Source organism: Maricaulis sp., assembly GCF_017643475.1.
Lineage (GTDB): Bacteria > Pseudomonadota > Alphaproteobacteria > Caulobacterales > Maricaulaceae > Maricaulis.
This window is the reverse complement of the sequence record NZ_JAEPNI010000002.1, coordinates 57,672-168,736: the sequence shown is the minus strand read 5'-3', so window position 1 is coordinate 168,736 and position 111,065 is coordinate 57,672. Positions and strand designations below refer to the sequence as shown.

The following is a 111,065-nucleotide window of genomic DNA, read 5'->3' as shown; positions in this document are numbered from 1 at the left end:
CAGGATCGGGAGGACACTGCCTGTCAGGCTTTCCCAGGTCGGGTCCAGCCAGCGCTGGATACCAGAGAGCAGGGCGATCACACCCACAGCTGCGACGGCTCCGGGCACAGCATAACCGACACCGGCCAGTCGCGCCGCTGCGGTTCCCAGAACCGATTTGCGACGCAGGGCGTAGGCGGTAGTCAGGCCAACAAGTGTGGCGATGACGGCGGCGCTGCCAGCGACCGTGAGGCTGTTGAAGGAAGCTTGGGCCAGGCCATTGGCCACGGGTTCGCGCAGGGCGCGCCAGGCGAGGCGGCCCAGTGGCAGGACCATCGACAGGAAGAGCGCCATGAAGGCCGCCAGGGTCGCCAGTCCCGCCTGTAGCGGGCTGAGCAGGAAACGGCGGGCGGGACGTTGTTTGCCCGAACTGGTCTGGACCTGCATGCGCCGGCGGCCATGGCGCTCCAGTCCGAAAATCACCAGCGCGAAGACAACCAGGATCAGCGACAGGCGAGCGGCATCGAGCAGGGAGCCGGCCCCGGACCAGGCCCGGATGAGGCCGATCGAAAGGGTTGGTGAGCCGAGGTGGGCGACCGTGCCATAGTCAGCCAGCGCTTCCATGATCACCAGCGCCATGCCCGCGGCGATGGCCGGCCGGGCCATGGGCAGTGAGGTGCGCCAGAACGCCCCGAAGGCGGACGCGCCCAGCGTGCGGGCTGCGTCGTAGGCGTCGGCGGACTGGCCGGTGAAGGCATTGCGGGCGAGCAGATAGACATAGGGGTAAAGGACGAGGGCGAACATCAGTCCCGAGCCCCAGGTGCCGCGGATGGTCGGGAAGAGCCCCCAGCTCATGCGATCCAGCGGTCCGCCGGCCTGGGAGATGTCGAGCCACGCATAGGCGGCTACATAGGCCGGCACGGCGAGCGGCAGGATCAGCGCCCAGGTGAAGAATTTCCGGCCGGGAAACTCGCAGCGTGCGGTCAGCCAGGCGAGGCCGGTGCCGATGGCGGCTGCTGTCACCGAGGCCACCAGACCGACATAGGCGGAGTGAAAGAGATAGGTGGGCAGGCGGGTTTCCGCGAGATGACGCAAATAGTCGGTGGATCCGCCGCCCAGCGCGATGGCTGCGACGGCCAGGATGGGAAGCCCGCATATAAAAGCAGCAAGGACGGCGATGATGTTCATCGCCGTCCCGGTAGGCTGGGTTTTACTGGCGCCGATCACTGCCAGCCGACGCGGTCGAAGATGCGCTGGGCGACGGCATTATTGGCGCCAAGTTCAGCGATTTCGAGATCGTCCTGGGTAAAGGGCATCATCGCGGAAAGCGTCGCATTGTCCCACTGTGCGGTCGGAACGGCCGGGACCTCGTTGGTCATCTCGGCAAAGATGCGCTGGGCCTCATCGGAAACGAGGAAGGCGATGAATTCGCGGGCCTCGTCCGGGTGCGGGGCGTTCAGGGCGATACCGGCGCCGGAGACGTTCATGTGCGCACCGGTGGTATCCTGGTTCGGGAAGAAGAGCGTCGTCTGCTCGACGACGGCCTGGTCGGCCGGCTCGTTGGAATTGGCCATCATCGCGAAATAATAGTGGTTCGTGATGGCGACATCACATTCGCCCGCGGCAATGGCGCGGAGCTGGTCGCGGTCACCGCCCTGCGGAGCGCGGGCCATGTTGTTGACGATGGCCTGGGCCCAGGCCTCGGCGGCTTCCTCACCTTCGTGAGCGACGATGGAGGCGAGCAGGGACTGGTTGTAGACGCTGCCGGAGCTGCGCACACAGATGCGGCCATTCCAGCGCTCATCCGCCAGGTCGGCATAGGTTGTGATCTCACCGTCCTGAACACGCTCATTGGAATAGGCGATGACACGCGAACGCTGCGCAACACCGACCCAATAGCCCTGCGGGTGGATCAGGTGGTCCGGCAAGCGGTCGGCAAATTCGCTGTAATCGCTCTGGGCAAACAGGCCGGCCTCTTCAGCGCGATGCAGGCGGGCGGCATCGACGGTGACGATGACGTCGGCCGGGCTGCGTTCACCATCGGCGCGGATACGTTCGATCAGCTGGTCACCACGGGCCTCGATCAGGTTGATCTCGATACCCGTCGCTTCCGTGAAGGCCGCATAGACGACAGCGTCACTGCTGTAGTGGCGCGCCGAGTAGACATTGACGACACGGCCTTCCGATTCTGCGCTGGCGGAATCAGACGTTTGTGATGCCGGATTGCACGCGGCGAGTGCAAGCGTGGCGGCAAAAAGCGTGAGGGTATTTTTCATAACTTATCCATCGGATTTCGAGTTGAAGCATGTCTCGCATTTTTGCGAACGCCTCGCAACTGGATTGGGCAGGTTCTCGCTGCGGCAAACCGTCCCGGGGCACCCTACCTGTGGATTAACGGAAAAAGTCGAGATTTCGTTAGGGATTGAGGCGGGCTGGATAGTGCTGATCGCACGATCCCGAAATGTCTCCCCTGACGGGATTGCACGCAGAAATGGGGTTCTGGGTGATCGGGAGCTTTTGAGGGCAATGCAGGCGAAAGTTGAATCTCTACTGCATTTCGCCCTTGGTGTGACAACTTGACACACCTTCATGGTCTCGTCATAAACCGCTCCGGCATATATCAGCCTGCGCACATTCGGGATTACCCAGGGCGTGGGCCCCGTAATTATCAATTTGATTGGACGTCATTCCCGACCGAGGGAAGCTCGGTCGCGTAGGAGGTTTTGTTCATGAGTAACGATCTGTGCACGCCGGAAGGCGCACGTCGCTTGAAGTCCCGCATTGAAGCCTATTGGGCAGAGCGCGGTTATGATGTCAGTGTCGACCTGGTCGACGCAGGCTTCATGCCGGCCATGCGTTCGGCACGTACCGATGTACGTTCGAACCTGGTCAACGGCATGCCGACTCGCCCGGCCAATGACATGGGTCGCGAGCGCCGTACGGCGTAAGTCGGATTAGTCCGACACCGTTCGCCAGATCTCGGCGAGCGTCTCAGGCACATCTGAGAATTCATGAATTAACCGGTCGGCTCCCAGCGAGCCGGCCGGTTTTTCACTATAACCATAGCTCAGGATGATAGACGGGACGCCGGCGGCCTTCGCGGCATCCACGTCCGGGGCGCTGTCGCCGACCATAGCGGCGCGGTGGTGACCCGCCCCGAGCGCATCATGAACATGATCCGCTGCCGGTTTCTTCGCCCGCGTTCGTTCCGGTCCGATCACGCGTTCGAAATAGCCGTCCAGCTCCAATTCCCGCAGCAGCAGGTCCGCCAAGACCGAGGGTTTATTGGTGCAGACCGACAGGCGCGCGCCGGCCTCGGCCAGGCGATCCAGCGTCTCGCGCACATTCGGGAAGGGAATGCTGTCGGCGGCGACATTGCTGTGATAGCTTTCGATAAAAGCTGGAAACAGCGCGTCCACCTCGGTCTCTGTCAGTGCGACATCCTGGCGATCATGGGCGCGGCGGATCATCGCCTTGGCGCCCCGGCCCACCATTTCACGAACATCGGATACCAGAACCGGCTGCAGGCCGCGGGGCAGGATGACAGCATTGAGCGCGCGGACCAGATCCGGCGCTGTATCCACCAGCGTGCCATCAAGATCGAACGCGATCGAGGCATTGGCGAAAACGTCTTTGGACAGTGTCATCTGTGCAATCCCTGAAACAAGTTTCTTCTCAGCCCGCCGGATATGCTGACACATCCGGTCTCTATGGGTTATAGCGCTGGCATATAGGTCCAGTATCGATTCACTTGAAAGGGTGGAATGGCATGTCACGTGCGCGCGCGGCGGTGATTTTGGCTGCGGGTCAGGGAACCCGCATGAAATCTAAAACGGTAAAAGTGCTTCACTCTGTCGGCGGTCGGCCGATGCTCGACTGGGCAGCCCAGCTGGCCGATGACGCCGATGCGTCCAAGCGAGTGGTTGTCTACGGGGCTCACTCGCCGGCTGTACGTGATGCGGGCGATGCGCTGGGCGCGGAAACCGCCCTCCAGGACCCGCCGCAGGGGACGGGGCACGCTGTCCAGGCCGCCGAGGGGGCCTTTGACGGTTTTGATGGCGATCTCATTGTGCTCTACGCCGACACTCCGTTGATTCGTGCGGAAACGGTTGAGCGGGTGTTTGACGCCCTAGCAGAAGGTGCTGCGGTCGCGGTGCTCGGTTTCGAACCGGAAGATCCGGCCGCCTATGGCCGTTTGATCGAGGATGCTGACGGCAATCTGGACCGGATCGTCGAATACAAGGACGCCAATGAAGAAGAACGCGCTGTTCGCCTGGTGAACTCCGGCGTGATGGCTGCGCGGGCCGACTTGATGTTCGAACTGCTCGGCGAAGTCACCAACGACAATGCCAATGGCGAATACTACCTCACCGATGTTGTCGGCCTGGCCCGTGGCCGCGGTTTGCGAGCTGTTGCTGTCCGTGCGGATGCCGACGAGGTGCTGGGCGTTAACTCGCGTGTGGATCTGGCTGAGGCCGAGGCGGCCTTCCAGACTCGCAAGCGCGAGGAGATGATGAGGGCAGGCGTGACCCTGGTCGCGCCGGAAACGGTCTTCTTCTCCCATGACACCGAGATCGAGCGTGATGTCGTGGTTGAGCCGCATGTCGTCTTCGCACCGGGTGTGAAGATCGAGGAAGATGCGACCGTGAAGGCATTCTCCCATCTGGAAGGCACCACCGTGCGTAACGGCGCGTCTGTTGGCCCCTATGCGCGATTGCGTCCGGGGGCGGACATTGGTCCCAACGCCAAGATCGGCAATTTTGTCGAGGTGAAGAAGGCGCAGCTGGCTGACGGTGCGAAAGTCTCCCACCTTTCCTATATCGGCGATGCGCACATTGGCGAGGGCGCCAATATCGGAGCTGGCACGATCACCTGTAACTATGACGGATACGACAAGCACCTGACCGAGATCGGCGCCGGGGCCTTTATTGGTTCCAACACCTCGCTGGTCGCGCCGGTCAAGGTGGGCGAGGGCGCCTATACAGGGTCTGGCGGTGTCGTCACCAATGACGTGCCGGACAATGCCCTGGCTGTCGCCCGGGCCGAGCAGGTGCACAAGGATGGCTGGGCGGAGCGCTATCGCAAGGCAAAGCTGGCGCGCAAGAACAAAGGAGAACAAGCCTGATGAATCTGATCGAGCGTCTTCAGGACCCGACACTGCTGCAATCCGCGTCCTTCATTGATGGCGAGTGGGTTTCAGCCGATGCCCAGTTTGAAGTGAGCAATCCGGCGACCGGCCAGAAACTGGCCGATGTTGCCGATGTCGGAGACGCAGGCGCACGGTCGGCGGTCGCTGCAGCGGCCCGGGCTTTTGAAAGCTGGAAGAAGGTTTCTCCCTTCGAACGCGCAGCCTTGTTGATGAAATGGCGCGAGCTGATCCTGCAAAATACGGCGGATCTGGCGACAATCATCACGGCTGAGATGGGCAAGACCTATCGCGAGGCCCAGGGCGAGATCGTTTATGGCGCCGGTTTCATCGACTGGTCCGCGGAAGAGGGCAAGCGTGTGCATGGCGAGACCATGACACCGCCTTTCCCGGGCTCGCGTGGCTGGACCATCCGCCAGCCGATCGGTGTGGTGGCCTGTATCACGCCGTGGAACTTCCCCAACGCCATGATCACTCGCAAGTGCGCTCCGGCGCTGGCGGCGGGCTGTACGATGGTCATCAAGCCGGCTCCCGAGACACCGCTCTCGGCGCTGGCCCTAGCCGAGCTGGCCAAGCGCGCCGGCATTCCCGACGGTGTCTTCAACGTGGTCTGCGGTGATGCCCAGGCCATCGGCCCGGTGCTGACCGGTTCGGACGAGGTTCGCATGATCGGCTTCACCGGCTCGACGCCGGTCGGCAAGCTGTTGATGCGCCAGGCGGCCGACGGTGTGAAACGTGTCGCCCTGGAACTGGGCGGCAATGCGCCCTTCATCGTCATGGACGATGCGGATGTCGACAAGGCCGCCGACGGTATCGTCGCCTCCAAATACCGCGTGTCCGGACAGACCTGTGTGTCTGCCAACCGCATTATCGCCCAGCCGGGCATTGCCGATGCGCTGGTCGAGGCATTGCAAAAGCGGGTTGAGGCGCTGACCCCGGGTGATGGTTTCGAGGGCGACACGGATGTGGGTCCGCTGATCCATATGGAAGCGGTCGAACGTGTTGATGCCCTGGTGAAGAACGCCCGTGAGAGCGGCGCGAGTATCCTGGCTGGTGGCAAGCCGCTGGTGGACGAGCTGGGCGGAGCGTTTTACGCGCCGACCCTGATCGAGGGCGGTTCCACGGATATGGACCTTGCCTGTTTCGAGATTTTCGGCCCCGTGGCCTCGGTCTACCGGGCCGAGAGCGAGGATGAGATCGTGCGCCTGGCCAATGACACGCCCTATGGCCTGGCCGCCTATATCTATACCAATGACGTCAATCGCATTCACCGCCTGACCGAGGCGCTGGAATACGGCATGATCGGAGTCAATGCGCCCATGGTTGGTGCAGCCTCCACGCCGTTCGGCGGGGTCAAGGAATCCGGCATCGGCCGCGAGGGCGGCAAGTGGGGTGTCGAGGAGTTCACCGAGTTGAAATACATACTCCTGGGAGGGGTGGACGCATGAGCGATCGCCAGAAGACCCACGCCGCAGCAGCAGCGCTGGATTATGTCGAAGACGGAATGACGATTGGCCTGGGCTCCGGCTCGACGGCCGAGATTTTTGTCAAACTGCTCGCCGAGCGGGTCAAGGACGGGTTGCGCGTCAAGGGCGTGCCGACCTCGGATCAGACTGCCGCTCTGGCGCGGGAGCTCGGTATCGAGCTCGCTGATGTCGATCATGTCGATCACATTGCGGTGACCATTGACGGTGCCGACGAGGTGGATGGCCGTTTCCAGCTCATCAAGGGCGGCGGTGGACGACACCTGCGAGAGAAGATCATCGCCCAGGCCTCGGACCTCATGGTGGTCGTCGTGGACGAAGGCAAACTCGTGTCCACGCTGGGGAAATTCCCGCTGCCGGTGGAGGTCGACCCGTTCGGTTTCTCCATCGGTGCCAAGCAGATCTTTGACGGTCTGCGCAAGGCCGGCGTGAAACACCCCGACGTGCAGCTGCGCCGCAAGGGCGACGGGCTGGAGCCTTTCATAACCGATGGCGGTAACTACATTCTCGATTGTGCTTGCGAGGAAATCCCGGATGCCGAGGCAGTGGATCGGGAACTCAAGCGCATTCCAGGGGTCGTCGAGCACGGCCTGTTTCTGAATTTGGCCCGCGTGGTGATTGTCGGCGAAGACAATCAGGCGCGCGTGATGGAGCTCTAGGGGGAAGCTATGAGAAACCTGATTATTGGGATTGCTTTTGCGTTCATCGCCTTTGTGCCCCGTGTCCAGGCAGATGACGCGTCCGATCGTCTCGTCATCGCTCGCGAGATCGTTTTGCAAACCACCACTGAGGACATGTACCGCACCGCCCTCGAGACGACCATGCCGCTCATCCGTAACAGTTTCCAAGTCAGTATTCCTGGTGCGACAGACGCTCAGCTTGATGAGGCCATGGATTTGATGATGGAAATCATGATGTCGACCTATGACGACATGATCGAGGAAAGCGCAGGGCTCTATGCATCACGCTTCACCCTTGCGGAGCTCGAGGAACTGCAGGCATTCAACTCGACACCGCTTGGGCAAAAGGTGTTGCAGGAATTGCCGGGCATTACGAGCGAGGCCAGCGTCATCGGTGAACGTCTTGGGACCGAGGCGGTGAACGCCAATCTTGGCCGCGTCCAGGCGATCTTCCAGTAAAACCGGGAAAGTCTTCCAATGCCTGATTTTGACTACGACCTCTTTGTCATCGGTGCCGGTTCTGGCGGTGTGCGCGCGTCGCGCATGGCCGCCAAGTACGGCGCCGGCAAGATCGCGATCGCCGAGGAACACCGTTATGGCGGAACCTGTGTGATCCGTGGCTGTGTTCCCAAGAAACTGCTGGTCTACGCGTCCGAGTTCGCAAAGACCTTCCAGCTGGCCGAGAGTTTCGGCTGGGATGTGGGCGAGAGCGAGTTCAGCTGGGAAAGGCTTATCGCCGCCAAGGACAAGGAGATCGAGCGTCTCGAGGGCATTTATGGCCGCCTGCTGGCCGGCAGTGGTGTTGAAGCCATTGATGACCGCGCTGTGCTGGAAGGTCCGAACACGATCCGCCTCGTCAATCAGGACCGTACGGTCACTGCGGCCAAGATCCTGATCGCGGTGGGTGGAACGCCTTTCGTGCCGGACGATATTCCGGGGCATGATCTCGGCATCACCTCGAACGAGGCCTTCTATCTGCCTGAATTGCCCAAGCGTGTGGTGATCGCCGGCGGTGGCTATATCGCCTGTGAGTTCGCCCAGATCTTCAACGGCATGGGCTCAGATGTGGTGCAGGTCTATCGCGGTGATGAGGTTCTGCGCGGCTTCGATGCGGATGTGCGCACGCATGTACACAAGGAAATCGAGGCCTCGGGCGTCAAGATTGTCACGGAGACCGTGTTCACGAAAATCGAGGCGCTCGCTGATGGCTCCAAGCGGGTGCATTTGAAAAACAGCGACACGATTGATACGGATCTCGTGATGTATGCGGTCGGCCGCACGCCCTATACGCACGGGCTGGGCCTGGACAAGGCCGGTGTCGAGCTGGACGGGAAGGGTGCGATCAAGGTTGACGCCTATTCCAAGACTACAGCGGACCACATCTACGCCGTGGGCGACGTCACTAACCGGGTCAACCTGACGCCGGTCGCCATTCGTGAGGGCGCGGCCTTTGCGGCGACGGTCTTCAATGACACGCCGACAGCCTATGACCATTCCGATATCGCCTCGGCCGTCTTCACCCAGCCGCCTGTCGGCTCGGTGGGCATGACCGAGGAAGAGGCGCGAAAATCTGTCGCGAAAGTGGACATCTATAAAACAAGCTTCCGCCCGATGAAGTACACGCTGAGTGACGTTGGCAGCAGAATGCTGATGAAACTTGTCGTCGACGGGGAGACAGAACGCGTTTTGGGTGTGCATATTGTCGGTCCTGACGCGCCGGAGATGATCCAGCTCGCCGGGATTGCCGTCAAAGCAGGTTTGACGAAATCACAATATGATGCGGCATGCGCTGTGCATCCCACCAGCGCAGAGGAATTGGTGACCATGAGCGAGAAGTGGTCGCCAGACGAGTAAGTGAGAAGGCGACAGAGATGAATTGGTCCCCCCGGTCCTGGCGCGAAAAGCCGGTGATGCAAATGCCGACCTACACGGATCAGGCGGCTGTTGATGCTGTGATGGCCGAGCTGGCCGCACGGCCGGCCCTTGTGTTTGCAGGCGAGGCGCGTCGTTTGCGCAAACAGCTGGCGGATGTGACCGCGGGCAATGCCTTCTTGCTGCAGGGCGGTGATTGTGCCGAGAGTTTCAAGGAATTCTCCACCGAAGGGGTTCGCGACACATTCCGCGTTCTCCTGCAGATGGCGGTTGTCCTGACATTTGCGGCTTCCAAGCCAGTGGTCAAAGTGGGACGGATTGCGGGCCAGTTCGCCAAGCCGCGCTCGTCCGATACCGAGACTCGCGATGGTGTTTCACTGCCAAGTTATCGCGGTGACAGTGTCAATGACGCCGCTTTCACGCCGGAAAGCCGGGAGCCGGACCCACATCGTTTGATCCGGGCCTATGACCAGTCAGCCTCCACGCTGAACCTTTTGCGCGCGTTTGCGTCCGGCGGTTATGCGGATCTGCACAATGTGCATCAGTGGACCCAGGATTTCGTCAAGGACAGCCCCGCGGCAGAACGTTATGCGGAGACCGCGTCGCGCATTTCCGAAGCGCTGGCCTTCATGAAGGCCTGTGGTGTTGGCCGCGACAGTGCACCGTCGCTGGAGAGTGTCGACTTCTTCACCAGCCACGAGGCGTTGCACCTTCCCTTCGAGGAGGCCCTGACGCGTCGCGACCCGAATACCAACCAGTGGTATGCGACTTCGGCTCACATGATCTGGATCGGTGAACGGACCCGCCAGCTTGATGGCGCTCATGTTGAATACGCGCAGGGCATCGCCAATCCGATCGGTGTGAAATGTGGTCCGACCATGCAGCCGGATGATCTGCTGCAGCTGATCGACACGCTCAATCCCAAAAACGAGGCCGGACGTCTGGTCCTAATCGTTCGCCAGGGGGCCAATAATGTGCGCGAGACGTTGCCGGCGCTGGCGCGTGCGGTGACCCAGGAAGGCAAGAAGGTTGTCTGGTCGTCCGATCCGATGCACGGCAATACCGTGAAAACGGGCAATGGCTATAAAACACGTGAGTTTGACAAGGTCCTCAACGAGCTCGAGGGCTTCATGGACGTGCTCTACGCGGAAGGCGCCTATCCCGGCGGTGTGCATTTCGAGATGACCGGTCGCGATGTGACCGAGTGTGTCGGTGGTGCCAAGACGGTGACCGAGGCTGATCTGGCCTCGCGCTATCACACGCATTGTGATCCGCGCCTCAATGCCGATCAGGCGCTCGACATGTCCTTCCGCATTGCTGAATCGCTCAAGCGGGTGCGCAAGAACAATTCCGCTGCCAATGCCGCCTGAGTGGCGTTCTGACAGCCGGCAATAAAAAACCCCGCCAGGATCTCTCCTGGCGGGGTTTTTCTAACCCTGAGGGGATCAGATGTCTTTCAGAGCCGCTGCCGGGCGGAAAGCCGCCTGCGTGCGTGCCTTGGACATCATTTTCTCGCCGGTGCGCGGGTTGCGAACTTCGCGAGCTTCGCGGTGCTTCGCATGGAACGTACCGAAGCCAGCCAGCTGAACGCTGTCGTTTGCCTTTACAGAACCAACGATAGCTTCGATGGCAGCATCGACAGCTTCGCCAGCTTGAGCGCGGGACAGGCCGGTTTTGTCGGCAACGGCTTTAGCAAGATCAGACTTGTTCATAGGGTTCCCCCCAAATTGTCGTGGTTCAATCGGTACGGTCATCGTGCCCGATAGAGAGCCACTTGGTTCTAACACGCTTCATGAAGGCCAAGTTCGGAGGTGCTTTGCAAGCAATAACAGGCGAATCGGGCCGGATTTGCTGTAATTTTCCGGGAAAAACCCTGTTTTTTGGCTCTCGGCCCCGATTTTGCGGGTGTTTTACAGTATGTTTCACGCTGAGACGCCGTTGGAGAGCGCAACATGATTCGCCCGATTCGCATGCTGCCACTGGCTCTGATCGCCGCACTCATCGGTTATCTGCTGGCTGTGTATGCGGGAGCGGGGGACTTGTACGCGCCGGTCGCAGGGGCGATCGCGGGCGGCTGGACGCTGGGACGTCTTTGTCGTTCGCCACACCCTTCGAATTGAAATATTCCGCCAACGCGCCATACTTTGTTTTGAACCGACAGGTTGAGGGCAGATGGCAAAGATTCTCGTTGTGGATGATGACGCAGTGAATCGGGAATTGTTCCGGTGGGCGCTGCAGGACCAGCACGAGATTGACGAGCTGACGAGCGGGGTCGGTGCAGCCGACGCCATCCGGACTGGCGTTTACGATCTGGTCCTGCTCGATGTCATGATGCCCATTATTGGTGGTGAGGAGGTCGTGACCGATCTCGCCGCCACCCAGGCTGAGATTCTCAACCGGGTCCTTGTGGTGACGGCGGCCATGAACCAGCCGCTTGTTAACCGCATGACCGAACAGGGGGTCGCCGGTGTCAAGCAGCGGCCCTACGATCCGGAAGAAATCGCGGAGTTGGTCAAGACCTATGTCGCCTGATGCTCGGAGGTATCCATGGCGGACATTGTAGAGCGTTCGAAAAACGGGCAAGCTAGGCAATCTGCTCACTTCAACAGGGAGCTGGACCGGCTTACGCGTTTTCGCCTGGAGGAGAACCCCGGCATTGACCGCTTGCTGGAGGAAGTGGTGCGAAGCCTCAGCACTTCAGTCGGGGCGGAGCGGGCCAGCATCTGGATTCTGGACAATCAACATGTCGAACTGGGCTGTCTGTGTCTTTATGATCAGAACACCAGCGAAATCAGCTCGGGCGCCACGTTGAAGGCCAGCGACTATCCTGCCTATTTCGAAGCTTTCCGCTGCTCGCGCGTGGTCAATGCCGATGACGCGGTCACTGATCCGAGGACCTGCGAGTTCGCCGTCGGCTATCTCGATGTGCTTGGCATCACCTCTATGCTGGACACCCAGATTTCCGATCGAAAAGGGCTGCGCGGCGTTGTGTGTTGCGAACATGTCGGGCCGGCGCGGGAATGGAGCGAGGAAGAATGCGCCTTTGTTGCATCCCTGGGCGATTTTGTCGGTCTGTCGATGGAGTTGTTTGAGCGCGAGAAGATTGCCCGAGCGCTTGAGCGCTCCAATGAGCGCCTGGTGGAAGCTCTTGCTGAAGCAGAACGTGCGAAAGCGGAGGCAGAGGCTGCCAACCGGCTCAAGACCCAATTCCTGGCCAATACCTCCCATGAACTCCGGACGCCCCTGAACGGGATTCTGGGCGGGGTTTCCATCCTGCAACATGACCACAGTCCCGAAGCGCTGGAGCGCTGGCTTGGGGTGATAGACAGCTCCGGTCGGTGGTTGCTGAACACGGTGGCGACAATGCTCGACCTCGCTTCGCTCGAGGATGGATCGATCACGCTGAAGGTCGAACGCTTCAACCTGCTGGATGCGGTGCGTGAGGGCGCGCAACTGGGACTGCCGCCTGCCGCGGACGTGCCGGTGCCGAGTGTCGGTGTCGAAACACTGCCGGTCAGCCATCTCGAACTAAAGACCGATCGCAGCAAGCTTTTGCAGATCATCGCCAATTTCGTTTCCAACGCGCACAAATTCGCGCCGCAGCGCGTGATGCGTATTGACCTTTCTCCCTCGCCGGAGCGTGAAGATGCAGTGCGAATATCCGTCATAGACAATGGCAAGGGTGTACCCGAAGGCGACCAGGCGGAGATCTTCGAGCGCTTTCGCCAGGGTGATGGCTCCCCGACGCGGCGCTTTGGCGGAAGCGGGTTGGGCCTGTCCGTGTGCAAGGCGTTTGCCCGTCTTCTGGGAGGCGATGTGGGAGTCTTCAATACGCCGCAGGGCGGGGCCCAGTTCTGGGTCGATATTCCGCTGGAAATCGACACGCCCGTGGATACGCGATCTGATCTGTAGGCGCGAGCTTGTTCCCCGCTGCGATCGACCCAGATAAGCTGTGCACGCAACGAGAGGGGAATATCATGTCAGACGTCGCAGCCTACGCCGCGCAGTCCGCCGACGCGGACCTTGCAAAAACCCACATCCATCGCCACGCGCCGGCAGCCAATGAAGTCGCGATCGACATCGAGTTTTGCGGTGTCTGTCATTCCGACCTGCACACGGCGCGCGATGACTGGGGTGGCACGAAATACCCCTGTGTGCCCGGTCATGAAATCGTAGGGCGTGTTGTTGCTGTGGGCGAACGCGTCAGCAAGTTCCAGCCCGGACAGCGCGTTGGCGTCGGCTGCATGGTCGATAGCTGTCAGTCCTGTTCCTCCTGCGATGCGGGGCTGGAGCAATACTGTGAGACCGGCATGACGGGCACCTATAACGGCTCCCTGCCGGGGGGCGGTTACACGTTCGGTGGTTATTCCAAACACATCGTTGTGCGCGAGGAATTTGTTCTCTCCATCTCCGACAAGCTGGATCCGGCCGCCGCAGCACCACTACTGTGTGCCGGGATCACCACCTGGTCACCGCTGCGCCACTGGGGGGTGAAGGCCGGTGACAAGGTGGGCGTTGTCGGCCTGGGCGGGCTGGGCCACATGGCTGTCAAACTGGCCGCCGCCATGGGGGCAGAGGTGACGCTGTTCACCACTTCGCCGGGAAAGGCCGAGGACGCCAGGACGCTGGGCGCCAGCCGCGTGGTGATCTCGAAGGATCGCGAGCAGATGAAAGCGGTGAGGGGAGAGCTGGACTTCATTCTCAACACGGTCGCCGCGCCGCACAAGCTGGATCCCTATCTGATGGCCCTCAGCCTGGATGGTGTGATGGTCATGGTCGGCCTGCCTGATGAAGCCCACCCCGCACCGGGCATGGGCCCGCTGATCATGAAACGCCGCTCGCTGGCCGGTTCGCTGATCGGGGGCATCCGGGAGACCCAGGAAATGCTCGATTTCTGTGCCGAACACGGCATTCATTCCGATATCGAGATGATCCGCATGGACGAGATCAACACGGCCTATGAGCGCATGCTCAAGAGCGATGTGAAATACCGGTTTGTGATTGATCTGGCGACGCTGGGCTAGGCTGGCTGCTAGGGCAGCCCGCAGAGAACGTTGAGGGCACCCGAAATGACGGTGCCGCCGAGGCGTTGTTCAGGTTCTAATTGTGGGGGTACAAGGCTGTGGCTGGGGCGAGCATAAATAGATCTGGCGGATGCTGGTCGATCATGGGTATCAATACGGGCGGATGGCGATTGATAAAGCGCCGACCGTAACGGCGATAAAATCGACAACGAAAATGCTTATATAGGTTGCAGCCGCAAAGAACCCGGTGAGGATCAGGGTCCTGGCCAGCGTATCGCCAAGCTTTCCTTCTGAGTTACGGTTTGGTGCACGAATTGCGGTGACAAAATACACAGCGGATACCGTAAACAGTATTGTGAGGTCGCTAGTCGATGTGAGCAGTTTCAGCCCCGTGCCAACACAAATGCACGCAAGCAGGGGCACAACTGCGAGATGACTACTGGCTTTTCCTCCGGGGGTTCTGCGCCACAATAGGAGCGTCAAAAGGACCAGGCACGTCGAGATAAGCGGGAGGCTGATCGCAACAGTTGTAGAGGTGGCTTGCCAAGCGTCGTACATCATCAGATCAATCTCGCGGCGTGCATCCCCCGCGGATAGTCCCTCAGGAACGCGACGACTTGCCATCGAGATCAATGAGGAGCGGGCCTCAGGGTCCTGTAGAACAAGGGATGCGGCCCGGTCTTGATACCGTTCCGATAAGACACCGAACGCCGCCTGTATCGTTGCCAGTCCAACGAGACTGCCGAGAGACCAATAAACGCCGGTCTTCCCACCCGCCTCAATTTTGGAATAGAGGCGAGCGGGAAAGAAGGCGGCGAGGCCGAATGTCACGACCGTCCGAAAGACGGAGCGGATAATGGCAAGCGCTCTGTCGGCAATCTGAGGAACGATTAGGTTCCGCTCTGTCACTAGATTTTCACCAGCATCTTGCCTTTGTTGGCGCCGGAGAAGAGGCCGGTGAAGGCTTCCGGTGCCTTTTCGATACCGTCCATGATGGTTTCAGCTGGATTGATCTTGCCGGCCATCATCCATTCGGTGAGGTCTTTGACGAACTCGCCCTGCATGTCCATGTGATCAGAGACAATGAAGCCGCGGATATTAAGCGACTTGCCGACGATATAGGTCAGATTGTCCGTGATGGAGGCAGGCTCGGCGTCATTGTAACGCTGGATCATGCCGCAGGCGGCCATGCGACCATGCTGTTTGAGCACTTCCAGAGCAGCTGTGAAATGGGTGCCCCCGACATTCTCGAAATAGGCATCCACACCTGCCGGAGCGACTTCGCGGAGCGAGGCGGCGAGATTGTCGGTCGCCGAGTAATCGATTGCGTGGTCCGCGCCGATGGATTTGAGATAGTCCACCTTTTCCTGGCCGCGCGCCGTGGCGATCACGGTGGCACCCATCGCTTTGGCAAACTGAATGCCGGCAGAACCGACAGCGCCCGCACCCGCGGACATCCACAGCGTTTCACCCGGCTTCAGGTCGATCATGCGCTTGAGGCCGACATAGGCCGTCATGCCTGTTAGCCCCGCGATGCCCAGATAGGCCTGGGGCGGCAGGATGGAAGTGTCGATCTTCATCAACCCCTTGCCCGGCTTGGTATAGCCCTCGCGCCAACCAAACATGGACATGACGTGATCGCCGGGCTTGAGGCCGTCGAAATTCGAGGCTGTGACTTCGCCGACCGCGCCGCCTTCCATGACCGCACCGATCTGGAAGGGCTCGATATAGGTTTTGATCCCGCTCATGCGCCCGCGCATGTACGGATCGACAGAGATGTAGAGATTCTTGACCTGGACCTCACCTTCGCCGGGCTCTGCGAGCTCGGTTTCCGCGACCGAGTAATTCTCCGGTTTTGGTTCGCCTTTCAGATAGGCATTGAGATGGATTTCACGGGTTTTCATTGACCAACTCCATTTGTGAATTCAGTGAGAAGCAATTCATCGATCCGCAGGCCGAACTCGTATTGGAGGAGGGCTGCGGTGAGGAAGTACTGCAAGAGGATTGTTATGGTTATTGTGATTGGGAAGACTGCGAGCAGGCCGGCTATGCGCAGCGCAACGCCCGTCGCTGTGCGGGCATAGAACCTGGCTATGACGCGCGCTGCCAGCACGAAATACAAGATCATGCCGAGCAGTGTCGACAGGGCAAAGAGCACCATGCGCAGGTCCTCGTGGGGCACCAGCGGGTAGAGCGGAAGAAACACCAGCAGGATAACGAAACTGCCATTCACCGGGACCAGATACAGAAGCACATGCCCCCACCAGCTCAGCGATCTGCGGTAGAGCTTGAGCAAGACCAGGTAGGGCAGCGAACTGACGATCGTGATCGGCCATAACATCACCGCCGACCAGTCAGCGAGCGCCGGATCGATATCAGCAGCGGTGAGGTCTGTGCGGTGTCCCGTCTGAAGCCAGGCAGTGACTGAGGAAGGGTCTACGTAGACCGTCAGGGACTCAAGCGAGCTTTCCAGCGGCACACCGAACAGGGCGGCGATGGCGAACTGGAAGCTAAACAGCGCAACAAAGACGCGGACGGGCGATAGATAAGCCTGGTAATCGGCTTCCAGCGCCGCCCGGGCAATCGCATTGGGTTGGGTGAATGAGTGCCAAAGCGTCCGGAAAATCCGGCCATCCACTTCGAATGCAGCTACGGAGATCGAGTCAAGCGCATCCTGGGAACCTGCGGCGCGGCTCTTGTTTCTGGTTTGGTTTGCTTGCGAGCCAGGCTCAGATTCGGCCATGTCTGTTCTCCCCGCGAACAACTTATCCGCCGATCCTCGACACGCAAGGGAGCAATATCCGCATCCAGCAATTCTGAGAAACAAGAGGTGATGCGCGTTAATCTTGATTGATCCACAGGGGGCTTTATTCACCCTGCAGAGAGTTTTGTCCGAGTGGAAGACGTCATGGAAATCAAAAGTCTGAAGGCAGGGGTTGTTGGCGCCGGGGTGTTCGGAGGCTTTCACGCCTCCAAATATGCCGCCCATGATCGGACCGAGCTGGTGGGCGTTTTTGATCCCGACGTGAACAAGGCGCGGGCGCTGGCGGACAAACACGGTGCCAAGCCGTTCGACACGCTCGAACACCTGCTGGCGGAGGTTGATGTGGTCACCGTGGCCAGCCCGGCCGTCCACCATTTTGCCGCTGCGGCTGCAGCGCTGGCCTTTGGGAAGCATGTCCTGGTTGAAAAGCCGGTTGCATCCTCTGTCGAGGAAGCGCGCGAGCTGATCAATCTTGCCTCTTCGCACGGGTGTGTGTTGCAGGTTGGTCACCAGGAACGGTTTGTCTTCCATGCCATGGGGTTGCTGGAAGTTCCCGAAGTCCCCACGCGTATCGTCGCGCGCCGCATGGGGCCACCCTCCGACCGTAATCTAGATGTGTCTGTCACTCTGGACCTGATGGTTCATGACCTGGACCTGGTCATCGCCCTGGCCGGGGCGCCGATCAAATCTGTCGTTGGCAAGGTCGATGAAGGTCGTTTCGGCTCACCGGACATCGCCGAGGCCGTCATCACATTCGACAATGGCTGCGTCGCCGAGCTGATCTCCAGCCGCATCCACCACGAGCGAGACCGGAAGATGCAGGTCGCGTATGAAAACGGGTCTCTCAACATCGATTTCATAGCCAAGACCTTCGAGAACACGACCTCCTACGCGCTCAATGCGAACTTCGCGGAAACCGAGACCGCGAAGGATTCACTGGGCGCGAATGTCAATGCATTCATCGCCTCCGTGCTCGAGGGCGCTCCGGTCGCCGTTCCGGGTATTGCGGGCCTGAGGGCGCTCGATGCAGCACGCGCCATTGATGGCGAGCGCGAATACGGGTCCTGACCTCTTGCGCCCGGCCTCCCGCGGGTCTAAGTCGCGGGCATGGCTGATCGTTTGAAGATTGTCTCTGCCCAGCTGAACCCGGTCGTCGGGGATATCGCTGGCAATCTGGCCAAGGCCCGTGCGGCCCATGCCGAGTCGCGGGCGCGCCAGGCGGACCTGGTCGTCTTCCCTGAAATGTTCCTGATGGGTTACCCACCCGAGGATCTCGTCCTGAAGCCGGCTGCGGTGAAAGCCTGCGCCGATGCCATGGAGGAACTGGCGCGGGAGACCCGCGACGGCCCGGCCGTGCTGATCGGCCTGCCGTGGAAACAGGGCAGCAAGCTGCACAATGCGGTAGCCCTGCTGGACGACGGGCATCTGCATGCCCTGCGCTTCAAACATGAATTGCCCAATTACGCTGTATTCGACGAGAAGCGTGTCTTTGATGCGGGGCCGATCCCGAAAATCGTCAAGTGGCGCGGTCTCCGCATCGGCCTGCCGATTTGTGAGGATATCTGGCTGGAGACCGTACCGGACGCGCTGATCGAGCAGGGCGCCGACTTTTTCATCTCCATTAACGGATCCCCCTGGCGTCGCTCAATCGAGACCGAGCGCTGGGACGCGTTCTCGCGCTGGTATGATCGCTGGCAGGGCGAGAAGGGTCTGATCTTCGTCAACCAGGTCGGTGGCCAGGACGAGCTTGTCTTTGACGGCGCCAGTTTCGTGCGCGACAGCAAGGGCGAGGAAATCCAGCGCCTGCCCGCGTTCGAGGAATGCCTCGACACGTTCGACTGGATCCGCACCGGCAATGGCTGGGCCGCTGCTGGCGCCCGCCGCGAACCGGCCGTTTCCGGTCTGGAAGCGGACTGGAAGGCCATGGTCAAGGCGCTTGCCGACTATGTCGACAAGAACCGTTTTCCGGGCGTCGTCCTGGGCATGTCGGGTGGAGTGGATAGTGCCATCAGCTGCGCTATCGCTGCTGACGCGCTGGGGGCGGACCGGGTGTGGGCGGTGATGATGCCGTCGAAATACACATCCAAGGAGAGCCTGGAGGACGCCAAGGCCTGCGCCGAGCGTCTGGGCGTGCGTTATGACATCATCGATGTCGAACCGACGATCGAAAGTTTCAACACCGTACTGGCACCTTCCTTCCAGGGCACCGAGCCCAACGAGACCGAGGAAAACCTGCAATCGCGCTCACGCGGGGTCATCCTGATGGCGCTGTCGAACAAGTTCGGTCCGATGGTCCTGTCGACCGGCAACAAGTCGGAGATGGCGGTCGGATACGCGACGCTCTATGGCGACATGAATGGCGGCTATAACGCCCTGAAGGATGTCTACAAGACGGAAGTCTTTGCCCTGTGCCGCTGGCGCAATGCCTGCGAGACCTCTCCGGGCTTGGGCCCTGTCGGCGAGGTCATTCCCGAACGGATCATCACCAAACCGCCCAGCGCCGAGCTACGTGAAGACCAGACCGACCAGGACAGCCTGCCGGAATATGATGTTCTGGACGCCATCCTCTTTGCCCTGATCGAGGAGGAGCGTGGTGCGGACGAACTGATTGCTGAGGGCCATGACGCCGAAACGGTCCGCCGGGTGGAGAACCTGCTTTATCGCGCAGAGTACAAGCGCCGACAGGCGCCGCCGGGGGTGAAGATCGGTCACAAGAATTTCGGCCGTGACCGCCGTTACCCGATCACCAATCGTTTCCGGGCCAGTACCTGATCCCCCAAATCGGGGATGGGTGAAATGTGCTCGGCATGTTCTCCTGACGCACGAGTCAAAGGAGGGGACATGTTCCATACCGTTATCCGACCAGTCTTGGCGTGGGCGGGGGCCTGCCTGGTCGCCACCCTGTTACTGATCAGCGTCATGTATACCCTATCGATCATCGGAGAGGGGGTGTCGTCGGACGAAGCGCTCACAGTCTTGATGGGTTTGCCTGTCGCCGTGATCATATCCGGTGTTGTCGCGGCCTTCATTCTGGCGGTGCCGAGTTTTGTAATCGTCATGCTGTTGCGCCTTCTGCGTCTGCCCCGCGGCTGGGGAGATGGTATTGCCGGAGCTGCGCTAGGCGCCTTTTTAGTGCACAACGCCCAAGCCAATGTGTCCGAAGGTTACCTGTCGCAATGGCAAGCCTATGCAGTGTTTGCGACGATCGGCCTGCTGGCCGGCCTGAGCTATTGGTCCCTTGCCGGCCGCCCGGACGTCCCGGTCAAACCCATCTGAACCAACGATGCGTCACCCCGCCACATCGTCAAATCCCGCGCATTTAGTAATTTCTGTCATGACAGAAATTACTAAATGGAGGATGTCATGACGCGTGCCCTGGTTGTCACCACCGAGCCGGGAGACGATCTGGAACTCGAAAAGTTTTTCCGCGCGCTCGCCGCCTGGTTTGGTGCCTGTTACGCGGCCGGTCTGGCGATCATCATCCCGATCGGAGTGATGGCGATCAATGCGAATACCGGCTGGCAGGAGGTGTTGAGTTTTCTCGGCGGCATGTTCCTCTATGCCCTGTTCATCGGTTTCTTCGTCGCGCTTTATACGGTTCTGGTCTGGCCCGTCCTGGTCTGGATCGCAAAGCTGGTAGGCGTGAAGCGCGGATTTGCCGACCTGGTGCTCGGAGCGCTGATGGGCGGTGGACTGATCAGCGTCATCATGCAGCCCTTGCAGAATGGCGGGGAAGGCCTGTTCTTCCTCTTCGCTGCCGCTGGCGCTGTGGGAGGGCTCACTTACTGGTGGCTCGCGGGGAAGCCCAACTAACCCCGCCGCTTGCCCTTCAGGCGCTTGCGGAGTAATCCACGGCCTCTTGATTTCACAGGCCTGATCCCATGACCAAAGTCCGTTTTGCTCCCAGCCCGACCGGCAAGCTTCATGTCGGCAATGTCCGCACTGCGCTGTTCAACTATCTGTTCGCGCGCAAGGCCGGTGGCACATTTGTGCTGCGGATCGATGATACGGACCTGGAACGCTCCACCCAGGAGTATGAGGACGGTATCCGTACCGATCTGACTTGGCTGGGCATGACGTGGGACGAGACGTTCAAGCAGTCCGAGCGGTTTGACCGCTACAACGCTGCTGCTGAGGACCTCAAGGCCAAGGGCCTGCTCTATGCCTGTTACGAGACCGGTGAAGAGCTGGACCGCAAGCGTCGTCTGCAAATGGCCAATGGCCGTCCGCCGGTCTATGACCGCGCTGCGCTGAAACTGACCGACGCTGAAAAGGCCGCGCTGGAAGCGGAAGGCCGCAAGCCGCACTGGCGTTTCAAACTGTCCGGCAATCCGGTCAGCTGGACAGATCTGGTGCGCGGTGACGTGACCATCGAGACCTCTTCCCTGTCCGACCCGATCCTGATCCGTGAGGATGGCAGCTATCTCTACACCCTGCCGTCGGTCTGCGATGATATCGACGCTGAAATCACGCACATCATCCGCGGCGAGGACCACACCACCAATTCCGGCGCCCAGATCGAGATCTTCGAGGCACTGGGTGGCAAGGCGCCGAGCTTTGGTCACCAGGCCCTGCTAGTGGGCGCTGATGGTGGCAAGCTGTCCAAGCGCCTCGGTTCGCTTTCCATGCAGGACCTGCGTGAGGAAGAGGGTTTCGAGGCCATGGCCGTCAACTCGCTGCTGGGGCGTATCGGGACCTCCGATCCGGTCGAGCCCTTCATGGCCCTGGAAGACCTGCTCGACGGTTTCTCGCTGGACCGGTTGACCCGTTCACCGGCGCGCTTTGATCCGGAAGAGCTGGCCCGTCTCAATGCCAAGATCCTGCACGAGACCGGCTATGCCGTGGTTCAGGAGCGTCTGGCGGATATGGGGGCAGATGCTGGCGAGGCCGTCTGGGCCGCCGTGCGTCCGAACCTGGAACGCCTTCGCGATGCCAAGGACTGGGCAGCGCTGGTCAACGGCCCGGTCACCCCGGTGATCGAGGGCGAGGATGCCGATTTCATCGCTGCTGCTGCTGACGCTTTGCCGGCCAGCGAGCTGACGGAAGCCAGCTGGGGTGAATGGACAGGCGCACTCAAGGAAGCAACCGGACGCAAGGGCAAGGGCCTGTTCATGCCGCTGCGCCACGCACTGACCGGCCAGCCGCGGGGCCCGGAAATGGCGGTCCTGCTGCCGCTGATCGGTCGCGACAAGGTGCTGGCCCGCCTCCGGGGCGAAGCGGCCTAAATCTCCGTAATTCAATCATATTATTGAACCTGCTCGCGGCCTGTCCAGGTCGCGAGAGGTCGACATATTGACTCGTATAAATGACAATGTGTCAGGTCGTGTTGACATTCGTGCCGTCAAGTGTCAGGTTTGCATTACATTCAGTCATGGAGTGCAGACATGTGCAAAAAAGAAGGTATGAGTTTCGGCGTTGTCATCGCCGTTTTCATTGCGATTTTCGTAGCGACGGGAGTGATCGGATGAGCCTGCCGTTTTATCTGGCCGCCGGCGTTGCGGCCTGTGCCCTGGTTTTCTCGCCCGAGGCAGAAGCCCAGACTCATTTCACCGCAGAGCGTGCCGGCGACAGCCACGCTCAGGACGTGATGTTCATTCCGGGCCTGGCCTCGCCGGGTGAGGTCTGGACCGAAACGGTGGACGCCCTTGGCAGCGAGATCGACGCCCATGTGATCACCGCAGCCGGTTTCGGGGATCTCGCTCCGTCGGGCGAGGGGGCCTTCATCGCCCCTCTGGTCGAGGACCTGGCCGCCTATGTGGACTCCCATCAGATCGAGGGGCTGACCCTGGTCGGGCATTCCATGGGCGCGCAGATCGCCCTGCAGCTCGCGGCTGTTCGTCCACAGGCCGTGGACCAGGTCATCGTCGTTGATAGCGCGCCATTCTATGCGCGCCTGTTCAATCCGGCGATCACGCCGGAGCAGGCGGCAGGATTTGGCCAGGGCATGGCAGCCCAGATGGCTTCCATGTCACGCGATCAATACCTGTCGATGAGCCGCCAGGGCCTGATGATCCAGTCGATCACCGAGGACGGCCAGGCCCGCGTCATGTCCTATATGGAGCGCGCTGACCAGTCCGCGGTGGCTCGCGCCATGGGTGAGGTGGCCGGCACGGATTTCTCGCCTGTGCTTGGCGATGTCGATGCAGAGATTGATGTGCTTGTGGCCTGGGCGCCGGGGGCGCCGGTGACACAGGACCAGCTGCGCGGCATCTATGAGGGTCAGTACGCGACTGCGCGCGATGCCGAGGTGCACATGATCACCGACTCACGGCACTTCATAATGTTCGACCAGCCCGAGCGTTTCGTGGAGTTTCTGCGTGGCGAGCTCGATGACTAGTTCTGGGGAGATGATGATGCAGCCTCATGTGAAGCGCTATTTTATCCAGTTCGGCGGCTCGATGGTGGGCTATATGCTGATCCTGTTCGGCTCGGTCTATATTCTGCGTTCCGGTGATTACGGACCTGTTGTCACTGGCATTCTAGCCGTGTCGCCGGTGGTGCCGGCCCTGTTCGGGCTCTATGCGGTACTGACTTTCTACCGAGCGATCGATGAGTTCCAGAAACGTGTCATTGCGGAGGCGATGCTGATCGCCTCCCTGTTGGTGGGTTTCGGGACTTTCGCCTGGGGATTCCTGGAGGCCTCGCTGGACCTGCCGGCCATTCCGACAATCTGGATATTCCCAGCGCTCATAGGAACTTACGGCCTGATGGCCTGTGTCCTGAAGTGGCGTTACTCATGAGGAATCGCTTGCGAGTTCTTCGTGCAGAGCGCCGCTGGAGCCAGGCCGAGCTGGGAGAACGTGTCGGCGTCTCCCGCCAGGCCATCAACGCGGTGGAAACGTCCAAACACGATCCATCACTGACCCTGGCCTTTGCCCTGGCCGAGGCTTTCGATCTCAAGATCGAGGATGTTTTTGATCCGAAAGGGGAGCCGGACTAGGCGTCCTGCTCCTCCTGCATATTGTCGAGCAGGAAGTCGATGGCCTTTGCCGGGTCGGCTTCCAGCACCATGTGGTCGGCAATCGTCTGCGGCGAGAATCCCTCGGTGACCGTATGGTTGATCAGCTCGATCAGGGGCTGCCAGAACCCGTCAATGTCCAGGAAGGCGATCGGCTTGTCGTGCAGGCCGAGTTGCTGGCGCGAGACGACATCGAAGACTTCCTCCAGCGTACCGGTTCCGCCAGGCATGATCAGGTAGGCATCCGATTCGGCGATCAGCTGGCTCTTGCGCTCGGACATGGTTTCCACGATGCGCACTTCGACACCGTCAAGATGACCTTCACGGGCGATGAGAAATCCTGGGATAATGCCCAGCACGTCACCACCCAGCGCTGCTGCGCTGGAAGCGGATACCCCCATCAGGCCTACATCACCGCCACCATAGACCAGCCTGGCCCCGGCCTTGGCGATGGCCTGGCCTACAGCCTCCGCGGCGATTTCGTAACTGGCTCGCTCGCCAAGTCGTGAACCGCAAAAGACACCAATCGACCTTACTTTTGCCATCTAAGCACCGTCCATGTTTGCATTCTTCTGAGGGGATGGTATTCGCCGATAGACGTCGGCGCGAGGCTTGCATCGGAAAAATTCCGATCCGATTGCAGTTCCCGCGTATTCCGACGGAAAAATTAGGAGGCCGAACATGACCGCCACGCGGTCGTTCATTATCGCCGCAGTCTTGGCAGTGCTGGCAGTCGTGTCTGCGCTGGCTTTCATCATGTATCGCCCCTCCGCCGATGATGCCGAGGATCGCGCTCCTGTATCCGAAGACGTCTCCGGAGACACCGCCGAGGTTGTGTCCGAAGTTGAGACAGGTCTGCCGCTGGCGCCGCCGGTATTCGACATTGTGCGTGTCGATCCGAGAGGTTCTGCCGTCATGGCGGGGCGTGGTGAGCCGGGCGCTATCATCCAGGTCCTTGCCGATGACGCGCCGATCAGCTTCCAGCATGATGGTCGTCGGACCACTGAGATGCCGGTCAATGAGCGCGGCGAATGGGTCATCATCGTGGATGAACCCCTGCCATCCGGTGCTATCCAGCTGGGTCTCCTCATGCGGACGACCAATGGCCAGGAACTGCGATCCGAACAGGTTGTCGTCGTCTCGATTCCGGAAGTTCCGGGCCCGACCCCGCTGGTCATTGTCGGCCGTCCGGGTGAAGCCAGTCGTGTCTGGCAATGCCCGTCCTGCGCCGATGCCGATATGGGTGCCCTGGTGCTGGAAACCATCGATTATGACGAGACCGGAGCGGTGATCTTCTCCGGTCGTGCGGAAACCGGCACGTCAGTGCGCATCTTCGCTAATGGCGCTATGGTGGGCGAGGGCGAAGTCGGCAGTGACGGTCGCTGGACGCTGCAGGCCGGAGCCTTGCTGGCACCGGGCATTTATGATCTCCAGATCGACCAGGTCACGCCGGAAGGCCTTGTCTCCGCTGTCATCGCACTGCCCTTCGAGCGTGTCGCGCCGGAGGACATCAATCTCGGCCCGGACAGTGTCGTCGTCCAGCCGGGCAACTCGCTTTGGCGCCTGGCACGTCGTCTCTATGGCGAAGGTGTCCAGTACACCGTCATCTACGAAGCCAACCGTGACCAGATCCGCGACCCCAACCTGATCTATCCGGGACAGGTGTTTACTGCGCCTGATACGGAAGACGGGCAGGGCGGGTAAACGCCACCCCCCTAGCGCTGGACGCCATCCCGCCCTATCTCTGGGCGCGATGAGACCTTCTGTTCCTGATAGTGAAGACGAGACCAAGGCTGCCCCGACGGGCAGTCTGGGCATGGCGATGGCACGGCTGTTCGGGCTGCTGGCTTCGCCGGAGATGAAAAAATGGCGCCTGCGCATGGTGATTGCCCTGGCGCTGACCGTGGTGGCGAAACTGTTCGCAGTAGCGGCGCCGGTCTATTTCGGTGATGGCATCAACCTGATCACCGAGCGCGGAGAGGGTGTCAGCGTCGCAGATGCGAGCTCGCTGTTTGTTATCGCCTTCCTGGTCTATGCCGGAGCGCGTTTCCTGTCGGTGGGCATGCCGCAGCTGCGCGATGCCATGTTCGCACCAGTCAGCCAGGATGCGCAGCGCCTGACCCAGGTGCGCACCTTTGGACATGTGCAGCGGCTGTCACTGTCCTATCACCAGACGAAGCGCACCGGCGCGCTGAACCGGATCATTGATCGCGGGGCGCGTGCGGTTGATTTCCTGATGCGCTTCCTGGTCTTCAATATCGCGCCCACCCTGTTCGAGCTGGTATTGGCTGCGGGCATGCTGAGCCTCAATTACGGCTGGGAGTTTGCTGCCATCGCGGTGGCGACGGTGGTGATCTATATGGGCCTGACCTGGACGGTGACCGAGTGGCGCGTGAAGATCCGCCGCAAGATGAATGACGCCGACAACGAGGCCAATGCTCGCGCGGTCGACAGCCTGATCAATTTCGAGACTGTGAAGGCCTTCGCCGCCGAGCGTCGCGAGACCGACCTATACGACAATGCGCTGCAGCGCTATGCCGGAGCCGCGGTGCGTTCGCAGTCCTCGCTGGCGCTTCTCAATGGCGCCCAGGCCTTCATCATGAATGCCGGCCTGCTGGCCATGGCGCTAACGGCAGGCTGGAAGGCCTGGAATGGCGTGTTGCAGCCTGGCGATGTGGCGGCGGTGACGCTGATCCTGATGAATATCTACCAGCCGCTGAACATTCTGGGCTGGGCCTATCGCGAGATCAAACAGGGTGCAGTCGACATGGAGCGCCTGTTCGACACGCTGGCGATCAAACCCGATGTTGATGACAAGCCTGACGCGTCAGACCTGGCGCTGAAAGGCGGCGCGGTGCGGTTTGATGCGGTCAGCTTCGCCCATGAGGGTCGTGAGCGCTCGGTAGACCAGGTCAGCCTGGATGTGCCCCCGGGCAGTTTTGTCGGCCTGTGCGGGCCCTCAGGCGCCGGCAAGTCGACGATGCTGAAACTGCTGTTCCGTTTCTACGATCCGGCCGGTGGTGCGGTCTCGATTGACGGCCAGGATCTGCGCGATGTCAGCCAGGAGAGCCTGCGTTCGGCGCTGGGCCTGGTTCCCCAGGACGTCGTCCTGTTCAACGACACGCTGCGCGCCAATGTGCTCTACGGCCGTCCGGAAGCCAGCGAGGACGAAATCTGGGAAGCGATCGAACGCGCCCAGCTGGGTGATTTTGTGCGCGATCTGCAAGACGGGCTCGACACCAAGGTCGGCGAACGCGGGCTGAAACTCTCCGGCGGTGAGAAACAGCGGGTAGGCGTCGCCAGGGCCATTCTCAAGGAGCCGGCGGTGCTGGTCCTGGATGAAGCGACATCAGCGCTCGACAGCCAGACGGAAAAAGAGGTTCAGGCTGCCCTGACCGAAGCCGCTCGTGGCCGCACAACCATCGCTGTCGCCCATCGCCTTTCCACCATCGCCAATGCAGACCGCATCGTGGTCATGAAGGATGGCGGCATTGCCGAGACGGGCACGCATAACGCGTTGTTGGAGCTCGGTGGCATTTATGCCGAAATGTGGGCGCGCCAGAGCGAGGCGGGTGAAGTGTCCGATCCCTCTTCCAGCCTCCAACAGTCCGCGCAATAGGCATTTCGGCCTCCCGCTTGCTTTGATTTTCTCGGCCCAAAACCCTTGTGCATCAACATTTTTGGCTATATTTGGCGCAGGAGTGCAGTTTTCGCGTCTCACCGGGCAGACGCTTTTGCAGTTGAAGCGGGGAAATCGTGGGAAACTGGATCAATTTGCGGTGTATCATCGCAAGCGTGGCCGTTTGGCTTGTACCGGGAAACAGCGCAGCTCAAGCTGCGCCAGCACTCCAGGACGATGCCGTCCAGGCCATAAGCAGGCTAGTCGAGGAAATGGTCGAGCCCGGCCAGCCTGGCGCCGGTGTCGGCATTGTGCTGGGTGGTGATGTCGTCTTCAGCCATTACGCAGGCTTGGCCAATCTCGATACGCCGACACCGATCGACGCAAGCACGCGCTTTAATATTGCGTCGGTCGCCAAGCAATACACGGCGCTGATGGTGCTGGAGCTCGCGCAATCCGGTCGCGTGGACCTGTCGCAGGACTTCAGGACCTATCTACCCGGTGTGATGGAGGGGATTGATCCGCCAATCTCGGTGGGTCAGTTGATCAATCACACCAGCGGAATTCGTGACGTCTATGACCTCTACTTCATTACCAATGCCACCTGGTATGAAACCGATTTCGACAATCGCACAGCGCTGACATTACTCAACCGTCAGGTCGCGCTCAATTTTGAGCCGGGCACGGATTATCGGTACAGCAATTCCAATTATATCCTGCTGGCCGAACTTGTCTCTGCGGTTGTCGATGAACCGTTTCACGTCTACGCAACCCGCTTCCTCTCCGAGCGCGGACTGGGGGATTCCAGTATTCGGCGGCGTTATGGCGTTGTCATTCCGCGGCTGGCGCGAGCCTATGGCAATTATGGCTCCGGCTGGCTGGAGGATGCGGATATCGCCAATACCCAAGGCGACGGTTTCATGTATGCCTCGCTACCGGATCTGCTGCGCTGGGAAACCCAGATCTGGGGTGCAGACAGAAGCCTGCCTGATGACCTGATCGAGATGAGCCAGCGCCCGATCGAGGGATTGTCCAACCCGGCCTATGGTTACGGATTGGAGTTTGGTTTTTACCGCGGCGCCCGGACCGTCTTCCATGAGGGGGCAACGGGCAGTTACAATACCCATGTCTTGCGGTTTCCCGATTTTCAGGCGTCGATCGTGGTTGTAAGCAATAATCGCAATATCAGCGCGGTCGCGCTGGCCGTGCGCACAGCCAATCTTGCCTTTGACAATGTCTTCACCGATGCAGCGACCTATCCCGCTGGTCCTGACGTGATCAGCGATATCGGCTCCCTAGATGGCTTTCTCGGACTGTACGAACTGGACAGCGGGACATTTGTCCGGCTGGTCTCACGCGATGGAGATCTGTTCAGGGAAATCGAATGGCGCGAGCCGGTCAGGTTGATCCCCGAAGCTGACAATCTTTATCACTACGAGACAAATCCGAATCTCCGGCTCACGCTGACACAGTCTGCCGAGGGGCGGCGAGGGTTCGCGCTCTATGCGCCCAGCCAGAGCCCGCAATTCGCACAGCAAGTCCCGCCAACTCCCGATGAAGAGACCTATCCCGCCAGCATCGAAGGACGTTATTTCAATGCCGAAACGGAAACGGAGATCATTCTTCAACACACGGCGGACGGTGAGTATGTCATGGTCAAGAATGATCGACCCAGAACGCTGCAGCTTGTGGGACGCGATTACCTGACCTGGAATGACTATAGAATCCGGGTGGTGCGGGATGGGCGCGGCCTGTCAACCGGCCTCACCGTCGACCGAAATCGCGTCCGCAACCTCGATTTTCCACGACAGGACTAGGTGCTCGGAGATCGCCTATCGTCCAGCCGCTCTTGCACGCTGGCACAGGTTGCAAGGGCAAAGGACTGGACGGTCAGGGCAATTAGGCGAATGGAGGGCATGATGACCCGGTTTGCCTACGTTGAAGCCTGCCAGCGCGCGCGTCAGTTCGCTCCGGCGTGAAGGTGTTGGGCGATTTCCACGCTCAGACCTGCCAGCTCGCCGTAATCCACGCCATTATTGGAGATCACGATGACGATTTCCTGCGATTGCGGCAACAGGGTGAGCATCGAAACATGGCCGGCAATGCGTCCGTTATAGGTGCGGACCGCGATCATCTCGCTGTCATCGAGTGTCGGAACCTCGGTCAGGATCCAGGTCATGGGCTGGTCTGGGTCGAGCATGACAGCCTGGCTCTCCTGGCTGAGGAAATCACCTCGCATCATGGCCTGCCCCCAGGCCAGTAGGTCGGTGGCTGTTGCATGCAGGCTGCCCGTAGCTCGGAAGACCGCCGGGTTTTCTATCTCGACCTGGAAATAGCCACCGTCTTCGTCGGGCATGTAGTTGCCTGCCAGGCGAAGCCTCTCGTCCTGTTGGTAAATCTGGCCGGTGGCCGTGAGGCCTGCAGGTTCAAGCAACTGGCTGATCAATTGCTGCTCATAGGGCTGGTCGCCGACCCGGTCGAGGATCAGGCCGAGCAGATAGAAATTGGCGTTCGAGTAATAATACTCCGTGCCGGGTTCAAAGCGCAGCGGCATGCTGGCGAGCGTGTCCAGCAGGTGCTCGCGGGTATAAGGCAGTTTCCCGCCCGGCTCGAACCAGCCCGGCAGGTCGATATAGTGCGGCAGGCCGCTGCGGTTCTGCAGCATCTGGCGCACCGTGACCGTGTTGGCCCAGGGCGCCACGAACTCCGGCAGGACAGAGGCCAAGCTCGCATCAAGCTCCAGTCGCCCCGCCTCGACCGCTTGCAGGGTGAGCACGGTTGTGAAGGTCTTGGTCAGCGAGGCGACAACAAAGGATGTGTCGGCATCGACAGGGATATTCGCCTCGCGGTTGGCCAAACCGAACGAGGTTTCGAAAATCTGCTCATTCTCCCGCACGACCAGGACATTGCCGCTGAACCGCGTCCGCTCCGCCCAGCTGTCAACGATGGGCGCAAAGGCACTGGTTTGCGAATCGGCTCGTACCGCTTCTCCTGTTTCCCCAGGCGCCTCAGTGGACTGGCCACAGGCCACCAGGGCCAGGCAGGAGAGGGGAAGGGCAACAAGCGTGGAAAGTTTCATGGAGATCTCGCAGTTTGGTCCTGGGGCGCGGCGCAAGGCGCACTGATTGCCCGCGCTGATGTAATCACTGTCAGCGGCGTGTCTGGCGTCTTGTTCTGGAAACCTCGCTTGAGAATGGCTCCCCCGGACGGGCTCGAACCGCCGACCCGGTGATTAACAGTCACCTGCTCTACCAACTGAGCTACAGGGGAATACCGTTCTCACAAGCGAGACCGGGCTTTTATCAGAGCGTTGGGCAAAAGCGCAAGCACCCAAAAGCGGTAATCGCACCCGTTTGCTGCAAAAAAATCGGGAGCCACGAAGGCTCCCGAAAAGGCATTGGGTGGATGGTGGGGTGTCTTCACGGGAAGACGGGTAAAACATCGGGCCGAATCTCTTAATGGAGGGTTAATTCAATGGGTAGAATTGGGGAATTGGTTTATTGTCCTTGATGAATCCCTAATGGAATCATCAAAATACAGCGGACTCTGAAGAGTCGGTATTTACCATCACCCGGCGCTTTATTGACCGCGAATCACTATGCCATACTGATCCGAACGGCGAATCGGGGAGGTTTGAAATGAGAGAATACAATACATTCGGCGAGTTCTGGCCCTTTTACCTGCGTGAACACTCCGACCCGGCGACTCGCGCCTGGCATTATGTCGGTTCGACTCTGGCGATCGCGGTCCTGCTGGGGGCGCTGATCAGCCAGACCTGGTTATTGCTGCTGGCTGTTCCGGTTTCGGGTTATTTCTTCGCCTGGGTCAGCCATGCCTTTGTCGAGCACAACAAGCCGGCGACCTTTACCTATCCGCTGTGGTCGCTGATCGCGGACTACAAGATGTTCGGCATGTTCCTGATGGGCAAGCTCGGACCGGAGCTCGAGCGGGCTGGTGTTACCGCCAAGTCCTCTGCTGCTGAAGCGGAAGGCTAGATCCTGATCCCAGGCGCGCTAACTCATCCAGTATGGCGAGCTCTGGTCCTGTTCAAATTCTCTGGTTCAAGCGCGACCTGCGGGTCAGCGATCACCTCGCCCTGCGCGAGGCGTCTGCGGCTGGGCCTGTCCTGCCGCTTTATATCGTCGAGCCGGAATTCTGGCGCCAGGAAGATGTCTCTGGTCGTCAGTATGATTTCCTCCAGCAATGCCTCGAGGGGCTGAATGCGGATTTGCAGGCGCTGGGCAGCCTGCTCTGTATTCGCGTCGGTGATGCCGTCGATATCCTCGCAGATCTCACTCGCCAGTTTCCCGACTGCACGCTGTGGTCTCACGAGGAAACCGGCAATGCCTGGACCTATCGACGCGATCTCGCCGTGGCGCAGGCCTTGCGCAATTTGTCGGTCGAGTGGAACGAGCTGAGCCAGGGCGGCGTAATCCGGCGGCTGCCGTCGCGCGATGGCTGGGCCGGCAACTGGCAACGCCATGTCGCTGCGCCGGTCGCCGACCGTCCGGTCCTGCAGCCAGCGCCGGATGTCCGGCATGACAGGGTGCCTGAGCCGCAAGAGCTGGGTTTGCAGCCTGAGCGGGCCGGGCAGGCCGGAGGTCGCCATGCCGCCGAGCGCGTGCTTGAAGGTTTCCTGCTTGAACGCGGTGAGTTCTACCGTTCGGCCATGTCGAGTCCGCTGGACGGTGCAGCAGCGTGTTCTCGGCTTTCGCCCTATCTGGCCCTTGGGGTGATGAGCGTCCGCGAGGTTTACCACCGTCTGCAAGATCGCCGAGCGGATGTCCCCGCTGGCGCGGTGGGACGCCATTGGCGCGGCTCGTTGCAGAGTTTCCGGTCCCGGCTGCAATGGCGCGACCATTTCATGCAGAAGCTGGAAGACCAGCCCTCGATCGAATTTGACAACCTGCACCCGGGGCTTTCAGGACTCGAGCGCGACGCGGTCGATGAAGCGCGCATGGCGGCCTGGCGCGAGGGGCAGACCGGTATTCCCTTTGTCGACGCCTGTATGCGTTCGCTCAACCGCACGGGCTGGCTGAATTTTCGCATGCGGGCCATGCTCGTTTCCTTCGCCAGTTATCATCTCTGGCAGCCTTGGCAGTCGTCGGGACAGCACTTGGCGCGCATGTTCCTCGACTATGAGCCTGGCATTCACTGGTCCCAGATCCAGATGCAGTCCGGTACGACGGGGATCAACACGATCCGCATCTATAACCCGGTCAAACAGGGACATGACCAGGACCCAGACGGTGTCTTCATCCGGCAATGGTGCCCGGAGCTGGCCGATATACCTGACGGTTTCCTGCATGAGCCCTGGAAGTGGTCCACGCGCGCTGCTGCAGCCCCGGGCGCTTATCCTGCGCCGATTGTCGATGTCGCTGCGGCGGCACGGGCCGCGCGTGAGCGGATCCACGCGGCACGCAAGGCGCCGGGCTTTCGCGATGAGGCGGCCAGCATCGTACGCAAGCACGCCAGCCGGTCCGGCCGCCGACGTTCGCCGGCACGATCCGGCGGCAAACCGTCCAATCAACTGACGCTGGGGCTTTGAGATGGCCCGTCATTCCGCCCGCCAACCCAAGCCAACCAAGACCTGCGCGGTCTGCCAGCGGCCTTTCGAGTGGCGCAAGAAATGGGAAAAGGTCTGGGACGAGGTGAAATACTGCTCGGAGCGCTGTCGCCGCGCGCGCTAGAGCGAGGCGAGAAACGCCTCGGCACTGCGGCGCAAGGCGGACTGGCGGTCAGCGTCCATGCGGTCCCAGTTGCGATAGACGGGCCCAAGCCGCGGATTGCCGCGCAGTGTCGCGTCGTGACGCGCGAGGAAGTCCCAGTAGAGCGCATTGAAGGGGCACGCCGTCGGCCCGGTTTTCTGTTTCACATCGTATTTGCAGCCAGAGCAGTAATCCGACATGCGATCGATATAGGCACCGCTGGCCGCATAGGGTTTCGAGCCCAACAGCCCGCCATCGGCAAACTGGCTCATGCCGATCACATTGGGCGCCTCCACCCACTCATAGGCATCGGTGTAGACGGCCAGGTACCACTCGTGCACTTGGAAGGGGTCGACGTCCGCCAGCATCGCGAACAGGCCGGTCACCATCAGCCGCTGGATGTGATGCGCGTAACCCAGTTCCAGGGTCTGTCCGATGGCCTTGGACAGGCAGGTCATATCCGTCTCGCCCGTCCAGTAGAAGTCGGGCAGGGGGCGGCGGGCATCCAGCGCGTTGCGGCGAACATAATCCGGGCCTTCGCGCCAATAGATCCCGCGCACATACTCTCGCCAGCCGAGGATCTGGCGGATGAAGCCTTCGACGGCATTGAGCGGGGCACGACCGTCGCGATATTCGCGCTCTGCTCGCTGGCACAGATCGAGCGGATCGAGCAGGCCGGCATTGAGCGCTGTCGACAGGTTGGAGTGATAGAGCAGGGGCTCTGCGGCCAGCATGGCGTCCTGGTAATCCCCGAAACCCGGCAGGGCGTGTTGCATGAAATGATCACGCGATTGTTCGGCCTCGGCGCGGGTGACCGGCAAATCGAACCTGTCGAGGCTGCCGGGATGCTCCGCGAACTGGTCTGCGACGAGGTCGAGCACCTCCTGCGTCACCGCATCCACGGGTGTTGCATGGCGCGGTGGCATGAACAGGCTGGCTTCGGCGGGCTTGCGATTGTCCTTGTCGAAATTCCACTGACCGCCGGCAGGCTTGTCACCATCCATGAGCAGGCCTGTGCGCTTGCGCATCTCGCGATAGAAATACTCCATGCGCAGCTGTTTGCGGCCCTCCGCCCAGCGCGCGAAGTCGTCATGGGAGGCAAGGAAGCGCCCGTCCTCCGCGACAAGCACCGGCAGGCCCAGCGTGTCGGCCCAGGTGCGCATCTCCTGGTGCAGGCGCCATTCCCCCGCCTCGGTCACCAGAACACGCTTGTAGGCACCGTCCTGCAGGGTGCGGGCAACGGCCTCGCGAAGGCTCGCTAGACCAGCGTCCAGCGTGAAATAGGTGACGTTCCAGCCCGCGGCGCGCAGCGCGTCGCGGAAATGGCGCATGGCAGAAAACGTGAAGGCCAGCTTGCGTTTGTGGTGGCGAACATAGGACGCCTCATCCGTCACCTCGGCCATGACGATGTGGGCCGTCTCGGGGCTGGCCTGTGACAGGCTGGAGATCTGGGGCGTCAGCTGATCACCCAGAATGAGAACGAGATCGGTCATGCCTGCCCTTTTCGCTGTACCTGCATGATCTACGTCTGGTGTACCGGGTTGGACCTGTCAGCGGAGCATGATCTTGACGAAAATAGTCATCGGGGCGAGCGGGGCGATTGGCGCGGCAATCGCCGACCGGCTGGAAGAGCAGGACGATACGGTGTTGCGCGTGGCACGCACAACGACGCCCGCGCTGGACCTGACAGACGAGGCCAGCATCAAAGCCGTCGCCGACCATGTTCGCGAGGTCGGCCAGCCGGTAGAACTGGTGTTTGATGCCACCGGTTTCCTGCACGGCGACGGGTATATGCCCGAGCGCAGCTGGCGTGCGCTGGACGCCGAACACATGCTGCTGGATTACCAGCTCAACACGGTTGGACCGGCCTTGTTGATGAAGCATTTCCTGCCCCTGCTGCAGCGTGATTCGCGCGCGGTTTTCGCCACCTTGTCCGCCCGGGTCGGGTCGATTTCAGACAATCGGCTGGGCGGGTGGCACAGCTATCGCGCATCCAAGGCGGCATTGAACCAGATGGTGCGGACCTGCTCGATCGAGCTGGCGCGCAAGAACCCCGAGGCGATCTGTGTTGCCATCCATCCGGGAACAGTGGCGAGTCGCCTGTCGGAACCGTTCTCCAAATCCGGGCTGGATGTGCGCACGCCCGAAGTTGCCGCTGAGGAGATACTGGACGTGTTGGATAGTCTTGCGCCGACCGACACGGGAAAGCTGTTCGACCACAAGGGAAAGCGGGTGGAGTTCTAGGGGAGCGGCAGCCCTTCTACGCCAAGGCTTCGAAGGGCACCTCTTCGCGCACGCGCTTCGCTCGTATTCACGCTTGGGGTGGCTCGCCACCCGAAGCGCGAAGCGCGAAGGGTGGAGGCACCGCCCGGAATCGAACCGGGGTCCACGGATTTGCAATCCGCTGCGTAGCCACTCCGCCACGGTGCCGAAAATGCGAGGCGCGATCTATAACCAACCCGGACGGGTGGGGCAATCGGCCACGACATTTTCTACTGAAATTCGCCGCGCCTGCGTTGTTTTGGCCTGTCGCGCAGCGTGATGCTTGCCCGCAAGGCGCGGCACAGGATATATCACGCGCAACTTGCCTTCCCATTCGCTGAGGAGATCTCCGTGAGCGACTTCGACCTGGCCCGACAGCAGATGGTGGATTGCCAGATCCGCCCGTCCGATATCACCGACCGCCGTTTGCTCGGCGCTTTCGAGACGGTGCCGCGTCACGTCTTCACGCCGCGCTCCAAGCTGGCTTCTGCCTATGCGGACGGTGAGGTCGCCACAAGCGAGGCGCGCCGCATGATGCGTCCGCGCGACATGTCCAAGCTGATCCAGGCTGCTGACATCCGGGGCGATGAGATGGTGCTGGATATTGCCTGTGGTCGTGGTTATTCCACCGCCATCCTGGCCAAGCTCGCGGAAACCGTTGTCGGTCTCGATGATGATGAGGACGGCCAGTCTCGCGCCAGCGACCTGCTGTCCGAGTGTGGTGCCGACAACGCTGTCGTCATCTCCGGTGACCCCAAGGCCGGCGAGGCCGACCAGGGTCCGTACAATGTGATCTTCGTCAACGGTGCCGTTGAAGACGTCCCGCAGGCCTGGCTCGACCAGCTTGCTGATGGTGGCCGTCTGGCCGTTGTCGTGCGCAAGGGCCCGGTGGGCAAGGCGACGATTTTCACGCGCTCTGCTTCGGGCATCGGCGAGAAGGTTGTCTTCGACGCATCCACCTCAACTATTCCAGGTTTCGAGTGCGCTGAGAGCTTTTCGCTCTAAAAAAGCAGCTGGGGGCGCGACGGAACGCCGTCGAGCCCTACGTTCAAGCACGCGTTAAAAGAATTACCAAAATAAAAGAGTGAACGCTGTTCACTTCTGCTATTTGGTACCCTATATGGACGACAGGCTCGCGCTGGTTTCTGGCGCGGGTCACGTTATGATGGGTGCAGACAATTGCTGAGTCTGTTGCCGGAAAGAGGACAGAAGTATGGTTCGCATGTCTCGTTGGGTTGCGGCCCTGACCGCCGGAGTTTCGCTGCTGGCTGTTGCCGCAAACGCCCAGGCCCAGTCCCTGGAAGAAGCCCTGGCCCACGCCTACAATACCAACCCGACCCTGCAGGCCGAGCGCGCACGTCTTCGCGCGACCGATGAAAGCTGGGTCCAGGCGCGCTCGGCGCGACTGCCTTCCGTGTCCGCCGACGCCTCGATCTCGCGCAACAGCACGGAGAGCCGCAGCACATTTGTTCTCGGTAACCAGCAAGTCGTCTCGCAGTCGGAAACAGATTCCACGCCGAAGAACTACTCCATTACGGCGACACAATCGATCTATCGTGGAGGCCGCACGTCTGGTCAGATCAACCAGGCCAGTGCCCAGGTCATGGCCGGTCGTGAAAGCCTGCGTGCTGTAGAGCAGGGCGTCCTGGTGGATGCCGTTACTGCGTTCATGGATGTCCGCCGTGACATGGAAGTCGTGTCAATCCGCCGCAACAATGTCGACGTCCTGGCCCAGCACCTGCAGGCCGCCCAGGACCGGTTTGAAGTGGGTGAGATCACCCGCACCGACGTGGCCCAGGCCGAGGCGCGCCTGTCCGGTGCTCAGGCCCAGCTGGCCGGTGCCCAGTCGCAGCTGTCCGTCAGCCGCGCGGCCTATGAGCGTGTGACTGGCGAGCCGGCTGCAACGCTGGAACAGCCGCCGGCCCTGCCGTCACTGCCGGACAATCTTGCCGACGCAGCCTCTGCCGCCTTTGACAACAGCCCGCAATTGCGCGCGGCCCAGTATGGCGAGGAAGCGGCCCGCCACGGCATCCAGGTCGCACGCGGCGCGATGCGTCCGGAAGTGTCCCTGCGAGCGTCTGCATCTGCGGCACGTGACAGCAGTTTCTCCGGTGATGAGCGCGACAGCACGTCGATCACGGGTACCGTGTCCATGCCGATCTTCACCGGTGGTCTCAACCGCTCACGTGTGCGCGCGGCCGTGGCATCGGAAGAACAGGCCCGTTTCCAGGTCAATGAAGCCCGCCGCCAGGTGACTGAAGGTGTGACAAATGCCTGGACTGCTTACGTTGCATCTCTTGCTGTCATCGATTCCAGCCGTCAGGCCGTTCTGGCCAACGAGATTGCGCTGGATGGTGTGGAGCAGGAGGCCTATGTCGGCCTTCGAACGACGCTGGACGTACTGGATGCCGAACAGGAATTGCTGGAAAGCCGCCTGACCTTGGTGACGGCCGAGCGTGACAGCTATGTCGCCGGTTATCGTCTGCTTCAGGCCATGGGCCTGCTATCGGCAGACAGTCTGGGACTGGGTGTTGAGCTGTATGATCCTGCAGCTGTGGAAAACTCCCGCTCGCGCTTCAATAACTTTGACTTAACGCCCTGGAATTAGCCTTGAAGGCGAAACGTGGGGGTGGACATCCGCCGTCCGCCCCGGTTTATTCGCGTTAGACGAGAATTGCCGGACAAAGGATCCGCACACATGGCTGATGCTGCTGAAAACGAACCGTCAATGGAAGAAATCCTCTCCTCGATCCGCCGGATCATAAACGAGGACGAGGACGAGGCTCCTGCTGCCGAAGCAGAAGCTGCCCCGGCGGAAGAAGAATCCAACTCCCAGGACGACATCGATTCGATGTTTGACGAGGCGCCCGCTGCTGAGGAAGAGCCGGGGCCCGAGGCGGAGGACGTGCTCGAGCTGACCGACATGGTCGACGAGCCGGATGCAGGCACGGATCCCATGACGATGGACGATGATCTGATGATCGTCGATCGCGAAGAGGAAGAGCCGGAAGTCGTGGCCGAGCCGGAGCCGGTGGTCGATTTCGACGCGGTCGAGGCCGAAGTAGCCGATGGCATCATGTCTGATGGCGCTGCTGCAGCGGCGATGGGCTCCTTCCACACGCTGGCTGACAGCATCCGCATTTCCGAAGAAGAGGGCCGTACACTGGAAGGTGTCGTCCGCGCTCTGCTTCGCCCGATGCTCAAGGAATGGCTCGATGCCAACCTGCCGAGCATTGTGGATGAAAAGGTACAGGCCGAGATCGACCGCGTGGCACGCCGTCGCTAACTCTTTCGTCGAACACTGAAATCATCTAAGGGCATCGACGAGAGCGTCGGTGCCCTTTATTCATGCGCGGATCATGATGGAAAAGACATTCAACCCAGCCCAAGCCGAAACCCGTATCTATGATGCGTGGGAGCAGTCCGGAGCCTTCCAGCCCAAGGATGACCCGAACGCCAAGCCGTTCTGTATCGTCATCCCGCCGCCCAATGTGACAGGTCGCCTGCACATTGGTCACGCGCTGAACAACACGCTGCAGGACGTGTTGAGCCGCTACAAGCGCATGCTGGGTGACAGCGTGCTGTGGCAGCCGGGCACCGACCATGCGGGCATTGCCACGCAGATGGTGGTTGAACGCCAGCTGGCCGCCAACCAGGAACCGTCCCGCCGCGATATGGGCCGCGAGAAATTCGTGGAACGTGTCTGGGAGTGGAAGGAAGAGTCCGGTGGCATGATCCTGCAACAGCTGCGCCGCCTGGGTACCAGCTGTGACTGGTCGCGCGAGCGTTTCACCCTGGATGAGGGCCTCTCCGAGGCGGTGCTGAAAGTCTTCGTCGAGCTCTACAAGCAGGGCCTGATGTATCGCGGCAAGCGCCTGGTGAACTGGGATCCCAAGTTCGAGACGGCGATTTCCGACCTCGAGGTCGAGAATATCGAAGTTGACGGCCACATGTGGCACTTCAAATACCCGCTCGCCGGCGGCAAGACCTATACGTATGTGGAAAAGGACGAGGACGGGAATGTCACGCTCACCGAAGAGCGCGACTATATCTCCATCGCGACGACCCGCCCGGAAACCATGCTCGGCGACGGCGCGGTTGCCGTTCACCCCGATGATGAGCGTTATGCGCCGATCGTCGGTGAGCTGTGCGAAATCCCGGTGGGCCCCAAGGAACACCGCCGCCTGATCCCGATCATCACGGACGAGTACCCGGACCCGGAATTTGGTTCCGGTGCGGTCAAGATCACCGGCGCCCATGATTTCAACGACTATGAAGTCGCCAAGCGCAACAACATCCCGCTCTATCGCCTGATGGACACCCAGGCCGCCATGCGCGCCGATGGGCCGTCCTATGACGAGTGTGCGACCAAGGCCCAGGCGATTGCCAGGGGCGCAGACCTGCCGTCCGAGGCCGAGGTTGATGCGATCAACCTGGTGCCGGAAGACTATCGCGGTCTCGACCGGTTCGAGGCGCGCGAGAAAATCATTGCCGATATCACGGCGGAAGGTCTCGCTGTCATGGTGACGCCGGAAGCCAAGGATGGGGATGAGGAAGCACCTCAGCCCATCCCGCTGGTGGAAAACAAGAAAATCCAACAGCCTTTCGGTGACCGGTCCAATGTCGTTATCGAGCCGATGCTGACGGACCAGTGGTTCGCCAATGCCGGTGAGCTGGCCAAGGAAGCCATCGCCGCCGTCGAGGATGGCCGCACGACCTTCCACCCGAAAAACTGGGAAAAGACGTATTTTGAATGGATGCGCAACATCCAGCCCTGGTGTGTTTCGCGTCAGCTGTGGTGGGGGCACCAGATCCCGGCCTGGTATGATGACGAAGGCAATGTCTATGTTGCCGAGAGCGAGGAAGAAGCCATCGCACAGTCAGGTGGCAAGTCTCTGACCCGCGATCCCGACGTTCTCGACACCTGGTTCTCCTCCGCCCTCTGGCCGTTCTCGACCCTGGGCTGGCCGGACAAGACGCCGGAAGTCGCAAAATTCTATCCCAACACCGTCCTCATCACGGCGTTCGACATCATCTTCTTCTGGGTCGCCCGCATGATGATGCAGGGGCTGCACTTCATGAAGGACGAAGACGGCAAGCCGCAGGTGCCGTTCAAGGACGTTTATATCCACGCCCTGGTCCGCGACGAGAAGGGCCAGAAAATGTCCAAGTCCAAGGGCAATGTGATTGACCCGCTGGAACTGGTCGATGAATACGGCGCGGACGCGGTGCGTTTCACCCTCGCGGTCCAGGCCGGGCAGGGGCGGGACATCCGTATGTCCACGCAACGCGTTGAAGGTTATCGCAATTTCGGAACCAAACTCTGGAATGCGGCGCGCTTCTGCGAGATGAATGAGTGTGCGGTACCGGCCGGTTTCGACCCGTCTTCCGTCACCCAGACCGTCAACAAGTGGATCCTGGCCGAAGCCCAGTCGACCGTTGCTGCGGTCAACAAAGGCCTGGACGAATACCGGTTCAACGAGGCCGCAGCTGCCGCCTATCGTTTCGTCTGGAACATCTTCTGTGACTGGCATCTGGAATTCGCCAAGCCGCTGTTTGGCGGTGAGGATGCAGCGGCCAAGGCCGAGACCCAGGCGACGACCGCCTATGTGCTCGATATCGCGCTGAAGATCCTGCACCCCTTCATGCCATTCGTGACCGAGGCGCTGTGGGCGGAAACTGCCAGGCGCGACACCCAGCTGATCGTGGCCGACTGGCCGCAGCTGGACGGTCTGGCCAATGCGGATGCTGAGGCCGAGATGAGCTGGCTCATCGACGTCATCACCAATATCCGCAGCCTCAAGGCCGAGATGAATATCGCGCCGGGCAAGCCGCTCAACGCGGTTCTGGTGGGCGCGTCGCAGGACATTCTCGACCGCGTCGAGCGCAATCGCCCGCTGCTGGCCCGCATGGCCCGCCTCGAGGAGATCTCGGCTTCTGACAGCGTCCCGCCGGCCTCGGCGCAGACGGTGGTCGGTGAGACGGTCATCGCCCTGCCGCTGGACGGGGTGATCGATCTGGACGCCGAACGTGATCGCCTGGCCAAGGAGCTGAAAAAGCTCGATGGCGAGATCATGCGCCTGGAGAAAAAGCTCGGGAACGCCAAATTCGTCGCCAACGCCCCGGAAGAGGTCGTCGCCGGCGAAAAAGCCAAGCTGGCCGACTACACCGCCCAGAAAACCAAGGTCTCCGAGGCCCTGGGACGTCTGGAGACGGCGTAGACGTGGACGCTAAGTTTCAGGAACTCTGGCAGGAACGCCTCCAGCCCTGGCTGGAAGGGCTGGAGAAGGAGCGCAAGCAGGCGACCGGATCCTTCTGGATCTGGTTGTTTGTGGCCATTGCAATCGTGGTTGTGGGGCTGGTTGTCGTCGGTTCCATGAATGACGACAATTTCGGCTTTTTCTTTGTTTTTCTGGTGTTTGCCTTTTTTGCCATCGTGGCGGGCAACAGCAAGCTCAGCAAGCTGCGCAAGCGGGTCAAGGAAGAGCTCAACACCGCCATCGCCGAGGCCTGTGGCATGGCCTATTCGGTGCGGCCGTATTCGCCGGCGCGGTTTTCCACCTTCCGCCAGTATGACTTGCTGCCGGTCTTCAACCGCAAGCATTTCGAGGATCATTTTTCCGGCGAGATCGATGGCTGTGATTTCGAGCTTTACGAAGCGCATCTCGAACAGCGTCGTCGCTCGAAGAATCGCACCTATTACGTCACCGTCTTTCGCGGCGTGCTGATGCGCATTACCTTCCCGCGCAAGGTGGAAGGGGTGACCGTCATCACGCGTGACCAGGGCTGGCTGAACTCCCTGCAAAAGCTGTCGCGGTCCTTCGGGTCCACCAAGCTGGAACGCATCGGTCTTGTCGATCCCAAATTCGAGAAGGCGTTCGAGGTCTATGGCAATGACCAGGTGCTGGCGCGCTACATGCTGACACCCAGCTTCATGGAACGCTTGCTCGACCTGGAAAAGGCCCTGAAAGGCAAGCGTGTGCGGGCCATGTTCGACCAGGACAGCGGCAAGGGCGAGCTGTTGATCGCCGCGGAAACCGGTAATCTCTTCGAAGTGGGGTCCATGTGGAAACCGCTGGCAGACCAGGGCCGCATCAAGTCGATCATCGACGAGCTGAACCTGGTGACAGGCCTGGTGAAAATGCTGGTCGAGAGCGGTGTCGACAGCGCGGATGTCCAGGCCATGCTGGATCGCAATCCGGAAGTCTAGACCGTCTCTCGCTCGCAGATTTGATCCGCGAGATCGCTGAGCGCAGCATCATCCAGCGATGCCGTGTCCAACACACGCTCAGCCCACTCGGCACCGTCACGCCGTCGAGCCCGGTCGTAGGCCGGGTCGTAATGGGCCTCCACCAGGGCGATGGCGAGCGGATGGAAATCACCGGCCTCGGCCATGGTGAGCCATTCCGTGATTGTCTCGCCTGACTGGAACTGTCTAAGGCCTTTAATGGCCTGGACCAGCTTGTCCGTATTGGCGGCAAGGTCGGGATAGGCGCGCATGAGATAGCGGGCGCGCTCTTCAACAGGAGCCTTGATGACAAGGCGATCTGCCGCCTGCATGGCATTCCACAATCCGACCGGCACGCGCCTGCGACCGACCAGCTTGCTTTCAGCCTCGATATAGGTCGGGCGGGCCGGGTCGAGATTGCGGAGCCGGGTCCAGATCCGGGTTTCGAAGGCTTTCTGACTGGGTTGGTCCTCACCGGCGAAATCGCCGAAGATCGAACCGCGATGATGCGCGAGGCCTTCCAGGTCGATGACCTGTTCACCGCGCTCGGCCAGCACGTGCAAAAGGCGGGTCTTGGCCGTTCCGGTCTGGCCGTCAATCAGCGTGATCTTGTGTGTTTGCTCAGCTTCCAGCGCTTCGCGCACCTGGTCGCGCCAGCGGCGATAACCGCCATGGACGAGCGTCACCTTCCAGCCAACCGCCGAAAGCACAGTCGCCATGGAGGAGGACCGCATGCCCCCGCGCCAGCAATAGATCAGCGGCCGGAAAGCCTTGGGCTTGTCAGCCAGCACCGTCTCGATATGCCGGGCAATATTGCGCGAGGTGAGGGCGGCGCCCATGCGGCGGGCCTCGAAGACCGAGACCTGCTTGTAATGCGTGCCGACGTGCGCCCGTTCTTCATCATCCAGCACAGGCAGGTTGATGGCGCCGGGCAGGTGGTCCTCGGCAAACTCGCCGGGCGAACGCACATCGATAATGGCGTCATACTGCGCCAGCGCGTCGCTGGAGAGGTCTTTTGTGGTGGCGAAGGATTGCATCGGCGATTATGTCTCCTGAAACAACATTAGCCGATCAGACAAGGGTTTGTGGATCATGGATGACACTCAAGCAGTTCGCCTCAGCGCTCTGGCCCATGGCGGCGGCTGTGGCTGCAAGCTCGATCCGGCTGTGCTGAGCGACATTCTCGGCGGTGCACCCGCCATGCCGATGCCGTCGGAACTGCTGGTGGATGCGGCCACACGCGATGACGCGGCGGTCTGGCGCATCAATGATGAAACGGTGCTGGTGGCCACCACCGACTTTTTTACGCCCATCGTCGATGACCCGGAAGTCTTCGGAAAGATCGCCGCGACCAATGCGCTGTCGGATGTCTACGCCATGGGCGCGACGCCGATCTTCTGCCTCGCCATTGTCGGCATGCCGGTCAACAAGCTGCCGCGCGAGATGGTGCGCGCCATCCTGGCGGGCGGACGTTCTGTCGCAGAGGCTGCAGGCGCACCCATTGCGGGCGGTCACTCGATTGATGCTGCCGAGCCCATCTATGGCCTGGTGGCCCTGGGCACGGCCCATCCCGATTGTCTGAAGACCAATGCCGGCGCCAAGGCCGGCGATGTGCTGGTGCTGGGCAAGTCCATTGGTGTCGGGGTGTTCAGTGCGGCGCTGAAACGCGGCGAGCTCTCGCCGGAGGCCTATGACGCCATGGTCGCTTCCACCACCCTGCTCAACACGCCCGGCGCAGCTTTGAGCCAGCTGGAGGGCGTCCATGCCATCACCGATGTCACCGGCTTCGGCCTGCTGGGCCATCTCTCCGAAATGTGCGAGGGCGCGGGCCTGACCGGTATTGTCGAACGCGCAAAAGTCCCGGTCTTTTCCGAAGCGCGCCGCCTGGCCGAGGCCGGGATCAAGACGGGCGCGTCCGGCCGCAACTGGGCGGCTGTCGGTGACAAGGTCACCACGCCCGCCGACTGGTCGGAACTGGACGAAATCCTCTGGTGCGATCCCCAAACCTCTGGCGGCCTGATGGTCTCCTGCAGCGCAGACGCGGTGGACGACGTGCTCGCCTGTTTCCACGCGGCAGGCCACAGCGCCGCCACCGTCATCGGTCGCATGCAAGCCGGCGAACCGGGCGTTCGGGTGGAGTAGGGTTACTCTGCCGGATTTCGCGCATCCAACGCGCGCAAGATCGCCAGCTGAGCCTCGATACTGTCACTTTCTCTCCGCGGGGATCGGTCTTCGACTGCAAACTGGCTGGCGGTCCACGCCGCCTGCAGTAAAAGTGTGCGCATGTCTTCGGTTAGTACGCTGGAACTCGCGGGGCCCGCGTAGACAGCGGCAAGGTGGAGGGTGTCCAGGTCCCTCTGCCGGAAGCTGAGATCCCTAATCATGGCTGCAGCGATCCTGTACTCGTCGCCCGGCGTTTCAAACTGCACATTCCGCCACATCCGACGCAATAACTCAGTTCGCTGTTCCGAGGCGGGAATAGTGCGGAGAAAGCGCATGGTCCGACTGGCAGCCAATGCCTCACCGACCGGCAAAGGTGCGAGCGGGTCGTGACGGTAAACGCTGGAAGAAGCCAGCAATCGCATGGCCGGTGAAACCATGTTGGCATCCAGCAGGGCGCGAATGTCCTCGCCAACACCCATCATGGGTGATGTAGCGACGAGGTGTTCGACGTGGGCATGAGCTAATACGTTTGCATCGAACCGGAGGAGGTCGATTGGGGCGTCCAGCGGAATGTGGGCGGCTGCTCGTTCGGCGCTACGAACAGCCAGCTCTTCCAGGCCAGCATCGAGAGCCGGTTGAATGCGCCTGGCATGTCCACTCCAACCGGCGGGATGGTCCTGCTCCAGCATCCATAGTCGAGAGCGCGCAGCTTCCAGATTGCCATGAGCGATGAGGTCTTGGGCATTCAGGAGCAAAAGTGCCCCTCTATTCCGCATGTGCGCCGTGGGCAGAACCGAAAGGTCCGGGGAACCCGGAATAGGTCGCGCACCGTCCAGCCAGGCCAGCCGTACCTCTGTCAGGGGCAGCACATCGTCTTCGGAAACACCTCGTCCCATCAGCGTTTGCAGGCGCCGGCTATCCTGTGTCACCCAGACACGGTCAATTTGCTGACGCAGCCGGGGCGTCCATGGCAATTGCCAGAAATCGAATTCCGGAAGTGCGTCCGGATTGTCGGCTGCCAGAAGCGTATCAACCAGACGGGCTCGCGCATCTAGCGCGCCCTGAGAATCTCCGAAAGCTTCCCGCAAATTGATATGAGACAACCGTTGCTCGACTTGCCAGTCTAGGTCGCTTTCAGTCGGGTCTGTAACCGGTGCGTTCAGCCATTTTTGCTGCACGGTTTCGCGAAACTCGATCAGCCCTGCCGCACCAAGAGCTGCATCCAGATCGAGTGCGGTTACCCGCCATTCCATGACGCTGTGCCGGGAAATCAGAGCGTCGATTTCGGTCAGCAAGGCTTCTTGCAGCGCGGCTTTTTGAGCGGGCTGGAAAGCCACCAGGCTTTCAGCCACGGGGCCCAGAAGACCGTGATCGTCCAATGGCGTGAACCGAGGCGAGGTGTGCTGTTGGATGGCGACAACGCGCTCGAACAGGGCATCGGCCAAATCCCGCTGGGGTGGCAGCGGTGCCAAATTGTCGAACGCATGAAGGTCCGCCTCAAGCTCTCCGAGGCGCTCTGCGTGCTGGTGCTGAAGCGTTTCACTGATTTGTTCGAGCACCCGGCTTTGTAGCGCAGGCGAAGCCTCTGGTGCGGCGACCAAATAGAGCGAGAGCAGAGATCCGAGCACAGTATTCATCCTTGAAGGTGGAGAATACTGTGCGCTTTGCGTCCTCTGATTGCAATTGGATGGAAACGATTAACCCGTCCCCCCGTCGACGGTCTCCACCAGAAAATCTGCTTCCAGCTCATAGACCGCGCTGGCAAGATTGAACCCGGTCATGAAATCGGCCATCGAGGCGAAGGTTGCGTTGCGGATGGGGCCGCGGTGATCGTCGAGACGGACCCGTTCGTCGACGGATGGGCCGAACATGCGCTCCAGCTGGCTGGTCTGGACGCGCGCGGGCTCGTACCAGGCCGCCAGATTGGTTTTCAGCGTGTCTCGGTCCGTCGTCTCCCAGGCCGCTGCCGCCAGCACGTCCAGCATGAATTCATTGCAGTTCTGGAAGCGCAGATCGTGCGGGTTGGAGATCAGAGAGTATTCCGGCTGGTGCAGGGTGTTGATGTCGCCGCTGGCAAACAGGCCGAGCAAGCGGCGCTGCATCTCCGGTGAGGGTACGATGATGCCGACCTCTCCGATCACATCGCCCTGGGTGAAGTTGAGCGGCCAGTCCTGGGCGAGGTGCGAGCGGCGACGGTTTTCCTCGCCGTAATAGAGATTGTGCACGGAATAACCGCGAATACGTTCGCCGGTTTCTGTCTGCATCTCCGAATAGACCCAGAAGGCGCCGTGCGTATAGCGAATGCCGTCGGGCAGGTCCTCGCGTGCGCGGCCGGTCCGGAAGACCAGGGCGATACGCGCGCCCTGGCCGGCAAGTTCCCGCTCGATCTGTTTGGCAAAATCAGCGCTGTCCTCGACCGGGAAGGGCGAGATCGGTGTCGCCCCGGAACCGGCTTCCGCCTCTCCCAGGACAAGGGCCAGAGCAGTGGCCGCGAGCAGTTTAGTCGTTGTCATGACGCTGAGCCTCGTAAGGCACGTCCGGCGGCGGGGCGACGACAACTTCATCACTGACGTCGAGCGGTTCCATGCCAAATCCCCAGGCCAGCATGTCCTCGGCGTACTCCGCGCCTTCCTCGATGAAGGCCGGGTCGCCGGTGACCAGGGTTGCGCCGGTGCTCATCATGATGACGGCAGCGCGGGGGCAATGACGACCGCGCCCGAGGCGAGTGTCGCCGTGACCTCGACAGAGGCTCCGGCGCTCTCGCCCGAGGCGCGGGCAGCGGGTGTTCCGGATTGGGTGGCAAAGGCACCCGGTGTGAGGACGAGAACACTCGCAAGGGTGCTGATGCAGAGTGTTGAGAGAGACCGTTTCATGTCCGCCTCCTTGTTCACGTGGTTTAACCATGTGGGCCCGGATTAGAAGGCTGGCGGTGAATCAAATTCAAACAAGGGGGAAATTTCGATTCACCGCGAAACGCTCTTTGCGTCAGTTGCGCGCATCCATGATGGCCGTGTGCTCGACCTTCCACATGCCGTCCGAGCGGCTGAGCACCAGGTGGAAATGCGTCCGGCGGGCGGTCTCGCCCGCATTGCGGGATTGGCCGCGATTGCCGTCTGTGTAGAGGTGCAGGATGGCGACATCATCGCCGACCAGGCGCGTGGATACACGGCGCATATTGGCGACTTCGGTTCGCGAGACCTGTGCTGCAAAAGCCGGGAAGAGGCGCTCCTCCAGGAAGACGGCAAGGCTCTCGCTGGACTGGAACATGCGCGCATAGGCGTTGATCCATTCGGTGTCTTCGTGGTGAAGCGCGATGAAGCTGTCGGTATCCTGTGCGCCCCAGGCGGCGGTATAGGCGGCGAGGAAATCGTACAGCTCGGCGCTCAGCGCGGCGTTCTGTTCGAAACCGGTTTCGCGGTAATCCGGGATCTCGCGGCGCTCCTGCGCATCGGCAGGGGCGATGTGGCTGATGGCGAGGAAGGCGAGGGGGAGGAGTTTGGTCAGTTTCACGAGGATGGTCCTTTCAGGTTTCGTTTTGCGTTGCGCTCGGCAAGCGCTTGATGAGCCAAACGAATTGCGCGAAATCTGATGTCGAACCAGCGGAGTGTCGCCAAATGTCCGGAACTGTCGTGAGTGGTCGCAGCCCGTCGGGACGCTATCGCGCGCCCTGGCACCATAACTGGCGGCTCCTGGGTGGGCTGATCCTCTTCATGGGGCTGAATTACGCGTTTTCTGATGCGTTCTCGACGGGGAATCTGCCCCTCTGGCACCGGCTGGCACTGTGGTGGCTGGTGGCCGGGTTGATGGTGGTGCAGCCGGTGCTCATCGACTGGCAGCTTGCGCGTTTGCTCCCGCGGACCCGGGTCGGCGAGATCGGCGGTCTGGTCTGCGCCACCCTGCTCAGCATCCCGCTCATGGCGATGGAGCTGGAAGCGCTTAAACGCACACCCATCCTGCCCAAGGAGCCTGACCCGTGGATGGAGTTCATTGTCTTTCTTGCTCCGCCTGTGGTCACGGTGGCCGGCTTTGTGCTCTTTCTGCGCCTCGCCTGGGAAGAGCTTTATCTTGAGCCCGAGGTCGCGACGCAGACCCATGCGGAAGCGAATCCGCAGCCTGACGAGCGGTCCGATTTGTCAGGTGTGCTCTACGTCCAGGCTCAGGACCACTATCTGGAGATTGTCAGCGATACGCGCCGGCGTTTCGTGCGCGGACGGCTAGGCAAGTATATCGGTGACGGTGGTGCGGCACTCGGCACCCGGTGTCACAGGTCCTGGTGGGTGGCGGATCGCGCTGTTGTCTCTGCGCTCAAGGACGGGCGGGACTGGAAACTCGTGCTTGCGGACGGGCAGCGTGTCCCGGTCGCGCGCTCGCGTGTGGAGGTCGCGCGGGAAAGAGGATGGCTAAGAGAGGCTTAGTCCACTGCTGTGGCTGCTGCCTCGCCGCCGCGATAGACCATATCCTCGGCGCGGGAATAGGGCGCATCAATCTCGAAGATCTGGTCCTCGTCTGCCAGGTCAAATGCCAGCATGAAATCGGCCAGGGAGGCGAAGGTCGCCGTGCGAATGCCATCGCGCTGGTCGTCGAAACGCAGGCGCGCGTCCGTTAGCGGTGCCAGGAAGCGCTGGAACACGTTCAGCTGGACACGGGTCGGGCGGAAATAGGCGTCAATATTGACCTTGATCTGCTCGCGGCTTGCGGTCTGCCAGATGGCCGAAGAGACCACGTCCAGCATGAATTCGGTACAGTTCTGGAAACGCTCGTCGGCCGGATTGGACAGGAGCGAGTATTCGGGGTGGTGCAGGGCCTCAAAATAGGGAGAGGCGATGACGTCCAGAATGCGACGTTGCATCTCGCGATTCGGGATGATCACACCGACCTGACCAACGGAGTCCCCGCGCGTGAAATCGAGCGGCCAGTCCTGGTAAAGACCGGACAATGTTACCGGATCGATCTCGTGATAGAGATTATAGACCGCATAACCATACTGAGTGCCGCCGCCCAGAGTCGGGACAGGCGCATAGACCCAGAAGGCGCCGTGCGTGTAGCGGATTTCGCCTGGCAATTGTGAACGCTGGCGCCCGGTGCGAAAGACCATGGCGACATAGGCCCCGCGGGAAGCGAGCTCCTGTTCGATCTGTTTTGAGAAATCCGCCATCTCGCGAAGGGAGAAGGCATCGACCGGCTCGCTGTTGCTCTCCGCCTGCGCTGTCGGGGCAATCGCCAACGCGGCAACAAGGGAAAGACAAACGAGCAGGAAACGCATGATCAGTTATCCGGACCGGAACGGCGGGAATTGTCGACAATCACTGCCTCACCGAGCGGAAGCGGTGCGTCTTCATCCTCGCCCTCACTCTCGCGGCGCTGGGCGATGCGCTGGGCGTCGCGCGCATAGTTGCGGGCGCGATCCTGGGTCGAATCATCACGGGCATAGTTCACGCCACGCTCGGACAATTCCTCTTCCATCGCGTTGGCCGGTTGTTGCTGGTCCTGGGCCAGTGCAGCGCCGCCAGAAAAGGCAAACGTGCAGGCAGAAACGAGTAGCAGGCGCATGGATCTCCTGTCCCCTTGGTTCGTTAAAGCGACATTAACACACTTCCTGCGTGAACCCAGTGTGAATTTTGCTCGTTGAGGGGGAGTGCGCGTGTTTGGCCTAAAGCGCGAAGGTGCCCACAATCGGAATGTGGTCGGAGGCTTTCGGCTCACCGCGCGTCTTGCGGTGGATGTCGATCTTTTCGAGGGCGTCGGAAGCTTGCGGCGAACACAGGAGATGGTCGATGCGGATGCCATTGCCTTTCTGCCAGGCGCCGCCCTGATAGTCGTAGAACGTGTATTGATGACCCCGCCCGTCGAGCTGTTCAAAGGCTTCGGTCAGACCGAGCCAGCGGAGCTTCTTGAAGGCGGCACGTGTGGCCGGCAGGGCGAGCGCGTCATCGGCCCAAACCGCCATGTCCCAGCAATCGCTGTCGCGCGGAATACAGTTGTAATCACCAGCCAGGATCAAAGGTTCTTCCAGCTCCAAAAAGCCCTTGGCGTGGGCGTAGAGACGTTCCATCCAGGCCAGCTTGTAGTCGTATTTGGGGCCGGGCGCCGGATTGCCATTGGGCAGGTAGATCGAGGCTACGCGCACCGGACCGCTCTCCGCCGAGATCACGGCTTCGATATAGCGGGCCTGCTCATCCTCATCATCGCCGGGAAGGCGCGCGGTGCATTCCTCTATCGGGTAACGCGAAAGGATGGCGACACCATTGTAGGATTTCTGGCCGTGGGTCTCGATATTATAGCCCAGATCCTCGATCTCCATGCGTGGGAAACCCTCGTCCACCGTCTTGATTTCCTGCAGGCAGACGACATCCGGCTTGGCCTCGCGCAGCCAGTCCAGCACGTTGGGCAGGCGGGCCTTTACGGAATTGACGTTCCAGGAAGCGACGGTCAGGGTCATGGGAGAATCTCGAGCGGCTGTTGGCCTCAGTGTATGGCGTTCGTCGCGCGAGGAAAGCGGGGGATGTAGATGGATCTCGTGCTGTTGAAACGGATACCGGAATGCTGAATCTGCTCCAACTGCTTGCCTGGCTGCTGGCTCTGGCCTGGTTCGTGATCCTCTCGTTCGTATTGCTTAACCCAATGGCGTTGCTGGACGTGCCTTCCGAGGTCGCTGGCGGCCTCTGGGGGCTGCAGCTGCTTTGGATGCCGCTGGCCGTGGTTGTTCTGGTCGTGGCGGCTACACTCACGATCAAGCAAAAGCCGCGAATTGCTTTTGACTTGGTCGTTCTTGCGCCACTGCTTTGGTATCTTTTCGTTGTGAACCCACAGATCCGGGACGCGGAATATCAGCAATACTTGATTGATTGTGGTGACGTTCGTGGGGGGAAGCGTTAAAATCCTTCAAACACCGCGAACTCGTTTACCTCGACCCGTTCGGAGCGCAGTGAATTCACTGCCGCATCCGGATCGGCATGTCCCAGGGCCAGGCCGCACCAGATGCGCTGGTCTTCCGCGAGGCCCAGTGTGGTGGCGATGGTCTTGTGGCGGGTCATCCAGGCTTCCTGGGCGCAGGTCGCCAGGCCCTTCTCTTCGGCGGCCAGCATGAAAGCCATGATGAACATGCCCAGATGGCCCCACTGATTGGGGTTCATCTCCTTGTCGAGGCTGAAGAAGATGCCGACCGGGGCCCCGAAGAACTCGAAATTCGACAACAGGTGATTGAGGCGTCCGGCCTTGTCCTCTCGAGGGATACCAATCGTGTCATACATCTGCTCACCCAGCTCGAAGCGGCGGGTGCGATAGGGTTCCCAGAGCTTGTTGGGATAGGCGCCGAACTCGTTTTCATCCTCGAAGGGCGCCGCCTCCAGTCGTGCCCGCACAGCGTCGATGACACGCTGGCGCGCTTCACCGGCGACGACGTGCACATTCCAGGGCTGAAGATTACCACCGGACGCTGCCCAGCGGGCCGTGTCGAGCAATTCCCGGATCTCGGCCTCGCTGACAGGCGTGTCCAGAAAGGCGCGGGTCGAGATGCGACGACGCATCACGGCGGAAAGGGAGGTGTCAGTGGTCATCAGGCTCAGCTCTGGCGAAGGACGATGGTTTCGAAGCTTCCAAAGATAAGGCGCTGGCCGTCAAAGGGCATGTTATCGGGTGTCATGCCGGACTGCATTTCGTCGGAAAGCGCTGGCATGGCCTTGTCGCGCGCCTCCTTGGAGGGCCATTCCACCCAGGAGAAGACGACCGTTTCGCCGTCCTTGAGCTTTACAGCTGCCGGAAAGGATGTGGTTTCACCCGGTGGGACATCCACGCCCCAGCATTCACGGACCGTGCTGGCGCCATGCTTGATGAAGAGTTCGGCCATGTCATTGGCGACCTTGACGTAATCTTCCTTGTTCGCAGTGGCGACCGGAATGACAAACCCGTCGACATAACTCATGGCATCCTCCCGAGGTTTTTCAGGAGTTTGGACCAGAGCGATTCAACCGTCGAGTGAAATCAGACGGAAAAACTCGTTCCACAGCCACAGGCCGCAGTGGCGTTGGGATTGTTGATCTTGAAGGCTGCGCCGATCAGCTCGTCGACATAGTCGATTTCCGAGCCTTCCAGGAAGGGCAGGGAGGCTTCGTCGATCAGCACGCTGGCGCCGTCAAGCTCGATGACCAGGTCGTCACCGGCTTTCTCATTGGCCAGGTCGAACGTATAGGAAAAGCCGGAGCAGCCGCCGCCGACCACGCCGACGCGCAGAAATTGCGCGTCCGCTTGGGCCGCCATGATGGTGTTGATCTGTTTAGCTGCCGAGGCAGAGAGGGTAACGCTGAGGCTCATCGTTTTGAAAACTGGCTATTTCCGATCGTGTGTCTATAGGTATATGGACCTCTCTGATGCCTTTAGGAAGGCCCCCATCTGATGACAATTGCGGCAACCGACCGGTCTCGTGCGCCCTATGCCTCCCATCCCTCGCAATCTCGCGGGCGATTTTTTGGTCAGGCTGACAGTGCCATGCGCAATGCATTCCAGCGCGATCGCGACCGCATCATCCATTCCGCAGCCTTTCGCCGGCTAAAGGAAAAGACCCAGGTTTTTGTGGCGCATGAAGGTGATCAGTACCGCACGCGTCTAACCCACTCGCTGGAAGTCGCGCAGATTGCCAGAACCCTGGCGCGGGCGCTGGGTGCGGATGAAGACCTTGCCGAGGCGCTCGCCCTGGCACACGATCTGGGCCATCCGCCCTTCGGGCATGAAGGCGAGCGTGTGCTGGCCGATCGCATGAAGGCGTTTGGTGGCTTTGATCACAACGCCCAGACGCTACGTGTGATCACCAAGCTGGAAGTGCGTTATCCGGAGTTCGACGGGCTCAACCTGACCTGGGAGAGCCTGGAGGGAATCGTCAAGCATAATGGCCCTCTGATCGGCCCCGGACGCGAGGTCGAGGATCTGGCCTGGGCGTTCACCGATTACGCACACTGGCAGGAATTGGAGCTGGATACGCATGCGGGGCTTGAGGCCCAGATCGCTGCGCTTTCCGACGATATCGCGTACAATAATCACGATATTGATGACGGTATCCGCTCCGGAATTCTGGAGGTGGAGCCGCTGCGAGAGATCCCGCTGATCGGCGGGATATTCGACCGGGTCGAACAGCGTTGGCCCGATATCAACAAGACCGTGAAGACCCATGAAGTGGTGCGCGAGCTGATCGGCATCATGGTCGGCGATGTGCTGGAGGAAACGCGCCGCCGTCTCGCCGTGCACAAGCCGGACAGTGCTGATGACCTGCGTCGGCTGTCCGAGCCGGTCGTGACCTTCTCCGAAGACATGATGGAAACGCTGGCCGTGCTGCGTCGCCATTTATTTGCCCACATGTACACGCACTACAAGGTAAATCGCATGATGAGCCAGGCTGGTCGCGTAACGCGTGATCTGTTCGATCTCTACCTGTCAGACCCGGGAGTGTTGCCAACGGAAGTCCAGGCGCAGTTCGAGGGACAGGGCGAGGAAGCGGCGGCCCGGGGCATCTGTGACCACATCGCGGCGATGACCGACCGGTTTGCGATGGAAGAGCATCGCCGTTTGTTTACCGTGCAGGGATATTTTTAGTCAGCGCGAGAGACGGGCATGCCAGATTTCAAATGCTATCTTGGAGCATCCTTTCCGATTCGCGAAAGCACTGAACAGGCCAGACAAGTATGACGGACGACGACGACTCCCGAATTGGCGCTTATGCGCCGCCGGCGGATGAATTTGAGACCTTTGATGCCCGCGAGGAAGAAAACCGGCGCGGAACCTTATTGTTGACAACGGCGATCGCGGTTCTTGTCCTGTTTGTCGGTGTCGTCTGGAGCGCCTTCAACCAGGGTGTGCGCGAGCGTGACGAAGCGCCGCGGCTGCTGGCCGAGGTCGAGCCCTATCGCGAACGCCCAGCTGATCCGGGCGGCGAACAGACGCCGGACACCAATCTGGATGTCTATAATCGCCTGACCGGTGACAATGATGGCGACGAGGATGTCTCGCCGCGTCCGGCAGCAGAGGAGCCGCTGGAAGACACGCGGCCGTCACTGCGCATCGAGACCGTTGATGCCGATGCCACGGAAGCTGCCCAGCCCGATACCAGCCAGCAGATCGAGGAAACTCCGCTGGAGGAACCGACCACGGATGTAACGCCGCGCCAGGCTCCGGACCGGCCACAGCGTCAACCGGATCCCGAGCCTGAGACCCGCGAGCCGGAGCCTCAGACCCGCCAGTCGGAAACCCGACAGCCGGATCCCGATCCCGAGCCGGTCATTCCGGCTGCGACACCTGCGGGTGACTGGGTCGTACAGATCGCCTCCTTCCGCTCCGTCGTGGACGCCGAAGCGGCCTGGCTCGCTTTCCAGGGACGTTTCTCCGACATTTCCAGCGGCCTCGGCCCGGATATCGCCTCTGTCGAGATTGCCGAACGCGGCACCTATCACCGCCTGCGCATTGCTGCGTTCTCCACGCGCGATGACGCGGTGAGCTTCTGCTCAACCCTGCAGGGGCGTGGACAGGACTGTCTGGTGGCGCGTCGATGACCGCCCGCGCCATGATTTACGGGCTCGGCGGAACCGAGCTCTCCAAGGACGAACACGATTTTTTCCGCGATGCCGACCCCTGGGGGTTCATCGTCTTTGCGCGCAATATCGACACGCCGAAACAGCTCGCTCGCCTGACCATGAGCCTGCGCGATTGTGTGGGGCGAGATGCACCGATCCTTGTCGACCAGGAAGGCGGTCGCGTGCGCCGCCTGCGCCCGCCGAACTGGCGCGAAATGGTGGCAGCGGAAGTCTATGCCAACCTGTTCAGGCGCGAACCGGAAGCGGCCATCGAGGCCGTCTGGCTGAACCACCGCCTGATGGCGGAGGAGATGCGCGCGGTCGGTATTGATGTGGACTGTGTGCCCTGTCTCGATCTGCGAATTCCGGGCGCGGATGCCATTATCGGTGACCGGGCCTTTGGCGAAACGCCGGAGCCGATCATCCATCTCGGCCGGGCTGCGATCGAGGGCGTCCAGGCCGGAGGCGTCGCGCCGATCATCAAGCATATCCCCGGTCATGGCCGAGCCGATGCGGACAGTCATCTCGAACTGCCCGTGGTCGAGGAAGAGCACGAGCTGCTCTCTGAAACCGATTTTGCGCCCTTCAAGGCACTCAATGATGCCGTCATGGCGATGACGGCCCACATCGTCTATCGCGATATCGATCCGGAGCGTCCGGCAACGACCTCTGATGTGCTGGTCAACCAGGTTATCCGCGAGGAGATCGGCTTTGACGGCCTGTTGATGACGGACGACTTGTCGATGAAAGCGCTGACCGGCACGTTCCGCGAGCGTGGCGAGGCCTCAATCGAGGCCGGCTGTGATCTTCTGCTGCACTGTAATGGTGATCCTGGCGAGATGCGCGGCGTGGCCGAGGCGGCGCCTGAATTTGCCGGCAAGGCGCTGGAACGCGCACAGGCGGCCGAGGCCGTGCGCGAGGAAATCGAGAGTTTTGACGCGCGTGAGGGCGAATCACGGCTGAATAGCCTGCTGGAACTGGTTTCCGCATGAGCAGGATGTGAGCGACGACTTCGAGGAAGACCTCCGCTTTGAGGCGGCAGAAGAGGCCGAGACAGATTCTCTTGTCGTGGATGTGGACGGATTTGAAGGTCCGTTACACCTGTTGCTGGCGCTCGCGCGCAAGAAGAAGATCGACCTCGCCAAAATCTCCATTCTTGAACTTGCCGAGCAATATCTCGCCTTCATGGCCGAGGCCCGCCGGCTGCGCCTGGATCTGGCCGCGGACTATCTGGTGATGGCGGCCTGGTTGGCGTTCCTCAAATCCAAGCTGCTTCTGCCCAAGCCCAAGAAGGATGACGAGGAGGCTCCGGCCGAGGTGATGGCAGCGGCCCTGGCGTTTCGCCTGCGCCGTCTCGAGGCGATGCGAGCCGCCGGCGAGGCGCTCTATGCCCGTCCCATTGCGCAACGCGATGTGATGATGCGCGGAATGCCGGAAGGTGTGCGGTCCACCCGTTCGGTCGTCTATGAGGCTGAGCTGTATGATCTTTTGAAAGCCTACGCCCATCGTCGTTCGCTTCAGGCGCGATCCACCTATCGGCCGTACGTGCCCAAGGTGTATGGCCTGGAAACTGCAAGAGGCAGGCTGGAGGGGCTGATCCCGCAAGTGCGTGATTGGCAGGATTTGGACAGCCTTCTGCCGGAGGAGCAGGAGCTGGGCGAGGACCCGCCGCCGCGGCGGTCCGTGCGAGCCAGTTCGATGCTTGCTGCTCTGGAGATCACAAAAGAAGGCCGCGCGCGTCTCAGACAACGCGAGGCCTACGCACCGCTCTTTGTCCGGAGCGAGAAGCGGGATGAGGGAAAAGATGAGTGACGACGAGCAGGGCGCCCCGGAAGACCCGATTTCCCAGGCCATCGAGGCGCTGAAAGCCCAGGCCGCTCATCAGGGCCCGGTCGAGACGGAAGAAGATGTCGCCCAGACGCTGGGCCTGCGCCTCGCCGTCGATACCGAGCGCAAATACATGCGCATCCTGGAAGCGCTTCTCTTTGCGGCGGCCGAGCCGCTGGACGAGGAGACGCTGATCGGCCGCCTGCCACTGGAAGCGAATATCCCGACCTTGCTGAATATGCTGCAGGAAGACTATGCCGAGCGTGGCGTGCGTCTGGTCGAGGTTGGCGGACGCTGGCGGTTCGAGACCGCGCCGGATCTCGCTGAAGTCCTCAATGAGGTGCGCCAGGAGCCGCGCAAACTCTCCCAGGCTGCGCTCGAGACCTTGTCGATTATCGCCTACCACCAGCCCGTGACGCGCGCCGAGATCGAGGAGATTCGCGGTGTCGCAGTGTCCAAGGGCACGCTGGATCTGTTGTTCGAGCTGCGCTGGGTGCGCCCGCGTGGCCGCCGTCGTTCGCCGGGACGTCCGGTGACCTATGGCACCACGCCGCTTTTCCTGGAGTATTTCGGGCTCAAGACGATTGGCGACCTGCCGGGGCAGACCGATCTCAAGGCGGCGGGACTGCTGGATCCGCGTGTGCCGCCGGACTTCACCGTGCCGGACCCGGAGCGTCATATCGAGGAATCCCTGCTGGAAGACCCGATGGATGAAGAGGAGGCTCACGCCTTCCACATCGACTTCATGGCCGAGGATGAGACCCCGGAAACCGAAACACCCTGATTGAGGGGTTGGACGCCGCGCCACAACTGCTTTAGACCTGTTTCAAATGGTTTAGACGGAGGGCTTGATGGCTCCGGGTATGTGGCAAATCCTGCTTGTTGTTCTTCTCGCTGCCGTACTGTTCGGCGGGCGCGGAAAGATCGCTGCGGTCATGGGTGATTTCGCCAAGGGCATCACCAGTTTCCGCAAGGGTCTGAAGGATGATGAGGACGAAACGGCAAACGACGCCGAAGACACCTCTGCCATTCGCGACGAAAGCCGCGACGACGAAAAAACCGGGAGCTAAGCCATGAGCCCCGGCATCGGCATGCCGGAAATGCTGGTGGTGCTGGTCCTCGCCCTTGTCGTGGTCGGCCCGCAGCAGCTTCCCGTTCTCATGCGGCGTGTGGGTCGCATGGTCGCGCAGGCGCGTGGCATGGCCAAGGAATTCCAGGCAAGTTTCGACGAAATCGGTCGCCAGACCGAGCTCGACGAGCTGCGCAAGGAAATCGAGGCCCTGAAAAACGCCAATCCGATCGAAGAGATCAAGGGCGAGATCGACCAGGTCGCGCTGGAAGCCCAGAATGACGAGATCCGCAAGCTGAAAATGGCCAAGGCGGACCCGTTTCCGCCGGCGCATCCGCGCAAGCCAATGTCCAAGCCTGTGAACAAGCCGGCACCCAAGCCGCAAATCGCTCCGGAAGACGAAGAATAGCCATGTCCCATATCGAAGAGGACGAGGTCGAGGCCAGCCGCGCGCCGTTGATGGAGCATCTCGTGGAGCTGCGCCAGCGCCTGTTGCTGGTCATCGCGTTCCTGGTGGTCGGGTTCGTCGGCTGTTTCACCTTCTCGACCACGCTGTACGAGCTCTTGCTGCTGCCCTATCAGGAAGCCGCTTCGGCGACCCGTGGCGTGCCGGTCGACGAGCTGGACCTGACGGCCAATTTCTTCGCACCGCTGGAGTTCTTCTTCGTCCGCCTCAAACTCTCCCTGGTCGGCGCCATTATGGTGATCTTCCCGATCATTGCCTGGCAGATCTACGAGTTTGTTTCTCCCGGTCTCTACAAGAATGAGAAGGGTGCCTTTGCGCCCTTCCTGGTGCTGTCGCCGATCCTGTTCGGCCTGGGTGTCGCCTTTGTCTATTTCATCGTCCTGCCGATGGTCATGCGTTTCTCGCTGGGCCAGGAACAGGTGGGTGCGGATACAGGGCTCTCCATCGAGCTTCTGCTGAACGTTTCGGACTACATGAACCTGATCACCACGCTGATGCTGGTGTTCGGGATCTCCTTCCAGATGCCGATCCTGATGATGCTGCTGGCCAAGGCGGGGATTGTGCGTTCCACAACCATGCTCAATGGCTGGCGTTTCGCGGTTGTCGGCATCGCGCTGTTTGCTGCCTTTGCCACGCCGCCGGATCCGATCTCGCAAATTATGCTCGGTAGTGCCTTGCTGGCCCTCTACTTCCTCTCGATCGGGGCCATGAAACTCATGGAACCCAAGCTCGAGGACGAAGAAGAGACCTCATCCGACAGCTGATCGGTTTACCTGCCCGCCGGGCAGGGTTATAGCCGCGTCACTATTTTCCTCCGTCCGGACCTGAACCCATGCATGATATCAAGCTGATCCGTGAAGAACCTGCCCAATTCGATGCTGGCCTGGCGAAACGCTCGCTTGAGGCCCAGTCCGGTCGCCTGATCGATCTGGACAAGAAGGTGCGCGAGGCCAAGACGCGCCAGCAGGAAGCCGAGACCGAGCGCAACACCCTGTCCAAACAGATCGGTCGGGCAAAAGCCCAGGGCGATGAGGACGAGTTCAATCGTCTGCGTGGCGAGGTCGATCGCCTGAAAACGGTGCTGGAAGAAGCCAGCGAGGAGGCGCGCCATTTCGGCGAAGCCCTCAATCAACACCTGGCAGCCCTGCCAAACTTGCCGGAAGACGGTGTGCCGCAAGGCGCGGACGAGGCGGACAACGCCGAAGTGCGCCGCTGGGGCGAGCCGAAATCCTATGATTTCAAGCCGCGCGATCACGTCGATCTCGGTGAGGGCCTGGGCCAGATGGATTTCGAAAAGGCGGCCGAACTGTCCGGTTCGCGTTTTGTCGCCCTGAAAGGCCCGCTGGCCCGTCTGGAACGCGCGCTCGCGCAATTCATGCTCGATGTGCACACGACCCAGCACAACTATACCGAGGTCAGCCCGCCTTTCCTGGTGCGCGACGAGGCCATGTTCGGCACGGGGCAATTGCCCAAGTTCGCCGAGGATCTCTTCCGTACGACGGATGATCGTTGGCTGATCCCGACCGCAGAAGTGCCGCTGACCAATCTGGCGCGCGACACCATCCATGACGAGACCGCTCTGCCGATGCGCATGACGGCCTTCACGCCGTGTTTCCGCGCCGAGGCCGGTTCGGCTGGCCGGGATACGCGCGGCATGATCCGCATGCACCAGTTCCAGAAGGTCGAGATGGTCTCCATCGTCGCGCCGGAAGAGAGCGAGGCAGAGCTCGATCGCATGACCGGCTGTGCGGAAAAGATCTTGCAGCTGCTGGATCTGCCGTATCGCGTCATGCTGCTGTGCACGGGCGATATGGGCTTCTCCGCCAAGCGCACCTACGACCTTGAGGTCTGGCTGCCGAGCCAGGACACCTATCGCGAGATTTCGTCCTGTTCGAACTGCGGTGACTTCCAGGCGCGCCGCATGAATGCGCGTTACCGCAAGGAGGGCGAGAAACGTCCGGCCTTCCTGCACACGCTCAACGGCTCCGGCGTTGCTGTCGGCCGGGCCATGCTGGCGGTGATGGAAAACCATCAGAACGAAGACGGCTCGATCACCATCCCCGAAGCCCTGCGCCCCTATATGGGCGGGCTGGACAAGATCGAGGCCTGATCATGGTGGCGGGTCTGGGTAACCGGGACAATATCGTTTCGTCCCTGACCCGCTTCATCCTCGAACTTGTCGCTTGGATTGCCGGACCGTGGGCCGTATTTGCAGTCTATGGCTGGTCGGGCGCCGCGATAGCGCTCGTCGGGCTCGTGGCTCTGCCAGCGGTGTTCTCTACCCGCGGTGACAAGAAACACGTCATCATCCCGACCCCGGGCCCGATCCGCCTGTTGATCGAATTCTTCCTGTTTGCCGTCGCCGGCTACGCTGCCTGGCAGGTCTGGCCAATCGAGGCTGCCTGGGCAGTCTGGGGCGCGATCGGCGTGGGTGTGCTTGCCGGGATGCCGCGCTCGATCTGGTTGCTGCGTGGGGCGCCTGAGCGGGAGGGGAACGGTGTTGCTGTGCTGGCCGACGCGCCGCGCTCGACCCGGCTGATGCATGGTGCGTCAGAGCGGAGCGAGAATGATCCCGAGAGCTATCTCATTGAGGGTGAAATTCATCTTTTGAAGTGCACCGATGGGGAAGACACTCTGCCAATTCTTGTGGTTGTATCGGATACCGATCAAGGGCTTGATGGCGTCGTTTCATTAACTTCACCGAACCGTCAAGCGGTGGTGTTGGCGATCGCGGAGCCGGATGAATGGCACGACTTGGCTAACGAGGGCGGCGATGCGTTGGAGCAGCGCGTTTCGACGTTGATGGGGGAAGAATTCATCTATCCACGCCTCTCGCGCGTTGAGCGCACGTCTTCCGCACAAGGGTCAAGTTTTCAAAAATATCTGAAGAACCGCCCATCACCGTTGGTTCACTACCGTTGTAGCTCTTGCCCATCTGGAGAGGCGGTGGCGGAGACGGTAGTGACGGTGGAGGAATTCCGGGCTGCGGGGGGCGACGTTCTTCTAAGTGATCGTCGCTTGGAACTCGCATAACGGCTAGATGTGGGGCATGGGGTTGCAGTCACGCTTTGACTTGAATTCCGGAAATGCCGCTCTCGTCATCCCCGACTTGTCCGGAGGATGACGGGACCGATTGCGAAACCCGCTAATCCGCCACCGCCGCCACAGCCACGATCTCCACCAGGTCAGACCCTGCCAGTTGCGCGCCCACACAGGCCCGTTGAGGCCAGTTCTCCCGGCCGCCGATCCAGTCTCGCCAGATTGCGTCGAAGACCGGCTTTTGTCTCATGTCGGAGAGGTAGACGGTGACCTACAGGAGCCCGGAGCGATCGGTGCCCGCTTCGTGCAGATGTTTGTCCAGATAAGCCAGACACAGTCGGATCTGTTCGGCAATGTCCTCGCTGTCCGAGGCGGCCGTGGCCACGGTGTAGACGAGGCCGTTATGAACGACGATGCGGGACCGCCCCGGAACTGAACCGGGGAACCGCTGGATAGTCATGATCTTCTCCCTTTGTCGCCAGTATGGGCGCAGACTTGGGGAAGGCAGCAAGTTAAGGAGCAGACAGCTTATTCGGCCGGCAAAACCACGTGTTCGCGCAGCCAGGGCTCAAGTTTCTCGAAGCTGAATGTGCCGGTTTCGTAGAGGTCGAGAATGAAGGTGATTGCTGTCTCCACATCGGCAGTCAGTTCATAGCCGTTGAGCCCCAGAAAAATGTCCATGGCGGCGAATGCGGTGCGCTTGTTTCCGTCAACAAACGGGTTGTTCTGCGACAGGCTTTCCCAGAGTGCGGCGGCCTCCTCGATGATGTCGCGATAATATCCGGTCTGCGGGCGGTGTAGCGCGGCTTCAAGCTGACCCGGGTCACGCAATCCCCTGGCGCCTCCAAACCGAGCGATCTGGGCCGCGTGGATTTCGAGGACCAGTTCGACCTCGAGATAGTCCCGCATCACTCGGCCAGCTTTTTGTAAAGTGCGTCGTACTTGGCCATGGATTTCTCATGCAGGGCCATGGCACGGTCGCGCTTTGAACCCGCACGCTTTTTTTCGAGCATCGAGGCGACAGCTTCTTCGACAAGCGTCTGGATCTGTCGCCCCTCGGCCTTTGCTAGGTCGCGCAACTCCGCCAGCAAGGCGCTATCGAGCTGGGTTGCAAACTTCTCTCGCTGGACTGTCATGCTGACCTCGTGAGTTCCATCATGATGTATCATGATATCACAAGCCGGAGAGCCAACAAGTTTTCCGCAGGCGATGCGATGGCCAGGCGGACAAATTGGTCTAGAACCAGTCCCAGACAATCGACGAGGCTGCCATGATCCCTGAAAATCCCCGCATTCTGCTGACCAATGATGATGGTATCCGCGCCCATGGCCTGAAATCGCTGGAGAAGATCGCCCGCGAGCTGTCCGATGATATCTGGATCGTGGCGCCGCACGAGGAGCAGTCCGGGGCAGGGCGTTCGCTGACCTTGCACCAGCCCTTGCGGGTACGTCAGTGGGATGAACGGCGTTTCTCGGTCACCGGTACGCCGACGGATTGTGTGCTGATGGGCATCCAGGACCTGATCCCGGATCGCCAGCCGGACCTGGTCCTGTCGGGCGTCAATCGTGGTCAGAACATCGCGGAGGATGTGACGTTCTCCGGTACGGTGGCCGGTGCCATGCAGGGCATGCAGCTGGGCATTCCGTCCGTGGCGTTGAGCCAGGCCTATGGATTCAAGATCGATTCAACGATCCACTGGGAAACCGCCGAGACCTATGCCGCGCCCATCCTGCGCCGCCTGTTCGACCTGAAATGGCCGGAACACGTGCTGATCAACGTCAATTTCCCGGATTGCCCGCCGGATGATGTCACCGAGGTCGAGGTGACCCGTCAGGGTCAGCGCGACCAGCACATATTGCATGCCAAGAAACGCACGGACCCGCGCGGGGTCGACTATTACTGGCTGGATTTCCACGGCAAGCTGTCCAACCCGCCGGAGGGTGTCGATCTGAAAGCCATCTATGACGGCAAGATCTCGGTCACGCCGCTTCACATGGACCTGACACACGGCGAGACTCTCGGCAATCTGAAGAGCATGCTGGGTGGCGTGCCGCCCAAATCCTGACGCTGAGAAGGCTGGTCGATGTCGTTTCCTGATCCCCGGATGATCCAGCTGGTGATGTCGCTGCGCGGTGGCGGGGTGACGGATATGGCTGTTCTGGCGGCGATGGAGCGGACACCGCGCGAGGTTTTCGTTCCGGAGCGTTTCTCCGACCAGGCCTTTGATGACCGGCCGCTGCCGATTGACTGTGGCCAGACGATCTCCCAACCGCTGATCGTCGGTCTGATGACCCAGGCCCTGAAGATCGGCGACCGCGACAAGGTGCTCGAGATCGGGACCGGGTCGGGCTACCAGGCCGCCATTCTCTCCAAGCTGGCAAGGCGTGTCTATTCGGTCGAGCGCTATCGCACCCTCTCAAAGATCGCCGAGGAACGGTTCCACGGGCAGGGCATCAACAATATCGTCACACGCATCGGTGACGGCTCGCTGGGCTGGCCGGAACAGGCGCCCTTTGATCGCATCATCCTGACCGCTTCGGCGCCCAAACGCCCGGACAGGATCCTGGAACAGCTCAAGGATGGTGGCATCGCCGTCGCGCCTGTGGATCGTGACAAGGAGCAGATCCTTGTGCGTTACGACAAACAGGACGGTCAGATTACTGAGACGGATCTGATGACGGTGCGTTTCGTGCCGCTGGTAAAGGGCGTCGCCAAGGCGATGTGAGCCAGGGTGTAGCCGGTGATTCAATATTCGAATCACAACGCGCTTTCCTGCCTATGGATAACCGCTGGTTAAAACTTCTCTGGCTTGATGGGCTGTAACTGTTCATCCGGAGATCCGTCCGAACCCATGCGTCTGCCCGTTGTCATAAGCCTTTTTGCTGCGCTGAGCGCCAGCCTGTCGGCTTGTGCGGCGACCAGCATTCGTGAGCCGGCACGGGTCCAGTATCGCAATGCCTCGCCCTATACGACGGCGTCCGGTGCCGTGGTGCGCCGCGATTGTCGCAATGGCTATGAGGTGCGCGGGGGCGATACATTGTCCGAGGTGGCCGAGCATTGCGGTGTCCCCATGCGCGAGTTGGCCGAGGCCAATGGCCTGAACCGCCCCTATACGCTGCGGGTTGGCCAGCGCCTGGATATGCCGCGCCCGCCTGTGCATGTCGTACAGCGGGGCGAGAACCTTTACCGTATTGGCCTTCGCTACAATATTCCCTTCCAGCAACTGGCCAGCCACAATGGCATCGGTGCACCCTACGAGCTGGAAGTCGGTCAACAGATCCGTTTGCCGATTGGTGCCCGTGCCAGCAATGTCTCTGCGTCCAGCACGCGTTCCACCAGCAATACCTCACGCAATACCCGCAACGCCCGTGTTGAACGGTCCGAGCCGGCCGCCAATGCCCCGCGCTTTGACTGGCCGATCCGTGGCCGGGTGATTTCCAGCTTCGGCCGCACGTCTGAGGGCGGTCGCAATGACGGTATCAATATCGAGGTTCGCCACGGTGCCGAGGTGCGGGCGTCTGCAGCCGGCCAGGTCGTTTACGCGGGTGGTGAGCTGGATGGTTATGGTCAGCTGGTGCTGATCCGTCACTCTAATGGCTATGTTACTGCCTATGCGCATAACAGCCAGTTGCTGGTGCGCGAGAGTGACCAGGTCGAGCGTGGCCAGGTGATCGCGCGCGCCGGTTCAACCGGCACAGTGGACAGTCCGCAGCTTCATTTCGAGATCAGACGCGGCGTGAATCCGGAAGACCCGATGGCGCATCTGCGCTGATGCCAAAAAGCGCCGTGACGCTGATGAACGAAAATCAATAACCGCTTGGCCTTGTTGCAAGTGTCCGGGACACCGATATAGTCCCGGCCAACTTCTTTTGGGCCGGATTCTGTCCGGCAGCAGACAATAGCGGGAGCTTACGCTCAAATGACACCGGAAATGACGCAAACAATCATCATGTTCGGCCTGATGATTGCGGTCCTCTACTTCTTCATGATCCGTCCGCAGCAGAAGCGCCAGAAAGAGCACCAGGCTTTGCTGGAAAGCCTGAAGAAGGGTGATGAGGTCGTGACGCAGGGCGGTATGATCGGCAAGGTGACCAAGGTTGCTGAGGGCGAAGTCACCCTGGATGTTGGCGAAGGCGTCAAGGTCAAGGTGGTCAAGTCGACCGTTCTCGACGTCCGCAATCGCACCGCTCCGGCTGCTGCGAACGACGCCGAAAAGTCCTGATTTCCCAGAATATTGGATAGTCCGCCATGATGCACTTCGGGCCTTCGAAACTCATCACGATTTTGCTGGTCGTCCTTTTGGGCGTCCTGTTTTCCGTGCCCAATGTCGTGCCGTATGAACAACGGTATCAGCTGAATGATGCGGGCGAATACGAAGCCCAGGGCGTCTGGCGCTATATTCCAAGCAGTTCGGTTAATCTCGGTCTCGATCTGCAGGGCGGTTCCCACATCGTCTTCCAGGTCAATATGGCTGAAGTCCGCGATCAGCAGCTCGAGGCATTGCGTTCCGATGTCGAGCAGGCGCTGCGTGTCGATGGACGCCGCATCTACCGTTCTGTAGCCGTGATCGGCGATGAGGTCGTGGCCATGACGGTCCAGGCCGAGGATCGCGACACCGCTCTGCAACGCATGCAGGATCTGTCCGAACCGGTCGACCAGCAGCCGGGCGCATTCTCGATCGACCAAACCCTGGAAGTGGTCAGCGGTGGGGCTGACGAGCCCAATGTGGTGCGCGCTCGGATCACTGACGAGCAATACGCCGCCATTGAGAGCCGTACGGTTCAGCAGTCGATTGAAGTTATCCGCCGTCGCCTGGACGGCATGGGCACGACAGACCCGACCATCGTTCGTCAGGGCGACAGCCGGGTGCTGGTTCAGGTCCCCGGTGCCGATGACCCGCGTGCGATCATTGAACTGGTTGGCGCTTCTGCGTCCATGAGTTTCCACCTGGTGGATGAAACCATCGATCCGGGTATCGACGGGCAGGCCCGGGTTCCCCCGGGGCGCGCGGTTTTCCCGGTCGCCTCCAGTGACGGCGGTGGTTTTGTGGTTGTTCACAGCCGCGCAACGCTGACCGGCGATAATCTTGCCAATGCCAGTGTCACCACCCACCCCAACTATGTCGGCCCGGTTGTCGGCTTCCGCCTCGATACGCAGGGTTCACTGGTTTTCGGTGAGTTGACCCAGCAAAATCGCGGTCGCCGGTTTGCTATTGTACTGGATGGTGAGGTGATCTCCTCGCCGCGCATCAATGAGCCGATCCTGTCCGGTTCCGGTGTGATCGGTGGCGGTTACACCTACGAGTCGGCTACGAACCTTGTGATCCTGTTGAACGCCGGTGCACTTCCGGCGTCGCTGACACCGGTCGAGCAGCGCAATGTGACGCCGAGCCTCGGTGCGGACCAGATCGAGAGCGGCCGCCTGGCCGTGATGATCGGTTTTGGCCTCGTGATTGTCTTCATGGTCGCGGCCTATGGCATTCTTGGCCTCTTCTCCACGCTGGCCCTGCTGGTCAATGTGGTGTTGATCCTGGGCGGGTTGTCCGGACTTGGGGCAACGCTGACCCTGCCGGGTATCGCCGGCATCATTCTGACCATTGGTATGGCGGTTGACGCCAACGTCCTGATCTATGAGCGCATCCGAGAGGAATCGCGTAAGCCGAACTCCAAACCGGCCAAGTCGATCGAGACGGGCTATCAACGGGCCCTGGCGGCCATTCTTGATGCCAATATCACGACGCTGATCGCCGCAGGCGTTCTGTTCATGCTCGGTGCCGGCCCGGTCCGCGGTTTCGCGGTTACCCTGGGCATCGGTATTATCACCTCGGTCTTCACGGCCTTTGTTTTCTCCCGCCTGCTTGCGGTTGTCTGGTTGCGTGCAACCAAGCCGCAGAAACTGCCGGTTTAAGGGGAGGGTCACGACATGTCTTTTGCTCTTGTTAAATTCCTGCCGTCCGGAACGACCATTCCCTTTATTCGCAACCGTATGGTGGCGTTGGGCGTTTCGATTTTCCTGATGATCGGGTCACTGGCTGCATTCGGTGTGATGGGGATCAATTTCGGTATCGATTTCCGCGGTGGTGTTCAGGCGGACGTTGAAACTGCCCTGCCGGTCGAGGACATCCGTGCTGTGGCCGACAGTCTCGGGCTGGGCGAGTCCAAGATCCAGGCGTCGGTTGCCGCCGCCGGTGAGCGTCGCTCCGTACTGGTGACCATGCCGCTCCAGGAAGGTGAGGGGCTTGAAGGTGAAGAGGCCCAGAACCAGGCAGTTCTGGATCTTCGTGCTGGCCTGGAAGCTGGCATTGAAGATGCCCAGATCCTGGGTACAGCGACCGTTGGTGGCGCCGTTTCCGGCGAGCTGGTGGTCAAGGGTGTCACCGCGATCGTGGTCGCGCTCTTCTTCATGCTGATCTATATCTGGTTCCGCTTCGAGTGGCAGTATTCGGTTGGCGCCATCGTGGCCCTGACACACGACGTCATCGCCACGATCGGGTTCTTCTCGATCACCCAGATGACGTTCGACCTTGCCACGGTCGCAGCCATTTTGACGATTGTCGGTTACTCGATGAACGATACCGTCGTCGTCTATGACCGGATCCGCGAGAATCTGCGCTCATACAAGAAGTTGTCGGTCGAGGAGGTTCTCAACCTGTCGATCAATGACACGCTGTCGCGGACCATTCTGACATCCGTGACCACGCTGCTGGCGCTGCTGGCCCTCTACCTGATCGGTGGAGCCACGCTGCAGGGCTTCTCCGCCGCGATGATCTGGGGTGTCCTGATCGGTACCTATTCCTCGATCTTCGTCGCTGCTCCGTTGCTGCTCTTCACCAATGTGAATCGCTCCACGGAAGAAGACGTCGACGTCGTGAAATTCTAGGCGATTAGCGTTTCACGCGAATTGTTGTAATTTCCCCTCCTCTTGCAATCGGTTGATTCTCGGGGAGGGGAATTTCATGGCCGCTATTCTGACCAATCTTCGCACGACGGTGCATGTCTCGCTGGCGCTCGCGATACTGTATTATGTCGGCTATGTGCTTGCGGGCGGGACCGCGCTGAACTACGAGGCCATCGCACGCTGGACCCATGTGGTTGCCGGCATCATGTGGATTGGCCTGTTGTGGTATTTCAACTTCGTCCAGATCCCCAACATGCCCAATATCCCGGACGATCAGAAACCGGCGATCGGCAAGGTGATCGCACCGGCCGCCCTGTTCTGGTTCCGCTGGGGGGCCGCTGCGACTGTCCTGACCGGTCTCATTGTCGCTGCCCTGCGCGGTTACCTTGTTGAAGTGCTGAGCCTTGGTCTGCTGGCCGACGCCTACACGCCGCAATATTCCTTCATCGGTATCGGCATGTGGATGGCGCTGATCATGGCCTTCAATGTCTGGTTCGTGATCTGGCCCAACCAGAAGATCGCCCTGGGCATTGTCGAGGCAGACGCAGATGCCAAACCGGCCGCCGCGCGCACCGCAATGCTGTTCTCGCGCACCAATACGCTGCTCAGCTTCCCGATGCTGATCGCCATGTCGATGGCCCAGACCCTGTTTGGCTGATCCGACGGCCCACATAAAGAAGAAGGCCCGCCGGTTGGCGGGCCTTTTTTGTATGTGATCTATTCCTCAAACACCATCGAGCCATAGACCATTGGTCGGAAGACGTCCGAGGAGCGCGGCTCCGGACGGTGCGGGCTCGGCTGGATCTGGGTCATCAGGACCGCAGACACGCCGGTCGCCGGGCTGGCAAAGAAGTCGGTATCGAACATGCCGCCCCAGGAGATGTCGCCGGGCACACCTTGCGGTTCCTGACCCTCCTGCGGAGGAAGCACGACTGCGAGGCCGAAGCCATAGGACGCGGCGCCCCAGCCGCCGCCCAGCTGTTCGGTCGTGACTTGCGGGCTGCCCATCTGCATCAGGGTTTCCGGCTGGATCAGGCGGACTTCACCCAGCGCGCCGCCATTGGCCAGCATCATGGCAAAGCGAATGTAATCGGTGCCCGTGGAGACCAGGCCACCGCCGCCGGACGCCCAGTCCGGATTGCCCTGTTCAAACTCGACCATCTCACCGGTCTCGGTGTGGATGTAGAGCGGGGACATGTCCTCTTCGCTCAGATCCGTATCCTCAAAGAAGAATCCCGTGGAGTGCATGCCGAGCGGCTCGAAGATCCGCTCTTCCATGAAGTCCTCGAAAGGGGTCTCGGACGCCACTTCGACGACGCGCCCGAGCACGTCATTCGAGTAGGAATAGAACCAGCGCTCTCCCGGGTCCGAATAGAGTACCAGGCCCGCCAGCTGCTCCATACGCGCTTCAAGATTGCCTTCGCCGGCATAGAGCGAGTTCTCGAGATAGAGCCGGCCCAGATCACTTTCGGCTTCGAACAGGTAGCCCAGACCCGCGGTATGGGTCATCAGATGGCGGACGGTCATCACCGTGCCGGCCGGACGGGTTTCAATCTGTCCGTCGGCATTGGCCATGGGGGAAAGGGCGACCTGCATGTCGGCAAAGGACGGGATGTAGTCGCTGACCGGGTCGTCCAGTCCAAGCTCGCCCCTCTCGACCAGCATCATTGCTGCCAGCACTGTGACCGGCTTGGTCATCGAGGCAATGCGGACCGGTGTGTCGATGGTGAAGGGGGTCGCATTTTCCAGATCGGAATAACCCGCCTCGGACGTGAATATGATTTCCTCGCCCCGGGCAATGATCGCGGCATAGCCCGGGCGGTGCCCCTGGGCCGCCAGCGCATCCAGCTGGGCATCTAGCGCGGCAAGTGCGGCGGGATTGAAACCATCCTCGGACAGCTGGGGTTGCAGCGCGAAGACGGGTGACACAGAAGACAGCGCCAGCGCGGCGGCTGTCACGACTGTACGAGCAAACATGAATTCCCCCTCGGGATATTTTTATCGACCGAGGGGGAGAGTAGGGCGGCCAGCCGCTCTTGGCGAGCGGCTTGTTGCCTTATGCTGCGTCGGCGAGGGCGGCCTGCAGGTTCTGGGCGGCGAAGTCCCAGTTGATCAGCTTGTCGAGGAAAGTGTCGATATAGCTCGGGCGGGCATTGCGGAAATCGATGTAGTAGGCGTGTTCCCACACATCCATGGTCAGCAGCGGGGTGACACCGTCTTCGGTCAGCGGCGTTTCCGCGTTCAGTGTCTTGCGCACTTCCAGCTTGCCATTGGCCAGAACCAGCCACGCCCAGCCGGACCCGAACTGTGTCGCACCGGCGTCAGCGAAAGCCGTCTTGAAAGCGTCCAGGGAACCGAAATCACGGTCGATAAGCTCGGCCAGCTCACCGCTCGGGGTGCCGCCGCCATTCGGCGCCATGGAATGCCAGTAAAAGGTGTGGTTCCAGATCTGGGCAGCATTGTTGAAGACACCCGCCTGGGCAGCATCACCGGCAGAGGCCTTGATGATGTCTTCCAGGGATTTATCTGCCAGCTCAGAACCGTCGATCAGGCCGTTGAGCTTGCCGACATATGCGTTGTGATGCTTGCCATGGTGGAAATCCAGCGTCTCGGCGGAAATGTGCGGCGCCAGGGCGTCTTTGGCGTACGGCAGATCGGGAAGGGTGAAAGCCATGAAGGACCTCGTTTCAAGCGTGGGGACTGATATGCGAAGAAAGCCGCAGCGGTGTGCTGCGAAACATTGCTGGTGTGCATATGGGGTGTAACAAGGTTCTGTCCAGCAGGAGCACACATGTCGGCTGAAGATTTCAACACGCTGTTACAAAAATCCGACCCGGACCGTCGGTTATCCGCGCTCTTTGCGCCCGAAGACATCCGTGAGCGGTTGTTCGCGCTGTATGCCTTCAACCAGGAAGTCGCGCGCATTGCCGAAGCGACGTCGGAAAGCCTGATCGGCGAGATGAAACTGACCTGGTGGCGTGATGCGGTCGAGGATCTCTATCTCGATGAGCCCAAAGTGCGCCGCCATGCGGTGCCGGAGGCATTGGCTGGGTTGACTGACCGCATCCAGCGCGAGGCGCTTCTGGGCCTGGTTTCTGCCCGCTTCGATGATGTTTCCGCGCGCCCGTACGCCGATCTGGGTGAGCTGGTCGCCTATGTCGACCAGACCGCAGGCGCGCTGATGCGTTCGGCCCTGCAGGTCAGCGAATGTGATCTGCCGGATGACTGGGCGCGTCAGGGCGGCCGGGCGTGGGGGCTGTGCGGTCTGCTGAGGGCCTTTGCCCATCGCGCGAGCATCGGGCGAGCACCGGTGGCTGGCGATGAGTTGGTGAGCGAGGGCGGGAGTGCTGCCATGTTGGCCCAGGGTCTGGGCGAGGACAAGGCGGCCCGTCTCGTCGAACCCGTTCGCGCGGCCTGTCAGGGCGCGCTTGATGCCTTCAACGTGCTGGGCCCGATCCCCGCCGAGGCCGTTCCGGCGTTGGGGTATGTGCGCCTGGTACCGTCCTATCTCAAACGTCTGCCGGCCAATCCCTACGAGATGGCTCCTGAGCCCGCCTTGCTTGGCCGTCAGCTGAGGCTGAACTGGCTCGCCCTGACCGGGCGCTAGCTGGACAGCATTTGGAAAACTCATATTTCAAGGCTGACAGCGCGACGTTTTCGACTAACTTTCGTGACAGATTCGATACAGGAGAGATTTTCATGCCGCACGCTTTGATTACCGGCTCCAATCGTGGACTTGGCCTGGAGCATTGCCGGCAGCTGCTGGAACGCGGCTGGGTGATCTCTGCTGCTGTCCGCGACCCGTCCGCAGCCACTGAACTCAAGGCGCTCGACCAGGGCGATGGACGTCTCAACCTGTTCGCCTATGACGCCAGCGATGTTTCTGCGGCGGTCAAGCTGGCCGAGAATGTCACCGGTCCGATCGATCTGCTCTTCGCCAATGCCGGTATGATGTCTGGTGAAACACGCAGTTTCGGCACGGCCGGATGCGAGCATTTCATCGAGGAAATGCGCGTCAATGCGCTCGCACCGCTTGCGCTGGTGGAGGCTTTTGCGGATCAGGTCGCCAAGTCCGAGATGAAGGTCATCGCCCTCCAATCGAGCCGCATGGGTTCCATCGCCGATAATGACAGCGGTGGTGCCTATGGCTATCGCGCGTCCAAGGCGGCGCTCAACGCGATCGGCAAGTCGCTCAGTATCGATCTGCGTGACCGCGGTATCGTCACCCTTGTCATGCACCCGGGATGGGTCCGTACAGATATGGGCGGAGCCGGTGGCCTGCTGACGGTCGAGGAATCGGTCTCGGGACAGCTCGACCTGATCGCACGCGCCTATGGCAATGCGGCGATGAATGGCCGGTTCTTCCACGTCAGCGGTGAAGATCTGAGCTGGTAGCTTCAGCTCCCGTTGGTAAAAGAAAAAGGGCGCGTCCGGAGACCGGACGCGCCCTTTCTTGTGTGTGCGTGGCGATTTAGTCGTTCAGATGTGTCGCCAGGAAGCTCTCCATCTCGGTCAGCAGGCGTTCTCGCATGGCCTGGTTGGTCAGTGAGTGGTCGCCGTCTTCCAGCGCGATGAATTCCACATCCACATTGGCCCGTTCCAGCGCACGCTCCATGACCTCGCTCTGGCGGATCGGAACGATATTGTCCGCTTCACCGTGGATCAGCAGAACGGGAATGTTGATGTTCTCCGCATTGCGCGAGGGCGAGACGGCGATCAGTGTTGCATTGCCTTCCGCATTGGCATCACCGTCCATGAATTCACGCCAGAATTCATAACTCCAGTGATTGCGTCCGGAGCGGTCGCGAACAAAATTGACCATCTCGGGCAGGTCTGTGGCCGGGGCAATGGCCACCGCACACTGATAGAGATCCGGTGTGAAGGCCGCACCGGCAAGTGCTGCGTAGCCGCCATAACTCCACCCGACGATGCAGACGCGTTCCGGGTCGGAATAGCCGGCATCAACCATCGCCTCCAGCCCGTCGGTGACATCGTGCTGCATGATACCCGTGCCCCAGCCGCCATGACCGGCAGCTTGCCAGCGATAGCCATAACCGGAGGAGCCCCGGAAGTTCGGCTGCAGCACGGCATAGCCGCGGCTGGCGAAGAAGTGGGCGAGATAGTCGTAACCGCCAATATCGCGGGCGGCCGGGCCACCGTGCGGCAGGATCACAGTCGGGAAGGGGCCTTCGCCCTCCGGCAGTGTCATGTAGGCCGGGATCTGCTCGCCATCACGGGCCGGATAATGGATATGCATGCGTTCCGGCAGTGGGGTTGCTCCCAGCACGCCATACTGGGATCCGGCGAGGGATACGCCCAGGTTTTCCGCATCAAACAGGTAGACCATCGGCGCCTGGCGCGGGCCTTCCACCTGCAGGGTCATCTTGGTGCGGTCACGGGTCCAGCTCGTGATCCGCACGATCATACCCGGGAAGGCAGCCTCAAGGCTGGCCTGCCAATTGCCCAATTCCTCATCGAACCAGATGTGACGGGTAAACTCGTCATCATAGGTCACGCCGCTGACGACGTTGGTGTAGGGATCTACCAGAACACCTCCCAGGTCGTAGGTCTCGTGCGAGAAGAGCGCCTCGGTGATGCCGCCTGTCTGCATGGACATGGCGTAGAGGCTCCGGCGTTGAGAGTCCTCATCGCCGCGGAATGTGGTCGTGATCGCGATATTGCCATCCGGGAGCAGGCCGACCGCGCTGAAGGCCGGGCGATTGACATCCTCAGTCTGGCTGACGGTTTCCCACTCGTCGCCGCGTCTGACGGCAAGGACCTGTTCTTCACGCTGTTCGGACATGTCGTTACGCGCGACGGGCTCGCCGTTGGCGTTGAGGATCCAGTCCTGGGTCGTATTGCGGCCGCGGGCGATGCGGCGCGCACGACGGCTGAGCGGATCAGCGGCGTAGAGATCGTAGCTGCGATCGTCGCTGTAGGCCGGGATCAGGACATCACCGGATTCGGGGTCGACACCGATGATACGGCCGAGGCCGAAATTGAAGGCCAGGTCGTCATTGTCGCGCAGCAGCTGACGCGCGCGCATGCCACGATCTGTATCGATCGAGAAGCTGGAAGAGATGTCGACACTGCCACGAATTCCCGGGATCTCTTCGTTCACGCTGGCAGAGACGAGAAGCACGCGGTCATCGGCCCAGCGCAGGAAGCGCGGGTCAACGTTTGACATGTCTGCAACCTGGGCTTCCCCGGTCTCCAGATTGCTGACGGCCAGAGCCCGTATACCTCGATAATTGGTGAAATAGGCCAGCTTCTCTCCGCTTGGAGAGAGCGTTGCCAGTTGCATGTCAGGCAACTGGGCAAACTGCTCCACAGGCGGCTGCGCCAGGGCGGCACCGCACAGGGCAAAAAGGCTAGCGAAAGCGCTGATCAGGCGATAAATCACAACATCTCCCCCCGGATTACTTGTTGGTCACCCGCAGGAGAGCGCTAATCTTTCCAAAAGGCAATATCAGGGACAGGAGAAATTCATGTTCCGTCGCGCCACCCGGCAATGTCCTCCAGCGCTCGCTTGGCCATCAGCTTCTTGCGCGCAACGCCCTTGGCCTTTCCGCGCAAACGATTGCCATCTTCGTCGCGAGAGGGCGCAACCATCTGTGGAAACAGCCCGAAATTGACATTCATCGGTTGGAAACTGCCCTTGCCGGTGTCCAGGTGGCCGCCGGTGACATGCTCGATCAGGGCGCCCATGGCGGTGGTTTCCGGCGGCGGCGTCACGGTCTCCCCGAGACGTTCAGCGGCGGCGAACCTGCCGGCCATCAGGCCCATGGCTGCACTTTCAACATAACCTTCGACGCCGATCAGCTGGCCGGCAAAACGCAGGCGCGGCTGTGACTTCAACCGCAATTGCTTGTCCAGCAGGCGTGGCGAATTCATGAATGTGTTGCGGTGAATGCCGCCCAGGCGCGCAAACTGCGCATCTTCCAGACCCGGGATCATGCGAAAGACCTCGGTCTGGGCGCCGTATTTCATCTTGGTCTGGAAGCCGACCATGTTGAACAGCGTGCCCAGGGCATTGTCCTGGCGCAATTGCACGATGGCATGGGCCTTTATCTCCGGTTGGTGCGGATTGGTCAGGCCGACCGGTTTCATCGGACCATGGCGCAGGGTTTCCCGGCCGCGCTCAGCCATCACCTCGATGGGCAGGCAGCCGTCGAAATACGGCGTGTCTTCCCACTCCTTGAACTCGGTCTTGGGCGCTTCGATCAGGGCATCGATGAAGGCGTTGTACTGTTCCTCATCCATCGGGCAGTTCAGATAGGCGGTGCGGTCAGCCTCGGTCTCGCCCTTGTCGTAGCGCGACTGAAACCAGGCCTTGTCCATGTTGATGCTGTCGCGGTGGATGACTGGTGCGATGGCATCAAAGAAGGCCAGTTCGCCTTCACCGGTTTCCTGGAGGATGGACGCAGACAGGCTTTCGGAGGTGAGGGGGCCGGTCGCGATGATCGCGCTGTCCCAGTCTTCCGGCGGCAGGGCGGGGATTTCCTCGCGCACAATGGTGACCAGCGGATGGGCTTCCAGGCGCGCTGTCACGGCCTGGGAGAATGCATCACGATCAACAGCGAGCGCGCCGCCGGCCGGCAGGCGATTGGCATCGCCCTCGGACATGATGATGGAGTCGAGCAGGCGCATCTCCTGGTGCAGGACACCCACCGCATTGGTCTCGTGATCATCTGACCGGAAGGAATTGGAACAGACCAGCTCTGCCAGGCCGTCCGTATTGTGAGCGTCGGTTTCCACCACGCCGCGCATTTCGTGCAGGATGACGGGTACGCCGGCGCTTGCCAGCTGCCAGGCTGCCTCGGATCCGGCCATGCCGCCACCGACGACATGTACGGGTTTGATCGCTGTCTCAGTCATGCGCGGCATATCGATCCGCCGTGCGAACAAGTCAAGTTTTGGAGGCGGTGGCGGGTTGCAATGAAAAGATGTGTGGTGGCGAAACCGTGTGCTGGGTTGCAAATCGAGGGGCGTTGTGGATCATGCTGGGAACGCGATTTTCGGGGGCGATATGCGTAACACCATCATCAGTCTGAGTGCATTGATCGGCGCGTTTGGTATCTCGGCGACCTATGCGCAAGAGCCGCTACCTGATCATGTGGCGCAGCTCTATGTTGTTTATCAGCAGGCAGAGCAAGGTGGTGATGCTGCAATCACCCTGCAGGCAGCCGAGGCCGTTTTCGATGCAGCCCGCGAGGCCCGGATTGATGACGCCACGCTCGGGACCCTTGCCGAGAATGTAGGCTTCTACGCGCGAGCTATCGGTGATTTTGATCGCGCCTATGAAGCATGGCGGATTGCGGCGGAGAATTCCGACGACGATCACGTCATGTCTGGTTATCGCTGGCAAAACGCGGCGATCGCGGCCTATCGCTTGGGAGATCACCGGGATGCGTTCCGATGTTCGCGAAACGCCAGCAACGCGTACGCTCGTGCGGGAACGCTTCCAGTCGGTGCTAGTGAATACGCCATCCAGGCCCATGTGCTTGCGGCGCGCCTGGCCGGTGACAACGGACGACGCCGGCAAGCCGGGGAGGCGGCTGAGCGAGCGCTTGCCTTGATCGAGAGCGAGGAGCGCGCGATCGATCGGGCGACAGCAATGGCCTATTTTTATGCCGGTTTGAATGAGCTGGCCGGCAATAACTATATGCCGGCGGCGGTGAAACTGCGCCTGGCACGAGATGTGTTTGTCCAGATAGACGCGGCGGAAGCTGAACAGGAGACAGCTCGTGTCCTCTCCGGCTACGCGCGTAGACGAGCGCTGCGAGAAATAAGCGATAACAGCGAGAATCGACGTTACCAGGCCGCGGCGGAGCTGTTTGACGCTGAAATGGCAGGGTTATTGGAAGCGTATCCGTTCCACCTGCCGACCCCGGAAGAAGACGGGGAAGACTTCCGCCCACGCGACGGCGCAATTGATGCGCAGGCCCTTAACCGTCGGCCGCCGCAATACCCCAACTATGCCTCCCAGAATGGGTATGAAGGTTTCCTGGCCGTTCGCTTTGACGTCGATGAGCGCGGACGAACAATCAATCATCGTGTGATCTTCTCGATTCCAAGCGGGGTGTTTGACGAAGCGGCCATCGACGCGATCTCGAACTGGACCTATGAGCCTGCCACGCTCGATGGCGAGCCGGTCGTTCGCCGGGGTGTTGAAACCCAATTCAACTTCGAGCTCGCGAACTAGCCCCCAACCTGGACCATACTGGCGCCCTGTCCTGCCTTGGGGGCGCTTGCCGCTCTTCGAGGTCACGGTTGTTGCTGTTTCAGTGAGGGAGCAGGACGCAGCTGTAACGGTCACCGCGCAGCCTGACAGGCTATGTCCACGGCCTTTCCGGACTTGCCGGTGGTGAAATGATTGCGCTATCATTTTGCCCGGACGGGGGTGGGTACCTGCCTCGTTTTTTTCGAGAAGGTGCCGCGATCGAGCATTTAACATGTTCGGTCGAGTATGATTTGGGAGCGGGCAATGCGCAAAATTTCCTTTCTTGGGCTGGTCTTGGCCAGTTTCCTTCTGTTGTCTCAAACCAGCCTGTCCCAAGGTTTGCCTCCTGCTGTTGCAGAGCCGTATCTGCGCTATCAGGCTGCCCAGGAGGCGGGAGATCTGCGCGGGGCCCAGGCCGCGGCCGGCGAGGCTTACAATGCGGCCATCGCAAGTGGCGTTGATCGGGCCACACAGGGTTTGCTGGCGGAAATTTACGGATATCTCGCCAGTGAGAACGGTGACCACGGTATCGCTTTCGACGTGCTGCGGACTGCGGCCCGGATCGCTTCGGAAACCGGGGCTTCGGCCTCGGATCGGGCGTGGCGCTGGAGCCTCGTTGCCAGTGCTGCTGACGCTCTTGGACAGGACGAGAGCGCACTTTCGCACGCGGATGCAGCTTTGAGCGCGCTCGCCGAACGGCCGCAAATCGACGAACAGGACCGTCCGATCGCTGCAGACATGCATTATCTCCGGGCCCAGATCCTGCGAGGACGCGGAAATGTTGCCGCAGCCGGTGGCGCCGCGCGGAACGCGATCGCGGCTTTCCGAGCGGATCAACGCGATCTCGATGGCCGTTACGGATTATTGTTCTACAGTCTCGGCGAAGCTGAATACGCGGCTGGAAACTGGGCGCTGGCGCAGGATCATTATCATATGTCCCTGGCTTTGCTGACGGTCGCGGAGGCCTCTGACAGCACGTTGTGGAATGCCTGGTCCTATGCTGCGATCGCCGGTTTTCTGGCGGCCAGCTCAGGCGATGAACTTGGTGAACAACCCTATGCGGACATCGATGCCGAGCTGAGCGCTCATTATGATGCGGCGGCGAACCGGCTGGAGCGTAGAGATCTCGTCGAACAGCCCGGCTATGAGGACGTGCGGCTTGAGACAGCTCCTCGCGTGAGCTTTCCGGCGAGTGCCGGCGAACAGGGCGGCGTTGTGGTGGTGCAATTCGATGTCGACCGTGCCGGGCAGCCACAAAATCTCAACATCGTTTTCGAGCAGCCACAGGGCGTGTTCAGTGACGCTGCACTGACGGCAGTGCGGGGGCGTGAGTATGCTGCTGCGCGATTTGATGGTCAGGTGGTTGTCCGTCCGGGACTTGTAGAATTGATCATGTTCGCCGACGGGGAGGCGATGGCAGCCGGCGGTACTGCGATGAATGGTGACGCGGCTGGTTCCTGCCTGCTGCAGCGACCGGATTGGCGTGATGGCGCACAGTTGTCGCGCGGCGACCAATCCTGTCTGCGTGGGTTTGGCGAAACCCTGCAGCGCGGATATCGCGGTGAAACGGCCTCCAACCCATGTCCCAATCCGGCAAGCTGCGGCGGACAGTAACCGCGCCGGACGGTAGGGGCTAGCCAGTTTCTCTCGCGTGAGACAACGTGGAATGTCACAATTGGTAGTATGAAGCCGCTCTCGAGGGGGCGTGCCTGTGGTTCGGTCGGGTGTGCGAGCCCAGTTCATTTTTCAGTTCAGGAGCTCATCCACTGCCTGCGCCATACTGACGCCCCGTCTTGCCTTGGAACGGTAGTCGCTATTTATGGAGGCACTAAGAGAGGTGACATGACTACGACGCCCGTTCCCATCCTGCGCTCGGTCGCAGCGGCCTATGCTTTCCTGATCTCCCACTGGCAACGTGCCCTGATCGCGGCAGCGCCGTATACGCTGTTGTATGTGGCTCAGCTGTTCTTGCTGGCGAATCTTCTTACTGCCGGAGCGCCCTCCGAAATCACGCTCTCTTTCTACTGGATGCTTTGGCTGGTGACCCCCATGGCGCTTCTGGCGTTGACGGGGGCCATGCTCAGGATGGCTGTGAAGGGCGATTACTCTGGCCGGTTCGGGTTGAAGTTGGGACACGACGAGTGGCGCATCTTCCTTGTAGCAATCCTGGTTGGTGTCCTGATGTTCGTGAGTCTTGTGCTCGCCTTGATGTTCGTTATCGCCGTGATGCTAAGTGTCGCCGGCGGGGCTCTTGAGCGCGCTGGCATCGACCCCGCAGCAGCCGATGCGGAAATGGAGATGGCCTGGGGTTATCTCTCAACGGCAGACTGGGCTGTCCTCGCGGTTGTCGGCATCGCCGCTCTGGCGCTGGTACTGTGGTTGTCGGCACGTGTGTCGATGGCCATGCCAGCGACCATCGACAAGGGGCGGGTGCTCGTTCTTTCTGTCTGGCCGCTGACCAATCAAACAGCGTGGCGTGTAGCCGCAGCGGCTGCGTTGACGATAGGCCCTCTGCTTCTGTTGGAGGTCGGGGTTTATCATCTGCTGGGGGCTGCTCTTGGCGAACGACCATTCCAACAGCTCGAGTTGATCGCGCGTGTTGAGGGAGACGCGCCGGTCATGGCCCAGGTGCGGGAGTACCTGCGCTGGTTCGGACTGATGGCTGGCATCAACTACCCACTCCTCACCGGCCTCTACGCCTACATCTATCGCAATCGCACCGAGAACCAGGACCAAAAGGCCTGACGGGACACGTTCCGGGCGTATCCCCCTAGCGGTTTTCCCCTGATGCGGCACACTGGTGGCATTATTGGGCACGCTTGCGACAGGGGTTGAGCATGGCTGGCAAATCTTTCGATATCGGCGACGGTATCTTCTTTTTCTTCAAACGCTTCGGGCAGAATCCGGCAGGCGCGATGTGGATCGCGCTGTGGCAATTGATCTTTGGCGCGGCGGCGAGCGCGGCCGTTTTCTATTTCATCTGGCCTTTCTATTCCGACCTGATCGAACTGATCATGGATGTGGAAGCCGGCCGGATCGATGATGACCAGGCAGCCTTTGGCATTCTGCGATCCTTGTTCGGCGTCTATTCCGGCGGCTTTGTCGCCGTGCTCGTCGGCATTGTCGCCAGCCTGATGTTCCAGGGCGCCTGGCTGCGCTTCCTGGTGCGCCGCGAAGTCGCGCCGGTTATCCCCTTCCGTTTCGGTGGCGACGAATTCCGTCTTCTGGGCGTCAACATTATGTATATCGTCGTCGTGATGGCGGCCTATTTCGGTATCGTCACATTGTTGATCACGCTGGGCCTGTCCAGCGGTGGCCTTCTGGCTGTGATGGGCGGCGACGAGGTTGTCACGGCGATCGGTACGGGCCTGGTCGTGTCGCTGGGCATGCTGGGTGTGTTCATCGGCGCCATCTTCCTGATGGTGAAACTCTCCAGCGCGCCGGCCCTGACCATTCACGACCGCAAATTCCGTTTCTTTGAAAGCTGGGAGGCCACCAATGGTGTCTTCTTGCCGATGGCGGTGTCCTACGCGGTTGTCGGCATATTGATCATGATCCTGTCGACCATATTGTCGGCCGGAGCGGCTCTGCCTTTCCTGGGTGGCATGCTGGCTGTGGCCGAACCGCTCTCCGAGTTTGCCGACGCCAACATCGATCCGACGTTCGAGGACGTCATGGCGATGCTGCGCGAGACATTCCTCCAGCCGGTTCCGATGACGTTGTTTGCGGGCGGTTTTGCGCTCTTCTACATCATGCAGATCGTGTTCGAAGGCATGTGGCATTCGGTGGCCGCGTATAATGTGGTTCGCCACCGGGCCGACGGCGCCGGCGAGGAAGGCGATGCCCCGGTGCTCGGCAAGGACCATCCGATGGGCGCCAGCCCGAGCGAGGGCTAGGCCTTCCACACACGCCAGCAAAAGCCCCGCGCCGGTCGCGGGGCTTTTTGTATAGGCATCTGGTGCCGGCGCGAATTCCCGGATAATCTCTCGCCGTCTCGAGTTGTGGGGTGAGTATGGCTGGACGGGAACTCTTCGCGCCAAGGCGCGCCAAACACCGTCGTACCTGGACCATTGCGGGTATCGTCCTGCTGGCCGTTTTCCTGGTCGGCGGTTTCCTGCTGGCTCGTGAACTTTCTACATTTTTCGGTTGGGACGCCCTGATGGCGGAATACAGCTGGGGGCCAGTGGCCTACCAGCTTGGTGTCAGCTTTGGTCTTGTGAGTCTTGTCTGCCTGCTCTGGGTCTTCATTTTCGAACGCCGCGGGATTGGCGCGATCGGCCTGAACGGACGCTTTCTTGTGCGGTTCCTGCGCGGGTATGTGGTCGGACTTGGTTTCCTGGCCGGCGTGGTTGGCATTATCGCCTATATGGGCGGATATGAGGTCGAAGGCAGCGGGTCGCTGGCCGTCGCAGCTCTTGTCCCGATCGGGGTAATCCTGCTGGGTTTCATCATCCAGGGGTCGACCGAGGAGATCCTCTTCCGGGGCTGGTTGATGAGCGTGATCTCCTCACGCCATGGCGCCTTCTGGGCCATCCTCATCACCTCGGTCCTGTTCGGCCTGTTGCACGGGTTCAACATTCCGCCAGGCCATGTGCTCTATCTGGGGGTGACAAACATCGTGCTCGTGGGCCTGTTCCTGGCGCTCTATGCGCTCAAGGAAGGTTCGATCTGGGGCGTGTGTGGGTTCCATGCCTCGTGGAACTGGTTGCTGGGCGTCGGGTTCGGGCTGGAAGTCTCCGGCGGGCATATCGTGGAACAGCCTCTGATCGTCGACCTGGCGTCCACCAATGACGTGCCCTGGTGGATCACCGGTGGCCCCTTCGGTCCGGAAGCCAGCGTGGTCACGGCGGCGGTGTTCGCGACGGGCTGTGTGATTGTGCTGTTGTTCGGTCGCGCCGCGGATTTCGGTGTGGAGGCGGCAGTGGCGCAGGATATCCCTGGAGAATAGCAGAGTGGGCAGTGATCGGATCCGGTCTCGCTGACGTGTGCCTAGACAGATTTCAACGGGAAACCTTGCATGTCGGCTGTCCTTTCTGCGTTGATTCTGTTGACTGCCTCGCAGGGGACTGATCACGGTCTCCATCATTACTGGCATAGCTGCGCCTGCCTTCACGGCTGACCGCGCAGAGCCTGGCGGCCGTTCTGGCGCTCAGAAGCGATGACATGTCCACGCCTTGGCTACGCCAGTTGGATGAGCTCGAAGCGCGCTCGGTCGAGCGCTGTGATTGCTCTTACCAGGCGCAGCCGCGCAAGGGCGCCTCAATGGCCCTCTTCGCTATTGTCGACCTCAATAGTCTGGACCCATTCCTGGAAATCCAGACGGCAGGAAAATCTCGTATTCTCCCATCCTTGGCCGACAATATCGAGGAAGCGACTATCCCGTTCTTCAAAGCCGGAGACTGAGATGACCGGGTTCGGGCCGCAATAAACAGGCGCGAAACGGCGCGGACCGGATTTGCTGACCATCATCATGATATCAAACATTCGTCGGCCGGTGCGCACGCCGACGAGCGCATAATCCCCCTGGCGTACGACCCATATTTCAGGCCGCTCCCTGAGACCAAGCCCGGGGTGATAGGGAGAGGGGGCGATGGTGCGGCCATCCATCCTGAGATAATATTCGCCCACGCTGATGCCGCAGAGCTGGCTGGTGATGCCGAGAAGACCGATGGCCTCGCCATAGCGACCGCAATTAATCGCGGGTGGCTCGGGGCGGTCGCGCAGGATTTCTTCACCATCCGGCGTCGTCGCCACCATCAGGCCGTCATAGGCCACGGTGAGCTGGATATCCTGGAGGCGTACGGGCTCCGCTCTTTGCCGTAGTTGGATCTGGTATTGCGTCATCGTCTCGAAATCGAGTCGGCAAAGCGTGTTCTGGCCCTCGGAGGAATAGCCAATGACGGCGAACCGGCCATTGTGGGAGAAGCCAAACACATGCTGCGGTCCGTATCTGCCGCAGGAAATTTCCTCACGGCGCCAGTCATAATTCGAATGGGTCCCTTCACGGGCCCATTCCGTCCAATGCACCATGGCGGCACGTGAATAACCGTCCGAACTGCTGCCGATGATGTAGCGGTCCGCATGGGACATTGCCCAGAAGGTTTCATCACCTTGTCCTGGCAGGCCGGTCACGCGCGGCGCGGTTCCGAGCTCGAAATCGTCATAACCTTGACCATCGAATCTGAGCTCGCCATCGATCAGCTTCGCGCTATGGCAAAGCGTCTCCTCGGCCGTTGAATCGATGATCGCGGCGGAGGCCTGACAGCTGATAATCGCGCCGTCAGCCACGCTCGGCTGGACCAACAGGGCCAAGCCGGCGCCTACCAAAAAATCTAACATGAATTCCCCCTGAAATCAGATTCTCGCGCCCAGTATTGCGATGAATAGAATTCACGCAAGTCTGTGTAAGTTTAACCTAAAGTGGGGTTTTGGAGCCGAAATTCAACTTGCTCTTGGCAGCGGTTTGATGACAATCTCGCGGCAAATATCTGGGGGTGAGTTGTGAACGAGACAGTGCCTTTCTGGGAGATGCTGACCCATGGCTTCCGCGCGCTGGTCCGGCGTCCGGTCCATGCCGTCATTCTGATCGTCATCGCGAGTGCCGCGATGATCGCCTACTACACTTGGGTGCAGAGCCCGGGCGGGCTGGCCTGGATGCGGTCCTATATGGACGCAACGGCCGCTCTGTCGCAGGGCGAGTGGATGCCTATTCTGTCTGCGCTCATCATCCCGATACTGGCCGGTATCGGGATCGCCATGATCGCCTATAGTGGGGCTTACCGATTTCTCGTGCGCGAGAAATCCAAGATCTGGCTGCCGTTCCAGATCGGCGCGGATGAGCTGCGCGTTTTCGGCGTCACTGTCGGCGTCACCCTGCTCGTTCTCGCGATCTCGGCAGGCTATCTGCTCATCCTGGGGCTGATCGGTTTGATCATCGGCCTATTCATCGACCTCTTCATTGAGGGGGTGAGCAATGGAGCGGGCGGGATTGTCGACCTGTTCGTGGCGGTGACCGGGATCATCCTCTTCATTCCGGCCCTGGTCGGGCTGATCTATGTGACGGGGCGCGTCTCGGTCAGCTATCCGCTGAGTATCAAGGAAAAACGCCTCACACTGGGCGGCTGGAAAGCCAGCAAGGGGCAGGGCTGGGCCCTGTTGGGCGCGCATCTCGTGCTCTTTGTCGTGAGCACCATCATCCAGTTTTTCCTGGTTGGCGACATGATGATGGCGAGTTTCGAGATGGGCGCGGGCGGCAGCGGGCTCTCTGACGATCAGCTGGCCTTGATGGCCAATCCCTACGGTGAAGGGCTCTATATCGCCGCACCAGCCTATATCGTCATCCTGATCGCCATGTTGGGCCCAACAGCGGCCGTGGCGGCCAAGGCGGGAGACGCACAGGCGAGCGGTAGCGTGTCCTAGCCGGCCCGTTTCGATTCACGCTCGGCATCCCGTTCCAGCAGCGGTTTCAGATAGCGTCCGGTCCAGCTCGCCTCGACCTTTGCCACATCCTCCGGCGTGCCGGCCGCGACGATCATGCCGCCGCCATCACCGCCCTCGGGACCCAGATCGATCAGCCAGTCGGCTGTCTTGATGACATCGAGATTGTGCTCGATCACCACGACCGTGTTGCCGGCATCGACCAGCTCGTGCAGGACTTCGAGCAGCTTGCGCACATCCTCGAAATGCAGGCCCGTTGTGGGTTCGTCGAGAATGTAGAGCGTCTTGCCCGTCGCGCGTTTGGACAGTTCCTTGGAGAGTTTCACGCGCTGGGCCTCACCGCCCGACAGCTGGGTCGCAGGCTGGCCGACCTTCACATAGCCAAGACCGACACGCTTGAGCGTTTCCATCTTGTCGCGCACGGCCGGGACCGCCTTGAAGAAGTCGGCGGCTTCCTCGACCGTCATGTCGAGCACATCGGCGATCGACTTGCCCTTGAACTGGATCTCCAGCGTCTCGCGGTTGAAGCGCTTGCCGTGACACACATCGCACGGGACATAGACGTCCGGCAGAAAGTGCATCTCGATCTTCACCACACCATCGCCCTGGCAGGCTTCACAGCGACCGCCCTTCACGTTGAAGGAGAAACGGCCGGGCTTGTAGCCGCGTGTCTTGGCTTCGGGTAGCTGGGCAAACCATTCGCGGATCGGCGTGAACGCACCGGTATAGGTCGCCGGGTTGGAGCGCGGTGTGCGGCCGATCGGGCTCTGGTCAATGTCGATGACCTTGTCCAGCGCGTCCAGACCTTCAATGCGGTCGTGCGGAGCAGGGACTTGCTGGGCCTTGGCCAGGCGACGCGCGGCCGCCTTGTAGAACGTCTCGATCGTCAGGGTCGACTTGCCGCCGCCGGACACACCGGTCACACAGGTCAGGACTTTTAGCGGGAAGTCGGCCGTCACGTCCTTGAGATTATTGCCCGTCGCGCCGACGACGCTGACCTGTTTCTTCTTGTCGACCTTGCGGCGCTTGGCCGGCACCTCGATCTGGCGTGCGCCGGAGAGGTACTGACCCGTCAGGCTGTTCGGATTGGCCTGGACTTCCGCCGGCGTGCCCGCAGCGATGACCTCACCACCATGCACACCCGCAGCGGGGCCGAGATCGACGACATAGTCGGCCGTCAGGATGGCTTCCTCGTCATGCTCGACGATGATGACCGTATTGCCCAGATCACGCAGGCCCTGGAGACTGTCCAGCAGGCGGGTATTGTCGCGCTGGTGCAGACCGATGGACGGTTCGTCGAGCACGTAAAGCACGCCGGTCAGGCCCGAACCGATCTGGCTGGCCAGACGGATGCGCTGGCTTTCACCGCCGGAGAGGGTGCCTGAGGCGCGATCCAGTGTCAGATAGTCCAGCCCCACATCGACCAGGAATTTCAGGCGCTCGCGGATTTCCTTGAGAATGCGCTCGGCGATCTGCCGGTTCTTGGGTGAGAGCGTGTCCTCGATCTCGCCAAACCAGTCGCGCGCATTGCGGATCGACATTTCCGACGTCTGGGAGATGTCCTTGCCGTCAATCTTCACCGCCAGGGCTTCCGGCTTGAGGCGCCGACCGCCACAGGTCTCGCACGGCTGGGAGGACTGGAAACGCGACAGGTCCTCGCGCACCCAGCTGCTGTCGGTCTCGCGCCAGCGGCGCTCCAGATTGGGGATGACGCCTTCGAAGGGTTTTTTGGTCTCGAACTTACGCAGCCCGTCCTCATAGATGAAGGTGACATCCTCCTTGGTGCCGAAGAGGACCAGCTTGCGGAAGTCTTCCGGCAGGTCGTGCCAGGGCGTGAACATGTCGCCGCCCGCGTGCTGGGCCAAGGCCTGAAGGGTTTGCATGTAAAGCTTGGACGTCGCTCGGCTCCACGGTGCGATGGCGCCGTCATTGAGGGATTTGTCGCGATCGGGAACGACCAGGTCCTGGTCGAATTTCAGTGACTGGCCGAGGCCGTCACAGGTCGGACAGGCGCCAAACGGGTTGTTGAACGAGAACAGGCGCGGCTCGATTTCCGGAATGGTGAACCCGGAGACCGGGCAGGCGAAACGCTCGGAAAAGATGATGCGTTCCGGATTGCCTTTTTCGTCCTTGCGATCGGCAAACTCGGCGACGGCGATGCCATCGGTCAGGCGCAGGGCGGTTTCCAGGCTGTCGGCAAGGCGGCTTTCCAGCCCCTCCTTGATGACCACGCGGTCCACGACGACGTCGATATCGTGCTTGAACTTCTTGTCGAGCTCGGGCGCGTCTTCCAGCGTGTAGAACTCGCCATCCACCTTGACCCGCTGGAAGCCGGTCTTCAGCCATTCGGCAAATTCCTTGCGGTATTCGCCCTTGCGACCGCGGACGACCGGGGCCAGCAGGTAGAGCCGCGCGCCATCACCCAGCTCCATCAGCCGGTCGACCATCTGGCTAACGGTCTGGCTCTCGATCGGCAGTCCGGTCGCTGGCGAGTAGGGCGTGCCCACACGCGCAAACAACAGGCGCATATAGTCATAGATCTCGGTCACCGTACCCACCGTGGAGCGCGGGTTTTTCGAGGTCGTCTTCTGTTCGATCGAGATCGCCGGGGAGAGGCCCTCGATGGAGTCCATGTCCGGCTTGGCCATCAGCTCCAGGAACTGGCGCGCATAGGCGGACAGACTCTCGACATACCGCCGCTGACCCTCGGCATAGATGGTGTCGAAGGCGAGCGAGGACTTGCCCGAGCCGGACAGGCCCGTGAACACGATCAGGCTGTCGCGCGGCAGATCCACCGAGACGTTTTTGAGATTGTGCTCGCGTGCGCCCTGCACGCGGATCCTGTCTAGCGCCATGTCGGGAAACCCTGCCCAAATGAGTCGAAAACGTCTGTGAACATTTAGAGAACAGAAGCGCGCGCGTCCAGCGCCGGGTCTGCCTCCTCCTGACACAACGTAGGCAGCAGGAACACCGCGGCAACCATTCGTCTCAGCCGTGACGCATCATTGCGCGGGTGTGTGCGCCCGCTTCCCCTATCTTCTCCTCCCGAGAAGTGCCGGAGCGAAGCGGAGGCGAAGGGGGGGAGCGATAGCGAGCTATTCCTCCGGGCTGCGCCCTCCGGCCCCTCCGTCTCCGCCTTCGCCAAGGCTACGGCGGATCCACCTCCCCGAGGGGGAGGATGGTCGAGCTCGCGGATCGAGCGGCCGACCTGGTAGTGGGTTTCGGGAGGTCAGTTGGCTGGTGCCTGGTGGGGAAACCGGCTGGACAGCGGCTGAAGAGTGTGTGTCCCTGCTTGTGCGTTGGAACAGGCGCTGTGTTCCGGTTTTGCACCCGAGAGAACGGTATGGATGAGAGTTGCACCGGCTTCGTTATCTACGGACTGAACGAAGGCGTGACTGATACAATTTCATGGCTCAAAAAGGCGATTGAGCTATTCGAACAAGCTGGTGTGCAAATCGATAAATGCGCGCTTGCGGCCCCGGGATTCTCCGGGAAATTGGTCTCTTTTACCCGGTCAAAGGGAAAGATCGCGAGCCTCGATGAAGGTGTCGGTAGCTTTCAGCTTGTCGGTTTGACGAGGGAGGGCCGTCATCCCGTTTTCGATTTCCGGATGTACCTCATGGTTTCGCTGGAGAACGGTGTCGCCAATCTTGTTGCTGAGAGCGCGCTGTGGCGTCAAAACGAAAGCGCCATGGCGGACCTTGTCGAATTGTTGGTGGGGAGTGTGCCGGCAGGCTATGGGTTCGAATATGAGAGAGCCAGATCTGCTGGAGTCGTTACGTATGCTTTAGGCAGGGTGCAAGGCAATTGGGATGGAAGCAGTGAGGACAGTGACTCCGAACATCTCAATATATCATTTTGGAACCACGCGCGGAGGGAGGCGGTTTGGAAACACGGTCAGATGCGAAGCGTCTATCTCCAAAACTATCTGAACCGACAACACCTGAAACGGCCAATTGAAGGAATGTCGCTGGAAACCTGGATCAGTGCAGGGGAACACCGCGGTCACTTGCGGCAGATGAGCCGGGACATGTGGGTGTGGGACACTCGCGAAGCAGATCGAGACGGATTGCGCCGCGCCCTTTGGAGAGAAGGGATCCTGTTCAATTGGGCCAAGGACCTGGAGGGCGCTTCAAAGCATCCGAACGCCGGTGAGATAACGATTCCCTGGGGCAATTAGCTGTCGACTGATTAATGGGGACACGCGGTTCGCTTGATGGCTCAGCGAACATTCTTGACGACGAGAATGGCACGCCCGGGCGAGGGACAGAGATGCGAGCCCCTGGTATCCAGTGGTGTTCCGATTATCTTCCCCTCCGGGGAAGTGCCGGAGCAAAGCGGAGGCGAAGGGGGGCGAGCGGAGCGAGCTGACCTACGGGCTTCGCCCTCCGGCCCCTCCGTCTCCGCCTTCGCCAAGGCTACGGCGGATCCACCTCCCCGAGGTGGAGGATAGTTCGAGCTCGCGGATCGAGCGGCCGATCCAGGCCCGAGCTGCGTTTCTGGGTGTCGCTAGACAAGAACACAATTGTGTGAGTGTCTGTCTTGTCGCGGACTGTTGGTGCGCCTACCAGCCACCTCGAACATAACGGAGCCTGAGATGTTCAACTGGGGCAAAAAGAAGACTGTCAAACCAGTTGAGTGCGACGAGGAAACGTACCGTGAGCGGAGCCTGCGGGATTTTCGAGCGGATGCAGAACAAACCGCTATTGCTCGAGCTCAGGCGTGCGAGCGCGGGAATGTTGTTCACCAGGTTCGGATGTTGGAGTCCGAGATAGGTGCGTGGGTGCAGCTCGTCGTGACAAACTGGAGGGTGCGAGGTGAGTATGAGGATGCGCTGCACGCCCTGCTTCGCCTGCAGGAGGTTGCACTCGAACTATCCCAGCTTCCGGGCGGAAGAATTGTGGAGGGAGAATCCATCAATTCACTTCATCTCCTCTTGATCGCGGCGGGCAAAGCCGAGCTGATTCCTCAAATATTTCCAACGTTCGCGACCGTCTATCCATGGGATGTCGTTGATGGTGTTTTGATCGCAAATATATTGGGCAAGCCCGTCCCCGCAGCTGCTACGGAAAAGGCAAAATCGCTTCTCGCGGGGCGCGGAGAAATCGCGCGCACGTATCGGTCGTACTTTGAATTACTTGAGCGCGAAAAACCAACTGAGGGTCGTGAAGCGATTTTGGTTCGGGCGGAGAGTAATTGGGAGAACAGAGCGAGGTCGACCGCCGAGTATCCTGGACCGAATTTCGGAATTGGTCAGGCTGTGGTCAAGGTGGAAATTGATCTGCGCTTGGCTGCAGTTCTGAGCCAATTGGATTTTGGAGGCGATAGTCCGCACGCTTGGCCTTGGGGGCGAGCGCAGCGAGCAGCTGACCTCCGCGCTGAAGCGACAAAGGTTTGAAGGGTACGACCACCTGTACACGCCTGTGGAAGCACAGCGCTGCGCTCTGGACATCCCGTCTTTTCGCCGTCCACACTCCGCCGCAAGAATCGCGTGTTTGACGCGCGGAACAGAATGTGAACAAATGGCGGGCGAGAAGCTGGCCGAGAATGGAGACCAGGGCGATGGCGGGTGTGAACAAGGTAATTCTGGTAGGTAATCTGGGCCGTGACCCGGAAGTCCGTCGCATGAATTCCGGCGATGCGGTCTGCAATCTGTCCATCGCGACGTCGGAGAGCTGGCGTGACCGCCAGACCGGCGAGAAACGCGAGAAGACGGAATGGCACCGCGTGGTCATCTTCAACGAGAACCTGGTGAAGGTCTGCGAGAACTATCTGCGCAAGGGCTCCAAGGTCTATGTCGAAGGCCAGCTGCAGACCCGCAAGTGGACCGACCAGAACGGCCAGGAAAAATACTCCACCGAGGTTGTGCTCCAGAAATTCCGCGGCGAATTGCAAATGCTCGACGGCCGCAGTGAAGGTGGCAGCAGTTTTGAATCGGCTCCGTCCAGAAGTGCTCCGGCGGCGATGGATGGCCCGAAAGAGGACTTCCGGAACGCAGATCTGGATGATGAAATCCCGTTCTAGGACATGAATTCGCCGTCTTGTGCCGCAAGCTTCCTGGCAGATGGCTAAATCGGAGCATGACATGCGTGCATTTCTGACGGCTTCCCTTGGCGCCCTTTGCCTGGCTGGTCCCGCGATCAGCCAGGAGGATCCCAATCTGCGAACCCCGTCGATCTATGTGATCGAACATGAAGGGGTGAGAGGTGAGTTTGTAGTCGGTGATGCGGCATGGGGCGATGTCCTGGCGACCCTGTCGGCCGTGCGCAGTGCAGATGAAGCGCAAGCCGAGGCCATCTCCCAGCAACTCTGGGAGCGTCGCGATCTGAATCCGCCGGTTTTCCTGTTTGAGGTGGCCCGCCGCGAGGCTGCAAGCAATCCGGAGCGGGCGCTGGAGGCTTATTTCCTCGGGCGTGCCCGGTCTGTTTATGACGCCATGCGCTGTGTCGACAGCACGTCGATGGAAGTGGTCGACATGGCCTCGCAATATGCCGGTGAGGGCATTGTGACCCTGTTGTCGGAAAGGCTCGACCTGGCCGAGCCGGCACTGGAACGTCTGCTCAATTCCGGCGAAGCCTTTTCCAGCCAGGCTTCACCCTGGTGGGCCTGTTCCTTCGGGCAGGCCGCCTATTATGCGGCGGTGAACAATTCCCCGATGGCGGGCAATGAATGGCTGAAGGTCGAGGCAACCTGGTCCTCGTTGCAGGATACCGTGCGCCGCAATATCGAGGGAAATCTGCTGATTGTTCAGAGCGCGAGAGCCCAGGCGAACGCTCAACCCTGATCATGATCCGGCGGCGGAGCTTTTGAATGAAACTTCTCGTCGCCGGCGCAGCGGGCTTTATCGGCTCCCACATCGCAACAGCCCTCCAGGCGCGCGGTCATGAGGTGATCGCCGCGGCACGCTCCTGGCGGTCGGCCCGGACACGCTTGCCCGCGCTGGACTGGATCCCGTGTGACTTTACCACCGACAAGACGGCCGACTGGACAGGCCGGCTCGAGGGTGTGAATGCGGTGATCAATTGTGTCGGCGTGCTCCAGAACGGGCTGAATGAAAACTCCCGCGCCGTGCATGTCGACGGGCTCACCGAATTGATTGAGGCCTGTCAGAAAACAGGCGTCGCCCGTTTCGTCCATATCTCGGCCGTGGGTGCCGTGTCGGCCTCCGGTTCGACCTATGCAGCAGACAAGGAGGCGGGCGAACAGCTCGTGCTCGATGCCGGACAAGGGGACGCTCTGGACAGCGTCGTTTTGCGGCCCTCCCTGGTCGTTGGCCGCAACAGTTATGGGGGCACCAGCCTCATCCGCGCCCTGGCCGGCCTGCCCTGGATCACACCGGTCGTGGGCGGGGAGCAGGTCTTCCGACCGATCGCGGTGGATGATGTTGTTGATGCGGTGGAACAGTGCTGCCGCCCGGGTTCGCCCGCCGGTGTGCGCTGGGACCTGTCCGGACCGGAGCGGATCAACCTGGCCGATATCCTGGTCGCTTATCGTCGCTGGCTGGGCTTTGGCGAGACACGCCTGGTGAAAGTGCCGCGTTGGATGGCGCGTCCGGCCTTCCTGTTCGGCGACATGCTGGGCTGGCTGGGTATCAAGACGGCCATGCGCACCAATTCGCTCAAACAGCTTGATTTCGACGTCGAAGGCGATCCGCAGCCCTGGCTGGAAGCGACCGGCGCCAAACCGCGGGGCTTCACGGATTTCCTCAACGCCTCTCCCGCGGGAGCGCAGGATCGCTGGTTCGCCCGGTTGGGTTTTGCCCGACCGCTGGCGCGTGTCCTGCTCGCTGCCTTCTGGCTGGTCACGGGCATTCTCTCGCTCACCATCGCGCGATCAGAAGCCCTGTTCATCCTGGAACGCGGCGGGTTCTCACCGGAGATGCAACAGATTGTCCTGTGGGGCGGGTCCATCTTTGACATGATTGTCGGCGCAGCCATGTTGCTCAAACGCCATGTGCGCATGGCGGCCTGGCTGATGGCGACGATGACGATTGCCTATCTGACCGCGATCACGATCAGCCTGCCCGGCCTGTGGTCCGGCGCGTTGGGGCCGGCGCTCAAATCCGTGCCGCTGATCGGCATGGCGCTGATGATCGCCGCGACCGAGGATGAGAGATGAGCGAACTCTATCCGCTCCTTCGTCTGGTCCACATCCTTTCCTCCGGCGTCCTGTTCGGGGGCGGGGCGGTGATCGCCTATTTCATGCTGACGGGCTGGCGTTCGGGCAAGCTCAACGAGTTCTATTTCGCCGCGCGTTTCACTGTCACGGCCGATTTCCTCTTCACCACAACCGCCGTCATCGTCCAGCCCGTCTCCGGCGTCATGCTGGCAATAAGCGCGGGATACAGCCTGTTCGAACCCTGGCTGCTGGCCAGTTATGCGCTTTATGTCCTGATCGGGATCTGCTGGCTGCCGGTCGTGTGGATCCAGCTGCGCGTGCGCAACCAGCTCGCCGAGGCGGGCGAGGGCGGCGCCATTCCTGACGCCACTCACAAACTGATGCGCTACTGGTTCTGGCTCGGCTGGCCGGCTTTCACGGCGCTGATCGGGATCTTTGCCCTGATGATCACCAAGCCGATTTTCTAGCGCGCCGGCTTACTCTGCCGGACAGCGTCCGCCGGAAATGCGCTCCACCTCTGCCGGATCGCCATTTGTCTCGGCAGGTTCGATTCCCAGGGCGCAGGCGATCAGGCCATAGACATTGACGTTCTCGAAGCTGTCCGGACGCGTGCCGGCCGGGAAGATCGGGCCGGCGCCGATGAAGGTTGCGCCCATTTCCTCGGAATAATTGTCAAAGCCGTGATTGCCGCGCAGACCCGCGAGGTAGGGGTTTTCCAGATTGGCGCTGGAGAGGCTGAGATGCCAGCCGGGATCGCCGACGATCAACAGGTCCGGCGCACGTGTCGGGTGGTCGATATGATAGTGATCCGGCATGTCCTCGGGCCGATAGACCGAGATGTTGTCATGGGCGCCGTTCAGCGCGTGATAGGCCCGCTCGACAACCTCGTCCTCGCCCCAGGCATAGACATAGGGTTCCAGCCCGGCGCCAAAACGGCCCAGGAAGTCCGGCATGTAGAGACCGTCCAGATCGGCCAGCGCGTCGAGCATGACAACACGTTCGGTCGAGGTCGGAGCCATGCCGTGGTCAGAGAGCACGATGATCGTCGTGCGTTCCATCAGGCCGCGGGCTTCCAGTCCGGCGACCAGATCGCCGACCAGCCCGTCCACACGCGCAACCGCTTGGCCTTCTTCCTCGGTGAAGGGGCCGGAGCGGTGGATGATGCTGTCGACATGGTCGAAATAGACCGCGGCGAAATCCGGCTGGCCGTCAGCGGGCGCGTCGAACCAGGCGAGCACTTCCTCGACACGGTCCTCATAGGGTTTCTCGTGTTCATACGGGTGCCAGACCGTCGGACGCTGGCCCTCGACCTCGGAACCCAGCCAGAACATCACATGCGCCCGCAGGCCCTGGTTTTCCGCCGTCTGCCAGATCGGCTCGCCAGCCCACCAGAACGGGTTCTGGGCATCGCCATTGCGATTGGAGAACATGGTGTCGGCTTCGCGGTCATAGGGCGCATTGGCCAGCATACCGTGGTTTTCCGGATAAAGCCCGGTGGCGATGGAGTAGAAATTCACGAAGGTCTTGGACGGCATGACCGGATACATGCTCTGCGGGCGAGTGCCGCGGGCTGCCAGGGCCCGCAGGTTTGGCGCCTCGAAACGGTCGATGGCGTCGTAACGCAGCCCGTCCAGGCCGATCATCAGGACAATGGGATCTTCTCCCGGTGCTTCCGCCACTGGCGTTTCCACGCTCGCACAGGCGGCAAGCATGCTGCTCAGACCCAGAATCAGGGCCGTCTTGAGTGTACGGACAGACATGAATTTCCTCGATTGATCGCCCAAGTGCAGTCCTTCTAGAGCTGTTGGCGCCCAAGGCAAACGCATAATTTCGTGACGGGGCGCCTCAACTCGCCTGTCATTACAGGCAATTCAGTGTCCGGACAGGTTTTTTACTGCTTCGGGACGGCTATTTTGTTTATCTGGTCCGGTGGCGCGGGAAGTCTTGATGACGGTCCTGCCCACTGGTGAGAATTAGCGTGCGGTGACACCGGATATGACACGACGAGAAAAACGCTCGGAAAGCCTCGAAATCCGTCTCGGCCACCAGGCCAAGCAGGAGTTCATGCAAGCCTGCAAGGACAAGGGGCTGACAGCCAGCGAAGTCATTCGCGATTTTGTCGAGGCATATCCCGTGAAACCACGCCGGCGGGTTTGGCCAAGATTGACCATGCCAAACAAGGAACCCGTCATGAGCTTTTCTCTCGTTGCTGTCCTCTCAGCCAGCCTGGCTGCCAGCGCTTTCCTGCCGACCCAGTCCGCGATCGGTGATCGCCGTGATCCCGAGGCGGCCTTCGCCCAGATCGACGCGGATGGCGATAATCGTTTCGATCTGACAGCCATGTATGAGCTTGCCGGGCTTACTGCGCAGGGTGAACTGAGCCAGGAAATGGTCAAGGAGATCACCGATACGGTCCAGGCCGCGATGATCGAAAACAGTGCCTTGATCCAGGAGGAGGTGTTGTCGATCGACTTTGAACGCCTGCTGGCCCAGTCGCTGGAGAGTGCACAGTCATCGGCCGCGACCAGCGTTCAGGGGATTTTCAACGAAATGGATGCCAATTCCGATGCTTGGGTGACGCGCAGCGAGTTCATGCGCTACGCGCGCAGCTAGATCCTGTCGGGATAAAGCACTTCAACGAGGTCGGAGGTGCCATTGCCTCCGGCCTGTGTTGCCCCGCCAATGACGACGATACCATCTCCAATCGTCACCGCGCCCAGACCGTGGCGCGGGGTCAGCATGTCCGGACCAGCCTCCCAGCTGTCAGAGACCGGGTCATAGATCCAGCACTCGGGGTACACACCGCCGCCATTGGCGAAATACTCTCCGCCCATCGCATAGAGCTTGCCGTTGAGCACCGCCGCGCACAGCCCGGCCTGGCCCTGGGGCAGGGGCGCAAGTTCGTGCCAGCGGTCCTCAATCGGATCATAGGCCTCGTGGTGAGCGCGATTGCCGTCATTGACCACACGCCCCCCGACCACATGCAAACGCCCGTCAATGACGCCGCCAGCGGCGGAATTGCGCGGGTTCGGATTGGGAGCAGCGGTGTCCCAGCTGTCGGACGCCGGGTCATAGACATAATGCATGCCGCGATCGCCATGATCATTCCAGTTCGCATTGGCCGAGCCATTGGGCTGACGACCGGTGGCGACATGGATGTGATCGCCCAGGCTCATGGCGACGGTCTCGCCATAGGGCAGGGGCATGGGGGACATTTCCGTCCATCCGAGCGTCTCCGGGCTTAGACGCGTTGTATTCGCGATCATATTCCAGGCACCATCTACGTTGGCCCGAAACCCGCCGAACGCGTAGACAAATTCGTCGTGCCCTACGAGGTTCGGGTGGTGCCGTGGCTCCGGAAGCGGGGACAAAGATTGCCAGGTCGGGCTGCATGTGTCGGTATCAACGTCTGAGCAGTCGTCCGCCTGCATTCCCAGAACATAGCCATTGCGACTGATGGCGAACCCGCTAGCGGTTCGTGTGAAGCCCCCCGCGACAAAGATCCGGCCGTTCAGGCTCGTGGGATAGATCTCTTGGGCGACGATCGGAAGCGAAGGCCAATTGGCCCATGCCCCTGTCTGCCGGGCATGACCAGTGCCACTCGCCATCGTCGCCACAGTGCCGGCCGTGCCGAGCATGAAAGTCCGTCTGGAAAACAGGTTCATCCGCTCCTCCACTTTGAACCCAGCCTAGCGGAGAATCGGCCTGTCGTGTCTCACGAATTGGTCAGGCTTGAACGGCAGCGCGCATTTGCTTGGAATCACGCCAATTGTTAAGACTTGGGTAGAAACCGACCGCCTGATTCACGCGCGCGCACGCGAGCGCGAGAGCTGGGCGGCGAATTCCTTGTAGGACAGGCCTTTCCGGCTCGTTCGGCATCAATGAAAGAGACCCGCTTTGAGCGATCACGACGACGACCTGACAGCATCTGATTCTGGCCTTCCGGAAGGTGTAGGCAATATCGCCATCGAAGAGGAGATGCGCCGCTCCTATCTCGATTACGCCATGAGCGTGATCGTCAGCCGCGCCATTCCGGATTCGCGTGACGGTCTCAAGCCGGTTCACCGCCGGATCCTCTACACGATGCACGAGAACGGTCAGACGCACGAAAAGGCCTATCGCAAGTGTGCGACCGCCGTCGGTGACGTCATGGGTCGTTATCACCCGCACGGTGACCAGGCCGTCTATGACGCGCTGGTGCGCCTGGCGCAGGACTGGTCCATGCGCGTGCCGTTGATCGACGGCCAGGGCAATTTCGGTTCCATCGATGGTGACCCGCCGGCCGCCTATCGTTACACCGAGAGCCGGATGGAAAAGGTCGCGCAGTCGCTGCTGGCCGATATCGACAAGGACACGGTGGATTTCGTCGAGAACTACTCCGCCGAGCGCCAGGAACCGACAGTCCTGCCGGCCCGTTTCCCGAACCTTCTAGTCAATGGTGCCAATGGTATCGCCGTAGGCATGGCGACGAATATCCCGCCGCACAACCCGGGTGAGGTGATCGACGCCTCGCTGGCCCTGTTGGACAATCCGGACCTGTCGGAAGAGGAATTTCTCGACATCCTGCCGGGACCTGACTTCCCGACCGGTGGCCTGATCCTCGGCCGCGCCGGTGCGCGCAGCGCCATCCAGACCGGCCGTGGCTCCATCGTCATGCGCGCCAAGACCGATTTCGAAGAGGTCCGCAGCGGTCGCCAGGCTATTATCGTCACGGAAATTCCCTATCAGGTGAACAAGGCGACGATGATCGAGAAGATCGCGGAACTGGTCCGCGACAAGAAGATCGAGGGCATTGCCGACCTGCGCGACGAGAGTGACCATTCCGGCATCCGCGTCGTCATCGAGCTCAAGCGTGATGCCAATGGCGATGTCGTCCTGAACCAGCTCTTCCGCTGGTCCTCCATGCAGACGAGTTTCGGCGCCAACATGCTGTCGCTGGTCGATGGTCGCCCGCAATTGCTGGGCGCGCGTGAGATCATCAAGGTCTTCCTGCGCTTCCGCGAGGAAGTTGTTGCCCGCCGTGCCAAGTTCGAACTGAACAAGGCCCGCGACCGTGCACACGTCATCATTGGCCTGGCCCTGGCTGTCGCCAATATCGACGAGGTCATCGCCCTGATCCGCAATGCGCCGAACCCGACGGAAGCACGCGAGCAGTTGATGGCCCGTGAGTGGCCGGCCGCCGATGTCGCGCCGCTGGTCGAGCTGGTGGCGGATCCGCGCTCCATGCTGACCTCGAACGGCACGCTGCGCCTCACCGAGGAACAGGCCCGCGCTATTCTCGAGCTGCGCCTCAACCGCCTGACCGGTCTGGGTCGCGACGAGCTGGGCAATGAAGCCAAGACGCTGGCCGAGGAGATCGAGGACCTGCTCGACATCCTGCGTTCGCGCGCTCGTGTGCTCGACATCATCCGCTCGGAAATGCTGGAAGTGCGCGAGAATTACGCGACGCCGCGCCGCTCCGAGTTCATGGATGGTGGCCTCGACTTCGAGGACGAGGATCTCATCCCGCGCGAGGAAATGGTCGTTACGGTCACGCATGGCGGTTACGCCAAGCGTACGGCGCTGTCCGACTATCGGGCCCAGCGTCGTGGCGGCAAGGGCCGCGCCGGCATGGCGACCAAGGACGAGGATTTCATCTCGACCCTGTTCGTGGCCTCGACCCACGCACCGCTCCTGTTCTTCTCCAACAAGGGCATGGTCTACAAGACCAAGACCTGGCGCCTGCCGCTCGGCGCGCCGAACACCAAGGGCAAGGCGCTGGTGAACCTTCTGCCGCTGGACCAGGGTGAGACCATCACCTCGATCATGGCGCTGCCGGAGGATGAGAGCACCTGGGCCGATCTCAACGTCATGTTTGCGACCAAGTCCGGCACGGTACGTCGCAACAAGCTGTCCGACTTCGTCCAGGTCAACCGCAACGGCAAGATCGCCATGAAGCTGGAAGGTGAGGAGGAGCGCATTATCGATGTCCGCCTCTGCACCGAACAGGATGATGTCTTCCTGGTCTCTGACCGCGGTCGCGCCATCCGCTTCCCGGTCACCGATGTGCGTGTCTTTGCCGGCCGTAACTCGATCGGCGTTCGCGGGATCCGCATGGGGGCTGATGACAATCTGATCTCCATGGCCATTCTGCGCCATGTGGACGTCACGCCGGCCGAGGCTCGCGCCTACATGAAACACGCCACCGCCATGCGCCGTGCGCTGGGCGATGACGAGGCGGATCTGCCGACGACGGAACCGGCCGAGGACGGTGATGAGGCGGCTCTGACGCCGGAACGCATCGCCGAACTGGGCGCGGCCGAGCAATTCCTGCTGACGGTTGGCGCCGACGGCATGGGCAAGCGTTCATCGGCCTATGACTACCGTGTCATGGGACGGGGCAATCAGGGTGTCGCTGCGCAGGACCTGTCCCGCGGTGCCATGCTGTCGGCCAGCTTCCCGGTCGAGGACGCCGATCAGATCATGGCCGTCACCGATGGTGGCCAGCTGATCCGCTTCCCGATCGACGGGGTGCGTATCGCCGGACGTTCGACCCGCGGTGTCCGCCTGATCCGCCTGAATGGCGAGGAACAGGTCGTGGCCGTCGTCCGCATCGAGGATGCCGGTGATGATGAAGGCGCGGATGTCGAAGATGGCGCAGGCGTCGAGGGCGGTTCCGAGGGCGAAACCCCGGAAGCCGGCAGCTCTGACGGCGGCGAAGAATGATTGAAGGGGCCACGCTACTCTCGTTCATCGCAGCGAGCGTGGCCCTGATCATCATGCCCGGTCCCAATGTCGCGGTGATCCTCGCCACCGGGGCAGCGCACGGGACGCGCAGCGCGCTGCTGGTTGTCGCCGGAACGACGCTGGCCCAGGCAGCCCAGATCGCGCTCGTTGTTGTGGGACTCGGTGTTCTGCTCTCGATCTGGGGGTGGGCGTTCACGGTCCTGAAATGGGCCGGTGTCGCCTATCTGGTCTGGATGGCGTTCAAGATCTGGACAGCCCCGCCATCAGGTGAAGCCAAACCCCTGGACGGCCAGCTTTTCATGCACGGAGCAGCCACTGCCCTGGCCAATCCCAAGACGATGGTTTTTCACGCCGCTTTCCTGCCGGTCTTTGTTGATCCGACACGCGCAACAACACCTCAGCTTTTCACGCTCGCCGGCGTATTCCTTTTGGTCGCCCTGGTGCTGGACAGCGCCTATGCCGTTATGGGCGGAGGACTGTCGCGTTACCTGCGCAAGGCGCGGTTCCAGCGTCTGGTCAACAAGATGAGCGGCGGGCTGATTTTCCTGGCCGCCAGCTGGCTGGCCCTGCGCCGCAGCCACTAGGCCGGGCGATAGGCCTCGCTGAAGGGGCGCATCTGCACTTCATACTGTTTCCAGCCTGCAACCGCCTTGTCATAGAGCGGCTGCCGAACCTGGTCGACGGAAGCGGTCAGGACTGCGCGGCGGGTCTCGTGGAAACGTGACATTTGCGGTTCCGGCGCCAGGCCGCAATGTTCCGCGATACGCGCGATCCAGCTGTCGGCATCGGCGACAAGGTCCTCGTACTGAACGCTCAGTATGCGATCCGGGTAAAGTGTCGACCAGTGCTCATATAGCCGGTCTTCAAGCCGGAATTGATGCGCGATGTCCTCAAGCGACCAGGACCAGTTGAGCCCTTGCGGGAACCAGGTCCGGTAACAGGACAGCGCGGCGGCTTCCGGATTGCGGCGCATCCAGATCAGCGGGGCCTCGGGCAGGCTGGCCTCCAGCCAGGGCAGGAAACGCGAGAAATTCAGCGTCTTGTCGACGATCCGCCCTTCCGGTCCAAAGCGGCCGTCCAGCATGTCCAGGTAAAACCCGCCGACCATGCTCCACGGGTCAGGGTGAGCGGCGTTGAAGCGTTCGGCAAGCGCAGGCTGGACGCCACCGCCAATCGGCATCAGCGCGTGTTTGAACAGGTTGAGCTCCGCGCCATCGGTGACCGTGCTGTGCGAGCACAGGATCTGTTCCACCAGGGTCGAGCCCGAGCGTGGCAGGCTGGTCACCAGGATAGGGCGGGTGGATGTCTGCGTGCTAGGTTTCCAGCCCATTTCGGCGCGCGGCGTACTGGCAATAAGGGCATCAACTGCAGCTTCTTCCCGGGATCGGTCGTAGGGGCGTACGGAGCGCATCAGGGCCGCCGCCCGGTCCCAATAGTCAAACGCGGATCGATCGTCAGCGCGGTGTTGCCACAAGCCGAGCGCGGATTGCATGGCCGCCTGGTTTTCGGGCGGCGTGCGGACGGCCTGGCTCAATGCCTGTTTGAGCGCCTCGATCTCCCGTTCTGAACCGGTTCCTGGCAGGTTGGCGAAGCTGACCCAGGCCGGTGCTGCGAGCGGGGCCTGGCTGAGAACACGGTCGAAATGCTCGCGCGCTGCCTCGGTCTCGCCGAGCTGGCTGGCGATCACACCGCAGAAATGATTGAGGCCGAGGCTTTGCGGAAGGCGTTCGAGCGCGGAGTGCGCGCGTTCACGTGCTTCGCTCATGCCGCCATTGCGAACAAGAATGTCCAGAAGCCCGAGCAGTTCGGGCTCCTGTCCGGAGCTCCGGTCCAGAACCCGGAGTGCAAAACGGCGCGCATGTCCGCAGGCGCCGATGGCATCCGCGAGACGGGCCAGGGGCGCAAAGGCGATGGCGGCGGTGTCAGGAGCATCGGCCAGCCGGGAGAGAGCGGTCAGGCAGGTGGCACGATCTCCCCGTTTCAGGGCGGCAACCGCCTGGTTCTGTTCCTGCGCGAAATTCATGAATTGTCCTGCCCCGAGCCCGCTCAAGTATGAGCGTCACATCATGCCTAGGCGGCAGTCGCAAAAGTATCAAGAGATTGATCTTCCTACCTGCATCTGCAAGAGATACGGCACGAGCAAACGATGTTGCCGCCGGGGATGGACCCGGCTGGTGATGTCGGCAAGAAGGATTGTCTCGCCATGTCGCGCACCGCGCTTTATCCGGGCACGTTCGACCCGCTGACGAATGGTCATCTCGATATTATCGGGCGGGCCGTGAAACTGGTCGACAAGCTGATCATCGGCGTGGCGATCAACGAGGCCAAGCGACCGCTTTTCTCCCTCGAGGAACGCGTGCAGATCGTCGAACAGGAAGTCGCGCACCTGGCAGAGAATGCCGAGATCGAGGTGCGCCCGTTTGATGGCCTTCTGATGCATTTTGCTGAGCAGGTCGGCGCCCAGTCCATCATGCGTGGATTGCGAGCTGTATCTGATTTTGAATATGAGTTCCAGATGGTTGCGATGAACCAGCAGCTGAATGACGAGATCGAGACCGTGTTCTTGATGGCCGATCCACGTCACCAGGCCATCGCCTCCCGTCTGGTCAAGGAAATAGCCGCCCTGGGCGGTGATGTATCGGCTTTTGTCCCGCCGCGGATTGAAAGCCGTCTCAAGGAGCGTTTTGCGTGATCATGCGTTTATTCCTGTCGACTGCCCTCGCACTGGCCCTGACCGCCACGGCCTGTGCCCGCGAAGCGGAAACTGAAACCGAGGCAAGCACCGAGAGTGCTACGGCGTCGGCTGCAACCACAGCAGTGGCGACCTCCGTCCAGGAAGAGGCGGTTACTGCCTATGATTTTCCGGAAGACGCCTGGCGCGACCTGGACCCGGAAAATACGCTCTACATTGAAACTGATCACGGTCGGATCGTTGTGGAACTGGCCCCGGAGTTTGCGCCGGCCCATGTCGATCGCATGAAGTCGCTTGCGCGCGAGCGTTTTTACGACTTCCTGGTCTGGCACCGCGTGATTGACGGGTTCATGGCGCAGGGCGGTGGATCCCGCGCCAATGCCAACCACCGTGCCGATCTGCCGGGCCTGCAGGCCGAGTTCACGGTGCAGCGTGGTGCGGAGCTCGAGATTTCCGAGCTGATGGACCGCCAGGTCAGCCCGTCCATTCCGCAGGTGGGCAAGGCCGGTTTCTGGAATTCCTTCCCGGCCGGTACCCAGCCGATTGCCCAGTCCATGATCACGGCCACAGGCCAGGTCGCCAGCTGGCTGCTGCACTGCCAGGGCGCCGCTGCCATGGCGCGGACCAATGACCCGAACTCGGCTGGCAGCCAGTTCTACATCACGCGCGGCGATGCCGAGCACCTCAACGCCTCCTACACGGTCTGGGGTCGGGTGCGTTACGGACAGGATGCTGTCAACAATATCGCCGTGGGCACGTATCAGCAGGATCCGGGTTTCACCCCGGACCTCATCCGATCCATGCGGGTGGAGGCTGAACTGCCCGAGGCAGAGCGTACCAATGTTCAGGTTGTCGACACGGACCACCCGTCCTTCGCGGCCTATCTCGAAACCCTGCGTGACACCTCCGGAGCACTGCCGGATGTCTGCGCGATTGATATTCCCACTCGAATTCAGGACTAAGACGAATGGCTGACGAAAAAATCGTATTCACCCTTGATGGCGGTGATGTTGTGATCGGACTGCGCCCGGACCTGGCGCCGAAGCATGTCGAGCAGATCACCAAACTGGTCAAGGATGGCTTCTACGACGGCCTGACCTTCCACCGCGTCATCGACGGTTTTGTCGCCCAGGGCGGTTGCCCGAACGGCAATGGCATGGGTGGATCCGGTACGAATATCCCGGCCGAGTTCAATGCCGAGCCGCATGTGCGTGGCACCATGTCCATGGCCCGCGCTGCGGATCCGAACTCCGCGTCCAGCCAGTTCTTCATCTGCCTGGACGAAGTTCCGTACCTCAACAACCAGTACACCGTCTGGGGCCAGGTTGAATCCGGCATGGAACACGTCGACGCGCTGCCGAAGGGCGAGCCGCCGGCCGAGCCGGGCAAGATCATCAAGGCCACCGTCATCGAGGCATAGGGCTTTGAGCTGGATCAAGACAGTTTCACGAGAGGCGGCCACTGGCCGCCTCAAGTCTATCTATGACCGGGTGGCCGGTCCGGATGGTCAGATCGACAATATCCTGGCGTCGCACAGCCTGCGCCCGCACACGCTGGAAGGCCATATGGCCCTCTACAAGGCGACGCTGCATCATTTCGGCAATACGCTGGACAAGGCCTATCTGGAAACGATCGGCACCTATGTCAGCATGCTCAACAAATGCGCCTATTGTGTCGAACACCATTTTGCAGGCCTGAAACGTCTGTTGGGTGATGATGCTCGCGCTGCTGAGATCCGCTCGGCGCTGGAGAGCGATGACCTGGCGTCCGCTTTCGACGGTCGTGATCTGGCCGGGCTGGAATACGCGCGTGAACTGACCCGGCAGCCCTCTGCGCTGAGTGGTGAAGTTATCGAGCGCATGCGCGCGGCGGGCTTTGACGACGGAGAGGTCCTGGAGATCAACCAGGTCACTGCCTATTTTGCCTATGCCAACCGCACCGTGCTGGGGCTGGGTGTCAGCCATGTGGGCGAGGAGCTCGGCCTGTCACCCAATGACAGCGATAGCCCGGACGACTGGTCACACGGCTAGTCAGACTCGATACGGGCGAGATCGATGATCAGGGGACGGTGGTCGGAGCCGGTTGCGGGTCCAACCTCGATCTCAACCCGGGCCCAGTTCTCGCCGGCGAAGGCGTGATCAATCCCGACAATCGGCAAGGGTGCCGGCCAGCTGGCCTGGTGGCGTGTCAGGCGCGTCAGCTGCCAGTCCATCTCCATCCTGCGCAGAGCATGGGCGGGCGAGGCGGCGTTGAAATCTCCGACCAGAACGAGATCCGGCCGCTCGACCCGGCCCAGCTCCTGGGCAATGGCGTCGATCTGCTCGCCCTGGTGGGAGAGAGGTTCCGGCCATGTGAGGTGAATTGATCCCAGCATGAAGCGAGTGCCATCGGCCAGCTCAACTTCGGCCCAGGCGCTCGAGGGCAGATCCAGATAGGGCTCACCCGGGCGATGGTTCGGCCGCAGACAGCCACTGCCGCTCAGCGGCAGGCGGCTGTAGATGCGCGTCGATTCCCAGCGGCAACGGATGAAATAAGGGTATTCGCCTTCCAGCGCCTCCAGCATGGGGTTCTGGTGGTTATAGGCTTCCTGCAGCGCGATGATGTCCGGATCGCTGGCCTCGACCACCTCGACCAGCCCGCGCGCGGCGCGGGTTGAACCCCACAGATTATGACTCACAATTCGGATGTCTCGCCCGGTTTCGATAACCGGAATATCGCGTGTGTCGACGGCGATCGCCGCGAGCAGGGTGATGCAGATACTGGTGGCGGCCGCGAGGGCGAGGGTGCGCAGGGCCAGGGTCGCGACCAGCAGGCCGATCGCGCCAGCCATCCAGACAGGCCAGAGATGGTTGAATGTGTCGGTGGGCGCGCCAAATACCCCCGCAAGACAGGCGGCTGTCAGCAGGATCAACCCGCTGCTTGCCAGTAACAGACCCGAGCGGATCCAGTTCATTCAACGCTCCATGTGCAGAGAAATCGCCGCTTGCGTGTTGCCGACAAGAATGGCGAAAGATAGACGGTGCGGCATGAAAGTAACTGACTTCGACTTTGAACTGCCCGAGGAGCGTATCGCGCTTCGTCCGGCGCGTCCCCGTGATGCTGCACGCCTGTTGCACGTCGCGGCCGGCGGCGCGTTGGCCGACAAGGGCGTGCGCGACCTGCCGGACCTGCTGCAACCCGGGGACCTGATGGTCATCAACGACACCAGGGTCATTCCGGCCGCGCTGGAAGGCATTCGCCCCGCCCGCGCGCATGGCGGCGGCGGGGATGTGACGCTTGAAGTCAATCTGCACAAGCGCGAGGCCGCTGATGCCTGGCGCGCCTTCATTCGCCCCGCCAAACGCATCCGGGAAGGCGATACGGTCCGCTTTGGCGCGCTGTCGGCTGTGGTCGAGGCCAAGTCGGACGGTGGAGACACGCTGTTGCGGTTCGATCAGTCCGGGGCCTTGCTGGACGAGGCGATTGCCGCAACCGGCGCGCCGCCGCTGCCGCCATATATCGCGCGCAAGCGTGGTGTCGACGAGCAGGACAATGAAGACTACCAGACCCTGTTCGCGCGGGAAGAGGGATCGGTTGCTGCGCCGACGGCTGGCCTGCACTTTACCGAGGGCCTGTTGCAGGCGCTCAGGGATCGCGGCGTGGAGCTGGTCCATGTGACCCTGCATGTGGGGGCCGGCACTTTCCTGCCGGTCAAGGTGGATGACACCGATGATCATGACATGCACTCGGAATGGTGCACGATTTCAAAGGCCGCTGCTCAACAGATCAACCAGGCCAAGGCGGATGGTCGCCGGGTCATCCCTGTCGGCACCACGGCTCTGCGCACGCTTGAAAGCCTGGCGTCTGAGCCGGGCAAGGTCGAGGCAACCAGTCGCGACACCAATATCTTCATCACGCCAGGTTATGAATTCCGCATCGCCGACGCCCTGATGACCAATTTTCATCTGCCCAAGTCCACGCTCTTCATGCTGGTCAGTGCGATGAGTGGGCTGGATGTGATGCAGAAGGCCTATGCCCACGCCATCGCCGAGGAATATCGTTTCTATTCCTACGGCGATGCGTGCCTGCTGGAGCGACAGACATGAGCGCCTTTCCCTATACGATCCATGCAACCGACGGCGCGGCGCGCTGTGGCACGCTTTCCACCTCGCGCGGCGATATCCAGACGCCGGCCTTCATGCCTGTGGGCACGGCAGGCACGGTCAAGGCGCTCTATATGGACCAGGTGAAGGGCACCGGCGCCGACATCATCCTGGGCAATACCTATCACCTCATGCTGCGCCCGGGTGCCGAGCGGGTGAAGAGTCTGGGCGGTTTGCACAAATTCTCGACCTGGCAGGGTCCGATGCTGACCGATAGTGGCGGTTTCCAGGTCTGGTCGCTCTCCAAGCTCCGAAAGATGACCGAGGAGGGGGTGAAGTTCCGCTCCCATATCGACGGGTCGGAATACAATCTGACGCCGGAACGCTCGATCGAGATCCAGGCGGACCTCTTGGGCGCGGACATTTCCATGCAGCTGGACGAGTGCACCCCCTTTGGCTGTTCGCAAGAAGAGGCCCGTGCCTCCATGGAGCTCTCCCTGCGCTGGGGCGCGCGCTCCAAACAGGCCTTTGGCACGCGGGACACCCAGGCGCTGTTCGGCATTGTCCAGGGATCGGTGTTCGAGAACCTTCGCCGCGAAAGCGCGGAACGGTCCATCGAAACCGGGTATGACGGATATGCCATTGGCGGACTCGCGGTAGGCGAGGGGTTTGAAGTGATGTGTGAAGTCCTCGACTACACCACACCGCACCTGCCAAGCGAGCGCCCGCGTTACCTGATGGGCGTGGGCAAGCCGATCGACCTGGTCGAATCCGTGGCCCGCGGCGTCGATATGTTTGACTGCGTTCTGCCGACCCGTTCCGGTCGTCATGGCCAGGCCTGGTCCGACTGGGGCCCGATCAATATCAAGCGCGCCGAATTCGTCGATGATGACAGCCCGCTGATGCCTGAGCTCAACTGTCCGGCCAGCCGCGATTATTCAAAGGCCTATCTCAATCACCTCTTCCGGTCTGGCGAGTATCTTTCCGCCATGCTCCTGAGCTGGCACAATATCGCCTACTTCCAGGACCTGACGCGGCGCATGCGCGAAGCGATCAAGACGGGCGAATTCGCGGCCTTCCGCAAACAGTTCAACGAACGCTGGCAAGAGGGGCAGGCGCAGCGCGCGGCGCAGCCTTAATCCTCTTCCTCCACGAGCCCATAGGCTTCGAACGCCCGACGCATCTGTGCAGGCGGGCAGCCGAATCCGTCATAGAGGCCGCGCAGATAGCCGCGGCGGCGCTGGGCGTAGTCGCGTTGCTGGTCGGCTTCGCGTTCAATGCGGCCGGCACCCCCAATGAAACGCACGACCGGGCGAACCGGATTGAGACCGACAATGGTGGAGCGATAGAGGCTGCGTGCGCCACTGGCCGCAGCGCCGGGCGCTCGGGAGGCCGCACGGGCGCCGCGCGAGACCCAGCCTTCATCTTCCGGATTGTCTTCAGCTTCGCGGCGCTGGACTTCCTCGATATCGGGGCCAAGCACCACCGTCAGGCGGGCGATGTCGCGCGCCACCGTCGAACAGCGACGGCGCGAGCCTTCACCGCCATAGGGCGTGGGCACGGTGTCATCGCCTTCATCAACCATGACGGCGCCGGGGCGCCGCCGTGGCAGTCCGGCGGCATCTTCCAGCGCAACCCGGGTTTCCGTTTGTGCAAAGTCCGATGCCTCGCCAGCACGCTGGCGGGTCGACGAGCATGCACTTGCCGCTAACGCCGCAATAACACACGCAAAAATGAAATTCATTCCCCTCATGAGAAGCATCTTACTGAAGAATGTGACGAAAGATCATCAAAAATGCTGAAATATCGCAGCAATCGCGGATTGACCCCGCGGAATCTCGCGCATATGTTCCGCGCTCCTTCGGGACGGGAGCCGATAGCTCAGCTGGTAGAGCATCTGACTTTTAATCAGACGGTCCAGGGTTCGAATCCCTGTCGGCTCACCATTTCCTCCTAAATTCAAATATTTGATCGCACAGGAAGTGGTTCTCCCAACTCCCGTATCCCGGGAGTGACGGGTAAGACTATCGCGTTCTGCGCGAGTGTGATTCTCCTTGCGCACAATCAGCCGGGTTCAGCCGGTATGCTTGATTTGTGTCCCGCGCTCGTGAAACCTGCACATCTTGCAAGCGACGGAAATACAATGCGCAAACTCGACCAGTATGACCGTTCCATCCTTCGCCACCTGCAGCGGGACGGGCGTATGTCGATCGTTGATCTGGCTGAACGTGTGGGACTGTCAAAGACGCCGACCCAGCGGCGGGTGAAAATGCTGGAGGATGACGGGCTGATCGAGCATTACGCGGCGGTCCTGGATCCGGCGAGCCTGGGACTGAATTTCTGCGTCTGGGTCATGATCCGTCTTGGCAAGCACCGCCGGGAGACCGTGGATGAGTTCCTCGCGGCCGTGGCCAAGAATGATGCGATTACCGAGTGTTGCCTGGTGACCGGTGGCGCCGATTACATGCTTCGTGTGCACGCGCGAGACATCAAGGATTATCGCGATTTCATGATGGCGGATCTGGTCAACCTGCCCGGCGTGACCGAGGTGACGACGCACGTCGTCCTGGACGAACCGAAAACCCGCAGCAGCCTGCCACTGCCAACCGACTAGGCCGGACGGTTCAAACGCTCTGCTATGACGTCTTCGCAGACCGCGGCGGGGGAACGTGATTCGGCTGCGGATCGTTTCAGATAGCTCGCGCTGAGCTCGGCTATGCTTTCCAGTTTCGCATCGACCCTGATGGGGTCGAAGACGCGCCCTTCGCGGTCCGCCTCGTATTCCTCGGCACCGGCAATCAGGCCGCCGCCATTGGCGAGATAGTCCGGCACATAGACAATGCCCATGCGATGCAGGAGATCGGCGAGAGCCGGGCTTTCCAGCTGGTTGTTCGCGGCCCCGCAAATCACGCCGATATCCAGGCGGGCAAGGTTATTGCCCTGGATTACGGATCCCAGTGCACATGGGGCGAAAACATCGATGCGGCGATCGAACAGGCTTTTCGGCGAGACGATTTCGGCACCAAATAGCTGGGCCAGCCTGGCCGCGCGCCAGGGCTGTATTTCGCAAACAGCCAGCTCTCCGCCCGCTGCATGAACGAGCCGCGCGAGTTCATGACCCACGGAGCCGGCGCCCTGGATCAGGACCTTGATGCCGGTGAAACCCTGCGCGCCGAACCGGTATTCGATCGCGGCCTTCATGGCATTGAAGACACCGCGCGCGGTAAACGGAGCCGGATTACCGCAGCCCTGCGACGTGCCCACGGCATAGGGTGTGTGCTGTCGCAGCGCCTCGACATCACTGACGGACATATTGACGTCCTCGCCGCCGACGTAACGTCCCTCCAGCGTGTTGATACCCGCTCCAAGTGCTGCCCAGAAGGCATCCGTCTTGATATTGCCCGGATCACCGCGAACCACGGTCTTTCCTCCGGCATAAGGCAGGTCCAGAACCGCAGCCTTGCGCGCCATGCCCTCTGACAGGCGACGCGCATCCTCGTCTGCCGCTTCATCGCTGGTATAGGGCAGGACCCGGATCCCGCCGAGCGCGGGCAGGCCCGCGGGGCCGGCAAGACCGATGCGGGCATTGAGGCCGGCTGATGCATCGCGCAGCTGGTGTAGTATCGGTGTCGAGAAGCGGGGCAATTCGAGCAACATGAAATCCTCCAATGATGCGACAATACTTCCTGTCAGCGCGGATTTGTGGCTAAATTATCCGCATATATCGTGGATCTGTGGTCGAATTGACCTTTCTCTGTCGCGTTGCCGATCTTCTGAGCTTGCCTCACCGGCGATTGCCCCTAATCTCCTTCGCAAAAGGGGAGAGGATCATGTCACCAGTTCGTAAAACGTCTGTGCTCGCCATGTTGTGCGGGGCCCTGTTGGCTGCCTGTGGCGGAGAGCGCGTCGCCGAGCCGCCCCAGGCTCTCGAAAACACCCGACGGGTCATCGCACAGGGAGAGGTGATCGGTTTTGCGACAGAACAGGGGGCCGAGGCCTGGCTCGCCATTCCCTATGCCGCGCCGCCGGTTGGTGACCTGCGCTGG

Annotated in this window: 114 protein-coding genes and 3 tRNA genes (2 of these 117 cut by a window edge); 77 read left to right on the top strand and 40 right to left on the bottom strand. The window is 61.0% G+C overall.

From position 1 onward, the window contains the following. Nucleotides 1–1,167 carry the 5' portion of an iron ABC transporter permease gene (locus JJ889_RS08020; protein WP_291893512.1) on the bottom strand. It extends 420 nt beyond the left edge of the window, so the window shows 1,167 of its 1,587 coding nt (coding positions 1–1,167); its start codon is at nt 1,165–1,167; the stop codon falls past the left edge of the window. A 35-nt stretch (nt 1,168–1,202) separates the two neighbouring features. Continuing rightward, nucleotides 1,203–2,255 (bottom strand): extracellular solute-binding protein, encoded by a 1,053-nt coding sequence (locus JJ889_RS08015; protein ID WP_291893510.1) that lies wholly within the window; start codon nt 2,253–2,255, stop codon nt 1,203–1,205. A 453-nt stretch (nt 2,256–2,708) separates the two neighbouring features. Between JJ889_RS08015 and JJ889_RS08010 the strand changes: the two genes are divergently transcribed. Further along, nucleotides 2,709–2,927: a phosphoglycolate phosphatase gene (locus tag JJ889_RS08010; RefSeq protein WP_291893508.1), complete on the top strand. Its 219-nt coding sequence runs from the start codon at nt 2,709–2,711 to the stop codon at nt 2,925–2,927. A 6-nt stretch (nt 2,928–2,933) separates the two neighbouring features. On the opposite strand, the gene JJ889_RS08005 is transcribed toward JJ889_RS08010, so the two are convergent. Further along, nucleotides 2,934–3,626: an HAD-IA family hydrolase gene (locus tag JJ889_RS08005; protein WP_291893506.1), complete on the bottom strand. Its 693-nt coding sequence runs from the start codon at nt 3,624–3,626 to the stop codon at nt 2,934–2,936. A gap of 122 nt (nt 3,627–3,748) precedes the next feature. Here JJ889_RS08005 and glmU point away from each other — a divergent pair, with 122 nt between their 5' ends. Genes glmU through JJ889_RS07975 form a run of 6 tightly spaced genes read left to right on the top strand, consistent with a single transcriptional unit; the run spans nt 3,749 to nt 10,531 of the window. Then, a complete protein-coding gene (glmU, locus tag JJ889_RS08000) occupies nt 3,749–5,104 on the top strand; it encodes a bifunctional UDP-N-acetylglucosamine diphosphorylase/glucosamine-1-phosphate N-acetyltransferase GlmU (protein ID WP_291893504.1) in 1,356 nt (451 codons plus the stop codon). Continuing rightward, nucleotides 5,104–6,573 carry an NAD-dependent succinate-semialdehyde dehydrogenase gene (locus JJ889_RS07995; protein WP_291893502.1) on the top strand — a complete coding sequence of 490 codons (1,470 nt, stop codon included), beginning with the start codon at nt 5,104–5,106 and terminating at the stop codon, nt 6,571–6,573. The genes glmU and JJ889_RS07995 overlap by 1 nt, the downstream gene beginning before the upstream one ends. Next, nucleotides 6,570–7,268 (top strand): ribose-5-phosphate isomerase RpiA, encoded by a 699-nt coding sequence (gene rpiA / locus JJ889_RS07990; RefSeq protein ID WP_291893500.1) that lies wholly within the window; start codon nt 6,570–6,572, stop codon nt 7,266–7,268. Before JJ889_RS07995 ends, rpiA begins: the two co-directional genes overlap by 4 nt. Nucleotides 7,269–7,277: 9 nt before the next feature. Next, nucleotides 7,278–7,748: a DUF2059 domain-containing protein gene (locus tag JJ889_RS07985; RefSeq protein ID WP_291893498.1), complete on the top strand. Its 471-nt coding sequence runs from the start codon at nt 7,278–7,280 to the stop codon at nt 7,746–7,748. Between the two features lie 18 nt (nt 7,749–7,766). Further along, entirely contained in the window at nt 7,767–9,143 is a 1,377-nt protein-coding gene (gene gor, locus JJ889_RS07980; protein ID WP_291893496.1) for a glutathione-disulfide reductase, read from the top strand. A 17-nt stretch (nt 9,144–9,160) separates the two neighbouring features. Further along, entirely contained in the window at nt 9,161–10,531 is a 1,371-nt protein-coding gene (locus JJ889_RS07975) for a class II 3-deoxy-7-phosphoheptulonate synthase (protein WP_291893494.1), read from the top strand. 75 nt (nt 10,532–10,606) lie between these two features. Here JJ889_RS07975 and JJ889_RS07970 read toward each other — a convergent pair whose 3' ends face one another. Then, on the bottom strand, nt 10,607–10,873 hold the full coding sequence (locus JJ889_RS07970; protein WP_291893492.1) for an HU family DNA-binding protein: 267 nt from the start codon (nt 10,871–10,873) through the stop codon (nt 10,607–10,609). A 240-nt stretch (nt 10,874–11,113) separates the two neighbouring features. On the opposite strand from JJ889_RS07970, the gene JJ889_RS07965 reads away from it, so the two are divergent. The 4 genes from JJ889_RS07965 to JJ889_RS07950 all read left to right on the top strand — a co-directional run bounded on the left by JJ889_RS07965 (nt 11,114) and on the right by JJ889_RS07950 (nt 14,185). Then, nucleotides 11,114–11,281, top strand: coding sequence for a hypothetical protein (locus tag JJ889_RS07965; RefSeq protein ID WP_291893490.1), 168 nt, complete (start codon nt 11,114–11,116; stop codon nt 11,279–11,281). 52 nt (nt 11,282–11,333) lie between these two features. After that, nucleotides 11,334–11,693: a response regulator gene (locus tag JJ889_RS07960; protein ID WP_291893488.1), complete on the top strand. Its 360-nt coding sequence runs from the start codon at nt 11,334–11,336 to the stop codon at nt 11,691–11,693. Nucleotides 11,694–11,708: 15 nt separating this feature from the next. After that, nucleotides 11,709–13,073, top strand: a complete 1,365-nt coding sequence (locus JJ889_RS07955) for a GAF domain-containing sensor histidine kinase (RefSeq protein WP_291893486.1) — start codon at nt 11,709–11,711, stop codon at nt 13,071–13,073. 65 nt (nt 13,074–13,138) lie between these two features. Next, entirely contained in the window at nt 13,139–14,185 is a 1,047-nt protein-coding gene (locus JJ889_RS07950; protein WP_291893485.1) for an NAD(P)-dependent alcohol dehydrogenase, read from the top strand. Nucleotides 14,186–14,335: 150 nt separating this feature from the next. Here JJ889_RS07950 and JJ889_RS07945 read toward each other — a convergent pair whose 3' ends face one another. The 3 genes from JJ889_RS07945 to JJ889_RS07935 are packed head-to-tail and all read right to left on the bottom strand — an operon-like array spanning nt 14,336 to nt 16,928. Then, complete coding sequence (locus tag JJ889_RS07945) at nt 14,336–15,094, bottom strand: hypothetical protein (protein ID WP_291893483.1); 759 nt, start codon at nt 15,092–15,094, stop codon at nt 14,336–14,338. Then, nucleotides 15,094–16,089, bottom strand: coding sequence for an NADP-dependent oxidoreductase (locus JJ889_RS07940; RefSeq protein ID WP_291893481.1), 996 nt, complete (start codon nt 16,087–16,089; stop codon nt 15,094–15,096). The genes JJ889_RS07945 and JJ889_RS07940 overlap by 1 nt, the downstream gene beginning before the upstream one ends. Further along, a complete protein-coding gene (locus JJ889_RS07935; RefSeq protein ID WP_291893479.1) occupies nt 16,086–16,928 on the bottom strand; it encodes a DUF3667 domain-containing protein in 843 nt (280 codons plus the stop codon). The genes JJ889_RS07940 and JJ889_RS07935 overlap by 4 nt, the downstream gene beginning before the upstream one ends. A 165-nt stretch (nt 16,929–17,093) precedes the next feature. Between JJ889_RS07935 and JJ889_RS07930 the strand changes: the two genes are divergently transcribed. The 8 genes from JJ889_RS07930 to JJ889_RS07895 all read left to right on the top strand — a co-directional run bounded on the left by JJ889_RS07930 (nt 17,094) and on the right by JJ889_RS07895 (nt 23,889). Continuing rightward, nucleotides 17,094–18,017: a Gfo/Idh/MocA family oxidoreductase gene (locus tag JJ889_RS07930; RefSeq protein ID WP_291893477.1), complete on the top strand. Its 924-nt coding sequence runs from the start codon at nt 17,094–17,096 to the stop codon at nt 18,015–18,017. 39 nt (nt 18,018–18,056) lie between these two features. Further along, the gene (locus JJ889_RS07925; protein WP_291893475.1) at nt 18,057–19,721 is read left to right on the top strand and encodes an NAD+ synthase; all 1,665 of its coding nucleotides are present in this window, start codon (nt 18,057–18,059) and stop codon (nt 19,719–19,721) included. 69 nt (nt 19,722–19,790) lie between these two features. Next, on the top strand, nt 19,791–20,225 hold the full coding sequence (locus JJ889_RS07920; protein WP_291893473.1) for a hypothetical protein: 435 nt from the start codon (nt 19,791–19,793) through the stop codon (nt 20,223–20,225). Nucleotides 20,226–20,312: 87 nt separating this feature from the next. Then, entirely contained in the window at nt 20,313–20,762 is a 450-nt protein-coding gene (locus JJ889_RS07915; protein WP_291893471.1) for a hypothetical protein, read from the top strand. A gap of 68 nt (nt 20,763–20,830) precedes the next feature. Then, the gene (gene gltX / locus JJ889_RS07910; protein ID WP_291893469.1) at nt 20,831–22,174 is read left to right on the top strand and encodes a glutamate--tRNA ligase; all 1,344 of its coding nucleotides are present in this window, start codon (nt 20,831–20,833) and stop codon (nt 22,172–22,174) included. Nucleotides 22,175–22,413: 239 nt separating this feature from the next. Continuing rightward, nucleotides 22,414–23,286 carry an alpha/beta hydrolase gene (locus tag JJ889_RS07905; protein WP_291893468.1) on the top strand — a complete coding sequence of 291 codons (873 nt, stop codon included), beginning with the start codon at nt 22,414–22,416 and terminating at the stop codon, nt 23,284–23,286. Then, a complete protein-coding gene (locus JJ889_RS07900; protein WP_291893466.1) occupies nt 23,279–23,689 on the top strand; it encodes a hypothetical protein in 411 nt (136 codons plus the stop codon). The genes JJ889_RS07905 and JJ889_RS07900 overlap by 8 nt, the downstream gene beginning before the upstream one ends. Next, nucleotides 23,686–23,889: a helix-turn-helix transcriptional regulator gene (locus JJ889_RS07895; RefSeq protein WP_291893464.1), complete on the top strand. Its 204-nt coding sequence runs from the start codon at nt 23,686–23,688 to the stop codon at nt 23,887–23,889. Before JJ889_RS07900 ends, JJ889_RS07895 begins: the two co-directional genes overlap by 4 nt. On the opposite strand, the gene JJ889_RS07890 is transcribed toward JJ889_RS07895, so the two are convergent. Next, nucleotides 23,886–24,452: a TIGR00730 family Rossman fold protein gene (locus JJ889_RS07890; protein ID WP_291893462.1), complete on the bottom strand. Its 567-nt coding sequence runs from the start codon at nt 24,450–24,452 to the stop codon at nt 23,886–23,888. The two genes, JJ889_RS07895 and JJ889_RS07890, sit on opposite strands and share 4 nt — an antisense overlap. A 136-nt stretch (nt 24,453–24,588) precedes the next feature. Here JJ889_RS07890 and JJ889_RS07885 point away from each other — a divergent pair, with 136 nt between their 5' ends. The 3 genes from JJ889_RS07885 (at nt 24,589) to JJ889_RS07875 (ending at nt 29,343) form a co-directional block, all read left to right on the top strand. Then, nucleotides 24,589–25,611 carry a LysM peptidoglycan-binding domain-containing protein gene (locus tag JJ889_RS07885; protein WP_291893460.1) on the top strand — a complete coding sequence of 341 codons (1,023 nt, stop codon included), beginning with the start codon at nt 24,589–24,591 and terminating at the stop codon, nt 25,609–25,611. A gap of 49 nt (nt 25,612–25,660) precedes the next feature. Continuing rightward, a complete protein-coding gene (locus JJ889_RS07880) occupies nt 25,661–27,526 on the top strand; it encodes an ABC transporter ATP-binding protein/permease (RefSeq protein ID WP_291893458.1) in 1,866 nt (621 codons plus the stop codon). A gap of 137 nt (nt 27,527–27,663) precedes the next feature. Then, the gene (locus JJ889_RS07875; protein ID WP_291893457.1) at nt 27,664–29,343 is read left to right on the top strand and encodes a serine hydrolase; all 1,680 of its coding nucleotides are present in this window, start codon (nt 27,664–27,666) and stop codon (nt 29,341–29,343) included. 143 nt (nt 29,344–29,486) lie between these two features. Here the strand turns inward: JJ889_RS07875 and JJ889_RS07870 are convergent, their stop codons facing one another. Together JJ889_RS07870 and JJ889_RS07865 are read right to left on the bottom strand one after the other, a co-directional pair. Beyond that, a complete protein-coding gene (locus tag JJ889_RS07870; RefSeq protein ID WP_291893455.1) occupies nt 29,487–30,605 on the bottom strand; it encodes a serine hydrolase in 1,119 nt (372 codons plus the stop codon). Nucleotides 30,606–30,720: 115 nt separating this feature from the next. After that, nucleotides 30,721–30,796 (bottom strand) — tRNA-Asn (locus JJ889_RS07865). A gap of 368 nt (nt 30,797–31,164) precedes the next feature. On the opposite strand from JJ889_RS07865, the gene JJ889_RS07860 reads away from it, so the two are divergent. Genes JJ889_RS07860 through JJ889_RS07850 form a run of 3 tightly spaced genes read left to right on the top strand, consistent with a single transcriptional unit; the run spans nt 31,165 to nt 33,216 of the window. Then, on the top strand, nt 31,165–31,521 hold the full coding sequence (locus tag JJ889_RS07860) for a DUF962 domain-containing protein (RefSeq protein WP_291893453.1): 357 nt from the start codon (nt 31,165–31,167) through the stop codon (nt 31,519–31,521). A 32-nt stretch (nt 31,522–31,553) separates the two neighbouring features. Then, entirely contained in the window at nt 31,554–33,074 is a 1,521-nt protein-coding gene (locus JJ889_RS07855) for an FAD-binding domain-containing protein (protein WP_291893451.1), read from the top strand. Nucleotide 33,075: 1 nt separating this feature from the next. Beyond that, the gene (locus JJ889_RS07850) at nt 33,076–33,216 is read left to right on the top strand and encodes a DUF2256 domain-containing protein (protein WP_291893449.1); all 141 of its coding nucleotides are present in this window, start codon (nt 33,076–33,078) and stop codon (nt 33,214–33,216) included. Here the strand turns inward: JJ889_RS07850 and JJ889_RS07845 are convergent. Beyond that, nucleotides 33,213–34,727 (bottom strand): cryptochrome/photolyase family protein, encoded by a 1,515-nt coding sequence (locus JJ889_RS07845; protein ID WP_291893447.1) that lies wholly within the window; start codon nt 34,725–34,727, stop codon nt 33,213–33,215. The two genes, JJ889_RS07850 and JJ889_RS07845, sit on opposite strands and share 4 nt — an antisense overlap. Nucleotides 34,728–34,800: 73 nt before the next feature. Here JJ889_RS07845 and JJ889_RS07840 point away from each other — a divergent pair, with 73 nt between their 5' ends. Further along, complete coding sequence (locus JJ889_RS07840) at nt 34,801–35,478, top strand: SDR family NAD(P)-dependent oxidoreductase (RefSeq protein WP_291893445.1); 678 nt, start codon at nt 34,801–34,803, stop codon at nt 35,476–35,478. Between the two features lie 112 nt (nt 35,479–35,590). Here JJ889_RS07840 and JJ889_RS07835 read toward each other — a convergent pair. Continuing rightward, nucleotides 35,591–35,664, bottom strand: a tRNA-Cys gene (locus JJ889_RS07835). A 183-nt stretch (nt 35,665–35,847) separates the two neighbouring features. Here JJ889_RS07835 and JJ889_RS07830 point away from each other — a divergent pair. The 5 genes from JJ889_RS07830 (at nt 35,848) to JJ889_RS07810 (ending at nt 42,706) form a co-directional block, all read left to right on the top strand. Next, entirely contained in the window at nt 35,848–36,501 is a 654-nt protein-coding gene (locus JJ889_RS07830; RefSeq protein ID WP_291893443.1) for a protein-L-isoaspartate O-methyltransferase, read from the top strand. Between the two features lie 217 nt (nt 36,502–36,718). Then, complete coding sequence (locus tag JJ889_RS07825) at nt 36,719–38,104, top strand: TolC family outer membrane protein (RefSeq protein WP_291893441.1); 1,386 nt, start codon at nt 36,719–36,721, stop codon at nt 38,102–38,104. 90 nt (nt 38,105–38,194) lie between these two features. Then, nucleotides 38,195–38,782 (top strand): DUF2497 domain-containing protein, encoded by a 588-nt coding sequence (locus JJ889_RS07820; protein WP_291893437.1) that lies wholly within the window; start codon nt 38,195–38,197, stop codon nt 38,780–38,782. A 73-nt stretch (nt 38,783–38,855) separates the two neighbouring features. After that, nucleotides 38,856–41,717 (top strand): valine--tRNA ligase, encoded by a 2,862-nt coding sequence (locus tag JJ889_RS07815; RefSeq protein WP_366940086.1) that lies wholly within the window; start codon nt 38,856–38,858, stop codon nt 41,715–41,717. 2 nt (nt 41,718–41,719) lie between these two features. Beyond that, entirely contained in the window at nt 41,720–42,706 is a 987-nt protein-coding gene (locus tag JJ889_RS07810; protein WP_291893432.1) for a DUF3137 domain-containing protein, read from the top strand. Here JJ889_RS07810 and mnmH read toward each other — a convergent pair. Next, nucleotides 42,703–43,761, bottom strand: a complete 1,059-nt coding sequence (gene mnmH / locus JJ889_RS07805) for a tRNA 2-selenouridine(34) synthase MnmH (RefSeq protein ID WP_291893430.1) — start codon at nt 43,759–43,761, stop codon at nt 42,703–42,705. The genes JJ889_RS07810 and mnmH overlap by 4 nt on opposite strands. 55 nt (nt 43,762–43,816) lie before the next feature. Between mnmH and selD the strand changes: the two genes are divergently transcribed. Further along, entirely contained in the window at nt 43,817–44,866 is a 1,050-nt protein-coding gene (selD, locus tag JJ889_RS07800) for a selenide, water dikinase SelD (RefSeq protein ID WP_291893428.1), read from the top strand. Nucleotides 44,867–44,868: 2 nt separating this feature from the next. On the opposite strand, the gene JJ889_RS07795 is transcribed toward selD, so the two are convergent. The 5 genes from JJ889_RS07795 to JJ889_RS07775 form a co-directional block, all read right to left on the bottom strand. Then, on the bottom strand, nt 44,869–46,515 hold the full coding sequence (locus JJ889_RS07795) for a hypothetical protein (protein ID WP_291893427.1): 1,647 nt from the start codon (nt 46,513–46,515) through the stop codon (nt 44,869–44,871). 69 nt (nt 46,516–46,584) lie between these two features. Continuing rightward, nucleotides 46,585–47,400, bottom strand: a complete 816-nt coding sequence (locus JJ889_RS07790; RefSeq protein ID WP_291893424.1) for a DUF2145 domain-containing protein — start codon at nt 47,398–47,400, stop codon at nt 46,585–46,587. Beyond that, nucleotides 47,387–47,566 (bottom strand): hypothetical protein, encoded by a 180-nt coding sequence (locus JJ889_RS07785; protein ID WP_291893423.1) that lies wholly within the window; start codon nt 47,564–47,566, stop codon nt 47,387–47,389. The genes JJ889_RS07790 and JJ889_RS07785 overlap by 14 nt, the downstream gene beginning before the upstream one ends. Next, nucleotides 47,566–47,760, bottom strand: a complete 195-nt coding sequence (locus tag JJ889_RS07780) for a hypothetical protein (protein ID WP_291893422.1) — start codon at nt 47,758–47,760, stop codon at nt 47,566–47,568. The genes JJ889_RS07785 and JJ889_RS07780 overlap by 1 nt, the downstream gene beginning before the upstream one ends. Nucleotides 47,761–47,872: 112 nt before the next feature. Next, entirely contained in the window at nt 47,873–48,397 is a 525-nt protein-coding gene (locus tag JJ889_RS07775; protein ID WP_291893421.1) for a nuclear transport factor 2 family protein, read from the bottom strand. 104 nt (nt 48,398–48,501) lie between these two features. Here JJ889_RS07775 and JJ889_RS07770 point away from each other — a divergent pair, with 104 nt between their 5' ends. Next, a complete protein-coding gene (locus JJ889_RS07770; RefSeq protein ID WP_291893420.1) occupies nt 48,502–49,302 on the top strand; it encodes a LytTR family DNA-binding domain-containing protein in 801 nt (266 codons plus the stop codon). On the opposite strand, the gene JJ889_RS07765 is transcribed toward JJ889_RS07770, so the two are convergent. From JJ889_RS07765 to JJ889_RS07755, 3 genes are all read right to left on the bottom strand, one after another. Further along, nucleotides 49,299–50,150: a DUF2145 domain-containing protein gene (locus JJ889_RS07765; protein WP_291893419.1), complete on the bottom strand. Its 852-nt coding sequence runs from the start codon at nt 50,148–50,150 to the stop codon at nt 49,299–49,301. The genes JJ889_RS07770 and JJ889_RS07765 overlap by 4 nt on opposite strands. A 2-nt stretch (nt 50,151–50,152) precedes the next feature. Beyond that, nucleotides 50,153–50,437, bottom strand: a complete 285-nt coding sequence (locus JJ889_RS07760; RefSeq protein WP_291893418.1) for a hypothetical protein — start codon at nt 50,435–50,437, stop codon at nt 50,153–50,155. A 100-nt stretch (nt 50,438–50,537) separates the two neighbouring features. Next, nucleotides 50,538–51,326, bottom strand: a complete 789-nt coding sequence (locus tag JJ889_RS07755; protein WP_291893416.1) for an exodeoxyribonuclease III — start codon at nt 51,324–51,326, stop codon at nt 50,538–50,540. 101 nt (nt 51,327–51,427) lie between these two features. On the opposite strand from JJ889_RS07755, the gene JJ889_RS07750 reads away from it, so the two are divergent. Further along, the gene (locus JJ889_RS07750; protein ID WP_291893413.1) at nt 51,428–51,763 is read left to right on the top strand and encodes a hypothetical protein; all 336 of its coding nucleotides are present in this window, start codon (nt 51,428–51,430) and stop codon (nt 51,761–51,763) included. On the opposite strand, the gene JJ889_RS07745 is transcribed toward JJ889_RS07750, so the two are convergent. From JJ889_RS07745 to JJ889_RS07735, 3 genes are read right to left on the bottom strand one after another with little or no spacing between them, the layout of a single operon-like run. Next, nucleotides 51,760–52,443: a nitroreductase gene (locus JJ889_RS07745; RefSeq protein WP_291893412.1), complete on the bottom strand. Its 684-nt coding sequence runs from the start codon at nt 52,441–52,443 to the stop codon at nt 51,760–51,762. The genes JJ889_RS07750 and JJ889_RS07745 overlap by 4 nt on opposite strands. Nucleotides 52,444–52,448: 5 nt before the next feature. Continuing rightward, nucleotides 52,449–52,808: a DUF1428 domain-containing protein gene (locus JJ889_RS07740; RefSeq protein ID WP_291893410.1), complete on the bottom strand. Its 360-nt coding sequence runs from the start codon at nt 52,806–52,808 to the stop codon at nt 52,449–52,451. A gap of 59 nt (nt 52,809–52,867) precedes the next feature. After that, nucleotides 52,868–53,197 carry an iron-sulfur cluster assembly accessory protein gene (locus JJ889_RS07735; protein ID WP_291893408.1) on the bottom strand — a complete coding sequence of 110 codons (330 nt, stop codon included), beginning with the start codon at nt 53,195–53,197 and terminating at the stop codon, nt 52,868–52,870. Between the two features lie 81 nt (nt 53,198–53,278). On the opposite strand from JJ889_RS07735, the gene JJ889_RS07730 reads away from it, so the two are divergent. From JJ889_RS07730 to JJ889_RS07685, 10 genes are all read left to right on the top strand, one after another. Then, nucleotides 53,279–54,469: a deoxyguanosinetriphosphate triphosphohydrolase gene (locus JJ889_RS07730; protein ID WP_291893406.1), complete on the top strand. Its 1,191-nt coding sequence runs from the start codon at nt 53,279–53,281 to the stop codon at nt 54,467–54,469. 89 nt (nt 54,470–54,558) lie between these two features. Next, nucleotides 54,559–55,422 (top strand): SPOR domain-containing protein, encoded by an 864-nt coding sequence (locus tag JJ889_RS07725; RefSeq protein WP_291893405.1) that lies wholly within the window; start codon nt 54,559–54,561, stop codon nt 55,420–55,422. Next, nucleotides 55,419–56,435, top strand: coding sequence for a beta-N-acetylhexosaminidase (nagZ, locus tag JJ889_RS07720; protein WP_291893404.1), 1,017 nt, complete (start codon nt 55,419–55,421; stop codon nt 56,433–56,435). The genes JJ889_RS07725 and nagZ overlap by 4 nt, the downstream gene beginning before the upstream one ends. Nucleotides 56,436–56,442: 7 nt before the next feature. Next, nucleotides 56,443–57,255 carry a ScpA family protein gene (locus JJ889_RS07715; protein ID WP_291893402.1) on the top strand — a complete coding sequence of 271 codons (813 nt, stop codon included), beginning with the start codon at nt 56,443–56,445 and terminating at the stop codon, nt 57,253–57,255. Then, entirely contained in the window at nt 57,248–58,054 is an 807-nt protein-coding gene (gene scpB, locus JJ889_RS07710) for an SMC-Scp complex subunit ScpB (protein WP_291893400.1), read from the top strand. Before JJ889_RS07715 ends, scpB begins: the two co-directional genes overlap by 8 nt. 67 nt (nt 58,055–58,121) lie before the next feature. Next, entirely contained in the window at nt 58,122–58,340 is a 219-nt protein-coding gene (locus JJ889_RS07705; RefSeq protein WP_291893398.1) for a twin-arginine translocase TatA/TatE family subunit, read from the top strand. A gap of 3 nt (nt 58,341–58,343) precedes the next feature. Next, nucleotides 58,344–58,748: a Sec-independent protein translocase protein TatB gene (tatB, locus tag JJ889_RS07700; protein ID WP_291893397.1), complete on the top strand. Its 405-nt coding sequence runs from the start codon at nt 58,344–58,346 to the stop codon at nt 58,746–58,748. Between the two features lie 2 nt (nt 58,749–58,750). Next, nucleotides 58,751–59,569, top strand: a complete 819-nt coding sequence (gene tatC / locus JJ889_RS07695; protein ID WP_291893395.1) for a twin-arginine translocase subunit TatC — start codon at nt 58,751–58,753, stop codon at nt 59,567–59,569. Nucleotides 59,570–59,637: 68 nt separating this feature from the next. Further along, a complete protein-coding gene (gene serS / locus JJ889_RS07690; protein WP_291893393.1) occupies nt 59,638–60,915 on the top strand; it encodes a serine--tRNA ligase in 1,278 nt (425 codons plus the stop codon). 2 nt (nt 60,916–60,917) lie between these two features. Next, entirely contained in the window at nt 60,918–61,838 is a 921-nt protein-coding gene (locus tag JJ889_RS07685) for a YrdB family protein (RefSeq protein WP_291893391.1), read from the top strand. Between the two features lie 112 nt (nt 61,839–61,950). On the opposite strand, the gene JJ889_RS07680 is transcribed toward JJ889_RS07685, so the two are convergent. The 4 genes from JJ889_RS07680 to JJ889_RS07665 form a co-directional block, all read right to left on the bottom strand. Then, on the bottom strand, nt 61,951–62,094 hold the full coding sequence (locus JJ889_RS07680; protein ID WP_291893390.1) for a hypothetical protein: 144 nt from the start codon (nt 62,092–62,094) through the stop codon (nt 61,951–61,953). 21 nt (nt 62,095–62,115) lie between these two features. Further along, on the bottom strand, nt 62,116–62,304 hold the full coding sequence (locus JJ889_RS07675; RefSeq protein ID WP_291893389.1) for a hypothetical protein: 189 nt from the start codon (nt 62,302–62,304) through the stop codon (nt 62,116–62,118). A 68-nt stretch (nt 62,305–62,372) separates the two neighbouring features. After that, nucleotides 62,373–62,753, bottom strand: a complete 381-nt coding sequence (locus tag JJ889_RS07670; RefSeq protein ID WP_291893388.1) for a type II toxin-antitoxin system death-on-curing family toxin — start codon at nt 62,751–62,753, stop codon at nt 62,373–62,375. Beyond that, nucleotides 62,753–62,980, bottom strand: a complete 228-nt coding sequence (locus JJ889_RS07665; RefSeq protein ID WP_291893387.1) for a hypothetical protein — start codon at nt 62,978–62,980, stop codon at nt 62,753–62,755. Before JJ889_RS07665 ends, JJ889_RS07670 begins: the two co-directional genes overlap by 1 nt. 134 nt (nt 62,981–63,114) lie before the next feature. Between JJ889_RS07665 and surE the strand changes: the two genes are divergently transcribed. From surE to JJ889_RS07630, 7 genes are all read left to right on the top strand, one after another. Then, a complete protein-coding gene (surE, locus tag JJ889_RS07660; RefSeq protein WP_291893386.1) occupies nt 63,115–63,909 on the top strand; it encodes a 5'/3'-nucleotidase SurE in 795 nt (264 codons plus the stop codon). A gap of 18 nt (nt 63,910–63,927) precedes the next feature. After that, the gene (locus JJ889_RS07655) at nt 63,928–64,569 is read left to right on the top strand and encodes a protein-L-isoaspartate(D-aspartate) O-methyltransferase (protein ID WP_291893385.1); all 642 of its coding nucleotides are present in this window, start codon (nt 63,928–63,930) and stop codon (nt 64,567–64,569) included. A 126-nt stretch (nt 64,570–64,695) separates the two neighbouring features. Further along, the gene (locus JJ889_RS07650) at nt 64,696–65,616 is read left to right on the top strand and encodes a M23 family metallopeptidase (RefSeq protein WP_291893383.1); all 921 of its coding nucleotides are present in this window, start codon (nt 64,696–64,698) and stop codon (nt 65,614–65,616) included. A 159-nt stretch (nt 65,617–65,775) separates the two neighbouring features. Next, nucleotides 65,776–66,066 (top strand): preprotein translocase subunit YajC, encoded by a 291-nt coding sequence (yajC, locus tag JJ889_RS07645; protein WP_291893381.1) that lies wholly within the window; start codon nt 65,776–65,778, stop codon nt 66,064–66,066. A gap of 26 nt (nt 66,067–66,092) precedes the next feature. Then, nucleotides 66,093–67,751, top strand: coding sequence for a protein translocase subunit SecD (gene secD / locus JJ889_RS07640; RefSeq protein ID WP_291893379.1), 1,659 nt, complete (start codon nt 66,093–66,095; stop codon nt 67,749–67,751). Nucleotides 67,752–67,766: 15 nt separating this feature from the next. Beyond that, on the top strand, nt 67,767–68,723 hold the full coding sequence (gene secF / locus JJ889_RS07635; protein WP_291893377.1) for a protein translocase subunit SecF: 957 nt from the start codon (nt 67,767–67,769) through the stop codon (nt 68,721–68,723). 76 nt (nt 68,724–68,799) lie between these two features. After that, nucleotides 68,800–69,399: a urate hydroxylase PuuD gene (locus JJ889_RS07630; protein WP_291893375.1), complete on the top strand. Its 600-nt coding sequence runs from the start codon at nt 68,800–68,802 to the stop codon at nt 69,397–69,399. A gap of 59 nt (nt 69,400–69,458) precedes the next feature. Here the strand turns inward: JJ889_RS07630 and JJ889_RS07625 are convergent, their stop codons facing one another. Next, nucleotides 69,459–70,718, bottom strand: coding sequence for a serine hydrolase (locus JJ889_RS07625; protein ID WP_291893373.1), 1,260 nt, complete (start codon nt 70,716–70,718; stop codon nt 69,459–69,461). Nucleotides 70,719–70,797: 79 nt separating this feature from the next. After that, entirely contained in the window at nt 70,798–71,415 is a 618-nt protein-coding gene (locus JJ889_RS07620; RefSeq protein WP_291893371.1) for a superoxide dismutase, read from the bottom strand. A 117-nt stretch (nt 71,416–71,532) separates the two neighbouring features. Between JJ889_RS07620 and JJ889_RS07615 the strand changes: the two genes are divergently transcribed. Together JJ889_RS07615 and JJ889_RS07610 are read left to right on the top strand one after the other, a co-directional pair. Then, complete coding sequence (locus JJ889_RS07615) at nt 71,533–72,348, top strand: squalene/phytoene synthase family protein (RefSeq protein ID WP_291893370.1); 816 nt, start codon at nt 71,533–71,535, stop codon at nt 72,346–72,348. Between the two features lie 92 nt (nt 72,349–72,440). After that, on the top strand, nt 72,441–73,136 hold the full coding sequence (locus JJ889_RS07610) for an SDR family oxidoreductase (protein ID WP_291893369.1): 696 nt from the start codon (nt 72,441–72,443) through the stop codon (nt 73,134–73,136). A 76-nt stretch (nt 73,137–73,212) separates the two neighbouring features. Here JJ889_RS07610 and JJ889_RS07605 read toward each other — a convergent pair whose 3' ends face one another. Next, nucleotides 73,213–75,144, bottom strand: a complete 1,932-nt coding sequence (locus JJ889_RS07605; RefSeq protein WP_291893367.1) for an alpha/beta fold hydrolase — start codon at nt 75,142–75,144, stop codon at nt 73,213–73,215. A gap of 83 nt (nt 75,145–75,227) precedes the next feature. Then, nucleotides 75,228–76,628 (bottom strand): methylenetetrahydrofolate--tRNA-(uracil(54)-C(5))-methyltransferase (FADH(2)-oxidizing) TrmFO, encoded by a 1,401-nt coding sequence (trmFO, locus tag JJ889_RS07600; RefSeq protein WP_366940065.1) that lies wholly within the window; start codon nt 76,626–76,628, stop codon nt 75,228–75,230. Nucleotides 76,629–76,770: 142 nt separating this feature from the next. Between trmFO and JJ889_RS07595 the strand changes: the two genes are divergently transcribed. The 5 genes from JJ889_RS07595 to JJ889_RS07575 all read left to right on the top strand — a co-directional run bounded on the left by JJ889_RS07595 (nt 76,771) and on the right by JJ889_RS07575 (nt 82,912). After that, entirely contained in the window at nt 76,771–77,946 is a 1,176-nt protein-coding gene (locus JJ889_RS07595) for an energy transducer TonB (RefSeq protein ID WP_291893363.1), read from the top strand. Nucleotides 77,947–78,228: 282 nt separating this feature from the next. Continuing rightward, on the top strand, nt 78,229–79,578 hold the full coding sequence (locus tag JJ889_RS07590) for an energy transducer TonB (RefSeq protein WP_291893361.1): 1,350 nt from the start codon (nt 78,229–78,231) through the stop codon (nt 79,576–79,578). A 228-nt stretch (nt 79,579–79,806) separates the two neighbouring features. After that, the gene (locus JJ889_RS07585) at nt 79,807–80,709 is read left to right on the top strand and encodes a hypothetical protein (protein ID WP_291893359.1); all 903 of its coding nucleotides are present in this window, start codon (nt 79,807–79,809) and stop codon (nt 80,707–80,709) included. 92 nt (nt 80,710–80,801) lie between these two features. Next, nucleotides 80,802–81,860, top strand: a complete 1,059-nt coding sequence (locus JJ889_RS07580) for a hypothetical protein (protein WP_291893358.1) — start codon at nt 80,802–80,804, stop codon at nt 81,858–81,860. 116 nt (nt 81,861–81,976) lie between these two features. Beyond that, complete coding sequence (locus tag JJ889_RS07575; RefSeq protein WP_291893357.1) at nt 81,977–82,912, top strand: type II CAAX endopeptidase family protein; 936 nt, start codon at nt 81,977–81,979, stop codon at nt 82,910–82,912. Between the two features lie 311 nt (nt 82,913–83,223). On the opposite strand, the gene JJ889_RS07570 is transcribed toward JJ889_RS07575, so the two are convergent. Beyond that, nucleotides 83,224–84,303 carry a hypothetical protein gene (locus JJ889_RS07570; protein ID WP_291893355.1) on the bottom strand — a complete coding sequence of 360 codons (1,080 nt, stop codon included), beginning with the start codon at nt 84,301–84,303 and terminating at the stop codon, nt 83,224–83,226. Nucleotides 84,304–84,465: 162 nt separating this feature from the next. Between JJ889_RS07570 and JJ889_RS07565 the strand changes: the two genes are divergently transcribed. Further along, complete coding sequence (locus tag JJ889_RS07565) at nt 84,466–85,383, top strand: hypothetical protein (protein WP_291893353.1); 918 nt, start codon at nt 84,466–84,468, stop codon at nt 85,381–85,383. Here JJ889_RS07565 and uvrA read toward each other — a convergent pair. After that, nucleotides 85,380–88,256 carry an excinuclease ABC subunit UvrA gene (gene uvrA / locus JJ889_RS07560; RefSeq protein WP_291893351.1) on the bottom strand — a complete coding sequence of 959 codons (2,877 nt, stop codon included), beginning with the start codon at nt 88,254–88,256 and terminating at the stop codon, nt 85,380–85,382. The two genes, JJ889_RS07565 and uvrA, sit on opposite strands and share 4 nt — an antisense overlap. Nucleotides 88,257–88,744: 488 nt before the next feature. Between uvrA and JJ889_RS07555 the strand changes: the two genes are divergently transcribed. The 6 genes from JJ889_RS07555 to JJ889_RS07530 all read left to right on the top strand — a co-directional run bounded on the left by JJ889_RS07555 (nt 88,745) and on the right by JJ889_RS07530 (nt 93,986). Further along, the gene (locus JJ889_RS07555; protein ID WP_291893349.1) at nt 88,745–89,581 is read left to right on the top strand and encodes a hypothetical protein; all 837 of its coding nucleotides are present in this window, start codon (nt 88,745–88,747) and stop codon (nt 89,579–89,581) included. 417 nt (nt 89,582–89,998) lie between these two features. Further along, nucleotides 89,999–90,799: a hypothetical protein gene (locus JJ889_RS07550; RefSeq protein WP_291893347.1), complete on the top strand. Its 801-nt coding sequence runs from the start codon at nt 89,999–90,001 to the stop codon at nt 90,797–90,799. 164 nt (nt 90,800–90,963) lie between these two features. Continuing rightward, on the top strand, nt 90,964–91,425 hold the full coding sequence (gene ssb / locus JJ889_RS07545; protein WP_291893345.1) for a single-stranded DNA-binding protein: 462 nt from the start codon (nt 90,964–90,966) through the stop codon (nt 91,423–91,425). A gap of 61 nt (nt 91,426–91,486) precedes the next feature. Next, nucleotides 91,487–92,185: a hypothetical protein gene (locus tag JJ889_RS07540; protein ID WP_291893342.1), complete on the top strand. Its 699-nt coding sequence runs from the start codon at nt 91,487–91,489 to the stop codon at nt 92,183–92,185. A 26-nt stretch (nt 92,186–92,211) separates the two neighbouring features. After that, nucleotides 92,212–93,519 (top strand): NAD(P)H-binding protein, encoded by a 1,308-nt coding sequence (locus JJ889_RS07535; RefSeq protein WP_291893340.1) that lies wholly within the window; start codon nt 92,212–92,214, stop codon nt 93,517–93,519. Further along, nucleotides 93,516–93,986, top strand: a complete 471-nt coding sequence (locus tag JJ889_RS07530; protein WP_291893338.1) for a DUF2269 domain-containing protein — start codon at nt 93,516–93,518, stop codon at nt 93,984–93,986. Before JJ889_RS07535 ends, JJ889_RS07530 begins: the two co-directional genes overlap by 4 nt. A 9-nt stretch (nt 93,987–93,995) precedes the next feature. Here JJ889_RS07530 and JJ889_RS07525 read toward each other — a convergent pair whose 3' ends face one another. Further along, nucleotides 93,996–95,279: an ectonucleotide pyrophosphatase/phosphodiesterase gene (locus tag JJ889_RS07525; protein WP_291893336.1), complete on the bottom strand. Its 1,284-nt coding sequence runs from the start codon at nt 95,277–95,279 to the stop codon at nt 93,996–93,998. Nucleotides 95,280–95,514: 235 nt separating this feature from the next. Here JJ889_RS07525 and JJ889_RS07520 point away from each other — a divergent pair, with 235 nt between their 5' ends. After that, nucleotides 95,515–96,132 (top strand): hypothetical protein, encoded by a 618-nt coding sequence (locus JJ889_RS07520; RefSeq protein WP_291893335.1) that lies wholly within the window; start codon nt 95,515–95,517, stop codon nt 96,130–96,132. Here the strand turns inward: JJ889_RS07520 and JJ889_RS07515 are convergent. After that, nucleotides 96,129–97,184, bottom strand: coding sequence for a hypothetical protein (locus tag JJ889_RS07515; RefSeq protein ID WP_291893333.1), 1,056 nt, complete (start codon nt 97,182–97,184; stop codon nt 96,129–96,131). The genes JJ889_RS07520 and JJ889_RS07515 overlap by 4 nt on opposite strands. Before the next feature lie 253 nt (nt 97,185–97,437). On the opposite strand from JJ889_RS07515, the gene gyrA reads away from it, so the two are divergent. Both gyrA and JJ889_RS07505 read left to right on the top strand, forming a co-directional pair. Then, complete coding sequence (gyrA, locus tag JJ889_RS07510) at nt 97,438–100,224, top strand: DNA gyrase subunit A (RefSeq protein ID WP_366940085.1); 2,787 nt, start codon at nt 97,438–97,440, stop codon at nt 100,222–100,224. Beyond that, nucleotides 100,221–100,829: a LysE family translocator gene (locus JJ889_RS07505; protein WP_291893328.1), complete on the top strand. Its 609-nt coding sequence runs from the start codon at nt 100,221–100,223 to the stop codon at nt 100,827–100,829. Before gyrA ends, JJ889_RS07505 begins: the two co-directional genes overlap by 4 nt. On the opposite strand, the gene JJ889_RS07500 is transcribed toward JJ889_RS07505, so the two are convergent. After that, nucleotides 100,826–102,268: a tetratricopeptide repeat-containing sulfotransferase family protein gene (locus JJ889_RS07500; RefSeq protein WP_291893326.1), complete on the bottom strand. Its 1,443-nt coding sequence runs from the start codon at nt 102,266–102,268 to the stop codon at nt 100,826–100,828. The genes JJ889_RS07505 and JJ889_RS07500 overlap by 4 nt on opposite strands. A gap of 180 nt (nt 102,269–102,448) precedes the next feature. On the opposite strand from JJ889_RS07500, the gene coaD reads away from it, so the two are divergent. From coaD to JJ889_RS07480, 4 genes are read left to right on the top strand one after another with little or no spacing between them, the layout of a single operon-like run. Next, a complete protein-coding gene (gene coaD, locus JJ889_RS07495) occupies nt 102,449–102,937 on the top strand; it encodes a pantetheine-phosphate adenylyltransferase (protein WP_366940083.1) in 489 nt (162 codons plus the stop codon). A gap of 2 nt (nt 102,938–102,939) precedes the next feature. Beyond that, complete coding sequence (locus JJ889_RS07490; protein WP_291893323.1) at nt 102,940–103,899, top strand: peptidylprolyl isomerase; 960 nt, start codon at nt 102,940–102,942, stop codon at nt 103,897–103,899. 5 nt (nt 103,900–103,904) lie between these two features. After that, on the top strand, nt 103,905–104,357 hold the full coding sequence (locus JJ889_RS07485) for a peptidylprolyl isomerase (protein ID WP_291893321.1): 453 nt from the start codon (nt 103,905–103,907) through the stop codon (nt 104,355–104,357). Nucleotides 104,358–104,361: 4 nt separating this feature from the next. Continuing rightward, nucleotides 104,362–104,967 (top strand): carboxymuconolactone decarboxylase family protein, encoded by a 606-nt coding sequence (locus JJ889_RS07480; protein WP_291893319.1) that lies wholly within the window; start codon nt 104,362–104,364, stop codon nt 104,965–104,967. Here the strand turns inward: JJ889_RS07480 and JJ889_RS07475 are convergent. Further along, nucleotides 104,964–105,890 (bottom strand): endonuclease/exonuclease/phosphatase family protein, encoded by a 927-nt coding sequence (locus tag JJ889_RS07475; protein ID WP_291893318.1) that lies wholly within the window; start codon nt 105,888–105,890, stop codon nt 104,964–104,966. The genes JJ889_RS07480 and JJ889_RS07475 overlap by 4 nt on opposite strands. 73 nt (nt 105,891–105,963) lie before the next feature. On the opposite strand from JJ889_RS07475, the gene queA reads away from it, so the two are divergent. Both queA and tgt read left to right on the top strand, forming a co-directional pair. Continuing rightward, nucleotides 105,964–107,022 (top strand): tRNA preQ1(34) S-adenosylmethionine ribosyltransferase-isomerase QueA, encoded by a 1,059-nt coding sequence (queA, locus tag JJ889_RS07470; protein ID WP_291893316.1) that lies wholly within the window; start codon nt 105,964–105,966, stop codon nt 107,020–107,022. Continuing rightward, a complete protein-coding gene (tgt, locus tag JJ889_RS07465) occupies nt 107,019–108,158 on the top strand; it encodes a tRNA guanosine(34) transglycosylase Tgt (RefSeq protein WP_291893314.1) in 1,140 nt (379 codons plus the stop codon). Before queA ends, tgt begins: the two co-directional genes overlap by 4 nt. On the opposite strand, the gene JJ889_RS07460 is transcribed toward tgt, so the two are convergent. Then, nucleotides 108,155–108,763, bottom strand: a complete 609-nt coding sequence (locus JJ889_RS07460; RefSeq protein WP_291893312.1) for a hypothetical protein — start codon at nt 108,761–108,763, stop codon at nt 108,155–108,157. The genes tgt and JJ889_RS07460 overlap by 4 nt on opposite strands. Nucleotides 108,764–108,889: 126 nt before the next feature. Here JJ889_RS07460 and JJ889_RS07455 point away from each other — a divergent pair. Further along, a tRNA-Lys gene (locus JJ889_RS07455) sits at nt 108,890–108,965 on the top strand. 197 nt (nt 108,966–109,162) lie between these two features. Next, a complete protein-coding gene (locus JJ889_RS07450) occupies nt 109,163–109,633 on the top strand; it encodes an Lrp/AsnC family transcriptional regulator (RefSeq protein WP_291893310.1) in 471 nt (156 codons plus the stop codon). Here JJ889_RS07450 and JJ889_RS07445 read toward each other — a convergent pair. Next, complete coding sequence (locus JJ889_RS07445; protein ID WP_291893308.1) at nt 109,630–110,676, bottom strand: Glu/Leu/Phe/Val dehydrogenase family protein; 1,047 nt, start codon at nt 110,674–110,676, stop codon at nt 109,630–109,632. The two genes, JJ889_RS07450 and JJ889_RS07445, sit on opposite strands and share 4 nt — an antisense overlap. Nucleotides 110,677–110,849: 173 nt before the next feature. On the opposite strand from JJ889_RS07445, the gene JJ889_RS07440 reads away from it, so the two are divergent. Beyond that, nucleotides 110,850–111,065 carry the 5' portion of a carboxylesterase family protein gene (locus JJ889_RS07440; RefSeq protein WP_291893306.1) on the top strand. It continues 1,467 nt past the right edge of the window, so 216 of the gene's 1,683 nt are visible here — the first part of the coding sequence; it begins with the start codon at nt 110,850–110,852; the stop codon falls past the right edge of the window.

Excerpts from the sequence above, each read along its gene's own strand:
- JJ889_RS08015 (WP_291893510.1), bottom strand. The coding sequence starts at position 2,255 with ATGAAAAATACCCTCACGCTTTTTGCCGCCACGCTTGCACTCGCCGCG.
- JJ889_RS08010 (WP_291893508.1), top strand. The coding sequence starts at position 2,709 with ATGAGTAACGATCTGTGCACGCCGGAAGGCGCACGTCGCTTGAAGTCC.
- JJ889_RS08005 (WP_291893506.1), bottom strand. The coding sequence starts at position 3,626 with ATGACACTGTCCAAAGACGTTTTCGCCAATGCCTCGATCGCGTTCGAT.
- glmU (WP_291893504.1), top strand. The coding sequence starts at position 3,749 with ATGTCACGTGCGCGCGCGGCGGTGATTTTGGCTGCGGGTCAGGGAACC.
- JJ889_RS07995 (WP_291893502.1), top strand. The coding sequence starts at position 5,104 with ATGAATCTGATCGAGCGTCTTCAGGACCCGACACTGCTGCAATCCGCG.
- rpiA (WP_291893500.1), top strand. The coding sequence starts at position 6,570 with ATGAGCGATCGCCAGAAGACCCACGCCGCAGCAGCAGCGCTGGATTAT.
- JJ889_RS07985 (WP_291893498.1), top strand. The coding sequence starts at position 7,278 with ATGAGAAACCTGATTATTGGGATTGCTTTTGCGTTCATCGCCTTTGTG.
- gor (WP_291893496.1), top strand. The coding sequence starts at position 7,767 with ATGCCTGATTTTGACTACGACCTCTTTGTCATCGGTGCCGGTTCTGGC.
- JJ889_RS07975 (WP_291893494.1), top strand. The coding sequence starts at position 9,161 with ATGAATTGGTCCCCCCGGTCCTGGCGCGAAAAGCCGGTGATGCAAATG.
- JJ889_RS07970 (WP_291893492.1), bottom strand. The coding sequence starts at position 10,873 with ATGAACAAGTCTGATCTTGCTAAAGCCGTTGCCGACAAAACCGGCCTG.
- JJ889_RS07965 (WP_291893490.1), top strand. The coding sequence starts at position 11,114 with ATGATTCGCCCGATTCGCATGCTGCCACTGGCTCTGATCGCCGCACTC.
- JJ889_RS07960 (WP_291893488.1), top strand. The coding sequence starts at position 11,334 with ATGGCAAAGATTCTCGTTGTGGATGATGACGCAGTGAATCGGGAATTG.
- JJ889_RS07955 (WP_291893486.1), top strand. The coding sequence starts at position 11,709 with ATGGCGGACATTGTAGAGCGTTCGAAAAACGGGCAAGCTAGGCAATCT.
- JJ889_RS07950 (WP_291893485.1), top strand. The coding sequence starts at position 13,139 with ATGTCAGACGTCGCAGCCTACGCCGCGCAGTCCGCCGACGCGGACCTT.
- JJ889_RS07940 (WP_291893481.1), bottom strand. The coding sequence starts at position 16,089 with ATGAAAACCCGTGAAATCCATCTCAATGCCTATCTGAAAGGCGAACCA.
- JJ889_RS07935 (WP_291893479.1), bottom strand. The coding sequence starts at position 16,928 with ATGGCCGAATCTGAGCCTGGCTCGCAAGCAAACCAAACCAGAAACAAG.
- JJ889_RS07930 (WP_291893477.1), top strand. The coding sequence starts at position 17,094 with ATGGAAATCAAAAGTCTGAAGGCAGGGGTTGTTGGCGCCGGGGTGTTC.
- JJ889_RS07925 (WP_291893475.1), top strand. The coding sequence starts at position 18,057 with ATGGCTGATCGTTTGAAGATTGTCTCTGCCCAGCTGAACCCGGTCGTC.
- JJ889_RS07920 (WP_291893473.1), top strand. The coding sequence starts at position 19,791 with ATGTTCCATACCGTTATCCGACCAGTCTTGGCGTGGGCGGGGGCCTGC.
- JJ889_RS07915 (WP_291893471.1), top strand. The coding sequence starts at position 20,313 with ATGACGCGTGCCCTGGTTGTCACCACCGAGCCGGGAGACGATCTGGAA.
- gltX (WP_291893469.1), top strand. The coding sequence starts at position 20,831 with ATGACCAAAGTCCGTTTTGCTCCCAGCCCGACCGGCAAGCTTCATGTC.
- JJ889_RS07905 (WP_291893468.1), top strand. The coding sequence starts at position 22,414 with ATGAGCCTGCCGTTTTATCTGGCCGCCGGCGTTGCGGCCTGTGCCCTG.
- JJ889_RS07900 (WP_291893466.1), top strand. The coding sequence starts at position 23,279 with ATGACTAGTTCTGGGGAGATGATGATGCAGCCTCATGTGAAGCGCTAT.
- JJ889_RS07895 (WP_291893464.1), top strand. The coding sequence starts at position 23,686 with ATGAGGAATCGCTTGCGAGTTCTTCGTGCAGAGCGCCGCTGGAGCCAG.
- JJ889_RS07890 (WP_291893462.1), bottom strand. The coding sequence starts at position 24,452 with ATGGCAAAAGTAAGGTCGATTGGTGTCTTTTGCGGTTCACGACTTGGC.
- JJ889_RS07885 (WP_291893460.1), top strand. The coding sequence starts at position 24,589 with ATGACCGCCACGCGGTCGTTCATTATCGCCGCAGTCTTGGCAGTGCTG.
- JJ889_RS07880 (WP_291893458.1), top strand. The coding sequence starts at position 25,661 with ATGAGACCTTCTGTTCCTGATAGTGAAGACGAGACCAAGGCTGCCCCG.
- JJ889_RS07870 (WP_291893455.1), bottom strand. The coding sequence starts at position 30,605 with ATGAAACTTTCCACGCTTGTTGCCCTTCCCCTCTCCTGCCTGGCCCTG.
- JJ889_RS07860 (WP_291893453.1), top strand. The coding sequence starts at position 31,165 with ATGAGAGAATACAATACATTCGGCGAGTTCTGGCCCTTTTACCTGCGT.
- JJ889_RS07855 (WP_291893451.1), top strand. The coding sequence starts at position 31,554 with ATGGCGAGCTCTGGTCCTGTTCAAATTCTCTGGTTCAAGCGCGACCTG.
- JJ889_RS07850 (WP_291893449.1), top strand. The coding sequence starts at position 33,076 with ATGGCCCGTCATTCCGCCCGCCAACCCAAGCCAACCAAGACCTGCGCG.
- JJ889_RS07845 (WP_291893447.1), bottom strand. The coding sequence starts at position 34,727 with ATGACCGATCTCGTTCTCATTCTGGGTGATCAGCTGACGCCCCAGATC.
- JJ889_RS07825 (WP_291893441.1), top strand. The coding sequence starts at position 36,719 with ATGTCTCGTTGGGTTGCGGCCCTGACCGCCGGAGTTTCGCTGCTGGCT.
- JJ889_RS07820 (WP_291893437.1), top strand. The coding sequence starts at position 38,195 with ATGGCTGATGCTGCTGAAAACGAACCGTCAATGGAAGAAATCCTCTCC.
- JJ889_RS07815 (WP_366940086.1), top strand. The coding sequence starts at position 38,856 with ATGATGGAAAAGACATTCAACCCAGCCCAAGCCGAAACCCGTATCTAT.
- mnmH (WP_291893430.1), bottom strand. The coding sequence starts at position 43,761 with ATGCAATCCTTCGCCACCACAAAAGACCTCTCCAGCGACGCGCTGGCG.
- selD (WP_291893428.1), top strand. The coding sequence starts at position 43,817 with ATGGATGACACTCAAGCAGTTCGCCTCAGCGCTCTGGCCCATGGCGGC.
- JJ889_RS07790 (WP_291893424.1), bottom strand. The coding sequence starts at position 47,400 with ATGACAACGACTAAACTGCTCGCGGCCACTGCTCTGGCCCTTGTCCTG.
- JJ889_RS07785 (WP_291893423.1), bottom strand. The coding sequence starts at position 47,566 with ATGAGCACCGGCGCAACCCTGGTCACCGGCGACCCGGCCTTCATCGAG.
- JJ889_RS07780 (WP_291893422.1), bottom strand. The coding sequence starts at position 47,760 with ATGAAACGGTCTCTCTCAACACTCTGCATCAGCACCCTTGCGAGTGTT.
- JJ889_RS07770 (WP_291893420.1), top strand. The coding sequence starts at position 48,502 with ATGTCCGGAACTGTCGTGAGTGGTCGCAGCCCGTCGGGACGCTATCGC.
- JJ889_RS07765 (WP_291893419.1), bottom strand. The coding sequence starts at position 50,150 with ATGCGTTTCCTGCTCGTTTGTCTTTCCCTTGTTGCCGCGTTGGCGATT.
- JJ889_RS07760 (WP_291893418.1), bottom strand. The coding sequence starts at position 50,437 with ATGCGCCTGCTACTCGTTTCTGCCTGCACGTTTGCCTTTTCTGGCGGC.
- JJ889_RS07755 (WP_291893416.1), bottom strand. The coding sequence starts at position 51,326 with ATGACCCTGACCGTCGCTTCCTGGAACGTCAATTCCGTAAAGGCCCGC.
- JJ889_RS07750 (WP_291893413.1), top strand. The coding sequence starts at position 51,428 with ATGCTGAATCTGCTCCAACTGCTTGCCTGGCTGCTGGCTCTGGCCTGG.
- JJ889_RS07745 (WP_291893412.1), bottom strand. The coding sequence starts at position 52,443 with ATGACCACTGACACCTCCCTTTCCGCCGTGATGCGTCGTCGCATCTCG.
- JJ889_RS07740 (WP_291893410.1), bottom strand. The coding sequence starts at position 52,808 with ATGAGTTATGTCGACGGGTTTGTCATTCCGGTCGCCACTGCGAACAAG.
- JJ889_RS07735 (WP_291893408.1), bottom strand. The coding sequence starts at position 53,197 with ATGAGCCTCAGCGTTACCCTCTCTGCCTCGGCAGCTAAACAGATCAAC.
- JJ889_RS07730 (WP_291893406.1), top strand. The coding sequence starts at position 53,279 with ATGACAATTGCGGCAACCGACCGGTCTCGTGCGCCCTATGCCTCCCAT.
- JJ889_RS07725 (WP_291893405.1), top strand. The coding sequence starts at position 54,559 with ATGACGGACGACGACGACTCCCGAATTGGCGCTTATGCGCCGCCGGCG.
- nagZ (WP_291893404.1), top strand. The coding sequence starts at position 55,419 with ATGACCGCCCGCGCCATGATTTACGGGCTCGGCGGAACCGAGCTCTCC.
- scpB (WP_291893400.1), top strand. The coding sequence starts at position 57,248 with ATGAGTGACGACGAGCAGGGCGCCCCGGAAGACCCGATTTCCCAGGCC.
- JJ889_RS07705 (WP_291893398.1), top strand. The coding sequence starts at position 58,122 with ATGGCTCCGGGTATGTGGCAAATCCTGCTTGTTGTTCTTCTCGCTGCC.
- tatB (WP_291893397.1), top strand. The coding sequence starts at position 58,344 with ATGAGCCCCGGCATCGGCATGCCGGAAATGCTGGTGGTGCTGGTCCTC.
- tatC (WP_291893395.1), top strand. The coding sequence starts at position 58,751 with ATGTCCCATATCGAAGAGGACGAGGTCGAGGCCAGCCGCGCGCCGTTG.
- serS (WP_291893393.1), top strand. The coding sequence starts at position 59,638 with ATGCATGATATCAAGCTGATCCGTGAAGAACCTGCCCAATTCGATGCT.
- JJ889_RS07685 (WP_291893391.1), top strand. The coding sequence starts at position 60,918 with ATGGTGGCGGGTCTGGGTAACCGGGACAATATCGTTTCGTCCCTGACC.
- JJ889_RS07680 (WP_291893390.1), bottom strand. The coding sequence starts at position 62,094 with ATGAGACAAAAGCCGGTCTTCGACGCAATCTGGCGAGACTGGATCGGC.
- JJ889_RS07675 (WP_291893389.1), bottom strand. The coding sequence starts at position 62,304 with ATGACTATCCAGCGGTTCCCCGGTTCAGTTCCGGGGCGGTCCCGCATC.
- JJ889_RS07670 (WP_291893388.1), bottom strand. The coding sequence starts at position 62,753 with ATGCGGGACTATCTCGAGGTCGAACTGGTCCTCGAAATCCACGCGGCC.
- JJ889_RS07665 (WP_291893387.1), bottom strand. The coding sequence starts at position 62,980 with ATGACAGTCCAGCGAGAGAAGTTTGCAACCCAGCTCGATAGCGCCTTG.
- surE (WP_291893386.1), top strand. The coding sequence starts at position 63,115 with ATGATCCCTGAAAATCCCCGCATTCTGCTGACCAATGATGATGGTATC.
- JJ889_RS07655 (WP_291893385.1), top strand. The coding sequence starts at position 63,928 with ATGTCGTTTCCTGATCCCCGGATGATCCAGCTGGTGATGTCGCTGCGC.
- JJ889_RS07650 (WP_291893383.1), top strand. The coding sequence starts at position 64,696 with ATGCGTCTGCCCGTTGTCATAAGCCTTTTTGCTGCGCTGAGCGCCAGC.
- yajC (WP_291893381.1), top strand. The coding sequence starts at position 65,776 with ATGACGCAAACAATCATCATGTTCGGCCTGATGATTGCGGTCCTCTAC.
- secD (WP_291893379.1), top strand. The coding sequence starts at position 66,093 with ATGATGCACTTCGGGCCTTCGAAACTCATCACGATTTTGCTGGTCGTC.
- secF (WP_291893377.1), top strand. The coding sequence starts at position 67,767 with ATGTCTTTTGCTCTTGTTAAATTCCTGCCGTCCGGAACGACCATTCCC.
- JJ889_RS07630 (WP_291893375.1), top strand. The coding sequence starts at position 68,800 with ATGGCCGCTATTCTGACCAATCTTCGCACGACGGTGCATGTCTCGCTG.
- JJ889_RS07625 (WP_291893373.1), bottom strand. The coding sequence starts at position 70,718 with ATGTTTGCTCGTACAGTCGTGACAGCCGCCGCGCTGGCGCTGTCTTCT.
- JJ889_RS07620 (WP_291893371.1), bottom strand. The coding sequence starts at position 71,415 with ATGGCTTTCACCCTTCCCGATCTGCCGTACGCCAAAGACGCCCTGGCG.
- JJ889_RS07615 (WP_291893370.1), top strand. The coding sequence starts at position 71,533 with ATGTCGGCTGAAGATTTCAACACGCTGTTACAAAAATCCGACCCGGAC.
- JJ889_RS07610 (WP_291893369.1), top strand. The coding sequence starts at position 72,441 with ATGCCGCACGCTTTGATTACCGGCTCCAATCGTGGACTTGGCCTGGAG.
- trmFO (WP_366940065.1), bottom strand. The coding sequence starts at position 76,628 with ATGCCGCGCATGACTGAGACAGCGATCAAACCCGTACATGTCGTCGGT.
- JJ889_RS07595 (WP_291893363.1), top strand. The coding sequence starts at position 76,771 with ATGCGTAACACCATCATCAGTCTGAGTGCATTGATCGGCGCGTTTGGT.
- JJ889_RS07590 (WP_291893361.1), top strand. The coding sequence starts at position 78,229 with ATGCGCAAAATTTCCTTTCTTGGGCTGGTCTTGGCCAGTTTCCTTCTG.
- JJ889_RS07585 (WP_291893359.1), top strand. The coding sequence starts at position 79,807 with ATGACTACGACGCCCGTTCCCATCCTGCGCTCGGTCGCAGCGGCCTAT.
- JJ889_RS07580 (WP_291893358.1), top strand. The coding sequence starts at position 80,802 with ATGGCTGGCAAATCTTTCGATATCGGCGACGGTATCTTCTTTTTCTTC.
- JJ889_RS07575 (WP_291893357.1), top strand. The coding sequence starts at position 81,977 with ATGGCTGGACGGGAACTCTTCGCGCCAAGGCGCGCCAAACACCGTCGT.
- JJ889_RS07570 (WP_291893355.1), bottom strand. The coding sequence starts at position 84,303 with ATGTTAGATTTTTTGGTAGGCGCCGGCTTGGCCCTGTTGGTCCAGCCG.
- uvrA (WP_291893351.1), bottom strand. The coding sequence starts at position 88,256 with ATGGCGCTAGACAGGATCCGCGTGCAGGGCGCACGCGAGCACAATCTC.
- JJ889_RS07555 (WP_291893349.1), top strand. The coding sequence starts at position 88,745 with ATGGATGAGAGTTGCACCGGCTTCGTTATCTACGGACTGAACGAAGGC.
- JJ889_RS07550 (WP_291893347.1), top strand. The coding sequence starts at position 89,999 with ATGTTCAACTGGGGCAAAAAGAAGACTGTCAAACCAGTTGAGTGCGAC.
- ssb (WP_291893345.1), top strand. The coding sequence starts at position 90,964 with ATGGCGGGTGTGAACAAGGTAATTCTGGTAGGTAATCTGGGCCGTGAC.
- JJ889_RS07540 (WP_291893342.1), top strand. The coding sequence starts at position 91,487 with ATGCGTGCATTTCTGACGGCTTCCCTTGGCGCCCTTTGCCTGGCTGGT.
- JJ889_RS07535 (WP_291893340.1), top strand. The coding sequence starts at position 92,212 with ATGAAACTTCTCGTCGCCGGCGCAGCGGGCTTTATCGGCTCCCACATC.
- JJ889_RS07530 (WP_291893338.1), top strand. The coding sequence starts at position 93,516 with ATGAGCGAACTCTATCCGCTCCTTCGTCTGGTCCACATCCTTTCCTCC.
- JJ889_RS07525 (WP_291893336.1), bottom strand. The coding sequence starts at position 95,279 with ATGTCTGTCCGTACACTCAAGACGGCCCTGATTCTGGGTCTGAGCAGC.
- JJ889_RS07520 (WP_291893335.1), top strand. The coding sequence starts at position 95,515 with ATGACACGACGAGAAAAACGCTCGGAAAGCCTCGAAATCCGTCTCGGC.
- JJ889_RS07515 (WP_291893333.1), bottom strand. The coding sequence starts at position 97,184 with ATGAACCTGTTTTCCAGACGGACTTTCATGCTCGGCACGGCCGGCACT.
- JJ889_RS07505 (WP_291893328.1), top strand. The coding sequence starts at position 100,221 with ATGATTGAAGGGGCCACGCTACTCTCGTTCATCGCAGCGAGCGTGGCC.
- JJ889_RS07500 (WP_291893326.1), bottom strand. The coding sequence starts at position 102,268 with ATGAATTTCGCGCAGGAACAGAACCAGGCGGTTGCCGCCCTGAAACGG.
- coaD (WP_366940083.1), top strand. The coding sequence starts at position 102,449 with ATGTCGCGCACCGCGCTTTATCCGGGCACGTTCGACCCGCTGACGAAT.
- JJ889_RS07490 (WP_291893323.1), top strand. The coding sequence starts at position 102,940 with ATGCGTTTATTCCTGTCGACTGCCCTCGCACTGGCCCTGACCGCCACG.
- JJ889_RS07485 (WP_291893321.1), top strand. The coding sequence starts at position 103,905 with ATGGCTGACGAAAAAATCGTATTCACCCTTGATGGCGGTGATGTTGTG.
- JJ889_RS07475 (WP_291893318.1), bottom strand. The coding sequence starts at position 105,890 with ATGAACTGGATCCGCTCGGGTCTGTTACTGGCAAGCAGCGGGTTGATC.
- queA (WP_291893316.1), top strand. The coding sequence starts at position 105,964 with ATGAAAGTAACTGACTTCGACTTTGAACTGCCCGAGGAGCGTATCGCG.
- tgt (WP_291893314.1), top strand. The coding sequence starts at position 107,019 with ATGAGCGCCTTTCCCTATACGATCCATGCAACCGACGGCGCGGCGCGC.
- JJ889_RS07460 (WP_291893312.1), bottom strand. The coding sequence starts at position 108,763 with ATGAATTTCATTTTTGCGTGTGTTATTGCGGCGTTAGCGGCAAGTGCA.
- JJ889_RS07450 (WP_291893310.1), top strand. The coding sequence starts at position 109,163 with ATGCGCAAACTCGACCAGTATGACCGTTCCATCCTTCGCCACCTGCAG.
- JJ889_RS07445 (WP_291893308.1), bottom strand. The coding sequence starts at position 110,676 with ATGTTGCTCGAATTGCCCCGCTTCTCGACACCGATACTACACCAGCTG.